General features: G+C 71.8%; 98 protein-coding genes and 6 pseudogenes (2 of these 104 cut by a window edge). 38 read left to right on the forward strand and 66 right to left on the reverse strand.

What is annotated here, in order from left to right; genetic code table 11:
• Window positions 1–77 carry the 5' end (the start) of a DNRLRE domain-containing protein gene (locus QFZ82_RS04340; RefSeq protein WP_307711849.1) on the reverse strand. Its footprint begins 8,998 nt before the window's first position, so only the first 77 of its 9,075 coding nucleotides appear in the window; the start codon lies at window positions 75–77; its stop codon lies off the left edge, out of view.
• A gap of 201 nt (window positions 78–278) precedes the next feature.
• On the opposite strand from QFZ82_RS04340, the gene QFZ82_RS04345 reads away from it, so the two are divergent.
• Window positions 279–1,583: an MFS transporter gene (locus QFZ82_RS04345; protein WP_373429229.1), complete on the forward strand. Its 1,305-nt coding sequence runs from the start codon at window positions 279–281 to the stop codon at window positions 1,581–1,583.
• A 12-nt stretch (window positions 1,584–1,595) separates the two neighbouring features.
• Here QFZ82_RS04345 and QFZ82_RS04350 read toward each other — a convergent pair whose 3' ends face one another.
• Complete coding sequence (locus tag QFZ82_RS04350; RefSeq protein WP_307711851.1) at window positions 1,596–2,591, reverse strand: DUF3048 domain-containing protein; 996 nt, start codon at window positions 2,589–2,591, stop codon at window positions 1,596–1,598.
• Between the two features lie 145 nt (window positions 2,592–2,736).
• Here QFZ82_RS04350 and QFZ82_RS04355 point away from each other — a divergent pair, with 145 nt between their 5' ends.
• Window positions 2,737–2,943, forward strand: a complete 207-nt coding sequence (locus QFZ82_RS04355) for a hypothetical protein (protein ID WP_307711852.1) — start codon at window positions 2,737–2,739, stop codon at window positions 2,941–2,943.
• 20 nt (window positions 2,944–2,963) lie between these two features.
• Here the strand turns inward: QFZ82_RS04355 and QFZ82_RS04360 are convergent, their stop codons facing one another.
• Complete coding sequence (locus tag QFZ82_RS04360) at window positions 2,964–3,122, reverse strand: hypothetical protein (RefSeq protein ID WP_177151492.1); 159 nt, start codon at window positions 3,120–3,122, stop codon at window positions 2,964–2,966.
• Between the two features lie 302 nt (window positions 3,123–3,424).
• Here QFZ82_RS04360 and QFZ82_RS04365 point away from each other — a divergent pair, with 302 nt between their 5' ends.
• Together QFZ82_RS04365 and QFZ82_RS04370 are read left to right on the forward strand one after the other, a co-directional pair.
• Window positions 3,425–3,877 carry a hypothetical protein gene (locus QFZ82_RS04365; RefSeq protein ID WP_307711853.1) on the forward strand — a complete coding sequence of 151 codons (453 nt, stop codon included), beginning with the start codon at window positions 3,425–3,427 and terminating at the stop codon, window positions 3,875–3,877.
• Window positions 3,878–4,063: 186 nt separating this feature from the next.
• On the forward strand, window positions 4,064–4,876 hold the full coding sequence (locus QFZ82_RS04370) for an SAM-dependent methyltransferase (RefSeq protein WP_307711854.1): 813 nt from the start codon (window positions 4,064–4,066) through the stop codon (window positions 4,874–4,876).
• A gap of 34 nt (window positions 4,877–4,910) precedes the next feature.
• Here QFZ82_RS04370 and QFZ82_RS04375 read toward each other — a convergent pair whose 3' ends face one another.
• The 5 genes from QFZ82_RS04375 to QFZ82_RS04395 all read right to left on the reverse strand — a co-directional run bounded on the left by QFZ82_RS04375 (window position 4,911) and on the right by QFZ82_RS04395 (window position 8,066).
• The gene (locus QFZ82_RS04375) at window positions 4,911–5,813 is read right to left on the reverse strand and encodes a helix-turn-helix transcriptional regulator (protein WP_307711855.1); all 903 of its coding nucleotides are present in this window, start codon (window positions 5,811–5,813) and stop codon (window positions 4,911–4,913) included.
• A 92-nt stretch (window positions 5,814–5,905) separates the two neighbouring features.
• The gene (locus QFZ82_RS04380) at window positions 5,906–6,121 is read right to left on the reverse strand and encodes a DUF397 domain-containing protein (protein WP_373429397.1); all 216 of its coding nucleotides are present in this window, start codon (window positions 6,119–6,121) and stop codon (window positions 5,906–5,908) included.
• Between the two features lie 373 nt (window positions 6,122–6,494).
• Window positions 6,495–7,091 carry a CAP domain-containing protein gene (locus QFZ82_RS04385; RefSeq protein ID WP_307711857.1) on the reverse strand — a complete coding sequence of 199 codons (597 nt, stop codon included), beginning with the start codon at window positions 7,089–7,091 and terminating at the stop codon, window positions 6,495–6,497.
• A 64-nt stretch (window positions 7,092–7,155) separates the two neighbouring features.
• Entirely contained in the window at window positions 7,156–7,602 is a 447-nt protein-coding gene (locus QFZ82_RS04390) for a VOC family protein (RefSeq protein WP_307711858.1), read from the reverse strand.
• A gap of 56 nt (window positions 7,603–7,658) precedes the next feature.
• A complete protein-coding gene (locus QFZ82_RS04395) occupies window positions 7,659–8,066 on the reverse strand; it encodes a helix-turn-helix transcriptional regulator (RefSeq protein ID WP_307717616.1) in 408 nt (135 codons plus the stop codon).
• Between the two features lie 239 nt (window positions 8,067–8,305).
• On the opposite strand from QFZ82_RS04395, the gene QFZ82_RS04400 reads away from it, so the two are divergent.
• Window positions 8,306–9,049 carry a class E sortase gene (locus tag QFZ82_RS04400; RefSeq protein ID WP_307711859.1) on the forward strand — a complete coding sequence of 248 codons (744 nt, stop codon included), beginning with the start codon at window positions 8,306–8,308 and terminating at the stop codon, window positions 9,047–9,049.
• 32 nt (window positions 9,050–9,081) lie between these two features.
• Here QFZ82_RS04400 and QFZ82_RS04405 read toward each other — a convergent pair whose 3' ends face one another.
• Window positions 9,082–9,810 (reverse strand): SDR family NAD(P)-dependent oxidoreductase, encoded by a 729-nt coding sequence (locus QFZ82_RS04405; protein WP_307717617.1) that lies wholly within the window; start codon window positions 9,808–9,810, stop codon window positions 9,082–9,084.
• Between the two features lie 237 nt (window positions 9,811–10,047).
• Here QFZ82_RS04405 and QFZ82_RS04410 point away from each other — a divergent pair, with 237 nt between their 5' ends.
• Window positions 10,048–10,338, forward strand: coding sequence for a DUF6355 family natural product biosynthesis protein (locus QFZ82_RS04410; protein ID WP_307711860.1), 291 nt, complete (start codon window positions 10,048–10,050; stop codon window positions 10,336–10,338).
• An 85-nt stretch (window positions 10,339–10,423) separates the two neighbouring features.
• Here QFZ82_RS04410 and QFZ82_RS04415 read toward each other — a convergent pair whose 3' ends face one another.
• Entirely contained in the window at window positions 10,424–10,618 is a 195-nt protein-coding gene (locus QFZ82_RS04415; protein WP_307711861.1) for a hypothetical protein, read from the reverse strand.
• A 224-nt stretch (window positions 10,619–10,842) separates the two neighbouring features.
• Between QFZ82_RS04415 and QFZ82_RS04420 the strand changes: the two genes are divergently transcribed.
• Complete coding sequence (locus QFZ82_RS04420; protein ID WP_307711862.1) at window positions 10,843–11,715, forward strand: LLM class flavin-dependent oxidoreductase; 873 nt, start codon at window positions 10,843–10,845, stop codon at window positions 11,713–11,715.
• 32 nt (window positions 11,716–11,747) lie between these two features.
• Here QFZ82_RS04420 and QFZ82_RS04425 read toward each other — a convergent pair whose 3' ends face one another.
• Window positions 11,748–12,389, reverse strand: coding sequence for a TetR/AcrR family transcriptional regulator (locus QFZ82_RS04425; RefSeq protein ID WP_307711863.1), 642 nt, complete (start codon window positions 12,387–12,389; stop codon window positions 11,748–11,750).
• Window positions 12,376–12,762 (reverse strand): VOC family protein, encoded by a 387-nt coding sequence (locus QFZ82_RS04430; RefSeq protein WP_307711864.1) that lies wholly within the window; start codon window positions 12,760–12,762, stop codon window positions 12,376–12,378. Before QFZ82_RS04430 ends, QFZ82_RS04425 begins: the two co-directional genes overlap by 14 nt.
• Window positions 12,763–12,936: 174 nt before the next feature.
• Between QFZ82_RS04430 and QFZ82_RS04435 the strand changes: the two genes are divergently transcribed.
• On the forward strand, window positions 12,937–13,254 hold the full coding sequence (locus QFZ82_RS04435; protein ID WP_307711865.1) for a PRC-barrel domain-containing protein: 318 nt from the start codon (window positions 12,937–12,939) through the stop codon (window positions 13,252–13,254).
• 125 nt (window positions 13,255–13,379) lie between these two features.
• On the opposite strand, the gene QFZ82_RS04440 is transcribed toward QFZ82_RS04435, so the two are convergent.
• Window positions 13,380–14,825 (reverse strand): hypothetical protein, encoded by a 1,446-nt coding sequence (locus QFZ82_RS04440; protein WP_307711866.1) that lies wholly within the window; start codon window positions 14,823–14,825, stop codon window positions 13,380–13,382.
• Between the two features lie 80 nt (window positions 14,826–14,905).
• Window positions 14,906–15,523, reverse strand: a complete 618-nt coding sequence (locus QFZ82_RS04445) for a dihydrofolate reductase family protein (RefSeq protein ID WP_307711867.1) — start codon at window positions 15,521–15,523, stop codon at window positions 14,906–14,908.
• A 251-nt stretch (window positions 15,524–15,774) separates the two neighbouring features.
• Between QFZ82_RS04445 and QFZ82_RS04450 the strand changes: the two genes are divergently transcribed.
• Entirely contained in the window at window positions 15,775–17,241 is a 1,467-nt protein-coding gene (locus QFZ82_RS04450) for an aminotransferase class I/II-fold pyridoxal phosphate-dependent enzyme (RefSeq protein WP_307711868.1), read from the forward strand.
• Between the two features lie 165 nt (window positions 17,242–17,406).
• Here QFZ82_RS04450 and QFZ82_RS04455 read toward each other — a convergent pair whose 3' ends face one another.
• The 7 genes from QFZ82_RS04455 to QFZ82_RS04485 form a co-directional block, all read right to left on the reverse strand.
• A complete protein-coding gene (locus QFZ82_RS04455) occupies window positions 17,407–19,008 on the reverse strand; it encodes an alpha-amylase family glycosyl hydrolase (protein WP_307711869.1) in 1,602 nt (533 codons plus the stop codon).
• Window positions 19,009–19,052: 44 nt separating this feature from the next.
• The gene (locus QFZ82_RS04460) at window positions 19,053–19,889 is read right to left on the reverse strand and encodes a carbohydrate ABC transporter permease (protein WP_307711870.1); all 837 of its coding nucleotides are present in this window, start codon (window positions 19,887–19,889) and stop codon (window positions 19,053–19,055) included.
• Window positions 19,886–20,872, reverse strand: a complete 987-nt coding sequence (locus QFZ82_RS04465) for a carbohydrate ABC transporter permease (RefSeq protein WP_307711871.1) — start codon at window positions 20,870–20,872, stop codon at window positions 19,886–19,888. The genes QFZ82_RS04460 and QFZ82_RS04465 overlap by 4 nt, the downstream gene beginning before the upstream one ends.
• Complete coding sequence (locus tag QFZ82_RS04470) at window positions 20,869–22,179, reverse strand: ABC transporter substrate-binding protein (protein WP_307711872.1); 1,311 nt, start codon at window positions 22,177–22,179, stop codon at window positions 20,869–20,871. The genes QFZ82_RS04465 and QFZ82_RS04470 overlap by 4 nt, the downstream gene beginning before the upstream one ends.
• Window positions 22,180–22,216: 37 nt before the next feature.
• Window positions 22,217–23,401 carry an ROK family transcriptional regulator gene (locus tag QFZ82_RS04475; RefSeq protein WP_307711873.1) on the reverse strand — a complete coding sequence of 395 codons (1,185 nt, stop codon included), beginning with the start codon at window positions 23,399–23,401 and terminating at the stop codon, window positions 22,217–22,219.
• A gap of 40 nt (window positions 23,402–23,441) precedes the next feature.
• Window positions 23,442–25,298: a hypothetical protein gene (locus QFZ82_RS04480; RefSeq protein WP_307711874.1), complete on the reverse strand. Its 1,857-nt coding sequence runs from the start codon at window positions 25,296–25,298 to the stop codon at window positions 23,442–23,444.
• A 289-nt stretch (window positions 25,299–25,587) separates the two neighbouring features.
• The gene (locus QFZ82_RS04485; protein ID WP_307711875.1) at window positions 25,588–26,763 is read right to left on the reverse strand and encodes a S1 family peptidase; all 1,176 of its coding nucleotides are present in this window, start codon (window positions 26,761–26,763) and stop codon (window positions 25,588–25,590) included.
• 281 nt (window positions 26,764–27,044) lie between these two features.
• Between QFZ82_RS04485 and QFZ82_RS04490 the strand changes: the two genes are divergently transcribed.
• From QFZ82_RS04490 to QFZ82_RS04500, 3 genes are all read left to right on the forward strand, one after another.
• On the forward strand, window positions 27,045–28,667 hold the full coding sequence (locus QFZ82_RS04490) for a serine/threonine-protein kinase (protein WP_307711876.1): 1,623 nt from the start codon (window positions 27,045–27,047) through the stop codon (window positions 28,665–28,667).
• On the forward strand, window positions 28,664–29,365 hold the full coding sequence (locus tag QFZ82_RS04495) for a hypothetical protein (RefSeq protein ID WP_307711877.1): 702 nt from the start codon (window positions 28,664–28,666) through the stop codon (window positions 29,363–29,365). The genes QFZ82_RS04490 and QFZ82_RS04495 overlap by 4 nt, the downstream gene beginning before the upstream one ends.
• A gap of 141 nt (window positions 29,366–29,506) precedes the next feature.
• The gene (locus QFZ82_RS04500; RefSeq protein ID WP_307711878.1) at window positions 29,507–31,012 is read left to right on the forward strand and encodes a DUF6056 family protein; all 1,506 of its coding nucleotides are present in this window, start codon (window positions 29,507–29,509) and stop codon (window positions 31,010–31,012) included.
• Here the strand turns inward: QFZ82_RS04500 and QFZ82_RS04505 are convergent.
• The 3 genes from QFZ82_RS04505 to QFZ82_RS04515 all read right to left on the reverse strand — a co-directional run bounded on the left by QFZ82_RS04505 (window position 30,987) and on the right by QFZ82_RS04515 (window position 33,397).
• On the reverse strand, window positions 30,987–31,964 hold the full coding sequence (locus QFZ82_RS04505; protein ID WP_307711879.1) for a glycosyltransferase family 2 protein: 978 nt from the start codon (window positions 31,962–31,964) through the stop codon (window positions 30,987–30,989). The genes QFZ82_RS04500 and QFZ82_RS04505 overlap by 26 nt on opposite strands.
• A 374-nt stretch (window positions 31,965–32,338) precedes the next feature.
• Window positions 32,339–32,584: a hypothetical protein gene (locus tag QFZ82_RS04510; protein ID WP_307717984.1), complete on the reverse strand. Its 246-nt coding sequence runs from the start codon at window positions 32,582–32,584 to the stop codon at window positions 32,339–32,341.
• A gap of 84 nt (window positions 32,585–32,668) precedes the next feature.
• Complete coding sequence (locus QFZ82_RS04515) at window positions 32,669–33,397, reverse strand: hypothetical protein (protein ID WP_307711880.1); 729 nt, start codon at window positions 33,395–33,397, stop codon at window positions 32,669–32,671.
• A gap of 70 nt (window positions 33,398–33,467) precedes the next feature.
• Between QFZ82_RS04515 and QFZ82_RS04520 the strand changes: the two are divergent.
• Window positions 33,468–34,178: pseudogene (locus QFZ82_RS04520) on the forward strand (LysR family transcriptional regulator); the annotation flags it as partial.
• 194 nt (window positions 34,179–34,372) lie between these two features.
• Here the strand turns inward: QFZ82_RS04520 and QFZ82_RS04525 are convergent.
• Together QFZ82_RS04525 and QFZ82_RS04530 are read right to left on the reverse strand one after the other, a co-directional pair.
• Window positions 34,373–35,338: an endonuclease/exonuclease/phosphatase family protein gene (locus QFZ82_RS04525; RefSeq protein ID WP_307711881.1), complete on the reverse strand. Its 966-nt coding sequence runs from the start codon at window positions 35,336–35,338 to the stop codon at window positions 34,373–34,375.
• Window positions 35,331–35,993, reverse strand: a complete 663-nt coding sequence (locus tag QFZ82_RS04530) for a hypothetical protein (RefSeq protein WP_307711882.1) — start codon at window positions 35,991–35,993, stop codon at window positions 35,331–35,333. Before QFZ82_RS04530 ends, QFZ82_RS04525 begins: the two co-directional genes overlap by 8 nt.
• Before the next feature lie 141 nt (window positions 35,994–36,134).
• Here QFZ82_RS04530 and dnaN point away from each other — a divergent pair, with 141 nt between their 5' ends.
• Window positions 36,135–37,253, forward strand: a complete 1,119-nt coding sequence (gene dnaN / locus QFZ82_RS04535; RefSeq protein ID WP_307711883.1) for a DNA polymerase III subunit beta — start codon at window positions 36,135–36,137, stop codon at window positions 37,251–37,253.
• An 8-nt stretch (window positions 37,254–37,261) separates the two neighbouring features.
• Here the strand turns inward: dnaN and QFZ82_RS04540 are convergent, their stop codons facing one another.
• Entirely contained in the window at window positions 37,262–38,149 is an 888-nt protein-coding gene (locus tag QFZ82_RS04540; RefSeq protein ID WP_307711884.1) for an ATP-grasp domain-containing protein, read from the reverse strand.
• A gap of 157 nt (window positions 38,150–38,306) precedes the next feature.
• Here QFZ82_RS04540 and QFZ82_RS04545 point away from each other — a divergent pair, with 157 nt between their 5' ends.
• Window positions 38,307–39,047, forward strand: a complete 741-nt coding sequence (locus QFZ82_RS04545; RefSeq protein ID WP_307711885.1) for a carbonic anhydrase — start codon at window positions 38,307–38,309, stop codon at window positions 39,045–39,047.
• Between the two features lie 38 nt (window positions 39,048–39,085).
• On the opposite strand, the gene QFZ82_RS04550 is transcribed toward QFZ82_RS04545, so the two are convergent.
• Complete coding sequence (locus QFZ82_RS04550) at window positions 39,086–39,814, reverse strand: class I SAM-dependent methyltransferase (protein ID WP_307711886.1); 729 nt, start codon at window positions 39,812–39,814, stop codon at window positions 39,086–39,088.
• A 137-nt stretch (window positions 39,815–39,951) separates the two neighbouring features.
• Between QFZ82_RS04550 and QFZ82_RS04555 the strand changes: the two genes are divergently transcribed.
• The 3 genes from QFZ82_RS04555 (at window position 39,952) to QFZ82_RS04565 (ending at window position 42,866) form a co-directional block, all read left to right on the forward strand.
• Window positions 39,952–40,977, forward strand: coding sequence for an SPFH domain-containing protein (locus QFZ82_RS04555; RefSeq protein ID WP_307711887.1), 1,026 nt, complete (start codon window positions 39,952–39,954; stop codon window positions 40,975–40,977).
• A complete protein-coding gene (locus QFZ82_RS04560) occupies window positions 40,974–41,873 on the forward strand; it encodes a hypothetical protein (RefSeq protein ID WP_307711888.1) in 900 nt (299 codons plus the stop codon). The genes QFZ82_RS04555 and QFZ82_RS04560 overlap by 4 nt, the downstream gene beginning before the upstream one ends.
• Before the next feature lie 342 nt (window positions 41,874–42,215).
• Complete coding sequence (locus QFZ82_RS04565) at window positions 42,216–42,866, forward strand: DUF4360 domain-containing protein (protein ID WP_307711889.1); 651 nt, start codon at window positions 42,216–42,218, stop codon at window positions 42,864–42,866.
• Between the two features lie 80 nt (window positions 42,867–42,946).
• Here the strand turns inward: QFZ82_RS04565 and QFZ82_RS04570 are convergent, their stop codons facing one another.
• From QFZ82_RS04570 to QFZ82_RS04580, 3 genes are read right to left on the reverse strand one after another with little or no spacing between them, the layout of a single operon-like run.
• Window positions 42,947–43,753: an amino acid ABC transporter ATP-binding protein gene (locus QFZ82_RS04570; protein ID WP_307711890.1), complete on the reverse strand. Its 807-nt coding sequence runs from the start codon at window positions 43,751–43,753 to the stop codon at window positions 42,947–42,949.
• 43 nt (window positions 43,754–43,796) lie between these two features.
• Window positions 43,797–44,627 carry an amino acid ABC transporter permease gene (locus tag QFZ82_RS04575; RefSeq protein WP_307711891.1) on the reverse strand — a complete coding sequence of 277 codons (831 nt, stop codon included), beginning with the start codon at window positions 44,625–44,627 and terminating at the stop codon, window positions 43,797–43,799.
• Window positions 44,594–45,361 carry an ABC transporter substrate-binding protein gene (locus QFZ82_RS04580; protein WP_307717618.1) on the reverse strand — a complete coding sequence of 256 codons (768 nt, stop codon included), beginning with the start codon at window positions 45,359–45,361 and terminating at the stop codon, window positions 44,594–44,596. Before QFZ82_RS04580 ends, QFZ82_RS04575 begins: the two co-directional genes overlap by 34 nt.
• 292 nt (window positions 45,362–45,653) lie before the next feature.
• Between QFZ82_RS04580 and QFZ82_RS04585 the strand changes: the two genes are divergently transcribed.
• Window positions 45,654–46,091: a hypothetical protein gene (locus QFZ82_RS04585; protein WP_307711892.1), complete on the forward strand. Its 438-nt coding sequence runs from the start codon at window positions 45,654–45,656 to the stop codon at window positions 46,089–46,091.
• Between the two features lie 147 nt (window positions 46,092–46,238).
• A complete protein-coding gene (secD, locus tag QFZ82_RS04590) occupies window positions 46,239–48,563 on the forward strand; it encodes a protein translocase subunit SecD (protein ID WP_307711893.1) in 2,325 nt (774 codons plus the stop codon).
• A gap of 112 nt (window positions 48,564–48,675) precedes the next feature.
• Here the strand turns inward: secD and QFZ82_RS04595 are convergent, their stop codons facing one another.
• The 6 genes from QFZ82_RS04595 to QFZ82_RS04620 form a co-directional block, all read right to left on the reverse strand.
• On the reverse strand, window positions 48,676–49,590 hold the full coding sequence (locus QFZ82_RS04595; protein ID WP_307711894.1) for a LysR family transcriptional regulator: 915 nt from the start codon (window positions 49,588–49,590) through the stop codon (window positions 48,676–48,678).
• A gap of 38 nt (window positions 49,591–49,628) precedes the next feature.
• A complete protein-coding gene (locus tag QFZ82_RS04600) occupies window positions 49,629–50,828 on the reverse strand; it encodes a glycine C-acetyltransferase (protein ID WP_307711895.1) in 1,200 nt (399 codons plus the stop codon).
• Window positions 50,829–50,870: 42 nt separating this feature from the next.
• A complete protein-coding gene (gene tdh, locus QFZ82_RS04605; protein ID WP_307711896.1) occupies window positions 50,871–51,899 on the reverse strand; it encodes an L-threonine 3-dehydrogenase in 1,029 nt (342 codons plus the stop codon).
• 404 nt (window positions 51,900–52,303) lie between these two features.
• A complete protein-coding gene (locus QFZ82_RS04610) occupies window positions 52,304–53,353 on the reverse strand; it encodes a DUF6397 family protein (protein ID WP_307711897.1) in 1,050 nt (349 codons plus the stop codon).
• A gap of 97 nt (window positions 53,354–53,450) precedes the next feature.
• A complete protein-coding gene (locus QFZ82_RS04615; protein WP_307711898.1) occupies window positions 53,451–53,852 on the reverse strand; it encodes a roadblock/LC7 domain-containing protein in 402 nt (133 codons plus the stop codon).
• A 135-nt stretch (window positions 53,853–53,987) separates the two neighbouring features.
• Window positions 53,988–54,593 carry an ATP/GTP-binding protein gene (locus tag QFZ82_RS04620; RefSeq protein ID WP_307711899.1) on the reverse strand — a complete coding sequence of 202 codons (606 nt, stop codon included), beginning with the start codon at window positions 54,591–54,593 and terminating at the stop codon, window positions 53,988–53,990.
• A gap of 185 nt (window positions 54,594–54,778) precedes the next feature.
• Here QFZ82_RS04620 and QFZ82_RS04625 point away from each other — a divergent pair, with 185 nt between their 5' ends.
• Window positions 54,779–55,369: a GNAT family N-acetyltransferase gene (locus QFZ82_RS04625; RefSeq protein ID WP_307711900.1), complete on the forward strand. Its 591-nt coding sequence runs from the start codon at window positions 54,779–54,781 to the stop codon at window positions 55,367–55,369.
• Window positions 55,370–55,403: 34 nt separating this feature from the next.
• Here QFZ82_RS04625 and QFZ82_RS04630 read toward each other — a convergent pair whose 3' ends face one another.
• The 4 genes and pseudogenes from QFZ82_RS04630 to QFZ82_RS04645 form a co-directional block, all read right to left on the reverse strand.
• On the reverse strand, window positions 55,404–55,805 hold the full coding sequence (locus QFZ82_RS04630; protein WP_307711901.1) for a DUF742 domain-containing protein: 402 nt from the start codon (window positions 55,803–55,805) through the stop codon (window positions 55,404–55,406).
• Window positions 55,802–56,092, reverse strand: a pseudogene (locus tag QFZ82_RS04635) (roadblock/LC7 domain-containing protein); the annotation flags it as partial. The pseudogene QFZ82_RS04635 and the gene QFZ82_RS04630, both read right to left, overlap by 4 nt.
• A gap of 44 nt (window positions 56,093–56,136) precedes the next feature.
• A pseudogene (locus tag QFZ82_RS04640) lies at window positions 56,137–56,520 on the reverse strand (nitrate- and nitrite sensing domain-containing protein); the annotation flags it as partial.
• A gap of 327 nt (window positions 56,521–56,847) precedes the next feature.
• Window positions 56,848–57,726: an MHYT domain-containing protein gene (locus QFZ82_RS04645; RefSeq protein ID WP_307711902.1), complete on the reverse strand. Its 879-nt coding sequence runs from the start codon at window positions 57,724–57,726 to the stop codon at window positions 56,848–56,850.
• Between the two features lie 159 nt (window positions 57,727–57,885).
• On the opposite strand from QFZ82_RS04645, the gene QFZ82_RS04650 reads away from it, so the two are divergent.
• The 3 genes from QFZ82_RS04650 to QFZ82_RS04660 all read left to right on the forward strand — a co-directional run bounded on the left by QFZ82_RS04650 (window position 57,886) and on the right by QFZ82_RS04660 (window position 59,851).
• Window positions 57,886–58,491 (forward strand): class I SAM-dependent methyltransferase, encoded by a 606-nt coding sequence (locus QFZ82_RS04650; RefSeq protein WP_307711903.1) that lies wholly within the window; start codon window positions 57,886–57,888, stop codon window positions 58,489–58,491.
• 125 nt (window positions 58,492–58,616) lie between these two features.
• Entirely contained in the window at window positions 58,617–58,937 is a 321-nt protein-coding gene (locus tag QFZ82_RS04655) for a hypothetical protein (RefSeq protein WP_373429230.1), read from the forward strand.
• Window positions 58,938–59,011: 74 nt separating this feature from the next.
• Window positions 59,012–59,851: a hypothetical protein gene (locus QFZ82_RS04660; protein WP_307711905.1), complete on the forward strand. Its 840-nt coding sequence runs from the start codon at window positions 59,012–59,014 to the stop codon at window positions 59,849–59,851.
• 79 nt (window positions 59,852–59,930) lie between these two features.
• On the opposite strand, the gene QFZ82_RS04665 is transcribed toward QFZ82_RS04660, so the two are convergent.
• From QFZ82_RS04665 to QFZ82_RS04675, 3 genes are all read right to left on the reverse strand, one after another.
• Window positions 59,931–60,473 (reverse strand): MOSC domain-containing protein, encoded by a 543-nt coding sequence (locus QFZ82_RS04665; protein WP_307711906.1) that lies wholly within the window; start codon window positions 60,471–60,473, stop codon window positions 59,931–59,933.
• Window positions 60,474–60,618: 145 nt separating this feature from the next.
• Window positions 60,619–60,801: a hypothetical protein gene (locus tag QFZ82_RS04670; RefSeq protein WP_307711907.1), complete on the reverse strand. Its 183-nt coding sequence runs from the start codon at window positions 60,799–60,801 to the stop codon at window positions 60,619–60,621.
• A 90-nt stretch (window positions 60,802–60,891) separates the two neighbouring features.
• Window positions 60,892–61,998, reverse strand: coding sequence for an acyl-CoA desaturase (locus tag QFZ82_RS04675; RefSeq protein WP_307711908.1), 1,107 nt, complete (start codon window positions 61,996–61,998; stop codon window positions 60,892–60,894).
• A 378-nt stretch (window positions 61,999–62,376) separates the two neighbouring features.
• On the opposite strand from QFZ82_RS04675, the gene QFZ82_RS04680 reads away from it, so the two are divergent.
• The 4 genes from QFZ82_RS04680 (at window position 62,377) to adh (ending at window position 70,091) form a co-directional block, all read left to right on the forward strand.
• The gene (locus QFZ82_RS04680; protein WP_307711909.1) at window positions 62,377–65,289 is read left to right on the forward strand and encodes a DEAD/DEAH box helicase; all 2,913 of its coding nucleotides are present in this window, start codon (window positions 62,377–62,379) and stop codon (window positions 65,287–65,289) included.
• Window positions 65,286–66,590 (forward strand): SWF or SNF family helicase, encoded by a 1,305-nt coding sequence (locus tag QFZ82_RS04685; RefSeq protein ID WP_307711910.1) that lies wholly within the window; start codon window positions 65,286–65,288, stop codon window positions 66,588–66,590. The genes QFZ82_RS04680 and QFZ82_RS04685 overlap by 4 nt, the downstream gene beginning before the upstream one ends.
• Window positions 66,591–67,190: 600 nt before the next feature.
• Window positions 67,191–68,444: a GAF domain-containing protein gene (locus QFZ82_RS04690; RefSeq protein ID WP_307717619.1), complete on the forward strand. Its 1,254-nt coding sequence runs from the start codon at window positions 67,191–67,193 to the stop codon at window positions 68,442–68,444.
• Between the two features lie 123 nt (window positions 68,445–68,567).
• The gene (gene adh / locus QFZ82_RS04695; RefSeq protein ID WP_307711911.1) at window positions 68,568–70,091 is read left to right on the forward strand and encodes an aldehyde dehydrogenase; all 1,524 of its coding nucleotides are present in this window, start codon (window positions 68,568–68,570) and stop codon (window positions 70,089–70,091) included.
• Between the two features lie 134 nt (window positions 70,092–70,225).
• Here the strand turns inward: adh and QFZ82_RS04700 are convergent.
• The 4 genes and pseudogenes from QFZ82_RS04700 to QFZ82_RS04720 all read right to left on the reverse strand — a co-directional run bounded on the left by QFZ82_RS04700 (window position 70,226) and on the right by QFZ82_RS04720 (window position 80,733).
• Window positions 70,226–71,360 (reverse strand): annotated as a pseudogene (locus QFZ82_RS04700) (ABC transporter substrate-binding protein).
• Window positions 71,361–71,718: 358 nt separating this feature from the next.
• Window positions 71,719–74,544 (reverse strand): SpoIIE family protein phosphatase, encoded by a 2,826-nt coding sequence (locus tag QFZ82_RS04710; RefSeq protein ID WP_373429231.1) that lies wholly within the window; start codon window positions 74,542–74,544, stop codon window positions 71,719–71,721.
• A 291-nt stretch (window positions 74,545–74,835) separates the two neighbouring features.
• Window positions 74,836–77,252, reverse strand: a pseudogene (locus QFZ82_RS04715) (SpoIIE family protein phosphatase).
• 277 nt (window positions 77,253–77,529) lie between these two features.
• Entirely contained in the window at window positions 77,530–80,733 is a 3,204-nt protein-coding gene (locus QFZ82_RS04720; protein WP_307711913.1) for a carboxyl transferase domain-containing protein, read from the reverse strand.
• Window positions 80,734–80,811: 78 nt separating this feature from the next.
• On the opposite strand from QFZ82_RS04720, the gene QFZ82_RS04725 reads away from it, so the two are divergent.
• The 3 genes from QFZ82_RS04725 to QFZ82_RS04735 all read left to right on the forward strand — a co-directional run bounded on the left by QFZ82_RS04725 (window position 80,812) and on the right by QFZ82_RS04735 (window position 84,196).
• Window positions 80,812–81,465 carry a TetR/AcrR family transcriptional regulator gene (locus QFZ82_RS04725; RefSeq protein WP_307711914.1) on the forward strand — a complete coding sequence of 218 codons (654 nt, stop codon included), beginning with the start codon at window positions 80,812–80,814 and terminating at the stop codon, window positions 81,463–81,465.
• Window positions 81,435–83,072 carry an AMP-binding protein gene (locus QFZ82_RS04730; RefSeq protein WP_307711915.1) on the forward strand — a complete coding sequence of 546 codons (1,638 nt, stop codon included), beginning with the start codon at window positions 81,435–81,437 and terminating at the stop codon, window positions 83,070–83,072. Before QFZ82_RS04725 ends, QFZ82_RS04730 begins: the two co-directional genes overlap by 31 nt.
• Before the next feature lie 620 nt (window positions 83,073–83,692).
• Window positions 83,693–84,196 (forward strand): nucleoside deaminase, encoded by a 504-nt coding sequence (locus tag QFZ82_RS04735; protein ID WP_307711916.1) that lies wholly within the window; start codon window positions 83,693–83,695, stop codon window positions 84,194–84,196.
• A gap of 393 nt (window positions 84,197–84,589) precedes the next feature.
• On the opposite strand, the gene QFZ82_RS04740 is transcribed toward QFZ82_RS04735, so the two are convergent.
• The 9 genes from QFZ82_RS04740 to QFZ82_RS04780 form a co-directional block, all read right to left on the reverse strand.
• The gene (locus QFZ82_RS04740) at window positions 84,590–85,786 is read right to left on the reverse strand and encodes a M6 family metalloprotease domain-containing protein (RefSeq protein ID WP_307711917.1); all 1,197 of its coding nucleotides are present in this window, start codon (window positions 85,784–85,786) and stop codon (window positions 84,590–84,592) included.
• A 63-nt stretch (window positions 85,787–85,849) separates the two neighbouring features.
• Window positions 85,850–87,115, reverse strand: coding sequence for an alpha/beta fold hydrolase (locus QFZ82_RS04745; RefSeq protein WP_307717622.1), 1,266 nt, complete (start codon window positions 87,113–87,115; stop codon window positions 85,850–85,852).
• A gap of 180 nt (window positions 87,116–87,295) precedes the next feature.
• Complete coding sequence (locus QFZ82_RS04750; protein WP_307711918.1) at window positions 87,296–88,012, reverse strand: GntR family transcriptional regulator; 717 nt, start codon at window positions 88,010–88,012, stop codon at window positions 87,296–87,298.
• A gap of 54 nt (window positions 88,013–88,066) precedes the next feature.
• On the reverse strand, window positions 88,067–89,443 hold the full coding sequence (locus QFZ82_RS04755; protein WP_307711919.1) for an aldehyde dehydrogenase: 1,377 nt from the start codon (window positions 89,441–89,443) through the stop codon (window positions 88,067–88,069).
• On the reverse strand, window positions 89,440–90,444 hold the full coding sequence (locus QFZ82_RS04760; RefSeq protein ID WP_307711920.1) for a proline racemase family protein: 1,005 nt from the start codon (window positions 90,442–90,444) through the stop codon (window positions 89,440–89,442). The genes QFZ82_RS04755 and QFZ82_RS04760 overlap by 4 nt, the downstream gene beginning before the upstream one ends.
• Before the next feature lie 31 nt (window positions 90,445–90,475).
• Window positions 90,476–91,384 carry a dihydrodipicolinate synthase family protein gene (locus QFZ82_RS04765; protein ID WP_307711921.1) on the reverse strand — a complete coding sequence of 303 codons (909 nt, stop codon included), beginning with the start codon at window positions 91,382–91,384 and terminating at the stop codon, window positions 90,476–90,478.
• A gap of 69 nt (window positions 91,385–91,453) precedes the next feature.
• On the reverse strand, window positions 91,454–92,923 hold the full coding sequence (locus tag QFZ82_RS04770) for an NAD(P)/FAD-dependent oxidoreductase (protein WP_307711922.1): 1,470 nt from the start codon (window positions 92,921–92,923) through the stop codon (window positions 91,454–91,456).
• On the reverse strand, window positions 92,904–93,218 hold the full coding sequence (locus tag QFZ82_RS04775) for a (2Fe-2S)-binding protein (RefSeq protein WP_307711923.1): 315 nt from the start codon (window positions 93,216–93,218) through the stop codon (window positions 92,904–92,906). The genes QFZ82_RS04770 and QFZ82_RS04775 overlap by 20 nt, the downstream gene beginning before the upstream one ends.
• A gap of 34 nt (window positions 93,219–93,252) precedes the next feature.
• Window positions 93,253–94,428, reverse strand: coding sequence for an FAD-binding oxidoreductase (locus QFZ82_RS04780; protein WP_307711924.1), 1,176 nt, complete (start codon window positions 94,426–94,428; stop codon window positions 93,253–93,255).
• 194 nt (window positions 94,429–94,622) lie between these two features.
• Between QFZ82_RS04780 and QFZ82_RS04785 the strand changes: the two genes are divergently transcribed.
• Genes QFZ82_RS04785 through QFZ82_RS04805 form a run of 5 tightly spaced genes read left to right on the forward strand, consistent with a single transcriptional unit; the run spans window position 94,623 to window position 100,280 of the window.
• Window positions 94,623–96,368, forward strand: coding sequence for an ABC transporter substrate-binding protein (locus QFZ82_RS04785; RefSeq protein ID WP_307711925.1), 1,746 nt, complete (start codon window positions 94,623–94,625; stop codon window positions 96,366–96,368).
• 9 nt (window positions 96,369–96,377) lie between these two features.
• Window positions 96,378–97,304, forward strand: a complete 927-nt coding sequence (locus QFZ82_RS04790; protein WP_307711926.1) for an ABC transporter permease — start codon at window positions 96,378–96,380, stop codon at window positions 97,302–97,304.
• A complete protein-coding gene (locus tag QFZ82_RS04795) occupies window positions 97,301–98,287 on the forward strand; it encodes an ABC transporter permease (protein ID WP_307711927.1) in 987 nt (328 codons plus the stop codon). The genes QFZ82_RS04790 and QFZ82_RS04795 overlap by 4 nt, the downstream gene beginning before the upstream one ends.
• Entirely contained in the window at window positions 98,287–99,291 is a 1,005-nt protein-coding gene (locus tag QFZ82_RS04800; protein ID WP_307711928.1) for an ABC transporter ATP-binding protein, read from the forward strand. Before QFZ82_RS04795 ends, QFZ82_RS04800 begins: the two co-directional genes overlap by 1 nt.
• A complete protein-coding gene (locus QFZ82_RS04805) occupies window positions 99,288–100,280 on the forward strand; it encodes an ABC transporter ATP-binding protein (RefSeq protein WP_307711929.1) in 993 nt (330 codons plus the stop codon). Before QFZ82_RS04800 ends, QFZ82_RS04805 begins: the two co-directional genes overlap by 4 nt.
• A gap of 58 nt (window positions 100,281–100,338) precedes the next feature.
• Here the strand turns inward: QFZ82_RS04805 and QFZ82_RS04810 are convergent, their stop codons facing one another.
• On the reverse strand, window positions 100,339–101,544 hold the full coding sequence (locus QFZ82_RS04810; RefSeq protein WP_307711930.1) for a M6 family metalloprotease domain-containing protein: 1,206 nt from the start codon (window positions 101,542–101,544) through the stop codon (window positions 100,339–100,341).
• Window positions 101,545–101,643: 99 nt separating this feature from the next.
• Between QFZ82_RS04810 and QFZ82_RS04815 the strand changes: the two genes are divergently transcribed.
• Window positions 101,644–102,615, forward strand: coding sequence for a LysR family transcriptional regulator (locus QFZ82_RS04815; RefSeq protein ID WP_307711931.1), 972 nt, complete (start codon window positions 101,644–101,646; stop codon window positions 102,613–102,615).
• 85 nt (window positions 102,616–102,700) lie between these two features.
• On the opposite strand, the gene QFZ82_RS04820 is transcribed toward QFZ82_RS04815, so the two are convergent.
• The 8 genes from QFZ82_RS04820 to QFZ82_RS04860 form a co-directional block, all read right to left on the reverse strand.
• Entirely contained in the window at window positions 102,701–103,006 is a 306-nt protein-coding gene (locus QFZ82_RS04820) for a hypothetical protein (protein ID WP_307717985.1), read from the reverse strand.
• A gap of 399 nt (window positions 103,007–103,405) precedes the next feature.
• Window positions 103,406–106,189, reverse strand: a complete 2,784-nt coding sequence (locus QFZ82_RS04830; RefSeq protein WP_307711932.1) for a SpoIIE family protein phosphatase — start codon at window positions 106,187–106,189, stop codon at window positions 103,406–103,408.
• A 417-nt stretch (window positions 106,190–106,606) separates the two neighbouring features.
• Window positions 106,607–108,328 (reverse strand): acyl-CoA dehydrogenase family protein, encoded by a 1,722-nt coding sequence (locus tag QFZ82_RS04835; RefSeq protein ID WP_307711933.1) that lies wholly within the window; start codon window positions 108,326–108,328, stop codon window positions 106,607–106,609.
• A 63-nt stretch (window positions 108,329–108,391) separates the two neighbouring features.
• Window positions 108,392–108,958, reverse strand: coding sequence for a PadR family transcriptional regulator (locus QFZ82_RS04840; protein ID WP_307711934.1), 567 nt, complete (start codon window positions 108,956–108,958; stop codon window positions 108,392–108,394).
• 112 nt (window positions 108,959–109,070) lie between these two features.
• Window positions 109,071–110,804, reverse strand: a complete 1,734-nt coding sequence (locus tag QFZ82_RS04845; protein ID WP_307711935.1) for a SpoIIE family protein phosphatase — start codon at window positions 110,802–110,804, stop codon at window positions 109,071–109,073.
• Window positions 110,805–110,850: 46 nt separating this feature from the next.
• On the reverse strand, window positions 110,851–111,237 hold the full coding sequence (locus QFZ82_RS04850) for a VOC family protein (RefSeq protein WP_307711936.1): 387 nt from the start codon (window positions 111,235–111,237) through the stop codon (window positions 110,851–110,853).
• Complete coding sequence (locus QFZ82_RS04855) at window positions 111,234–111,527, reverse strand: helix-turn-helix transcriptional regulator (RefSeq protein ID WP_307711937.1); 294 nt, start codon at window positions 111,525–111,527, stop codon at window positions 111,234–111,236. Before QFZ82_RS04855 ends, QFZ82_RS04850 begins: the two co-directional genes overlap by 4 nt.
• Before the next feature lie 83 nt (window positions 111,528–111,610).
• A complete protein-coding gene (locus tag QFZ82_RS04860; protein ID WP_307711938.1) occupies window positions 111,611–112,288 on the reverse strand; it encodes a helix-turn-helix transcriptional regulator in 678 nt (225 codons plus the stop codon).
• Window positions 112,289–112,564: 276 nt separating this feature from the next.
• On the opposite strand from QFZ82_RS04860, the pseudogene QFZ82_RS04865 reads away from it, so the two are divergent.
• Window positions 112,565–113,544 (forward strand): annotated as a pseudogene (locus QFZ82_RS04865) (NCS2 family permease); it runs 467 nt beyond the window's last position.

Here is a 113,544-nt window from a genome sequence, read left to right on the forward strand (position 1 = left end):
GGCTGCGGCACGCCGGTGGCGGCCAGCGCGACGACACTGCTGACGATCAGCCAGCGCCGTGCACGTCTTCCATGCATCGTCTCTCCCTCAACCCGTGGTCTCGGTCGTCATGGGAGAGTTGTGGGCGAAATGAAATGAGCGTGTCAAGCGATCGGATATTCAAGACATCAGTGCCAGTTGTGATGTGACGGAGCATCATGGACTCCGTCCTGAGCCGCCGCCGGGCGTCTCACGTCGCGGTGTGCTCGCGGCATGTGTAGCGGCGGGCCGGCCTGGGGATGGTCGCGATCATGACAGAATCCGCCTCCGTCCGGACCGCCGCCCCGCACACCCGGCGCCCGCTCAGGCAACTGCTGGCGGCCTCGGTCGGCAACGCGGTGGAGTGGTACGACTGGTACGCGTACACCTTCCTCGCCGCGTACATCGCCGACCAGGTGTTCCCCAGGAGCTCGGGCAACTCGCTCGTGCCGCTGCTGTCCACCTTCGCGGTCTTCGCCGTGGGCTTCTTCATGCGTCCCGTCGGCGGCCTGCTCATGGGCGCCGTCGCCGACCGGCACGGCAGGCGCGCCGCGCTCACGGTCACGATCCTGCTGATGGGCGGCAGCAGCCTGCTGGTGGGCCTCACACCGACCTACGCGGCCGCGGGAATCGTCGCCCCGGTGGTCCTGGTCGTGGCCCGGCTGCTCCAGGGCCTGTCCGTGGGCGGCGAGTTCGCCGCCTCGACGACGTTCCTCGTCGAGTCGGCCGGGCCGGGACGGCGGGGGCTGTTCTCGTCATTCCAGTATGTCTCCACCTCCATCGGCCAGCTCACCGCATCCGGTGTCGCGGCGCTGCTGGTGAGCCGGCTCGGCGAGGGACAGATGGAGGGCTGGGGCTGGCGGGTGCCCTTCGTGCTGGGCGCGCTGCTCAGCCTCGTCGGCTTCTGGATCAGGCGCAGCGCCCACGAGACCCGCAGCGCCGCACAGCAGCACGCCGCACGGCCGGGGCTGTTCGACGCCCTGCGCCACCATCCGCGCGAGTCCCTGCTGATCTGCGGCATCACGGCCGGCGGCACCCTGGCGTACTACACCTGGACCTCGTACCTGCCGACGTACGCCGAGCTCAACACCGGGATGGACAAGGCCGATGCCCTGCTCGCGGGCACCCTCTCGCTGGCGTTCTTCACACTGTTGCAGCCGGTCGGCGGGCTGCTCTCGGACCGCTTCGGACGCAAGCCGGCGCTGCTGTTCTTCGGGCTGGGGTTCGCGCTGCTGAGCGTGCCGCTGCTGAAGGCGGTGAACGGTTCGTTCGTCTCCCTGCTGCTGGTGCAGTGCGCGGGCATGGTGCTGCTGACCGGCTTCACCGCCGTCTCGGCGGCGGTGAACGCGGAGGTCTTCCCGGCGCGGGTGCGGGCCGCGGGCATCGGGTTCCCCTACTCGCTCACGGTCGCCGTCTTCGGCGGCACGGCCCCCTATGTGGGCACGCTCTTCAAGGACCTGGATCGTCCGGGTCTGTTCCCCTGGTACGTCGCCGTGCTGTGCCTCGTGTCGTCGGCCGTGTACCTGAGGCTGCCGGAGAGCGCGCACAAGGAGCTGGAACGCTGACCGCGGCCGGGGTCAGCGGGAGGTGAGGAGGATCCACACCTGGCCGCGGGCGAAGTTCAGCCGCTCCCCCGCGGCGGTGGTGAACACCGTGTCGCCCGCCGCCGAATCGCGCTGCCAGCGGGCGTCGAAGGCACGGCCGTCGCGCAGGACGAGTGCCCGGCCCGAGCCGACCGTCTCGGTGTACGGGGACACGCTGCCCCCTCGGTCGCGGAACTTCGAGGGACGGACCTCGGTGTACTGGACGACCACCGTCGCCGGGGCGAGCCGCTTCCCGTCCGTGGTCCGGGCCGCTGTCCCGTCCATGGCCACCAGCCACCTCTTCTCTGCCGCGGACCACGTGAACGCGTACCGGGCCGACGGGTAGCGCACCGTCTGCTCCGCGGTCGGCCGCCCGTCCGCCGGGGCGGCGCCGAAGCGCAGCCCTATGTCGGAGGCATCGCTCACGCCACGGGCCGCGGCGAGCACCTTGCCGGGAAGCAGATACAGGTTGTACGGGGCCGGGCGGTCGCTGCTGCGGACGTACGCGTCCGGCGCCCTGCCATGAGGAAGGGCGATGATGGGGGCCGCGTCGATCAGCGGTCCGAGCGCGGACTGCGCGCCGGAGTAGGCGAGCGCCGGCCGGCCGAACTGGCGGAGCAGTTCGAGGTCCGACTCGCGGGCGCTGCGCACGGGGCCGACCTGCGGCGGCAGCCGGGACGAGAACACGGCGAGGATACGACTGAGGCCCGACTCGACCTGCTCGACGTAGACGAGGTCGGCCGCGTCGAGCCCGGTGTGCGGGCGTGCGGGGCGAACGTTGTCGATCTTGACGGCCAGCACCGGGGCCAGTTCGGCGGGCAGGCCGGTGAAATAGGAGGTGCGCTGCTCCGCGGAGGTCGGCGAGCGGGTCGGCTCTGGGCGGTCGCCCCCGTCCGAGCAGCCGAAGAGCCCGAGCGCGAGGGAAGCGGCGGCGAGGGCGGCGACGGCCCCGCCGCTCCGTCTGTGGTGCTGTCCTCGTGGTGTCTTCATCGGCCCGGCTCTCGTTCCCTCAAGTGCACCACGAAAGACGAGGTGGCGACACCGGGACGCGGGGCCGGCATCCGGCGGGACACGGCCGTGGACAGGCGCGCACATCCGGCGCCGTCCCGGCGGTACCGGCCGGACCGCAAAGGCGTTGTCACCGGGACCGGGCAGTGCCGGCGAGCCGGCGGACCCGGTGCCGCTCGCCGAGGGGGAGCTGCTGGACCTGGAGGGGTCGTGCCACGGGGTGCACGGCAACGCCGTCCAGGTGAGAGGCAGCCCCCTGCCCGCCCATGCCGAGGGGGCGGCCCTGGGCCCGGAGCTGCGGCTCTACTCGTCAGTGGTCGGCGTGGACCGCTGAGGCCTGGCCGTCCGGGACGGCTAGCCGCGTGCGGCGAAGCCCTGCAGCTCGAAGTCGAGCGTGCGGCTCACCTCGCGCAGCGTCTCCTCGGCGGTCTGCCGGACATCCGCGGGGACGTCGCCCCGCTCTTCGACCAGGCTGTCGTAGATCGGTGCGTCAGCCCTGTCTGCGGAGCTCACGATAGGTCCCTTCGTTCGGTTGCCCTGGACTCGCGCCCTGGCACGGATCCGTGCGACGGCACGGGCTTCAGGTACTGCCGGAAGCAGGGGCCGAGTGTACGGGGTGGGCCCGCGCCACTTCGCCGTCGGCCCCCGCGCCGGCACACCGCGTGACCGTCCGGGCACGCCGCCTCACCGGGCTTCGGGCGCGCGATCACGGGTCGATACGCGAGCCGTGCTCCGTTCGGGTGTATTTGCACACCGGCGGGAGCCCGTACGGCGCAGACGGGTGACCGTCACGTGGGCGCGTCGTTGGAGCGGGCGTGAAGAAGCTCACTTACTCTGCCGCCGCCTGCGCGCTCGCCCTCGTCATGCTGTCCACCGCCCCCGCCCACGCCGGTCCCGTCGGCCCGGCCGAGGAGTGCGGAGGGAGCGGCCAGGTCTCCGCTTTCCGTGTCTCCGGTCACACGGAGACGGACGCGGGTCCGGTGACCCTCGACGTGGGACAGACGACCCGGTTCGAACTCGACTTCCGCCCGGCGCGCTCCCACGCGGCCACCGAGCTCCATGTGCGGACCGAGGGCACGTTCGGCCGGTTCGCGTACACACGCGGTGCGGTCGGCGCCGTGACGGCCGGCGAGCTCTACACCGTCGCGTACGAGATGGCCCCGCCCCCGCTGCTCGCCGGTCAGAACGTCGACGTGAGCATCCACGTGACCGGCGACAACAACACCTTGGAAGCGTGCGTGCAACTGGACGTCCGCATCGTGGGCTGACCGCCGACCGGCGTCCGGCGTGCCCGGCCCGCAAGCGCCTTCGGTGACGTACACCGTCCCGACGGACCGTGGCCGAAACGCACCGTGCACAGTGCGTCACTTGACGCTTCATCTGTACCGCCGCGCGTGCGCTCCCTAGCATGTCCGTCCCACTGCCTGATTTCCACAGACGCGGGTGAGGACTGGATGCGACGCGAGTCGTGGCGCCCGGACGCCATCGACACCAAGGTGCCCAGCGTGGCACGTATGTATGACTACTTCCTGGGGGGCGACGACAACTACCAGTCGGATCGCGACGCCTGTGAAGAGCTGTTGAGACAGGTCCCCAGCACCAAGGTCCTGGCCGTCAACAACCGCAACTTCCTGCGGCGGGTGGTGCGTCTGCTGGCGAGCGAGTACGGCATCCGCCAGTTCATCGACCACGGTTCCGGTCTGCCCACCCAGGACAACGTGCACCAGGTGGCCCAGGCCGTCGCCCCCGAGTCGCGCGTCGTCTACGTCGACAACGACCCGATCGTCCTCGCCCACGGCCGGGCTCTGCTCGACGAGAACGACCGCACGGCCGTCATCCAGGCCGACATGCGCGACACCGACGGCGTCTTCGGCCACGCGGAGACGACCCGGCTGATCGATTTCAGCCGGCCTGTGGCCGCGTTGTTCGTCTCGGTGCTGCACTGCATCCCGGACGAGGACGATCCCGGCGCGCTGGTGCGCCGCGTGGCCGAACGGCTCGTTCCCGGCAGCTGCCTGGTGGTCTGTCAGCTGGTGAGCGACCGTCCGGAGATCCGTACCTTCGTCACCGACTACATGGCCGAGGCGACCGGCGGCAACTGGGGCCGGGTCCGCGAGGAGCACGAGGTCCGGCGGTTCTTCGACGGCATGGAGATTCTGGAGCCCGGTCTGGTGGAGGTCTCCACCTGGCGGCCCGACACCGACCTGGCGCCCGTCCAGCAGACGGACGAGTGGATCGAGTGGGGCGGCGTGGGCCGGCTCGCCTGAGCCTGGCTCCGGCCGACGGGCCCCCGGCCGAGGATCACATCGCTGCCAGACGCTCCTGGAGCGTCTGCAGCGTTTCCTTGGGCGTGAGCGCGCACGCGCAGAGCCGGTCGAGCATGTCGCGGTACTGCTCGACGGTCGCCGGCTTCTGCGTGAAGGTGCTGTCCGTGAGGTGCTCGATGTACACCGCGTCCTTCAGGTCACGGAGCGCGAAGCGCAGATAACTCACGCCCGTGCCCACTCCCACGGCGGCCGTCACGTCGAGCGGTGCGATCTGCAGGGTGACGTGGGGGCGCTCCATCATCGCGACGAGGTGCCGCAGCTGTTCGCGCATCACCTGCGGGCCTCCGACGGAGCGCATCAGTACGGACTCGTCGATGACCGCCCACAGACGCGGCGCGTCCGGCTGGTCGAGCTGCCGCTGCCGCTCCTGCCGCAGATCGACGCGGCGCTGAACGTCATGGGCGAGCGGCTGTCCCGGCCCCGACCGGACGACGGCGCGCGCGTACGCGGGCGTCTGGAGCAGACCGGGGACGTAGAAGGGCTCGTAGGTACGGATCGTGGCGGCGGCGCCCTCCAGGGCGACGAGCGGCGTGAAGAAGTCCGACAGGACGTCGCTGAAGGATCGCCACCAGTCCGAGCGGCGGGACTGCTGCACGAGGCGCATGAACTCGGCGACCTGGTCCTCGTCCTGCACCCCGTAGAGGCTCAGCAGGGCCAGCGCGTCGGAGGGCTTGCAGCCGTGCCGGCCCAGTTCGATACGACTGGTCTTCGACCGGGAGAAGCCGAGCTTGCCGTCCACATCGGCGGGGTCGAGACCCGCGCTTGTCCGCAGTTCGCGCAACTTGCCGCCCAGAATGAGCTTCAGGGCGGTCGGGTTGCTCTCGACCGCCCCCAGCGGCCGAACGAACAACGACGCGCTCGGATCGGCGGCAGTCATCACACACTCCTGCGGAGACTATGGGAAGGCGGCAGTATCCCAGCACATGTCAGCGCGCACCAACGGACCGGATATCCCGAAAGCTGCGATTTTCAGCCAAGCATCCCGTCGAAGTCGCCGTCACGGGCGCCTGCCACGAAGGCGGCGATCTCGTCGCGGGTGTAGACGAGCGCGGGCCCCTGCGGGTCGCGGGAGTTGCGGACGGCGATCCGGCCTCCCGGCAGGGCGGCCAACTCCACGCAGTTTCCCGTGGCGTTGCTGTGACTGCTCTTGATCCACGTCACCGCGGTCAGCGCTCCGGCCCCCATGCCGTTGACGAACTCCACTCCCACCAACCCCTCGCCGCTCGGATCCGGTCACCCCGCCCACGCGTGCAATCCCAGCTGCAATTGCATCGTCGGGGCCGTGCTCGACAATACTCGTCCTGCGTCATCTGTCGAACAGCGCGTCCTGCACGGTGACATGACCGGCTCGTTCTGGTCAGCGCGTTGAGCGACGTGTGGTCATGGTGCCCGGCTCCCCCTCGCGGCAAGACGTCTGGGCGACGCTGCCGCTGTCGGCACGACCGTCCGACACGCGGCGCGCCTCCCGGTCCGGCCTGACGGCACGCCGGCCGACGTGCTGTCACGACCGCCTGCGGTCCGCCCGACGGCAGTACCGCCGAGCCGGGGCCTTGTGCGCTCAGTCTCGGGTGGCGAACTCCTGGACCCACCAGGGGCCGTTGCCCTTGAGGCTGATGCCGACGCCGGTGTACTCGAGCCGGCAGTCCATGACGTTCTCCCGGTGGACCGCGCTGCCCATCCACCCGGCGACGGTCGCGGCGGGCCCCGCGGGGCCGCGGTGGATGTTCTCGGCCCAGCGGCTCCACGCGTAGCCCCAGGCCTTCATCCGGTCGCCGCCGTCGCGGCCCTCAGGGCTCTCGTGCGCGTAGTAGCCGCGGGCGGCCATGTCGTCGGCGTGTGCCTGGGCCGCGGCCTGCAACCGGTCGTCGATGCGCAGCGGCGCACATCCGGCACGCTTCCGGTACACGTTCACCAGGGAGACGATCCGCCGCGCGTGTTCCGTGGCCTTCCCGGGCGCGTTGTCGCTGTGAGCGGCCGCCTCCAGTGGCGCGCCGCCGGAGGCGGGCGGCGGCTCCTGGACGACGGCGCAGCCGCCGAGCAGTCCGCTCGCGGCGACGGCGAGGGCCACCGCCGCTGTCGCGGTGGTCCGTACCGCGGCGGGGCCGCGCGGCCGGTCCTCATCGCCTACGGGCAGGGCGGCGTCTTCGTGGCGCATGGGCGTCTCGCTTTCGGGGAGGAGGAGGGCCGATGCAGAGTCTGCTTCCCTTCCCTGCCCACCGTCAGCATCCCCAGCCCTTGTCCAGGTCGAGGTCACCCTTGCGGGCCTGGGTGAAGGAGAACCAGTTGCCGGAGTCGTCCCGGAAGATCGCCTCGGTGCCGTACGGGCGCTCCTGCGGCTCCTGCAGGAACTGCACACCGCGTGCCTTGAGCTTCTCGTAGTCGCCGTGGATGTCGTCGGTCGCCAGCACGCCCGCGCCGAGGATGCCCTTGGAGACCAGCTTCTTCATGGCCTCGGCGGACTCGGGGTCCATCGCGGGCGGGCCGGGCACCATGAGGGTGAGCACCACGTCGGGCTGGTCCGCGGCCCCGACGGTGAGCCAGCGCATGCCGCCCTCGCCCATGGTCATGTCCGTCCGCACCTCGAGGCCCAGCTTCTCGGTGTAGAACTCCTTGGCCCGGTCCTGGTCCAGCACCCAGACGGTGGCGATGGCGAGACCCTTGATCATGACGTGCTCCTGGGGAAGGGGTGTCCGTTGCCCTGCCACGGTAGGCAGTGGCCCGCTCAGCCCGCTTCTTCAGAATTGCGGTCTCCCGCGCCCCTTCGCCCGGACGGCTCCTTCGCCGGGGAGAAGCCGCCGGCCCACAGCATCGCGTAGCACCCCGGTATGAGCGCGGCGCCGCGGCCGACGTGCCGCGCGCGGTACTCGCTGGGGGACACACCGGTCTGCCGCTTGAAACGGGCCGAGAACGTCCCGAGGCTGGTGAATCCCACGAGGGTGCAGATCTCGGTGACGGAGAGGTTCGCCGTGCGGAGCATCTCCTCGGCCCGCTCCATGCGGCGGCCGGACAGGTACTGGCCGGGCGTCTGCCCGTAGACCGCCTTGAACGCGCGCACGAAGTGATAGCGCGAATACCCCGCGTGGGCGGCGACCGCGTCGAGGTCGAGCGGCTCCATCCAGTCGCGGTCCATCGCGTCCTTGGCGAGCCTCAACTGCTTCAGGTGGGCCGGGTTCGTCACGTGCTCATGCTGGCACGCGGCACTGACATAGGCGCTGACCTGCGCAGATCGCATGGAGACAGCCCGCCGGACGGACGGAGGGAACATCCGGTCGGATATCGTCGTTGTGTCCGAAAAGAGGCCATTGGCGTGATCGGCGTGCCCACGCCGGAGCGCCGGTCGATTCCGCCCGGCTGACGATCCGGATTCCCATGACTGTTCTCCGAGCTGTTCCCCTTGCTCTCGCCGGCGTGCTCGTGACCGTGCTCACCGGATGCACCGCAGACGCCAGCGCCTCCGCGGAGCCGCGGACGGCCGGCGGGGCGCAGGCCACGGTCGAGCGCCCCGCCGCCCCCTCCCCCTCCGTCCCCGCCACGACACCGACGGAGCCCGCGACGGGGACGGCCTCCGCGACGCCGGCCCCCGAGCCGCCCCGGCCGCGGACGGAGACGGCGCTGCTGTCCATACCGTCGATCGGACTGAAGGAGCTGAAGGTCGTCCCGTACGAGGGCACGACCGACGACTGGCCCGGCACCCGGATCCAGAACCGCGGCGTCGGCGCCAGCCCGTACGGGGAGAACGGCGGCGCCGGCCCCGGCGAGGTCGGCAACTACCTGGTCACCGCCCACCGCCTCTCCGCGGGAGGCCCGCTGCGTGATCTGCCGTCGCTCGGCGAGGGCGAATCGGTGTTCGTCCGGGCGGGCGGCCGCGTGTACGAGTACGAGATCACGGAGACCCGGACGACCTCCTTCCGCTCCGAGCGCTCGCTGGCCGAGCAGCGGGCGGCCGTCCCCGGCCGTCCCGGCGAGCGGCCGGTCGAGGCGATGATCACGATCTCGACCTGCGCGACGCCTGAGGACAATGCCGCCGGGAACTTCTGGCGTGACGACCGGGGCAACCCCGAGCACCGCATCGACAAGGTGGGTGTGCTGCGCAAGGCCGAGCCCGCCCGCTGACGTCGTGGTCGCGCACTCGCGCGACGGCATGCCTACATGCCGCCGGCCACACGCAGCACGGCGCCCGTGGTGAAGGACGCGTCCTCGGAGAGCAGCCAGGCGACCGATCCGGCGATCTCCTCGGGCCGCCCCGCCCGGCCGAGCGGAATCATGCCCGCGAGCTTCGCGGGGCGCTGCGGATCCTCGTGGAACTCGGTCCAGATGACGCCGGGCGCCACACAGTTGACGCGTACGCCGTCGGCGGCGACCTCCTTGGCCAGGCCCACCGTCATGGCGTCGACCGCGGCCTTGGTCGCGGCGTAGTGCACGTACTGGCCGGGGCTGCCGAGGGTGGCGGCCGCCGAGGAGATGTTCACGATGGCCCCGCCGCCGGAACCGGTCATGTCCCGCACGGCGCGGCGCGCGCAGAGCAGGTAGCCGAGCACGTTGACGTCCAGGGCGCGGCGCATGCCCTCCGCGTCGGCGTCGGCGAGACGGCCGTTGGGGCCGCTGATACCGGCGTTGTTGACGAGGCCGGTGACCGCGCCCAGTTCGGCGGCACGGTCGAACAGCCGGTCCACGGACGTCTCGTCGGCGGTGTCCACGGGGACGGCGAGCGCGCGCCTTCCGGCGTCGTTGACCGCCTTGACGACGGTCAGCGCGGCGTCTTCGCCGGACCGGTAGCCGACCACCACGTCGTGGCCCTCGGCGGCGAGGCGTTCGCAGATCGCGGCGCCGATGCCGCGGCTGCCGCCGGTGACGACGGTGAGGTGCTGGGTCAACGGAGCCTCCGGGATGCGATCGGGCTGCTCCACGACTGTAGTTGGGGGTCCGCGGCCCTCGGCCGGGGCCCCACGGCCGGGCGGTGACGCGACCCCGGGCGGGCCGACATGCCGTCCGTCCGCGTGAACCATGCGCTCCACACGGGCGGAACCGGGCCTCACAGCGGGCACGGTCATGGATGCTCCTTGATCAGGAGCCCCGCGACGGGGCACCTCGTTCTCACCCAGGAGTTCTGCATGAGCCTTCGCCGCTCCCTGTCCGCCGTCGTCGGCGCCGTGACCCTCGTGCTCGGCATGTCCGGTGTCTCGGCCGCCGCTTCGCCGTCGGTCGCCGCCATGAATCCGTGCGGGTTCTACGAGACGTCGAGCGACGCCTTCTACAACCACTGCACGGGCGACGGCTCGCGCGTGATCATCGAGGTCGAGGTGTGGGGGCCGAACTACGAGTGGTGCGTGGGGCCCGGCGGCACCTGGCTGGGCGCGTCGAGCACCATCGACGGGGCGTTCTACACGGGCCGCACCTGCTGATCCGGCCGCCCTGTACGCGCTGCGGCGCAAGTGAAGGGGCGCACCCGGACAGGGTGCGCCCCTTCCTGTGACATGACGGCCCGGATCAGCTCCGGTAGCGGTCCTCGTCCTCGTCCAGCATCTCCTGGCGCGGTTCACGGCCCTGCCGGCCGCGCTCCTCGGACTGCTGCCGGCCGCGCTCCTGGGACTGCCGGCCGCGCGACTTGGCGGCGTCCATGCGCTTCTGCGCCTCGTCCCTGAGCTGTTCGGCCTTGTCCTGGAACTGGTCCTTGATACCCATCAGTCTCTCCTTCGAGGTGGGCAATCTGGGCGCGTTCAGCCTCGCACGACCCGACATCGATCGCATGTCCACCCAAAAATGAGCAGGTCCGACATGCTGTTCCTCCCCCGGCGGACAAGATCACGCACCCCACGGACCCCCGTCCGCCGAAGCCCGGTTGTCACTGCCCTGCGGGTTGGAGTGCCGACCTTGTGGGCCCCGGAAGAGATGGGTAGGAAAGGCCCATGACTACTCTCGGCGTGGTGTTCCGGCCGCAGTTGCCTCCCGAACGGCTCCGTGACATGGCCCGTGCGGCCGACGCGGCAGGTCTGGAGGAGCTGTGGCTCTGGGAGGACTGCTTCCTCGAGAGCGGCATCGCCACCGCGGCGGCCGCCCTCGCCTGGACGGAGCGGCTGTGCGTGGGCGTGGGCCTGCTTCCGGTCCCGTTGCGCAACGCGGCACTGACCTCGATGGAGGCCGCCACGCTGCTGCGCCTCTTCCCCGGGCGCATCAAGCTGGCGCTCGGGCACGGTGTGCAGGACTGGATGGGCCAGGTCGGTGCGCGGGTAGAGTCACCCCTCACGCTGCTGCGGGAGCATCTGCTGGCGACACGCGCCCTGTTGGGCGGCGAGCGGCTGACGGTGGAGGGCCGTTACGTGAAGCTCGACGGCGTCGCCCTGGACTGGCCGCCGCCTGCCGCACCGCCGGTGCTGGCAGGAGCCCGCGGGCCCAAGTCGCTGCGGTTGTCGGGCGAAGCCGCCGACGGGACGGTCCTGGACGCGAGCGTGCCGGCCGACGGCGTGCGCCGGGCCCGGGAACTCATCGACGAGGGGAGGGCTGAGGGCGGACGCACCGGGCCCCACCCCGTGGTCGTCTACCTGCACACCGCGACCGGCCCCGGCGCGGCCGACCGGCTGCGGGGCGAACTGGCCGGTTCCCGGCGGGAGTCGGTGTCCGAGCTGGGTGTCGCCGGGGACGCGGGTGCGGTGGCCAAGGCCGTTCAGCGGCTCGTGGACGCCGGGGCCGACACGGTGGTGCTGCAGCCGACTGCCGACGAGCCGGACCCGGAGGGCTTCGTACGGTTCGCCGCGGAGGAGGTCCGTCCGCTCGTGCCGTGACGCCGGCCGGGGCGGCCTCCGGGGTCCTGGGGTCAGTGGCTGTGCCGGGCGCCGGGGGGCTGCCTGCTGATCCGCACCAGCCGGTCGAAGTCGACGGCGACCCCGCGCAGCAGCAGGTCCACCAGCGGGCGTGCGGACGTCTCGCCGATCGGCCCGTCACCGAGCAGCGCCCGTTGGTAGACCGTCGACGCAAGCAGGTCGACGAGCAGCTCGGGATCGACGTCGTCGTGCAGATCGCCGCGGTCGACCGCGCGCCGCACGGCGACCGCCGCGGCTCGCCTGCTGGGCTGCACGACGGTCTCCATCAGGCGGCGGTGAAGCGCCGGGTCGCGCGCGCAGTCGGCCAGGAGCGGGGCAAGGACGCCGGGCGGGAGCCGGTCGTGCAGCGCCTCGGCGAGCAGCCTCACGCTCTCGGTCAGATCGCAGCGGGTGCAGCCGTTGTCCGGGACCGGGGGCGTGACGAGGACCGAGCCGAGGGCGTCGATGACGAGGTCCTGCCGGACCGGCCACCGGCGCCGGATCGTCGGCTTCGTCGTGCCCGCCCTGGCGGCGACCCGCTCCAGGGCGAACCCCGCGTACCCCTGCTCACGCAGGACGTCGAGGGTCGCGGAGAGTACGGCGGTGTCGATCGCCGGGTCCCGGGGCCGCCCCCGGCGGGGCTCAGTCCGCGGCATCCTGCGGGTACCAGCGCAGTTCGACCGTGTTGCCGTCCGGGTCCTGCACGTATATCGACTGCGCGCTGCCGCGGGCGCCGTAGCGGTCGACCGGGCCTTCGAGAACGGTGAACCGACCGGAGTCGACGACCTCCTGCCAGTCGAGCGGATCGACGACGAGGCAGATGTGGTCGACGTTGGACTCGCCCCGGGGCCGGCTGACCAGGTCGATGATGGCGGTCGGGCTGATCCGCGCCGAGGGGAAGGGCGCCTTGCCCTCGCGCCACTCCTCCACCCTGACCGGCTCCAGCCCGAGCGTTTCGCAGTAGAACTCCAGCGCGCGCTCGACGTCCTGGACGTTGAGCACGAGGTGGTCGAAATCCTTGACTCGCATCCCTGGCTCTCCTGTTTTCATTCCGTCCCGGAACGGATCGTAACAGGCTCGGCATCCTACGGATAGGGCCGCGGCCCGCCGCCCCACTGATCGATCACCACTTCCATGACCGTTTAGCGGTTCTTCATTCGGCTACCCGCCGCCGGAGGGACGTCGCGGAAAGGGAGGCAGAGAGTGATCACCCGAGACCAGATCCCCCAAGTGCTGGATCACCCCGTGCACGACGCCGAGGGCCACAAGGTCGGCAACGCGAAACACGTCTTCGTCGACGACGCCACGGGACAGCCGGACTGGGTCAGCGTGCAGACCGGCCTGTTCGGGACCAGGGAGTCGTTCGTGCCCATCCGGGAGGCCACGATGGTCGAGGACCATCTCGAGGTGCCGTACCCCAAGAGCAAGATCAAGGAAGCCCCCGACGTCGACGTGGACGCCCGTGGGCACCTTTCCCGGCAGGAGGAGGAGCGCCTGTACCGGCACTACAGCATCGGCTGAGACGCCGCTGGCGGCGAACCGTCCCGACCGTACCGGCCCGGGCCGGTACGGCACGCACCTCCGACAGGACGGCTCGGGCGCCGCGGGTGCGGCCGGACACCGTACGAGGAGCGGCCCCGCCGCCCTTACTGCAGTTGCTCCAGCCTGCGCTGGAGCAACTGCAGTGCGCCGCGCTGACGGCCCGGCACGCGCCGGCGCAACCGGACGAGTTCCGGCGCGAGCCGACGCGCCCGCGCGGCGTCGCGGACCTGTTCCCACTGATGGTGCGCGCGGTCGACGGCCCCCTCGACGTCGGGGTCGTCTGCGGTCTGCTGCCGTCGCAGCCGGGCGTCGGCCACCGCCATCCACAACTCGCAGCTACGGGCGGGGTCACGGGCGAGGCGGGCGAGGTCGGCCCGTACCTCGAGCCAGTGCAGTGCCTGCACCGAACCGGGTCCGTACACCCGCAGGGCCTCGCCCTCACATGCGGCCGCGGCAGCGGCTGCCTCGGTGTGCCTCCCGGCGTTTGCCGCGGCGAGGATCGCCGGATGCGGATCCCCGTCGTCGTATCGGGGCACGCCGATTGCGGCCGAGGGAGGGGTGGCCGGGGGCGTGGGCGGCTGTGCGGGTGCGGGTGCGGGTGACGGGGTCGTGCGCGTCTCGGCCGCGGGTGTCGCGGGTGGCTGGGCGGCGGGCAGCGGCACCGGGGCGGGTGACTCGCCGGTGGGCGCCGAGGCCGCGCCGGGCGCAGGAGCGGGGCTGGTCTCGCGCAACACGCCCCCGGGCGCGGGCGCTTGAGCGGCCGGCTGGGGGTCACGGAGCTCGGCCGCGGGCGCGGGTGACGGGACCTCGCGCAGCACGGCCCCGGGCACGGGCGCTTGGGCCTCGACGGGCACGGGGCGATGCGACGTTTCCGACGCGCCATGAGTCACCGTCGGCATCAGCAGCGGGAACAGCAGGGCGCCGGCCGGGTGGTCGGACTGTGACGCGGCCTGCTCGTGCAGCTGCGCGAAGGGCGGCCGCGCGCCGCTGCGCCAGATCGCGGCCACCGCCTTCAGGTACGCCGGCGGCGCGACCGTACGGCGGCCCGGAGCCGGTGCGATCCTGCCGTACAGCAGCGTGCCCGGGCCGAGCCCGGCACGGCCCTCTCGCACCTGTTGCCATGCCTCGCTGTCCGCGACCAGGTCGACGACCACCGTGGTCGTCCCCGGCCGGCGGGTCCTGAGTTCCCCGGCCAGCCAGTGCCAGGGCAGCGCCGTGTACCGCACGGTCGCCGGGGTCGTGCGGGCGAGCGCGAAATGCAGCAGCTGCTGCTTGCGGTCGACCTGCAGCTGCCCCGCGAGGTAGAGGAACAGCGGCCCCGGAGCCGCGGCCGCCGCCCGGATGCGGGTCAGGACGGTCTGCGGATCGAGCGGGTCGGCGAGCTCGATCACGGTCGCCGCCACGCCCGTCGTACCGGTCAGCACAGAGGCGGGTACGGCGGCGAGCGCGGGCAGCACGGACGCCGCGTCCACAAGTCGGCCTTTGCCGGCCGGCGCCGCTGCCAGCAGCAACGCGGTACCCGGCGCCGAGTTCTCCCCAGTGATCACCACCTCAGCACCGTAGCCGCTGTCCAGATGTTCTGGCCAAGCGGCGCACATCGGGCCGGCCGCCCCGGCCGGAACTTGGCTCCCTAGGCAAGCACCCGGTATTTGAGGTGCGTCGCGCGCGGCGTGTCGACGACCCTGATCACCTCCAGCTTCCGCTGGTCCGGGCCGATGTGGTCGAACAGACGCAGCCCGCCACCCAACAACACAGGAATCACGTGCAGTTGGAGCTCGTCGACGAGACCTGCCCGCAGGAACTGCTGAACGGTGCGTGCGCCGCCCGCGATGTCGACGTTGCGGCCGCCGGCCGCCGCCTTCGCCTGCTCCAGCGCGCTGTGGATCCCGTCGGTCACGAACGTGAAGCTGGTGCCTCCCTGCTTGACCAGGGACGGGGCGGGGCGATGGGTGAGCACGAACACCGGCGCCCGGAAGGGCGGATTGTCGCCCCACGGCTTCTCTCCCGTGTCGTACATGAGGCGGCCCATGACGACGGCGCCGGTGGCGTCGAACCATTCCCGCATGATGTCCGAATCGCGGTTCTCCTCACCGCCGGTCATGCCCTGCCGCTCCCGCCAGCTCGCCAGGTCGTGGATCCAGTGGAACAGGGGCTCGCCCCCGTGCCCGCCGGGGTTGTCGAGGCTGACGTCGGTGCCGGCGACGAAACCGTCCAGGGACATGGCGAGGTCCGCCGTGACAAGGGTCATGTGCCGCTCCTCCAGGGCTCGAATGCTCGGTTGCGCCGTACGCGCCGTGCGTCGTGCGTCGTGCGCGGGTTCCCACTCGTACGTCGATCGGCATGCGCCCGTTTCGACAGGACGTCCGGCATCGTCCCGCAGGAGTCCTCCTGGCTCCCGCGCCCCACGCGGGACGACGCCGGTTTGAGATTCCCCCCTGACGGCAACCCGCTTCATGCAGTCGTACCGCCGTACGCCGACGCGAGACCAGGAGCCGCACCATGGACCACTCCCGTGTGCCCGTTCTCGAAGCCCTGGCGGATTTCCACCGGCGCGGGGACACCGTCTACGGACCGCCCGGACACCGGCAGGGCCGAGGCGTCGACCCCCGGGTGCTGGAGGTGATGGGCGAGGGCGTGTTCCGTTCCGACGTCCTGTCCCTCAACGGGCTCGACGACCGCCGCGAGTCCCAGGGCGTTCTGGACCAGGCCCAGGAGTTGATGGCGGACGCGGTGGGCGCTGAGCGGGCGTTCTTCTCGACGTGCGGCAGTTCCCTGTCGGTCAAGTCGTCGATGCTGGCCGTCGCCGGGCCCGGCGAGAAGCTCCTGGTGTCCCGCAACGCCCACAAGTCCGTGATCGCGGCGGTCATCGTCAGCGGCGTCGAACCCGTGTGGGTGCACCCCGCCTTCGACGCCGAGCGGCACCTCGCGCACCCGCCGGAGCCGGACGACGTGCGGCAGGCCCTGGCGGAGCACCCCGAGGCCAAGGGCATGCTGCTGATCACGCCGACGGACTGGGGGTCCTGCGCCGACATCGCGGTCGTGGCCAAGGTCTGCCACGCCCAGGACGTGCCGCTCATCGTCGACGAGGCATGGGGTGCGCACCTGCCGTTCCACGACGGCCTGCCGGCCTGGGGCATGGACGCGGACGCCGACCTCGTCGTCACGAGCGTGCACAAGATGGGCAGCGCCGTCGAGCAGAGTTCGGTGTTCCACCTCCAGGGCGACCGTGTGTCGGCCGACGCGCTCAAGCAGCGCGAGGACCTTCTCGGCACGACGAGCGCCTCGTCCCTGGTCTACGCGACCCTGGACGGCTGGCGGCGGCAGATGGTGGAACAGGGCCACGAGCTCATCGACGGCGCTCTGCGCCGCGCCCGGCGTCTGCGGGAGGCAGTGGCCGCCGTGCCGGGTCTGCGGCTGATGGGCCCCGAGGTCGTGGAGTCGGGCCTCGCGGCCGACCTCGATCTGCTCAAGATCGTGGTGGACGTGCGGGAGCTGGGCATCAGCGGCATGCGCGCCGCCGAGTGGCTGCGCACCAACTGCCGTGTGGACATGGGATCCTCGGACACCTGCCGGGTCAGCGGCGTGATCACGCATGCCGATGACGACCGGACCGAGGAGCTGTTCCTCGACTCGCTGAAGCGGCTGGCCGAGGCCGCGGGGGCCGGTGCCGTCGACGGCGGGCCTCCGGTGGCTCTGCCGCCGCCGGGTGCGCTGGAGCTGGAGCAGGTCGTGCTGCCGCGCACGGCGTTCTTCGGCCCCGCCGAACAGGTTCCCGCCTCGCAGGCCGTGGGGCGGATCGCGGCGGAGATGATCAGCCCCTACCCGCCCGGTGTTCCGGCCGTGGCCCCCGGCGAGCTCATCACGGCCGAGGTGCTGGACTATCTGCGCAGCGGTGCGGCCGCCGGGCTGCTGGTCCCCGACGCCGCCGACCCGTCGATGGAGAGCCTGCGGGTCGTGGCGGCGTGACGCGGACCGCTGCCGTGTGCGGAAGTCCCCTCGGCTGCGGCGCGTTGCTGTCCGGGGTCCGGAAGGGCTTCCCGCGGCCGCGCTCGACGCGCACCGGCACCGGCTGATCGGCCCGGCGGCCGAGCCGCCGGCCCGCGCGGGACGAACCGGCGCGGGCCGGGCGGGTCATGAGCCGGGCGCGAGACCGTACACACCGTACGCGAAGCCTTCCGCCGTGATCGTGCCGTCCGCGATGCGGATGCCCTGCGCCTCCAGCGGGCGGGCGCCCGCGGTACGGGACTCGTCGACCGTGACCTTCGCCGGGGCCGCGCCGGGGTTGACGACCACGAGGTACCGGCCGCCGCGTACGTGGACGAACGGGTAGCCGGTGTGCAGGATCTCCACCGATCCCGAGGGACCGAGCTCCGGTGAACCGCGGCGCAGCGCGATCAGGCGGCGGACCAGTTTCAGCAGCGAGGCGTCGTCGGCGCGCTGGGAGGCGACCGAGGGGCGGGCGGGGTCCGGGTCGAGGGGCAGGTAGAGCGCGTCGGCCGGTGCGGTGGAGAAGCCGGCGTTCTCGGTGTCGTCCCACTGCATGGGGGTGCGGGAGCCGGCGCGGTTGTAGCGCGGGCCGAGGACGCTGCCCTCCTTGTCGGGCAGATCGGGGACGAAGCGCATGCCGATCTCGTCGCCGTAGTAGACGGCGGGGAGGGTGGGCCAGGTGAGCTGGAAGGCGAAGGCTGCCGGGAGCTGCTCGGGCGTGCGCGGGCCGCAGTTGAGGCGGGAGAAGTCGTGGTTGGCCGTGGGCAGGGCGGTGAAGCCGTTGTCGCCGATGGCCTCCACGGCCGACTGCCATGCCTCGACGAAGTGGGCGGGTGTCCCCTTGCCCTCGGGGTCGAAGAAGCAGTCGACGGGGTCCCAGTCGTCGTTGTCGGTGCCGGTGCGGTTGTTCCACAGGGAGCGCAGGGGGCGGCCGTTGGTCGGTCCGCCGAACTGGAGGAAGAAGTCCGCGTGGAAGCCCGCCGGTACGGAGACGGCGGGGTCGCCCCACTCGGACAGCAGCACGGCCTCGGGATGGGTGCGGTCCAGCCACTGCCGCAGCTCGGTCCAGATCGCGGCGGTCTCCCGCTTGTCCGGGTCGTCCTTGACGAGCGAGGCGGCCATGTCGACGCGGAAACCCGCGAGGCCGAGCCGCAGCCAGTGCTCCATGACGTCGCGCAGGGCCTGCCGGTTGGCCCGCGGCCCTTCGGCGTCGGGGCTCTGCCGCCATGGTTCGGCCGGGTCACGGCGCGCGTAGCCGAAGTTGAGGGCCGGCTGGGAGTCGAAGAAGTTGGGCAGGTACGCGCCCGGGCGGCGGCCCGGCGAGGCGACGAAGCCTTCGGGGCGGTCGCCGTCGGTCCAGATGTAGCGGTGGTCGGCGGGGTCGTCGGCCGACGCGAGGAACCAGGGGTGGCGGTCCGAGGTGTGCCCGGCGACGAGGTCGAGCAGGACCCGGATGCCCCGGCGGGCCGCCTCGGCCACGAGCCGGGCGAGGTCGTCGTCGGTTCCGTAGCGGGGGGCGAGGGCGAGGTAGTCGTCGATGTCGTAGCCCGCGTCGCGGAAGGGCGAGGAGAAGCACGGGTTGAGCCAGACCGTGTTCACGCCCAGCCAGGCGAGGTGGTCGAGGCGGTCGGTGATGCCGTTGAAGTCGCCGATGCCGTCGCCGTTCGAGTCGGCGAAGCTCTGCGGGTAGATCTGGTAGAAGACGGCGTCGGCCAGCCAGGCGGGGGCGGGTCGGAACGTGGTCATGGAGAGGGTGCAGCCTTTCGTTGCGGCGGTGTGCCGTGGCCGGGTCAGCCCTTGACGGCGCCGGAGGTCAGGCCGGACACGACGGCCTTGCGGAAGACGAGGACCAACAGGGCGATGGGCAGGACGGATACGGTCGCGGCGGCGAAGATCGTGCCGTAGGGGACGTCGTACTGGTCGCCGAACAGGGCCATGCCGACCGGGATCGTGCGGTAGGCGTCGGCACTGTTCAGCGTGACGGCTATCAGGAACTCCGTCCAGCACGCCGTGAAGGTGAACACGCCGGCCGTGAACACGCCCGGCGTGGCCTGCGGCAGGATCACCGAGACGACGGTACGGACCGGGGAGGCGCCGTCCATCCAGGCGACCTCCTCCATCTCCTTGGGAACGGACAGGAAGTAGTTCCGCAGGATCCAGATGGCGAAGGGCACGTTGAGGGCGACGTAGACGACGATCAGGCCCTGGTGGCTGTTGAGCATGCCCGTCTCGCGCATCAGCAGGTACAGCGGTGCGGCCAGCGCGATCGTCGGGAACAGCGAGATCATCAGGAGGGCGACCATGATGGGCGTCTTCCCGCGCACCGGCAGCCGTGCGAGCGCGTATCCGGCGAACGTGGCGAGGGCCAGGACCATCACGGTGGCGATCACGGACACGATCACCGAATTGGCCATGTAGGTGCCGAAGTCGTAGCGGCCGAACGCCTCGTCGTAGTTCTCCCACGTCAGGTCCTGCGGCCACGGCGTCGGCGGGTCGGCGGCGATCTCCGTGCGGGACTTCACCGACCCGGCGAACATCCAGTACAGCGGGGCCGCGACGAAGGCGGCGATCAGCAGGGCCGCGGCATGCGTCCAGGTCGGCCGCGGGCGGCGTCGGATCGTGTTCATGCGGTCTCCTCCGCTTCGCCGACCTGGGTGCGGAAGGCCCGCAGGAAGACGAGACAGCCGGCGAATACGAGCGCCGCTGTGGAGGCGGCGACGGCGGCTCCTGGGCCGAAACTGAGGTTCTGGAACATGACCTGCCATCCCAGCAGCGCCAGCGACTGCGTGGCGTCGCCCGGTCCGCCGCCGGTCAGGACGAACGGCAGGTCGAAGATGCCGAAGGCCTGGAGGATGCGGAAGAGGACGGCGATCGCGAGGGTGGGCCGCAGCAGCGGGAGCCGGACGCGCCAGAAGATCGTCCATGCGTTCGCGCCGTCCATCCGGGCCGCCTCGGTGATGTCGCCCGGCAGCATGACCAGCCCCGCGAGCACGATGATCGCGACGAACGGGGTGGTCTTCCAGATGTCGGCGACGCTCATCGCCAGGACGGCGGGCACCGGTGTGCCCAGAATGTTGACCTGGTCGCCGGTGACGGCTTCCACGGCGTACGACAGGACGCCGTACACCCCGTTGTAGACGTACGCCCACAGCTGCGCCGACACGACGGTGATCATCGCCCAGGGCAGCAGGAGCAGGGCCATCATCCAGCCCCGGCCGTCGGTCAGCCGCTCCAGGACGAGCGCGACGACCGTGCCGAGGACGACTTCGGCGAAGACGGTGCCGAGGGTGTAGAGCACGGTGAACAGCAGGGCGTGGCGCCAGCGTTCGGAGGCGAACAGTTCGGCGTAGTTGTCGCCGGTCGGGGCGCCGAGCCGGAAGCCCGATCCGGTCACCTCGACCTCGGAGAAGCTCATGGCCAGTGAGAACAGGACGGGGAAGACGGTCACGGCCACGACGGCGAGCAGGGCGGGTGAGGCGAATCCCCAGCCGAGCCGGGAGAGCCTGCGGTCGCGGGCGGTCCTGCCCCGCCGGGCCGCCGCGGTGGCGGGCGGCCGCGGCGGGCGGGTCCCCGCCACCGGGGCGGCGGGCGGTGCGGTGGTGCCGGTCACAGTCCGCCGCCTCCCAGGGCCTCGCCGATCTCCTTGTCGGCCTTCTTCAGGGCGTCCTCGACGGAGGTGGAGCCGGCCAGTGCCGCGTTGAGGTTGCTGTAGACGGCCTTGCTGACCTGGGCGTACCGGGGGGTGTTGGAGGGGCGGGAGACGAGCTCGGTCGTGGCGGCGGCCTTCAGCACGGGCTGGCCTGCGGCGAGGTCCGGGTCGCTGAGAACGGCCTCGTTGGCGGGGATCATCGAGTTCCGCGCGAGGATCGTCTGGCCCTCGGCGCCGGTCATCCACTTGACGAAGGCGAGGGTCGCGCCGAGGTTCTTCGAGTGCGGATTGACCATCATGTTCCAGCCGCCGATGTTCGACGAGCCGGGTGAGGGGTGGCCCTCGAAGGTGGGCATCGCCGTCATGCCGGCCTTGCCCTTGATCTTGGACACCTCGGGGTTCTCGGACTCGCCCCAGGCGTAACCCCAGTTGCGGTGGAAGGCCGTCTGGCCGCTGGTGAACGCCTGCAGCGACTGGGCCTCCTGGAAGGAGAGCATGGCCTTCGGCGCGATGCCCCGGTCGAGGAGGGAGCGCATGTATCCGAGGGCCTTGCGGTTCTCGGGCGAGTCGATCTGTGACTTCGTGCCGTCGTCGCTGACGGTGGAGCCGCCCGCGGACGCGGACAGCTCGGCCCAGTCGGCGGTGAGGCCCTCGTAGTTGGCCCACTGGGCGGAGTAGCCGTACTTGACGTCCCCCGCGTCCTGGAGCTTCTCGGCCGTGGTGGCGAGTTCCTCCCAGGTCTTCGGCACGGGCAGCTTGTGCTTCTCCAGCAGGTCCTTGCGGAAGAAGAGGAACCCCTCGTCGGTGAACAGCGGCGCGGCGAGGTGCTTCCCTTCGTGCACGGCGCCGTCGGCGCGGCCCGGCGCGAACTGCTTCCAGTAGTCCTTCGGAAGGTACTCGTCGAGGGGCAGGGCGAGCTCGGCGTCACCGAACTGGGCGGGCCAGACGACGTCACCGTTGTAGACGTCGATCTCCGACGAGCCGCCGGATATCTCGGTGGTGAGGGTGGCACGGACGGTGTCGGAGTTCGCCGGGGCCGCCTTGAGCGTGACCTTGATGTCGGGGTGCGCCTTCTCGAACGCGTCGATGAGCTTCTGCGGCAGGTTGTCGGTGCCGAAGTCCATGGCGTACCAGGTGATGGTGCCCTTGGCGGCGCCGACGGGCTTCTTCTCGTCGGCGGCTTCGTCGCCGGTGGAACAGGCGCTCGCGGCGAGCAGGGCGGTGGTGGTGGCGAGCGCGGTGACGGCTCGGCGCACGGGAATGCGCATGACGGCTCCTCGATGAGCACGGGTTGCGGGAGAGGGGTCAGGAGATCGGGGCGCGGACGGCTTCGCGGATGACGAGGCAGGCGGCTCCGCGTGCCCACAGGTCGTGGTGGGCCGGATCGACGTGGAGGGTGCAGTCGCGGGCGGCGTCGGAGAACGCGTACGCCTCCAGGGCTCCGGTCATGGCCGGGCCGAACAGGTCATAGGCGACGGCGCCTTCCCCCGCGATGATGATTTTCTGAAGGTTGAGCAGGTTGCAGAGGCCGGCGAGACCCCGGCCGAGAGCGGTGCCCGCCTCGGCGAACGCCGCGAGTGCGACGGCACGGCCGGCGCCGCTGCCGTGCCGGGCCAGTTCGTACGCCTCTGCGATGGTGGCGCAGACGGGGGCGCCGCCGTCGCGGATGTGGCGCAGGACGGCCCGGTCGCCGGCGAGGGCTTCGAGACAGCCTCGCCGGCCGCAGCTGCACATGGGGCCCGCCGGGTCGAGCGGGAGATGGCCGAGTTCACCGGCCATGCCGCTGACTCCGGCGTACAGGGTGCCGTCGAGGAGGAGACCGCAGCCGATACCGGGGCCCACGGTGACGACGGCGAACGAGTCGATGTCACGTCCTTCGCCGAACCAGCGTTCGGCGACGACCAGGGTGTTGACGTCGTTGTTGACGACGACGGGCAGTCCGGTCGCGCGGGACAGGGGGCCCGCGACGTCGACCTTGTTCCAGTCGAGCAGCGCGGAGTAGCGGCAGATGCCGGCGGTGGAGTCGACATGGCCGCTGACGCCGACGCCGATGCCCAGCACCCGGTCGGCGGCCTCGGGCGCCTCCGCGAGCAGGTCCGCCGTGAGCCGCGCCGCGGCGCTGAGGGCGGTGTCCGGGGTGCTGTCGGCGATGGGCGCCTCGGCGCGGGCGAGCACCTTGGCGGCCATGTCGGTGACCACTCCGGAGACCTGCGCCGGTCCGATCTTGATGCCGACGACGATGTGCTTGTCGGCATTGACCTGGAGCATCCGCTGGGGGCGCCCGCGGCCCTGCGGCTGGGCGTCGGTCTCGCGCAGGTAGTCGTGCTCCAGCAGCGGCGGCAGCATCCGGGTCACGCTGGAGGGCGCGAGTCCCAGCCGCTGGGCCAGGCCGGTACGGGAGATGGGCCCCGCGGTGAGCACGGTCGCGAAGATCTCCGCGCGGGTCTGCTCGCCGATGAGATCCGAGAAGGGGATCCGTGAAGGGCTCATCGCCCGTACCTCCGTCTGCCGGTGGACCGGTCCGCTGCGGTCAGCGGACGTCGATGTGGTTGAGCGCGATCGTTCCGGTGTCCCCGGGCGCCCTGACGACGGTGATCAGGTTGTCACCGGCGGCGAGCTTGACCGTGCCGCTCATGGTGGCCCAACCCCCGCCGGTTGCGGGGAAGTCCACAGTCCTCGGGCGGGTCACCACGGTGTGGTCGGGCTGCTCCGCGCCGAGGGTCAGGGTGCCTCCGGTCTCCGAGGAGTAGCGGAGCGCGATCCGGTACGTGCCGGAGGCGCGGGCGCCCACGGCGAAGGTGACCGAGGCGCCGTCCGCATCGATGTCCGCGTACCCCATCGCCTCGTGGCCGGCGACGGTGTTGCCGAACCCGGCGCCGCCTCCCCAGGCCGCGAAGGCCGCCTGGTAGCGGGAGGTGTCGTCGGGCGTGACCCTGACCAGCAGGGTGCCGTGTGCGGGCAGGTCGGCGCGCACGGTGGACAGCCGGCCGAGGTCCTGGTGCCGCCACAGGTCCCGTACGCGGGCCGTGCCGTCGATGCCGAGTGCGCTGAGGTCGAGCGAGCGGGTGGCGGGGCCGTCGGACCGGTTGAACAGGGCGACCGCCCACGTGCCGTCGGGGAGCTGGCCGGCCCAGCGTTCGCTGTCGCGGCTGCCGGGGTCGACGGCGTAGGAGGTGGCGTTGTGGAAGTACGGTTTGCCGACCAGGCCCTGGTGGTGCAGGGCCAGGACCTCGGGGTTGGTGTAGGCCCACCCGTGGTCCGCAATGTTGCTGTGCAGGTCGGAGATGGTGAGCGGGGATCCGGCGAGTGTCATCAGGGAGATGCAGGTGCGCCGTTCGTCGTCGTTGGCGAACGTGTTCATCATCAGGAAGTCGCCGTCGAGGATGAGCTGGCCGCGGCCGGACCGGTCGGCGTAGCCGGTGAAGCCGAGGAACGGGTTGTGCCAGTTGGGCCACGCGTCCTGCCAGTGCTGCCTTCCTCCGCTGAGCCGGTCCCAGCCGCCCTTGTCGGCGTCGGCGTTGATGCGGATCAGGTCGCCGTACCGGACCTCAGCCTCGGCGTGGTGGTACAGGTGTGGCATGACGAGGGACAGTTCGACGTCCTCGCCGGCGGCCTCGTGCATCCAGCGCAGCGCGGTCTCGTAGTTGGCCCGGCCGTGCGGCAGCCCGACCGTGCCGATGTTGGCGTCGCGCCCGTCCTCGTACCAGGAGAGGAAGTCGATGCGCAGGTACGGGACGCCGAGGTCCTTGAAGTACTTCACATAGCCCTGGACGAACTCCTTGGCGCCGTCCTTGGTGACGTCGACCCAGTACAGGGTGTCGCCGCCGATGCCGCCGGCGAAGAAGTCGCCCTCGGTGACGATGTCGGCGATCCGGACGTCGGGGCGGCCCACGACGGTCCTGGTGGGATCGGCGACGGCGGCGCGGTGCACCCACAGCGGGTTGTAGTAGACGCCGAGCGACATGTCACGGGTCTTCAGGTACCGGGCCCAGTAGGCCCAGTCGTGCTGCCAGGAGTCGTTGTAGGTCGTGATGTAGCCGTTGCGGGTGGTCCGGGAGGACCCTTCGATCCAGCCGTCGGTGCAGGCCATGCGGTAGCCGTGCGGGGCGAAGTCCTCCGCCAGCCAGTCGATGTTGGCCTGCCACTCGGCCTCGGGGATGGGCGCGTTGTGCGGGAAGGCCCAGCCGTAGATGTTCCAGTACAGCGGGCCGGCGCCGGACCGGGTCCAGACGCTGTTGCGGGATGCGATGGGCAGCGCGGCCGGGCGTGCGGCCCGCCGTGCGAGGGCCGCCGGTTCGGTGGCGTGGCTCGTGGACGCGGAAGCGAGTACCGCACCGGTGGCAGCGGCGCCGGCACCGGCGATGAGGGCTCGTCTGGAGATCGCCATGTTGTCTCCGTCCGTCGTCAGGGCCGGGGCGGGCGCCCCGGTTGCCTGCGGATGACGGGAGTGTGTCGCCCCTGTTTTTTGTGCGTCAAGCAAGAAAACGGCGCGTTATTCAACCGTGATGTCCCGCGTGCCGGACCCACGTCCGAACGAGAGCTGCACCCAGATCAGGGCGAAAGCTGCCAATTACCCCCAGCAGCTCAGCTCTTTTGATTTCTCACAGCAATAAAAAATGCTGCCGCTCCCGGAGGAGCGGCAGCATGTCCGCCGCCGGTCGGCGGCGCTGCATCGGTCAGGCGGTGTGCAGCCTCAGCCCGTAGCGGGCCAGGATCTCGTTGACCGGCTGGTACCAGGTCTGTCCGCCGCCACTGCGGTTGCCCCAGCCGCCGGAGGTGACGCCCTGCGCCTGGTCGCCGCTGATGAACGATCCGCCGGAATCGCCCGGCTCGGCGCATACGCTGGTCTTCGTCATCTGATGGACCGCGCCCTGGCTGTAGTTGACGGTCTCGTTCTTGGCGAGAACACTGCCGCAGTGCCAGTGCGTCGTGGAGCCCGAGCGGCAGATCGAGGCGCCGACGGGCGCCTCGGCCGAGCCGCGCACCAACCGGTCGGGCACCGTACCCCAGCCCAGGACCACGGGCACGGTCCACCAGCCGCTGCCGACGTTCACCCACGCGTAGTCGTTGTCCGGGAACGACGATCCCTGGAACGTGCCGATGTGCGAGCCGTCCCAGCCGCGTACGGCCGCGCCCGGCCGCCCGCAGTGGCCTGCCGTCACGAAGCCGCCGTGCACCGAGAACCCGATCGAGCAGCGGACGTTGCCCGTGTAGTAGGGATCGCCGCCGACCGTCCCCGCGGCAAAGGTCCGCGGCGCCTCGGCCACCTCCCTCACCAGGACCGGGCCGGCTCGGCGGGCACGGTCGAGGAATGTTTCGACATCGTTGTCCGAGCGCTCGGCGCGGACGACGTTCACCACGATCCGGTTGGCCTCGGGATCGACGTGCCAACTGCCGACTCCGGGGGGAGCGTCCAGCGTGTCGATCGCCCGCTTGGCCGCGTCGAGCCGGCTCGCGCTGTGCTCGACGAGCCGGACGGCCGCGCCCGTGGCCCGTACGGCGGCTGCCCTGCGGGTGTCGGCGACGGCGACGGTCAGGCGTCCGCTGTCCGCGTCGAACCAGGAGCCGCCGTACGCGCCCTGAGCGGCACGACGCGCCTTCGGCTCGATCGCGACGGCGGCCCGCTCGGCCGCGAGTCGCTCCCGCGCCTGGCTCTCGGTGAGCCCCAGGTCCTTTCGCATCGCGCGGAGCAGACCCGCGGACGCCGGTCCGCCGGCGGAGGGGACGGGCTCCTGCGCCGTGGCGGACGCGGGGCCCGCACCGGCCGACGCCCATGCGCCGAGGGCGAGGAGTGCGGCGAGGCCGGTGCGTACGACCGTCGTCGCGCGCTTGGTTCGGCTGCGGCTGGACACGGCACACATGGGTTTCATGCGTCTCACGGCGTTCGACCTTTCACTGGTTCCGGCAGGGGTGGGGAGGAACAGGTCGGGGTGAGAGCGCTCTCAGAAGCGCCCGGGGCGGAGCGTAACCGAGGCAGTCAGACAGGTCCATGCCAAACACAGGCGGTGCGGCAATTGTCCTGATCCCTGCGGGAACCAGCTGTGAGGCAAATGTGTCTGTGCTGAGGACAGTCCGTGAGCCGGAGCCGACGACGACGGCCCCGGCGGGGACGTCCGCCAGACAGGGGGACGCGATGAGCGTGTGGTCGGTGCCGGGATACACCGAGTCCCGGGAGCTCGGATCGGGGGCCGGCGGGCGAGTCGTCCTCGCCGTCCATGACACCACCGGCGTGCCGGTCGCGGTGAAGTACCTGGGGGAACGGCTGCGCGGCGACGCGGCTTTCGTCCGCGAGTTCCGGGCGGAGGCGCGAGTGCTCGGCGCACTGGACTCGCCGTATGTCGTGCGGCTCTACGAATACGTCGAGGCGCCGCACGGTGCCGCGATCGTGATGGAGCTGATCGACGGAATCGCCCTGCGGTCGCTGCTCGCCCGCGAGGGAGCGACCGGTCCGGAGGCGGCCCTGGTGGTGCTCAAGGGCTCCCTTCTCGGACTCGCCGCCGCCCATGGCGCCGGTGTCGTGCACCGTGACTACAAGCCGGAGAACGTGCTGGTCTCGGCCGACGGCACGTCCAGGCTGGTGGACTTCGGCATCGCGGCGGGCCGTGGCACTACCCCCGGCGTGGCAGGCACTCCGGCGTACATGGCGCCGGAGCAGTGGCACGGTGAGCCGGCCTCGCCCGCGGCCGACGTCTACGCGGCGACCGTGACCTTCTACGAGTGCCTGACCGGTCGCAAGCCCTACACGGGCGAGAACTTCGCCGAGCTGGCCCTTCAGCACATCGGCGCGCCGGTCCCCGAGGACGACACGCCCGAGGCAGTCAGGCCGCTGATCCGGCGAGGGCTGGCGAAGACGCCCGAGGACCGTCCGCAGAACGCGGCGGCGTTCGTGGCCGAGCTGGACGAGATCGCCGGGGCTGCGTACGGACCCGGCTGGGAAGAGCGCGGACGGCGCCGGCTGGCGGCGCTCGCCGCGCTGCTGCCTCTGCTGTTCCCGTCGGCCGGGGGCAGCGGGGCCGGGACCACCGCGGTGGCGACGACCTCCCTCGGCGCGGGGCCCGGGGAATGGCCGACTCCCGGCCTGCGCCGGGTACTTGCAGGGATCGTCGCGGCCGTGGTCGCCGCCCTCGTCGCCGTCGCCGCACGGGCGGGCACCGATGCGGGAGGTCGGGCCGCCGAGGCCGTGGCCACCACGAGCGCGCTTCCCGGCGTGCCCGACACGCCGGCCCCGGGGCCCGAGGGGTCCGTCGGTCCGGCACCGTCGCCGCCGGCCGCGACGCCCTCGCCCTCCCCCTCGGGGAGCCCCGCGCCCGGCCCCAGCGGCTCCCCCACGACGAGTGCTCCGCCGATGACGGCGGGGCCCACCACGTGGCCGGCCACCGAACCGTCCATGGAGCCGTCCCCCGAGCCGACGACGTCGACGTCCGCCCCGGCGTCGGTGCGGTCCGTCTCCGTCACGAGCTTCCGCCAGACCGGCACGAGGACCGGAGCCGCCTCCGTCGACGTCGCCACGGACGGCACGGGTCCGGTCACGATCGTCGTGTCCTGGTACACCGGCGACACCAAGGGGCAGCCCGGCGCGCCGGACGGCTCGCAGACGTTCGAACGCAGCGGCGCCACGCGGTACACCTTCCCCCTCACCCACACCTTCCAGGGCCAGGGCTGCTACTGGGGTGTCCAGGCGTCCACGGACCCGGGTGCCGCGAACGGCACGTCCACCCGGCAACTGCTGACCAGAAGGGGGTGCCCGGTCGCATGAACGGTCAGCTCGGCCCCCGCTCGGGCGAGGGGCAGGACGGCGCCGGAGCCGACGAGTACAGCGCGACCGCCCTCGGCAGCCACTGGTTCACACGCCCGGAGAGCCAGGACACCCCCGGCACACCCACCGCCGTGCTCGGCCGCCGGACGCCGGACGCCGCGCCGGACCGGATCGAGGGCGACGTCCTGCGGTTCGGGCCCGGGGTGACCGCGGCCGTACGTCGCGCCGGCGGCGCCGCGACGGCCGTCGACGTGTGGCACGGCGCCCTCGCCGGTCGGCCACCGGCCGGTGGCCGTGCGCGCCGCCACGGCCGCCGGCTCCGCGGCTGGGCGCCGTTCGCCGTCGTGCTGCTGGCCGTGCTCGCGTTCCTGGCCTGGCAGTACGGTCCCGGTGTCGGCGTACGCGGTGTCGCCGTCCAAACTCCGGCCGAGGGGCCCGGCTGCGACGGCACCGCCGATGTCGTGGGCGTGGTGAGGACCGACGGCAGGCCCGGCACCCTCACCTACCGCTGGGTGCGCAGCGACGGCACGGCGTCGCAGCCCCTCCACGAGAAGGTGGCGCGAGGTCAGAAGCAGGCGACGCTGCACCTGCTGTGGACCTTCCACGGCCGCGGTGAGTACCGGGCGCGCGCCGAGCTGCGCATCGTCTCGCCGTCACGGCACACGGCGTCGGCGCGGTTCGTGTACGCCTGCCGCTGAGCCGGCGGCGGACCCGGCTCGACGCCTGGCCGGGGCCTGTCGTGGCGGCCCGCCGATCTTGCCCGGCGGAAGATGGAACGGCGCACCCGGGATTCACCTCTTGGATGCCGGACCGTCAGTTTTGCGAAGGGCAGGGATGATATGGCCGTCGACGCATCCGGCGTCACCGTCGCGCGGGAACCGGGCGGGCTCGCCGCTCCGGAGCGGCGGAACGGCCCTCGGGGTGCTTGGGCGTCCTGGTGGGCCGCCTGGCCGTTCGCCCTGGCCGCCCTGCCGCTTGGTCTGCTCGGGCTGGCATCGTGGTTCGGACGCCATGTGCGGCCCGGCGCCGACGAGTGGTGCTTCCTCCCCGTGGTCCGCGACCACGGCGTCTCGGGCCTGATCGGCAAGTTCTGGTACACCGACAACGGGCGTCTGGGCAACGGCCTGATGGTGGGTCTGTACGCCAAGTTCCCTGTCGCAGGGCACCAGTGGTTCGGCCTGGTCAGCGGCGTCCTGATGCTGGGGCTGCTGTGGGCCCTGACCGCGCAGGTGCTGCGCAGGACGGGCCAGTCCGTGCCGCGCGGGGTGCCGCTGCTCGTGGCCGCCATGGTCATGGCGGTGTTCCTGTTCGCCACGCCGAACACGTACAAGACGTTCTACTGGCCCGCCGCGTCCGTCTCGCACACCCTGGCGCCGGTCCTGGCGTGCGCCGCCGCGCTGCCGCTGCTGCGGGCCCGGAACCGCGCCGGGCGGGTCGCCGCCGTGGTGACGGTGGCGGTCGCGGGCGTGTTCATGGGAACGCTGTCGGAAGAGGCGTCGGTCGTCGCCCTGGTCGTGCTGTCCGGCGCCGTGCTGTTCGCTTCGCGCCTCTTCACGCCCGGCGCACAGCGGTTCGCCCGCCTCTGGTCGCTCGCGGGCATGGCCGGTGTCGGCGTCGGCACGCTGCTGCTGGTGACATCGCCGGGGTCGCGCAACCGGCGCGAGCGGTACGGCGCCGAGAGCATGTCCATGCTGGCCCCCGAATCGCTGCTGGGCTCCCTGCGCGGCTTCGCGCACATCCTGGCCACGGTGTTCTCGACCTGGCAGTACGTGGGCGCGGTGGCCGCGGGAGTGCTGCTGGGACTCGTGGCACGCAGCCGCCGGTCCGACCGGCCGTCGTTCCTCCTCCCGTGGCGGCCGCTGCCGCTCCTCGCGCTGGGCGCGCTCGCGTTCCTGGTCTCGGGCTACCTGTGCACCGTCATCACCTATCCGGTGTTCGGGGCGCAGGTGGTGACCACGGAGCGGACCTGGAACGACTATCTGCTGCTGTACATCGTGCTGCTGGTGACCGCGGGCGCAGTCCTCGGCCGCAGGCTGCGGCGCCACCGTCCGGGCGCCGCGACGGCGACGGCCGCGGCGCTGTGCGCCGCGGCCGTGCTCGGGCTCGTGGCCCCCCTCGTCTCCCTCGGCCACGACATGCAGGTGCGGGCCGAGCGGTGGGACCGCCAGGACCGCTCGCTGCGTGCGGGCGCCGCGCGGGGCGAGACACAACTCCCGTACACGCCCGTGTCGGTGGCGAGGATGCTGGAGCCGTTCAGCAACAACGGGCGCCGGGTATGGCCCGCGCAGTGCGTCGCCGACTACTACCACCTGGAGAAGGTCACTTACTCGAAGCGGCTTCCCTGACGGATGCCTCCTGCCGCGCGGTGGCCGTCTCGTCGGTCTCGCGGATCACGTAGTGGGGCCGCCGTTTGGCCTCGTGGTAGATCCGGCCCACGTACTCGCCGATCACCCCGAGCGTGACGAGCTGGATGCCGCCGAGTCCGACGATCGCGGCGATCAGCGTGGCGTAGCCGGGCGTGTCGACGCCGTTGACCAGGGAGTTGCCGACGATCCATGCCGCGTACGCGAGGGCCGAGAGCAGCAGCCACAGGCCGGTGTGGATCGCGAGGCGCAGCGGGCGGCTGTTGAAGGAGAGCAGGCCGTCGATGCCGTAGTTCAGCAGCCGCCGGCCGCCCCACTTGGACCGGCCGGCGGCGCGCTGCACATTCGTGTAGGTGAAGTTGACGGTGTCGAATCCGATCCAGGAGAAGAGTCCCTTGGAGAAACGGTTGGACTCCGGCAGGGACAGGATCGCGCCGACCGCGCGGCGCGAGAGCAGCCGGAAGTCGCCTGCCCCGTCGACGATTTCGACATCCATGAACCGGCGCACGAGTCGGTAGTACGCCTGGCTGAGCGCGGTGCGGACCACGCCCTCGCCGGTGCGGTCGCGCTGGGCGACGACCTGGTCGTAGCCGTGACGGTGCAGTTCGAGCATCCGCGGGATCAGCTCGGGCGGGTGCTGGAGATCGGCGTCCATGAGGACGACGACATCGCCCTGCGCCATGCGCAGTCCGGCGAGCATCGCGGCTTCCTTGCCGAAGTTCCGGCTGAAGGAGGTGTACCGCACGCGGGCGTCCGCGGCGGCCAGGTCCTTGAGGTGCACCCGGGTCCGGTCGCCGCTGCCGTCGTCGACGTAGCAGATCTCGAAGGTCGTCCCCGTCGGCTCCAGAGCGACGACGAGGGCCTTGTGGAACTCCTCGATGACCTCGCTCTCGTTGAAGCACGGCACGACGACCGAAGTATGGACCGTTGTCATCTCACTCCATGCGCTGTGATGCGGGCGGGCTGCGGCGTTGCGCCCGTTGCACTGGGGGAAGATGGCCGTCCGTCCGCCGAGGTTGCCTCCATGGTGGTAACGGTGCCGGTCCGTCGCGCGGAGCGGTCCGCCCCCGGCGCGTGTCGGCTGCCCCGTTCGGCTGTAGCCCTCTGGGACGGGTTGACGGCCGTCGCCCGTCCACCGTGGCGTTGCGGCAGCTGCCACGCGGGCAGCGGACGCGCAGGATCTTCACGGCGGTACGGCGCGGCCCGGGGCGGCATCCCGCGATCCGTGCGTTTCCGCGAGGCGCTGCGGCCGGCCGCGGCAAGCCGACCCGCCCGCCCGGCTTTCCGGTCTCCGGAATATACTTTCCATCAAGTGACATAGGGTGGGGAGAAGGATCGTGTCTGCACAGGCGGCGCTGCCGCGCCGGGCGGTGGCCGAACTGGTCGGCACCGCCGCACTCGCACCTTGAGCGCTCGGGCCACCTGCTCCTGGCTGACCCCCGCGGCCTCGCGCAGACGCTTGCGCTCCGCCGGTGCGGGCAGCTTGTCCTGGGCCGCCGCCTGTTCCAGCAGCGCGTCCACCGCAGCGAACAGCTCCGCCTGTTCGTTGGCCACGCGGATCACCTCCGCGTCCACCCTCGCCCCGATCGCACCCCGGATCGCACACCGAACACACCGGCCCCGCAGACGACCCCGAGGTCACGTCCCCTGACCCGCGTGCTCCGCGGCCGCGAAGGCGAGGGCTCGTACGACCGGGTGCGGGCGCGTACCGTCGCCGGCGAGTTCGGGCTGGAAGAGCGTGGCGAAAAAGAAAGGATGGCCCGGAAGTTCCGCGATGCGGACGTCGCCGGTCTCGTCCCATCCGCTGAAGCGCAGGCCGTGGTCCCGCAGCACGTCGAGATACGCCGGGCTCGTGCCGTACGAGCAGTGGTAGCGCTCCACGGTCCGCTCGGCGCCGAGGACGCGTTCGGCCAGCGAGCCGCGCTCCACCTCGACCGCGCCCTCGTGTCCGACCAGCGAGCAGGCGAGCGGGACGATCAACGGGTCCTCTGCGCCGGGGCGGTTCTCCGCGTGGGCGGCGTCCTTCAGGGAGCACACGGACCGGGCGTACTCGAGGACCGCGTGCTGGAATCCCCCGCACGTCCCCAGGAACGGGATGCCCCGCTCCCTCGCGGCGCGCACCGCGGCGATCGCGCCCGCCTCGCTCGCGTACGGGCTGCCCGGAACGAGCCAGAGCGCGTCGAAACCGTCGAGGGCGCCGGGCTGTTCGGCGTCCGGGGTCGGGATCCAGTAGGCGTCCAGGACGAGTTGGTCCCGCTCAGCGAGGGCCTGCAGGAGCGCGGGGATACGGGCATGGGCGCGGACGCCGGGCGAGCGGTCGCCGACGAGGGCGAGACGGGCCGATGAGGTGCGGTACGAAGCGGACATGAGTACATCCTGGCCCGCCCGACATGTTCAGCACCAACGATGTTTCATGACCCTTCCATCAGCGATACTGATGGGCCATGGATCCGCATCTGCTGCGCACGTTCGTCACCGTGGCCCGTCTCTCGGCTCGTTCTCGGCCGCAGCGCGCGAACTGGGTTACACCCAGTCCGCCGTGTCGCAGCACATCGCCGCCCTGGAGCACGACCTTGGCGCCCCGCTGTTGCTGCGCCGACCCGTCGTCCCCACCGAGGCGGGGACACGTCTGCTGGAGCACGCGGGGCCGCTGCTCCTGCGGCTCGACGCCGCACGCGCCGACATGGCCCGGCTGCTGTCGGCGCCGGCCTGTCGGCTCACGCTCGGGGTCACGCCGCTGGCCATGTCGTCACGCCTGAGCCGGGCGCTCGCCGAAGTGCGGTGCGAGCAGCCGGGGCTGGAGGTCGCCGTGCGGGTCACGGGCCATTCCGTGGCCGTCCGGGGCGCCGCCACCGGAGAGCTGGATCTCGCGCTGGTCGACGGCGTGGCCGCACCGAGCGATCCCCTGTACCTGCCGGAGGCGGGACCGCTCACGGCCACGGGTGTCGCCGAGGAGCCGTCGGCCGTCGCGCTGCCCGCCGGGCATCCGCTGGCCGGCCGTGACGGCGTCCGGCTCGTCGATCTCGGCGACGCTCGGTGGATCGACGCCCCGGAGATCGCGGTGGGGCGCGACCGGTTGAGCACCCTGTGCGGGTACGACGGGTTCCCCGTGTCGCTGCGGTACGAGGGGACCGACGTGCGCGGGCTGATCGCTCTGGTCGCCGCCGGGCACGGCCTCGCGCTCCTGCCGCGCTCCGTGCTGGAAGGTGCGTGCGGCGTGGTGGACCGCGGTGACGATGCCGCGCACGGTGCACCGGATCGAGGCGCTGCACGGCGGGACGGGGCCGGCGGCTCTTCTGGCAGCCCGGCTCGCGTCCCTGCCGGGCGGGGCGGCGGACGCCGTCAGAGCCTGATGCGGGCGACGAGGGGCAGGTGGTCGCTGCCGGTCGCGGGCAGCGACCTGACGTCGACGACGGTCGCGGACCGGGCCATGATCTGGTCGATCCTCGCCACGGGGAACGCCGCAGGCCAGCTGAACGCCATGCCCGGTCCCGCCACGCGCAGCCGGGAGCCGAGCGGATCGAGGCCGCGGTCGTCGACGGTGGCGTTGAGGTCACCGAGCAGGATCACGCGGTCCACCTCCTCGGCGGCGATCGCCTTGGCCAGCAGGGCCGCGCTCTCGTCCCGCCGGGCGGAGCCCAACCCGTGCGGCACCCCGAGGCGGACCGAGGGCAGGTGGGCCACGTAGACCGCGACGTCGCCCTCGGGAGTCCGCACGGTGGCGCGCATCCCTCTGTTCCAGTCCGGCCCGATGCCACGGGGCCTGATGTCCACCGGCCGTACGTCGTCGAGGGGATGGGCGGACCACAGGCCCACGGTGCCGACCACCGCGCGGTGGGGACAGTGAGCCGCGAGCGACTCGGCGTACACGGGCAGCGCCTCGGGGGTCACCTCCTCCAGGGCGACGATGTCGGGTCGCTCCCGCAGCAGCGCCCTCGCGGTGCCTGCCGGGTCGGCGTTCACATCACTGACGTTGTGCTGCACCGCGACGATGTCGTGGGGCTCGTCGCCGGCGGGCAGCAGCAACGGGCCGAAGTGGCCGAGCCATGCGGCCGTTGGCAGGAGGAGGGCGACGAGGGCCGTGACCGACCTCCGCAGCAGAGCGGGGACGAGCAGCACCGGCACGGCGAGGCCGAGCCAGGGCAGGAGGGTCTCCAGCAGACTGCCGATCCGGCCGGGCGTGTTCGGTACGGCCCGGTGAAACGTGAGCAGGAACGCCGTGACGACGGCGCACGCGGCGACCACGCGCCCGCGGCGCGGCAGCCGGACGCGCCGCCAGAAGCACACTGCCGATCCGGGCTCAGACATCGAAGGTCTCGAGGGTGACGAGCGCCGTGGTCCCGTTCTCGTGGCGCACGGTCAGCCGGACGACGTCCGCGCCCGTGGGGGCGGCAGTCCCGGTACCGGTGGCCGATGCGTCGGGGACGGCGGCCGTGGCGGACGGAGTGGCGGTGGCGGCCGTCGCGGACGGAGTCGCGATGTCGGCCGTCGCGGAGGGCGTGGGGTCGGCGAACGGCCCCGCGGGGCCGTCGCTTCCGCCGATCTCGATGCAGATGTGCTCGGCGCAGTGCTCCTCCGGCCGGGCATTCGGGTACGCCGACGCCAGCCACTCGTCCACGTCCTCGCGCGGCATCCGGAACGTGCCCCGGACCACGTCGTCCATCCAGTCGTCGACGCTGCAGTCCTCGTCGGTGGTCCTCTCCGGGAGCGTGCCGTGGGCGAACTCCATCGCCGCCGAGCAGCTGATCGTGGAATGCGTGCCGAAGGGATCGTCGCTGACCATGAACGAGACCATCACCCACGCGAACCACCCGGCCACCAGGCCGCCCAGGGCGACGGGCAAGGCGACCACCGCCCACAGCAGCCGGCGCGGCCACCTGCTCCGCCGGCCGTCCGGCGGGTGCCCCTCCGCGTTCCGTGCCGTCGTCCCCGCTGCCGCGCCGGCGTCCTCCGTGTCGCCCACGACACCCCCCTGTACCCGTTCGTCCCGCGAGGCCCCTCACCTCTTCCGGTGCCCACGATCCTGCCAGGCCGCTGTGACAAGGAGGTTGTCAGTGGTGGCCGATAGCGTCGAAGCGTCGCCGTCGACGAGGAGAGGGTTCGCATGGAGTTCCGGATCGAACGCAGTGAGCTGGCCGAAGCGGTCGCGTGGGCGGCCCGTGTGCTGCCCGCCCGCTCACCGGTTCCCGTGCTCGGCGGCCTCCTCCTGGACGCGGGCTCCGGGACGCTGGGCATCTCGGGCCTGGACTACGAGGCGTCCGCGCGCATCGAGGTCGAGGCGGACGTAGTGCGCCCGGGACGGGTGCTGGTCATGGGGCGCAGACTGGTCGACGTCTGCAAGGTGCTTCCCGCCGGCACGGTGGAGTGCTCGGTCGACGGGTCGCGGTTCTCGGTGGTGAGCGACGGTGCGCGGTTCGGGCTGTCGGTGCTGCCGTTCGACGACTACCCGGCCCTTCCTGCGCTGCCGGAGTTCCGAGGGGTGGTGGACGCCGAGGTGTTCTCCGCGGCGGTCGGTCATGTGGCGGTCGCCGCGGGGCGGGACGACGCGCTGCCGGTGCTCACGGGCATCCGGGTGGCCTTCGACGGCGAGACGATGACGCTGGCCGCGACCGACCGCTACCGGTACGCGGTGCGTAGGCTCGGCTGGAAGCCGCAGGCGCCGGACGCGTCCGGTGAGGCCGTCGTCTCGGCGCGCCGCCTCACCGACATCGCCCGCTCCCTGGCCCGCTCGGGGATGGTCCGGATCGCTCTCGACACGGGCTCGATCGGCTTCGAGAACGGCGGCATGCGGATCACGACCCGGCTGCTGGAGGGGCGACTGCCGCGTCACGACAAACTGTTCGGGCTCACACCGGCAGCCGTCGCCGTCACCGACCGCGAACCACTGCTGGAGGCGGCGAGGCGGGTGGCCGTCGTCGCAGAGGGGGACAGCCCGATTCAGCTCGACTTCTCGGACGGCTGGGTGTGTCTGCGCGCGGGGTACGAGGACGATGTGGCCTCGCAGCGGCTGCCGTCGACGCTGGAGGGCCCACCGGAGATGAGGGTCGCCTTCAACCCGTCGTATCTCGTGGACGCGCTGTCGTCCTTCGACGCGCCCGTGGTCCGCCTCGACCTGCTCGGTCCGGGACAGAGGGCCCTGCTGACCGGCCTGACGTCTGCCGACGACAAGGACCCGGCGCCCCCGCACCGTCATCTGCTGATGTCGGTGAAGCCGCTGGTGTGACCCGGCCGTCAGCCGGTTCCGACCAGGAGCGTGGCGAGGTGCGCGGGGTCGACATCCCGGGGCAGGTCGCTGACCTGACCGTCACCCACCTCCACCACGCGCCACACGCCGTCCGTGCGCAGCGCGACGTCCGTGGTGACGAACCGGCAGCCAGGGGCCCGGACGGCAGGGGCGATGTGGCCGAGTTCCGGTTCGGGGCCGCTGCGGTGGGGGCTGTCGGGGTGGGGTGTCACCAGCCGGGGTTCTCCGTCGAGCCACCAGACGCGCAATTCGGCTGGTGGCTCGCCGCGGTCGGCGAACGGCTCGAAGGCGCGCAGCACGATTCCGCCGGTGAGGTATTCGCCCTGGAGGTCGGCGAAGCGTGCCACGACACGCCGCACCCCTGCGCCGTCGGCGAGGTCGGGGACGTAACAGGCTTCGTCCCAGGCGTCCTTGCGGGACTTGACGTAGTCCTTCACCACGGCGGGCCCGGCCGGCAGCCGGGCCGCGAGCGCCGCGAGCTCGCCGGGTGGGGGCACGGGGTCCGCAGCGGGCGGGGCGGGGTGCCAGACGCTGGCGGGCGTGACGTCACCGAAGGTGGCGTACCAGCCGGGCAGTTCGTGGGCCGACCGGTAGCGGTCGGGGGCGGTGAGCAGTTCGGCGCCCCGCCGCCGGAGCGCTTCGGCCAGGGCGCTGTACGTCTCGGACGGCATCATCCAGCGCCGGTACCAGACGCCGCCGAGTCCCTGCGGGACGCGGGCGACCGCGGCGTCGGCGTCGCCGGCCAGCAGGGTGTCGTGGTCGAGGAGGGCCACATCGCCGCCCGCCCTCCGCACGGCCTCGGCCTCTGCGGCGAAGTGCGCGTCCACGCGGCGGGAGTCGAGGGGGTCACGGCAGTGGAGGACGGGAGTGGACATGCGGGCCACCCTATGCGGGCGGCCCGGCGCGATGCCCGCGCGATTCATATAGGCGAACCCTCGACCTCTTACGGCACCGGCCAAGGTTTGTCCAAGCAGGCGCAAAGAACTTCACGTGACGAACACCTGACCGGGAAGGCACTCTACGTTCACGTGCGTGACAGTCATCCGACAGACCGACAAGCCGGTGGGCGAGAGCCGCCGGACCCTGCTGCGCGCGGCCGTCGCCGGTGGGGCGCTCGCCACCGGGGGCCTGGCCCTCGGAGCCGTACCGGCGTCCGCGGCGCCCCGCACCGCGCCGCCACGCCCGCGGCCCACGACGCCGTCCGCCGCGCTGCGCGAACTGGCCGCCGGCAACCGCCGTTGGCGGACCTTCCACCAGCAGCACCCGCACGAGAGCGGAGCCGTGCGCGAGACCCTGGTCCGCGGGCAGCACCCGTTCGCCGTGATCCTGGGCTGCATCGACTCCCGGGTACCCCCTGAGCTGATATTCGACCAGGGTCTGGGCGACCTGATGACGGTGCGCGCCGCGGGCGAGGTGCTGGACGAGGCCGTGCTCGGCAGCGTGGCGTACGGCGTCCTGGAGCTCGGCACACCGCTGGTCGTGGTGCTCGGGCATCAGGCGTGCGGAGCGGTGAGCGCGGCGGTGCGGACCGAGGAGACGGGCGAGGAACTGCCCGTCCACATCCAGTACATAGCCGATCGCATACGCCCGGCCATCGACCACAGTCAGCAGGGCGAGGCGCGGATCGACTCCACGATCGACCGCAATGTCGCCATGGTCACCCGCCGGCTGGCCGAGGAGCCCGACCTCGCCGCCCGGATCGCCACCGGCGCCCTGGCGGTCGTCGGCGCACGCTACGAGCTGACCTCGCAGCGGGTGCACACCCTCACCTGACGCGTAGCCCGGCAGGGCGTTCGTACGCCGCGGGCCCGTCAGTCGCGCCGCCGCGCGACCACGAGCCGGGCGCGCGGCGCGCCGCCGGGCAGCCGGCCGAGGTCGGCGAGCGGGATCAACCGGACGTCGAAACCGGCCTGTTCGAGGTCGGCGAGCACCCCGGAGAGCGGGAAGGTGCGGTAGTACATGATGAACTGCGGCCGCCACAGGGCGTTGCGTACCCGCATGACGACGTCGAAGGCGAGCAGCGTCCAGTAGAGCCGGGTCCGGGGGCCCGGCGGTGCGAGCACCGGGAAGGCGAAGAGCCCACCCGGCCGCAGGGCGGCGTGGGCGCCGGCGAAGAGCAGGGGCCGCTCCTCCGGCAGGAAGTGGCCGAAGGCGCCGAAGCTGACGGCCAGGTCGAAGTCCCGCTCGAAGGGCAGAGCGCGTGCGTCCGCCCGCACCCAGGAGACGGCCGGCGGGCCGCTCGTGGCCGCCGTCGCGCGCGCGGTGTCGAGCATGCCGGCGCTGAAGTCGACACCGGTGACGCGGTCGGTGCACAGCGCGCGCAGCATCCCGGTCCCCGCGCCGGTGCCGCAGCAGATGTCGAGGCCGGCGGCGAACGGGCCGAGCGGCCGCAGGGACCGCGCGACGGAGTCGAGGATCGGGTCCGGGGTCCGGAAGGGGGTCAGGTCGAACTTCGGCGCGAGCAGGTCGTAGCCCCGCTGGGTCGAGGACAGTGCCTGGACGGCCAGTTCCCTGAGGGTGGGCCCGTGTGCGGTGAACATCGGCGATCAGCCTAACGGCCGGGACTGCGGCGGTCACCGGTCTGCCCGGCGCCGCCCCCACGAAACTTATCTCGTCTGATTGATGATAAGCACTCCGGTCGACTATCGTCATAGTGACGAAAAGAGGGGGTACTCCCATGGCCGACATCACCGCACGCCTCGGCTGGCGCCACCTGCGCGCCGCACCCACCGCGCACATCCGTCACCACAAGCGCGGCCGGCTCGCCCACGAGGGGCCGGGACTGAGCTTCTGGTTCCGGGCGCTGACCGCCGCCCTGTCCGAAGTGCCCGTCGACGACCGCGAACTGGCGATGTCCTTCCACGCGCGCACCTCGGACTTCCAGGACGTGGGCGTCCAGGCCACGGTGACGTACCGGATCCACGACCCCGCCACGGCCGCCGCCCGCCTCGACTTCTCCGTCGACCCCGACACCGGCGCCTGGCGCGGCACACCGCTCGAGCAGATCGCGAACCTGCTCACCGAGACCGCGCAGCAGCACGCGCTGGACGTGCTGGCCCGCACCTCACTGGCGTCCGCACTCGCGGACGGTGTCGCCGCGGTACGCGATCGCATCGGCGCGGGCTTCGCCGACGAGCCCCGGCTGCCCGCGACCGGCATCGAGGTCGTCGCGGTCCGTGTCGTCGCGATCAGGCCCGAGCCCGAGGTCGAGCGCGCGCTGCGCACTCCCGCCCGCGAACAGATCCAGCAGGAGGCCGACCGCGCGACGTACGAACGCCGAGCCGTGGCCGTGGAGCGCGAGCGCGCCATCGCCGAGAACGAGCTGGCCAGCAAGATCGAACTGGCGCGCCGCGAGGAGCAATTGGTCAAGCAGAACGGCACCAACACACGACGCCGGGCGGAGGAGAGCGCTGCCGCCGACGCGGTGAAGGCGGACGCCGAGGCGTCCCGCACCGTCCGGCTCGCGCGCGCGGAGGCCGAAGCGGCGCAGCAAGTGGGCGCGGCGCGCGCCGAGGCCCAGGCCGCGTGGCTGCGGGTGCACGCCGATGTCGACCCCGCGACGCTGCACGCGCTGGCGGTGACCCGCCTCGCCGAGAACCTGCCGCGCATCGAGAGCCTCACCCTCTCCCCCGACGTCGTCACCTCCGCGCTCGTCAGGCTCGCCGGGGCGCCGGGGGCCGGCGGTACGGCGGCCGGGGCATGAGCCTCGCGCCGCGTGCCGTGCTCGTCCACCGCGCCACCGAGTACGAGGAACTGCTCGCCCGGCACGGCACGCACGGTCAGGCGGACTTCTTCCTCTCCTCGCGCGGCCGGAGCATCCGGGAGGTGGCCGAGCGGCACCGGCGGACGCGGCAGGCGCTGGCGGACGTCGCGGGGGCGGTGCCGCTCCCGTGGCGCCGCGCCCGGGTCGAGCGGTCGGACCTGGACCGCTTCCTGTTCGCGCCCGAGGACGTGGTGGTCGTCGTGGGCCAGGACGGACTGGTCGCCAACACGGCGAAGTACCTGGCAGGACAGCCCGTCATCGGCATCGACACCGAACCGGGCCGCAACCCGGGCGTCCTGGTGCGCCACCGAGCAGCGGACGCCGCCCGCCTGCTGCGCTCCGCGGTCCTGCCGGGCCGCCGGACGGACGACCTGACGATGGTGGAGGCGGTCACCGACGACACCCAGCGCCTGGTGGCACTCAACGAGATCTACCTCGGGCGGGCCGGCCATCAGACGGCCCGTTACCGGCTCGGCCCGGACGGGGACACGGAGGGCGCCGAGACCCAGGCGTCGTCAGGCGTGCTCGTGGGCACGGGCACGGGCGCCACGGGGTGGCTGCGCTCGGTGTGGCAGGAGCGGGGCAGCACCCTCGCGCTGCCGTCACCGGCGGACCGCCGGCTGATCTGGTTCGTCCGGGAGGCCTGGCCGTCGCCGGCCACCGGCACGGCGCGGGTCGCCGGGGCGCTGAGCGCTGCGGAACGGTTGCGGATCACGGTGGAGTCGGACCGGCTCGTCGCGTTCGGCGACGGCATGGAGTCCGACGCACTGGAGGTGACCTGGGGCCAGTCCGTCCACGTGGGCGTCAGCGACACCGCGTTGCGCCTGCTGGACTGAGGCGTGCCGGACCGCAGGGTCGGGACCCGGCCACGAACGGGCCGTCCGGCACCCCGTTCAATGGCCGGTCCTCGACTGTTCGCCCCTGTCAGTGGTTTGTACCATTCGACCACTCCCGGTCCGCACCGACCGTGCAGCACCGGCTCAGACTGTCATGCACATGATGGTTCAACTTCTGGCAGTCTCGCCGCCGTTCGACGCGTTCCCTGAAACACAGCTCGATCCAACGCACTTGGTCCGTGACGGCCGGCGCGCACCACCGCCGGCCGCACCCCCCACCTCGCGCCGGGCGCCTTCGCGCGCGCCCGGCACCTGGCACCGAAAGCAATGGATGGGAGAACCATGAAAGCCGGTCTACTGGTGAGCGGAGCGGTCGCTGCTCTGTTCGCCTCCGCGCTGCCCGCGCAGGCCAGTCCGTCGGGCATCACCGACCCGCCGCCCGACAAGATCGTCATCGACGTCGCGACCGTCAACGGCTCGGGATGCCCCCTGGGCACCGCCGCCGTCGCCGTATCGGAGGACAACACCGCCTTCACCGTGACGTACAGCGACTACCTGGCCCAGGTGGGCGGCGGCTCGTCGCCGACCGCGTCGCGCAAGAACTGCCAGCTCAACCTTGTCGTCCACGTCCCCCATGGCTTCACCTACGCCGTCGCCAGCGCCGACTACCGCGGCTACGCCTCGCTGCAGGCCGGCGCGAGCGGTACGGAGAAGGCCTCGTACTACTTCCAGGGGTCGCCGAGCACCGCCTCGCGGTCGCACACGTTCCAGGGCCCGTACGAGGACAACTGGCAGGCCACGGACGAGACCGACTGGGCACAGCTGGTGTGGGCGCCCTGCGGCGTGCAGCGGAACTTCAACATCAACACCGAGCTCCGCGTCAACGCGGGCGCGTCGGCCCCCGCGGCGACGAGCTACATGACCATGGACTCGACGGACGGTGACATCAGCACGATCTACCACCTGGCGTGGAAGGAGTGCCCCGGACGCTGACCGGGAGAACGGACCACCGCGAAGGCCCCGGCCTGGCATCCCCCTCCCGGCCGGGGCCGTCAGGTCCGTCGGGCCGGGCGTCAGCGTTCCTTGTCCGGACCGTCCGCCGTCCTCTCGGCGCCGGGCTGTTCGGCCGCCGCCGGATCGAGCAGCCGCATCAGGAAGTTGCGCGTCCGCTCGTGCTGGGGGTTCCCCACGACCTGCTCCGCCGGGCCCTGCTCGACGATCACTCCGCCGTCCATGAAAACCACCCGGTCGGCGACCTCCCGGGCGAAGCTCATCTCGTGCGTGACGACCATCATGGTCATCCCCTCGGCGGCCAGCTGGCGCATGACCGCGAGGACGTCGCCCACCAGTTCCGGGTCGAGCGCCGAGGTCGGCTCGTCGAAGAGCATGACCTCGGGGTCCATGACCAGCGCGCGGGCGATCGCCACCCGCTGCTGCTGACCGCCGGACAGCTGCGCGGGATACGCGTCGGCCTTGTCCGCGAGACCGACCCGCTCCAGATTGCGCCGGGCCACCTCGGCGGCCTTCGCCTTGTCCCGGCGCAGCACCCGCCGCTGGGGCAGGGTCAGGTTCTCCGTGACGTTCACGTGCGGGAAGAGGTTGAACTGCTGGAACAGCATGCCGATCCGGCGGCGTACCGCGTCGATGTCGACATCGAGGTCGGTGACCTCGGTGCCGCCGACGAAGACCTGGCCCTTCGTCGGCTCCTCCAGCAGGTTCACGCAGCGCAGCAGCGTCGACTTCCCGGACCCCGAGGGGCCGATGACGCAGACCACCTCGCCCGCCGCGATGTCGAGGTCGATGCCGCGCAGAACCTCGTTGTCGCCGAAGGACTTGTGGAGCCCCCGGATCTCGATCTCGGTACGGCCCGTGGCGCTCATGCTCCCGCTCCCCGCCTGTGTCGGCTTCTTGGGCATCCGTTCCTCACTTCGCCCTGTCGGCGCGGGCTTCGAGGCGGCGCACCACGAAGCTCAGCGGCACGGTCACCAGCAGATAGCACAGACCGGCGACCAGGATCGGTGTGGAGTTGGCCGTCTGGCTCGCCAGGTCCCGGCCGAACTTGGTCAGTTCGCGTTCCTGCAGCGTGACGCCGAGGAACAGCACGAGTGACGAGTCCTTGAACAGCAGCACCAGTTCGTTGGTCAGCGGCGGGATCACGATGCGGAACGCCTGGGGGATGACCACCGAGACCATGGCCCTGGCGTGCGAGAAGCCCAGCGAACGGGCTGCCTCCATCTGTCCCTTGGGCACCGCCTGGATGCCTGCCCGGATGGTCTCCGCCATGTACGCGGCAGCGACCAGGCCGAGGCCGAGGGCGACCTTTCCGTACGTACCGCCCGGGATCTCCGTGCCGGGGAAGGCGAGCGGGACCGCGACACCGACGAAGATGAAGATCAGCAGCGCCGGCAGTCCGCGGAAGATCTCGATGTAGACGCCCGCCACCCACCGGTAGGGGGCGACGGACGAGAGCCTCATCAGCGCGATGACCAGTCCGAGGACCAGACCGAAGACGAAGCCGGACACGGTGTAGACCACCGTGTTGCGCAGCGCGATGGTGATGATGTCCGGGAACAGTTCCTCGGCGAGGGCCTTCTGCGCGAACTGGTTCTGCAGGCGGTCCCAGTCGGCCAGCACACCGATGACGACCAGGACCGCCACGAACAGCGCGTACTGAATGCCCTGCGAGACCCTGCGCCGCTGGCGCCGGGTGAGACGTGAGGTCACGAGCCGTCCTTGGGCAGCGGACCGATCCACTGCTCGTACAGCTTGTCGTACGTGCCGTCGGCGCGGGCGTCCTTGATCGCCTTGTCGATCGCCGCACGCAGCTTGTCGTTGCCCTTCTTCACCGAGAAGCCGTACTGCTCACCGGTCTCGATGTTCTCCCCGAGGACGAACTGGGCGGCGTTCGCCTTGTCCTTCAGCCAGCCCTGGACGACCGGGTAGTCGATGACGACGGCGTCGACCTGACCGGTGCGCAGGCCGTTGAGGACGGCGTCGGAGCTCTCGAAGGCGACGGGGTCGAAGCCCTCGCTCTTGGCGTAGCTCTCGCCGGTGGTCTCGGCCTGCGCGCCCAGCTTCTTCTTCTGCGACTTGATGTCGGCGAGCGTCTTCACGCCGCTCTTCTTCGTGGCGAGCAGCGCCTGGGTCGCGTCGAAGTAGGGGACGGAGAAGTCCACGTTCTTCTTGCGCTCGTCGGTGATCGTCATACCGGCCGCGGCGAGGTCGCATTCGCCGGAGTTGAGGAAGGCGCCGGTCTTGAAGTTCTCGAACGGGGTGTCGAGGATCTTCTGCTCCACCTTGAGGTTCTTGGCCACGAGGTCGACCAGGGCGACGTCGAAGCCGACGATCTTCCCGTCCTGCTCGAACTGGAACGGCGGGTAGGGCAGGTGTGTGCAGGTGGTCAGCTTGCCCTTCTCGACCACGGGGACGCCCCCCGCCGCCTCACCGGGTCCGTCGTCGGAGGAGGAACAGCCGACGGCGAGGAACATGCCGGCCGCCACGGCACCTGCGGTGGTGCGGAAGCTGCTTCGGTGGGTGCGGTGTCCGCGGGCCGTCCCGAACACGGTGACCTCCAGGGGTATGGGGCTGGCGACCGCCAGAGCGCGGCCGCCCGCCGTGATCGTAAGCCAACCGGGCCGTGCGTGTCGCAGCAGTCCACGACGCGTTCGCCGCCCGGGCCGGCGGGCGGTCGCCGTGCCGGTCCCCGTGGCCCGTCCGTGTCGCCTACGCTGAGCCGCGGCGGGACACATGGCAAGCGGAACGAGCGGCGAGGGGGCGGGGATGCGCGAGCGCACGCACCGGGCCCTCGCGGCGGCCCTGCCGTCCGTGCTCCTCGGCGTCCTGTCGCTGCTCCTGTCACTCGCCGGTACGGCTCCGGGCCCGCAGAGCGCGTCGCCCGGCCCCGCCGCCCGCGCGATGCCCGCGGCAGCGCAGCAGCTTCCCGCGGTCGCCCGGGCGGGAGCGGGCGGCGCCGAGACCGTACGGGCGGTCCCGCCGACGCCGCCCGGGCCCGAGAAGGCGGTGCAGCACGACGCGGCCGCCGAGCACTCGGTGCGGCTGTCCGGCGCTCCTCCGCTGATGACCGCTCCCGTGACCGACGTGCAGCCCCTCCCGCTGCGCGGGGGTCTGACGGCCGGACCACGTCAGGAGCGCGCTCCGCCGCGCGACGCGTACGACCCGCGGCACACCCGCGGACCTCCCTCCACCCGGCACAGCTGACGTTTCCGCGCCCGCCGTTCCGGGGCGCCGCGGCCTGCCCGCGCCACCCCGGACACGAGGCGCCCTTCCCTGTGTCCCCGTCCGCCGACGCGGGCGTACGCCACCGAGCGGCACGCCCCGGCCGCGCGGACCGTATGTGGAGCCTTCATGTCATCTCGCCGTACCACGTTGTGGCGTGCGCTGATCGCGCTCGCCGTCGTCGCCGTCTCCCTCGGCGTCGCACTCACCACCCCCGCCCGCCTCGGACTCGATCTGCGCGGTGGCACCCGGATCGTCCTGGAGACCGAGGACTCCCCCACCGTCCATGCCGACGCGGCCGCGACCGACCGCGCGCTGGAGGTGCTGCGCCGCCGTGTCGACGGTCTCGGCGTCGCCGAACCGTCCCTCGCCCGCTCCGGGGAGCGACGCATCATCGTCGAACTGCCCGGGGTGCGGGACCCCCGCAAGGCAGCCGAGGTCATCGGCCGCACCGCCCAGTTGACCTTCCACGCCGTCACCGGGGCGGTGCCGGGACCGGCGAGCCGCCCCGCCGCGGACGGGTCGCGCGTCCTCGCCGACCCCGACACGCCCGGCGGCCATCTGCGGCTCGGCCCCACGGCGCTGACCGGTGACGGCGTCGAGGACGCCGAGGCCGTACTCGACACCCAGACGGGTCGGGGCTGGAGCGTCGATCTGTCCTTCCGCGGCGACGCGGGCGAGACCTGGGCACGCCTGACGGGCGAGGCCGCGTGCGCGGCGCCGGCGGATCCGGCCCGGCGCGTGGCGATCGTGCTGGACGACCGGATCGTGTCCGCACCGGGCATGCAGAACAGCGTGCCGTGCGGGACCGGCATCACCGGCGGCTCCGCACAGATCAGCGGCGGCTTCGGCGCCGCCGAGGCGCGCGACCTGGCGGCGCTCGTCAAAGGCGGGGCCCTGCCCGTACCCGTGACGACGGTCGAGCAGAGCACCGTGGGACCGACGCTCGGCGCCGAGGCGATCCGGGCGAGCGCGCTCGCCGCCGTGATCGGCCTGGTCTGCACCGGGCTGTTCATCATCATCGTGTACCGCCTGCTGGGTCTCCTCGCCACCGTCGCGCTCGCGCTGTACGGGCTCGTCTCGTACGCCGCCGTCGTGGCACTCGGCGCGACACTCACGCTGCCGGGCCTGGCCGGGTTCGTCCTCGCGATCGGCATCGCCGTGGACGCCAACGTACTCGTGTTCGAAAGGGCGAGGGAGGAGTACACGCGTCCCGGAGGCCGGCGGCCCAAGGGGCCCCGCGATCTACGCCCGCCCCTGCGGACCGGGTTCGCCAAGGCGTGGAGCGCGGTTGCCGACTCGAACGTGACGACACTGCTCGCCGCCGGTCTTCTCTTCGTGTTCGCCACCGGCCCGGTCAAGGGCTTCGGCGTCACCCTCGCGATCGGTGTGATGGCCTCCATGCTCTCCGCGATGCTGATCACCCGGCTGCTCGCCGAATGGGCCGTGCGCACGTCCCTCGTGCGCCGGCGGCCGGCTCTCACCGGGATGGCGACCACCGGGCGGCTGCGGGCTCGACTCGCGCGGCGTACGCCCCGGCTGATGCGGCACCGGCGGCGCTGGCTCGGCCTGTGCGCGGGTGCGCTGCTGCTCGCCATCGGCGGGATCGGTGTGCGCGGGCTGGAGTTCGGGGTCGAGTTCACCGGCGGACGCAGCGTGCAGTACGCGGCCGAGCGGCCGGTGGACGCGGACGCGGCACGCGCGGCCGTGGTCGAGGCGGGGTTCCCGCAGGCGGTGGTGCAGAAGACCGGTGAGCACAGTGTGTCCGTCCGCACCAAGGAGACCGGGGACCGGCAGCAGGAGCGGATCCGCGAGGCGCTGGAGGGACCGGCCGGGCACGTCACGGTGGAACGGGACGATCTGGTCGGCCCCAGCCTCGGCAGCGAGCTGCGCACGCACGCGCTGATCGCCCTGGGCCTCGCGGTCGCGGCCCAACTGGTGTACCTGAGCGTGCGGTTCCGGTGGACTTTCGCGACAGCGGCGGTCGTCGCGATGGTTCAGGACGTGCTGCTGGTGGTGGGGCTCTTCGCCTGGCTGGGCAGGCCGGTCGACAGCGTCTTCCTGGCGGCGCTGCTCACCGTGGTCGGCTACTCGGTCAACGACACGGTGGTGGTGCTCGACCGGTTGCGCGAACTGCGCCGTACCGGCACGTCACTTCCGTGGGCGGACCTCGCGGACCGGGCGGTGGCGCAGACCCTGCCGCGCACGGTGAACACGGGCATGGGAGCGCTGTTCGTGCTCGTCGCGCTCGCCGTCCTCGGCGGCGACTCGCTGACCGACTTCTCCGTGGCGCTGCTCGCCGGCGTCCTGGTGGGGATGGCGTCCACGGTGTTCACGGCCATGCCGGTGACCGTGATCCTCCAGTCCCGCCGCCCGGAGCGGTCCCGCTCGGCCGGGCGGGCGCACGGCGGGCGCCCGGCTCGTTCCGGCGATCGCAGCGGGGCGGTCGTCTGACGACCGGTGCGCGCCGCGGGGTCACGGCTCACGGCCCCCGGCCGGCGGGACCCCGGGCCGCCTGACGGGTTCTACTGTCGCGCCGCCTCGCGCAGGGCGCGCAGCAGGCCGTTCAGCCGGTGGACAGGCCCTCGGCGGTGAGCGCGAGGGCGCTGAGGACCGGGCGGATCAGCGGATGGCTCTCCGCGCCGCGGCGCACCGCGGCGAACACACGGCGTGTGGCGGCCGGTCCCGACACGGGCCGGACCACGGTGTCGCTCAGCTCCATCCCGCGCAGTGCCGAGCGCGGCACGAGGGCGACTCCGGCTCCCGCGCCGGCGAGGGCGACAACGGCACGGAAGTCGTCCGACAGGTGTACGAGCCGGGGCTGGAAGCCCGCCAGTTCGCAGGCGAGCAGCACCATGTCGTGGCACGGGTTGCCGGGATAGGGGCCGATCCAGTCGCTGTCGCCGAACTCCGCCAGCTCGACCATGTCGCCGCCCGCCAGCGGATGGTCGGCGCGCAGCACGGCGTCGAACGGCTCGGCGTACAGCGGAACCCTGGCCAGCCGCCGGTCGTCCGCGCCGGGAGCGCCCCGGTACTCGACGGCGACCGCGAGATCCGCCTCGCCGTCGAGGACCAGCGGCAGGCTCTCGTCGCCCTCGGCGTCCCGTACGCGCACCCGGATGCCTGGGTGCTCGGCCGCGAGGCGCCCTATGGCCGGTGCCACCACCTCCGCGATGCCGGTGGCGAACGCGGCGACGGTCACCTCGCCCGCCGCTCCGCCCGCGTACGCGGCGAGCTCCGCCTCGGCACGCTCCAGCTGGGCGAGGACGGCGTGGGTGTGGGCGAGGAGGATCTCGCCCGCGGCCGTGAGGGTCACGCCCTTGCCGCTGCGGATCAGCAGGGTGTGGCCCGTCTCCTGCTCCAGCGCGTTGAGCTGCTGGGAGACGGCGGAGGGGGTGAGGTACAGCGCGGAGGCCGCGGCGGTCACCGTACGGTGGTCCGCCACGGCCCGCAGGATGCGCAGCCGTCGGGGGTCGATCACCCGGCCATTTTGCCAGCTCTGTCGGCCCCCTCCGGTGGTCAGCCCTTCAGCGCCCGGCGGGCGTCGGCGAACGCGGCGACGGCGCGCTCGACGTCCTCGGTGGAGTGCGCGGCGGACAGCTGGACGCGGATGCGTGCCTGGCCCATCGGCACCACGGGGTACGAGAAGCCGATCACGTACACGCCGCGTTCCAGCAGCAGCTCGGCCATGCGGCCCGCCTCCGCGGCGTCGCCGATCATGACCGGCGCGATGGCGTGGTCGCCGGGCAGGATCTCGAAACCTGCCTCGGTCATCTTCGTGCGGAACAGCTTGGTGTTGGCCGCCAGCTTCTCCCGCAGGTCGCCGGCCGACTCCAGCAGGTCGAGGACCTTGAGGGAGGCGGAGGCGATCACCGGGGCCAGGGAGTTGGAGAACAGGTAGGGCCGGGAGCGCTGGCGCAGCAGCTCGACGATCTCGGCGCGGGCGGCGACGTAGCCGCCGGACGCGCCGCCGAGCGCCTTGCCGAGTGTGCCGGTGACGATGTCGACGCGGTCCATCACGCCGTGCAGTTCGGGGGTCCCGCGGCCGCCGGGGCCCACGAAGCCGACGGCGTGCGAGTCGTCGACCATGACCATGGCGTCGTAGCGGTCGGCGAGGTCGCAGATCTCGGCGAGCGGCGCGACGTAGCCGTCCATGGAGAAGACGCCGTCCGTGACGATGAGACGGCGGCGGGCACCGCCCTCGACGGCCTTCTTGAGCTGAAGCTCGAGGTCGGCCATGTCTCGGTTGGCGTAACGGTGGCGGCGGGCCTTGGACAGCCGGATGCCGTCGATGATCGAGGCGTGGTTGAGGGCGTCGGAGATGACGGCGTCCTCGGGGCCGAGCAGGGTCTCGAAGACTCCGCCGTTGGCGTCGAAGCAGGAGGAGTAGAGGATCGTGTCCTCCTGGCCGAGGAACGCCGACAGACGCTGCTCGAGCTCCTTGTGGATCTCCTGGGTGCCGCAGATGAAGCGGACCGAGGCCATGCCGTATCCCCAGCGGTCGAGCGCGTCCTTCGCGGCGGCGACGACGTCGGGGTGGTCGGCGAGACCGAGGTAGTTGTTGGCGCAGAAGTTGAGCACGTCGCCGGGGGCGCCGCCGGCCGTGACGGCGACGGAAGCGCTCTGGGGGGTGCCGATGACCCGCTCGGGCTTGTAGAGACCGGCGTCGCGGATCTCGTCGAGGGTGGTGCGGAGGTCGTCGCGGACGGACGCGTACATGAGGGTTCTCCTTGAGGCGGTGACTCGGTGCGAGATCGGGACTCAGACGGTCCAGTCGAGGATGATCTTGCCGCTGCGGGCGGTCGCGGCCTCGTCGAAGGCCGCGTCGAAGTCCTGGTAGCCGTAGCTGCCGGTGATCACGGGGGTCAGGTCGAGGCCGCCCTCCAGAAGCACCGTCATGGCGTACCAGGTCTCGAACATCTCGCGGCCGTAGATGCCCTTGATCGTGATCATCGAGGTGACGATCTTCGACCAGTCGACGGCGAACTCCTGGGCCGGCAGCCCCAGCATCGCGATCCGGCCGCCGTGCGTCATGTTGTCGACCATGTCCCGCATGGCCTCGGGCCGGCCGGACATCTCCAGGCCGATGTCGAAGCCCTCCTTGAGACCCAGCTGGCGCTGGGCGGCGGCGATGTCGGTCTGGGAGACGTTCACCGCGAGGGTGGCGCCGGCCTTCCGGGCGAGCTCCAGGCGGGACTCGCTGACATCGGTGATCACCACGTTGCGCGCGCCCGCGTGCTTGGCGACGGCGGCGGCCATGATGCCGATCGGGCCCGCGCCCGTGATCAGCACGTCCTCTCCGACGAGCGGGAAGGACAGAGCCGTGTGCACGGCGTTGCCGAACGGGTCGAAGATGGCGGCGACGTCCAGGTCCACCGCCGTGCGGTGCACCCACACGTTGGAGGCGGGCAGAGCGACGTACTCGGCGAAGGCTCCGTCGCGGCCCACGCCGAGACCGATGGTGCTCCGGCACAGATGGCGCCTGCCCGCCAGGCAGTTGCGGCACTTGCCGCACACCAGGTGGCCCTCACCGCTGACCACGTCGCCGACGGCGATGTCCGTCACGTCGGCGCCGACCGCCGCGACCTCACCCACGAACTCGTGTCCGAGGATGCGCGGCGTGGTGACGGCCTGCTGCGCCCAGCCGTCCCAGGACCTGATGTGCAGGTCCGTGCCGCAGATGCCGGTGCGCAGCACCTTGATGAGCACGTCGCCGGGGCCGGTCTCGGGCTCCGGCACGTCCATGAGCCACAGCCCGGGCTCGGCATGCTGCTTGACAAGTGCCTTCATCAGGGCGGCTCCAGGCATCGTGACGGGACTGGCCGGATACCGAAAATACGGCCCTGCTCAGTGGACGCGCTCCAATCTGCCCAGCTCGGAGCGTCGCGTCCATCGAGGTTTTCTTAAGCGGTCCCACAGTCCAGCTTCATGCGCCCGCCTTCGCCCCCGGTGCCGCCCCGTCCGGCAGCCCGGGAGCCGCCCGGTCCTCGCCGGGCGAGCAGCTTCGTCGGGACGGGCCCCCGTCGTCAGGCTGGGCGGTCACCGGCCCCGAGGGATGCATCGACGAGCACGCCGACCGACCGGACGCCATGCTTCGCCTCCAGCCGCACACCGAACTCGTCGTCGAACGCGCGCCTTCGGGGCACGCCTGAGTGCGCACACCGCCGGTCGCTGCTCCCGCTACGGCGAGCAGCTCACGTCTGCGGCTGCCTCTTTCGGCGGCGAAGGCGGTCGAGGAGGGTGCGTCGCGGCAGTGGCAGTGCCGAGGGCCGCCGGGTCGGGCGGCCAGGGGCCGCGTGCCGCGGCCGGCGCCCGGCCGGGCGCGGCACGCCCGCAGGCACAACGGCGCCGTGGGACACGTCCGGCGACTGGGCCATCGGCCGCCCGGCCGGCGCGGGCCTGGGCGCTGGGCTCGCCTGGCGTGCCTCGCGCAGTGCCTCGGCCAGGCTCACCCGGTGCCACAGGATCTCGTCGGGGTGGTCCGCGAGCAGCAGGCGGTCCACCAGATCACGGCCTGCCGGGGATTGGGGCCTGCCGCCGGGCAGCAGGTCGGGCCGGAGCACGCGCAGGTGGGACCGCTCGTAGGGGTCGGGGACCACCTCGGCGACCGACACCGGGTCGAGCACTGCCGCGACGGCAGCGGCACGCACCCAGGGGTCCGCTGTGGACCGCAGCAGGAGTCCCAGCTTCCGGCCTCGCCAGTTTCGCGGGCGGCGGTCCTCGCCCGCCTCGAGCGCCGCCCGCACCGCGGGCGGCGTCCGCCCGGTCAGCAGCTCGGCGTGGTCGTGGGCGAAGTCGCGCAGCTCGCAGGCGAGATACAGCCAGACGACGGCCCGGTAGCGGTTGAGGTAGAAGCGCACCGGGACGAAGTGGCCCGTACGGGCGAGACCGGTGAACCGGTGGCCGGTGATCGCGAGGAGCTCGGCGGCCTCGCGGGTGCCGACCGTCCTGACGCGCTCCCGCAGCACGTCCGGGAAGCCCTCGGCCGCCCGGAGCCGGTCGATCTCGGATCGGGCGACCCTGGGCGGCCCCCCGCTCGCGTCCGGCGTCGACCGCACCTGGCCCAGCTGGACGGCGAGGTCCAACTCGCCGCGTTTCAAGCCCAGTTCCCCTGCCGCCCGGCTCAGCGCGAGGCTCTGCGCCGCCGCCTGTGCCGTGCCGTGTGCCACCGCATCCCGAACTCCGCACCGCGGCGCGTACGTCGTGTCCCCTGCCGCGTACGACGGCGAGTCCTGTGTGGTCATGATGGTCTCCCCCGTAGAGCGTGAATACTCCCGGTGATGACCGTAGCCCTCGGCCGCGACCTCCCGCCGACCCTGTGGATAACCCTGTCTTCACAGGTCAGACGGTGTGGCCCGGCTGACGCGCATCGACACCGAGGTGCTCGCCGACCCGGTTGACCATCAGCGTCATCTCATAGGCGACCTGGCCCACGTCGGCCTCGGCGTCGCTGAGCACACACAGGCAACTGCCTTCGCCTGCCGCGGTCACGAACAGCAGTGCCTCGTCGAACTCGACCATGGTCTGACGCGGCTGGCCGGCCCGGAAATGACGCCCGGAACCGCGGGCGAGGGAGTGCAGGCCGGAGGAGACCGCCGCCAGGTGCTCCGCGTCCTCACGCGCGAGGCCGGTGCTCGCGCCGGTGACCAGGCCGTCGTTGGAGAGCACGAGTGCGTGCCTTATGTGGTCGATCCGCTCGGTCAGGTCGTCCAGCAGCCAGTCGAGTCCCTTGTCCAACGCCATGGCCGGCCCCTCCCCGCTCGTACGCCCCGTGGTCTCGTTCGCCGGTAAGCCTTTCGCACGTGTGCGCCCACGGCAAGGCTGCGCCCGCGGCGAGATGCCGTCGCCGGCCGTCGCCGCGTGACGGTGCAGGGGCGGTCATCCGACGGAGTCCAGCATCCGGGCGGTGTGCACCCGGCCCGCGTACTCGACGAGCCGGACCAGGACCCCCTTGCCGGAGTCGCGGTCTCGCGCGTCGCACAGGACGACCGGCGTGCCCTGGTCGAGATCGAGCGCGCGGGAGACCTCGTGGGCTCCGAAGGAGCGTGCACCAGGGAAGCAGTTGACGGCGACGACGAACGGGATGCGGCGGTGCTCGAAGTAGTCGACGGCCGGGAAGGAGTCGCTGAGCCGCCGGGTGTCGGCGAGGACGACCGCGCCGAGCGCGCCCTGGGACAGTTCGTCCCACAGGAACCAGAAGCGGTCCTGGCCCGGGGTGCCGAACAGGTAGAGGGTCAGCCCCGACCGGATCGTGATGCGGCCGAAGTCCATGGCGACGGTCGTGGTCGTCTTGCGGGCGACGCCCTCGGTGTCGTCGACGGTGCTCCCGGCCTCGCTGAGCTGTTCCTCCGTGCGCAGTGGCCGGATCTCGCTGACCGCTCCGACCAGCGTGGTCTTGCCGACGCCGAAGCCGCCTGCGACGAGGATCTTCAGCGTGAGGTCGACGGATTCCCCGGCGTTGGTGTCAGTGGTGGTGGAGGACATCGGTCGTTTCTCCCGGGACGTACGGGCAGGGATGAAGTGGGGTGGCATGAGGACGGGCGGGCGGCGCGTTCCCGGGACGGAAGCGGGCGGTGGGTTGCGCGTGACGGTGGGCGCGCGCACCGCGTGGGCGCGCGCAGCGGATATTCAGCTGGCGGCCGCGGCGGGCCGTCGACGACGATCCCGGCATGCGCACCTTCCTGGAGACCGGCCGTCTGACGCTGCGGCCCTTCCACGAGTCCGACGCGGACGCCGTGCTCGCCCTCGACAACGACCCCGAGGTCATGCGCTACATCAACGGCGGTGCGTCCACGACCCGCGCGGAGGTGCTGCGCGAGACGATGCCGGCTCTCCTGCGGCACTACGCCTGCCTGGACGGCCCGGCGGGCATGGAGGGCCGTGGGTACTGGGCGGCCCAGGACCGGGTCTCGGGCGCCTTCCTCGGCTGGTTCGAATTCCGCCCGGTGCGCGGCGACAGTTGCGACGAGGTCGAGCTCGGCTACCGCCTCGACCGCCGGGCGTGGGGCGGCGGGCTGGCGACCGAGGGCTCCCGGGCGCTGATCCGCCTCGGCTTCACCCAGCTGGGAGTGCTGCGGGTGACGGCCACCACGATGACGGTCAACGAGCGCTCGCGGCGCGTGATGGAGAAGGCGGGGCTCCGCTACGTGAGGACCTTCTTCGAGGAGTGGCCGGACGCCATCGAGGGCTCGGAGCTCGGAGACGTCGAGTACGCCGTCACCAGGGCGCAGTGGCCGGCCGGCCGGGGCGACTTCGACTGAACGGCCGTGCCTGTTCGCGTACCGGCCGCCGCCCTCACAGGGCACGCAGGCCCTCGATGACCTCACGCAGGATCCTTTCGTCGGGCAGCTGTGCGGGCGGCACGGGGCGGCTGACCCTCACGTGCCCGGCTTCCAGGAGATCGCCGAGGAGCACGCGTACGACACCGACGGGCAGGTCGGCGTCGGCCGCGAGCTCCGCGACGGACTGCTTCTCGCTCCGGCACAGCGCCAGCAGCGTGCGGTGCTCGGGGCCGAGGAGCGATTCCTCTGCCGAGCCGGTCGCGTCGTCCTCCACGACGACCAGGGCGATCAGGTCGAAGCGGACGTGGTTCGGTCCCGGTCTGGTCCGCCCGCCGGTCATCGCGTACGGGCGGACGAGCGGTCCCGCTTCCGCGTCGTACCACTGGCTGCCGGTGGGCCCGGCGATGCCGCTCATGGCGTGCTGACACGCGCCGGTGTGCGCAGGTGCTCACCGACACGGTTCACGAGGCGGGCCATCTCGTAGGCGATGAGTCCGATGTCCGCGCTGACGGCGGTGAGCAGGGCGAGACAGGATCCGTCCCCGGCGGCCGCCACGAACAGGAAGCCGTCGTCCATCTCCACCATCGTCTGCCGAACGCCGCCGGCGTGGAAGTGTCGTCCCGCGCCCTTGGCGAGGCTGTGGAACCCCGAGGCGACGGCGGCCAGATGTTCCGCGTCCTCGCGGCACAGTCGAGTTCGAGCAGGACGCGGGCGTCGGACGCGCGGCCGCCGTCCTGGACGCCGGCGACGGCACCGCCGACGGCGAGGCCGGCGGTGACGACGTCGTTGTAGGTCTCGTACGCGGTGTTCCAGGCGTTCCTGTCGCCCTCGGCGGTCCTGCGCGCCGGTCCCAGCTTCTCGGCGAGTGCGACGAACGCACCCAGGCGCGCGGCCACTTCGCTCGGCGCCTCGCCGCCCGCGGCGACCGTGTTCCCGTCGTCGAGGCGCAGCCGGCGCGCGGCGTCGTCGGTGCGCCGGGACGCAGACCGGAGTGCGGCGTCGCGGTCGGCGGAGGGGGCGGCGATGCGGTGGAGTGCGGCGCGGCGCTCGGCCTGCACGGCGGCGACGAGGGCGGCGACCGGTCCACCGATCTGCTCGTCGATGCGCTGCGACTGGCGCAGGCGCGCCACGTCCTGAGCGCGTCACGGTCGCGAAGCCCCAGAGTGCCAGCAGGGACACCACGGGCACCATCAGCAACGAGATGACCTTGGCCCGTACGGTACGGGGCCGCGGGAGGAGGCGTCTTCGGCCGGCGGGACGGGCGGGAGGCCGCGGCTGCCCGGACCGTTGCCCGGTGTGCTCGACCGCGGGCGCCCCGGCGTGGGCGCGCCATCGGCGGGCCGCCGGCCCGGTGGGCGACGGGGTCGGGGGCCGGGTGTCGTCGCCCGGGCTCCTGCGGGGTGTGCGCATGTCCTCCTCGTTCCGGATGCGGGACCGGCGGCTGTGCCGTCGGCCGGTCAGGCGGTCGCCGTGGTGGTCGGGGCGGCAGGGGGTTCGGTGGTGGGTCCGGGTGCCGCGGGAGGTGCTGCGGTGTGCGGCGTGGTCCCCGTGGACGGGGCGCCCCGGCCTTCGTCGGCCTCCTCGTACCGGCCGGCCGAGGCGTAGGCGGCGCGTTCGCCCGCTGTCGGGGTGAGCGCCACGAAGGCCGAGGTGACGAAGAGGTAGGAACCGAGCCCCACGGCGAGCGGGAAGATGAACTGCATCGCTCCGGAGCCGGGCAGCCGCCCAGCGGCGGGCGCCACCTCCACGGAGACGGCGAGCATCCCGGTGTAGTGCATGCTGCTGACGGCGGCGCCCATGACGAGTGAGGCGACGGCGACGGCGAGGGGCGACTTGATGTTGAGGGCCGCCCACAGGGCCGCCGTCGCGGCGACCACGGCGATGGCGACGGACAGGGCGAGCAGCAGGGGGTCGTAGTGCACGCTCCCGTGCAGTCGCAGGGCGGCCATCCCCATGTAGTGCATGCTCGCCACGCCGAGGCCGGTCGACAGACCGCCGACCAGCAGGGCCCGTAGCCGGTCGCGGCCGTAGCCGACGCAGAAGACGCCGGCGCCGACGACGAGCATGGCGACCAGCAGGCTGAGGACGGTCAGCGGCACGTCGTAGCGGATGTCGGTGCCGCGGACGGCGAAGCCGAGCATGGCGACGAAGTGCATCGTCCAGATGCCGGTGCCGATGGCGGACGCGGCGGTGAGCAGCCAGTTCCGGCGGGAGCGGCCGGTCGTGCCCAGGGCGCGCACGGTGCAGCGCAGCCCGAGGGCGGCGCCGATGACGGCCATCAGGTACGACAGCGCGGGCGTCAGCAAGCCGAAGGAGGCGTGGTCCAGGTGTCCCATGGCCCAGGGACGCTAGCCCTCCGGGAGGCGTGCGCCGGGCGCACTTCGCAAGCTGATGGAATATGACGGAGAGATGTTCCTGAACGATCGTGCCCCGTCCGAACATGTGCACAGAACGGCCGGGTGACGCGCCGCCCCCTCGTGTCGGATCATGGACGCATGGCCGACGACCACACAAAGGTTCAGGAGTTCTTCGGCGCGCGTGCCGCGGGCTGGGACAGCCGTTTCCCCGACGACGGACCCGCGTACGCCGCCGCAGTCGCGGACCTCGGCCTGCGCCCCGGCGACCGGGTGCTCGACGCCGGCTGCGGCACGGGGCGTGCGCTGGAACCGCTGCGCGCCGCCGTGGGCCCGCGCGGCAGCGTCATCGGCGTCGATCTCACGCCCGAGATGCTGCGCGAGGCCGCCCGGGCGGGACGCGGGGGCAGCGGACTGCTGGTGCTCGGTGACGTGGCCCGCCTTCCGCTGCGCTCCGGATCACTGGACGCCGTGTTCGGCGCGGGGCTGATCTCTCACCTGCCGGACCCGGCGGAGAACCTGCGCGAGCTCGGCCGGGTCGTGAGGCCGGGTGGCGCGCTCGCCCTCTTCCACCCCATCGGACGCGCCGCGCTCGCCGCCCGCCACGGCCGCGCGATCACCGACGACGACCTGCGGGCGGAGCCCAACCTCCGTCCGCTTCTGGCCGGTTCGGGCTGGCGGCTGACCTCGTACACGGACCGGGACGACCGCTTCCTGGCTCTGGCGGTGCGCGAGGCCGGGTCCTGAGGGCGGCGGGAGCGGCTCGGCGGCAACGCCCCGTTCGGACACACGCTCCATCCCGTTCGAACCGCTTGCGAAAGTGGAACACTTGAGGAGTCGGCGGCATCCGCCGCTCCCTCTCCCAGGGGTAGGTGGTCCGAGTGTTCGACCGGTTCCGCAAGTGGTTCGTCGCCCGTCCCGCGCGCCCGGCCCCGCCCTCCGGCCACGGGCGTCCTCCCCAGCACAACGTGTTCGAGGCCGCCGCGACCTATGTGGCGGCGAGCGTCGAGGACGACTGGGACCGGATCGACGAGGCGGCGGGCTGGGTCGCGCCCGACGCGCTGGTCTTCGGCATCAACGAGCTCGCCTGCCGCGCGGTCATCGCCCTCGCCCGTGAGCGGAACGAACCCGTGGAGGCCGTCGCGCGCGGTCTCCTCGGCCTGCCCGGAGCGGAACCGTCCCGGCCGATTTAGTTCCGAGAACCCTCGACGCACGGGTTACCCACTGGTTAAGGTGCGCCGACGAACGATCGGACGGGGAGGTTGCCGTGGCCGGGGCGGAAGAGGCCGTCGACGACGACGCGCTGTATGTGCTGACCGCGGTACTGCTCACACCCGCGCAGTTCCCCAGCGTGCTCGGCGACGACTATCCCGCCGCCTGCGGGGCCCTGGGCCTCGAACCGTACGCCGAGGGGTACGGGCTGGTCCTCGGGCAGGACGCGGACGGCGCCCGGTGGACGGTGGTGGTCGACGACGTGTCCCTCGTCGCGGTGGCCATCGCCTCGTGGGACTGCGGCATGGAGTACGACCTGTCCCCCGACGAGCGCTCGATGGTGGCCGCGCTGCCGGGCTGGCCCCTGGCCGTGGCCGTCGCCGCGCCCAACCTCCCCTCGCCGCACGACCCCGCCCCCGAGGAGGGCGACCGGCCGCCGCTGGCGCCGCCGGACACGCGCCGCTGGGGTCCGGCCCAGCGCAGGCTGGGCGCGGACGAGATCGCCCTGCAGTGGGCGCAGTGGCGCGAACAGACCGGCCTTGTCGGACCGGACGGCGCTGACTCCGCCGGGGCGCAAGTGCCGTCCGGCGCGGCGGAGGCGGGCGCCGGGACGGCGTCGGGCGGGTTGAGCGAGGGCGTACGACGCGCGCTCGGCGAGGCCCGTGCCTACACCGAGTCGGCCCCGCCGCCCGGACGGGTCCGGTCGTCGTTCGCTCCCGGCGGGGCGCGGACGATCCGTGCCGACGGTCCCGGCTGGTCGATGGTCGCGAGGACGGACGACATCGCGTTCGTCCTGCTCGACGAGGAGCCCGGCGAGGTGATCCCGGTGGGACGCGGGCCCGAACTGCCGGGACTGCTCGAGAGGTTGGAGAAGGTCGCCGTCCACCCCGCGTGACCGCTGTCACGGCCCGGCCTCGCAGGCGCGCCGCGGACTCGGGACCGGTCGGCACCGGGCCCGTGTCGGCACGGCGGCCTCAGACCCGTTCGAGCGGGCAGTGCGGGCCCTCGGGGAGTTCGACGTCGATCGGGTCGCCCGGCCGGACCACGCCGCCGGTCCTGACCACGCCCATGATTCCGGCCTTGCGCACGACGGCGCCCGACTCGTCGCGGCCGACGACCTGCTTGAGCAGACCGTCCTGGAAGGCGTCGATCTGCAGGCAGGGATTGCGCAGGCCGGTCACCTCGACGACCGCTTCCGGGCCGAGCCTCAGCAGCGTGCCGACGGGGAGCGACAGCAGGTCGATCCCCGTGGTGGTCACGTTCTCCCCGAGATCGCCGGGGGTCACCTCGAAACCGGACCGGGCCACCTCGGCGAACAGCTCCTCGTGGATCAGGTGCACCTGACGGAGGTTGGGCTGGGTCGGGTCCTGCGCGAGGCGCGACCGGTGCTTGACGGTGACGCCCGCATGGACGTCGCCCTCCACCCCGAGCCCCGCGAGCAGCGTGATGCTGTCGCGGTTCGGCTTGGTGAACGAGTACTCCCCGTTGCTGCTGACCGCTGCGACTGCCGCACCCATCGTCGAGCTCCCCTCCCGTTGTCGCTGATCTCGCGTCTCAATGATCGTCCACGACCCTGCCCCTCCGGGAAGCATGACGATCCGCACACGGAAGCGGGCCGCACAGATGCGGCCCGCCCCGCCCCTCGGGGTCTTCGTCCGCCGGTCAGCGGCCGATCTCACGCCGGGACACACGGCGCAGCCTGCGGCGCTGACCCGGGTCGAGCATCAGATACGCCACGGCCGGCACGCCGAGCACCACCAGCAGCGACAGCCAGAATCCGATCAGCGGCATCAGGAGCAGGCCGACAGCCACTCCCCCGATCACGATCTTCGTGCGTGTCGACATTTCCGTCGCCTCCTCCGCGGCTGTGGCCGCTCCTGTGGGAAGAACGTTCGCGCCCGGCCGCCGGTTCCCCTGCGCGCCGGTGCGCAGCGGTCACGCGTCGGCGCGCAGGGGCTCGCCCACGTCGTGCAGATGCCCGAGGGCCTGGCGGTACGAGTCGATCAGCCCGGTCTCGGTGTACGGAACGGCCAGGGCTCGGCAGTGGGCACGGACCAGGGGCCGGGCGAGGGCTAGGTGGGGGCGCGGCATGCTCGGGAAGAGATGGTGCTCGATCTGGTAGTTGAGACTGCCGAGGAACCAGTCGGTGACGGGGCCGCCCCGGATGTTGCGCGAGGTGAGGACCTGGCGGCGCAGATGGCCCCAGTCCTTGCCGTGTTCACCGTCGGGCATCTCCATGCCCTTGTGGTTGGGGGCGAACGCCATCCCCAGGTGGAGCCCGAGGACCATCTGGTGCAGCAGGCCGAAGACGAGGGCCTGGCCGAGCGGCATGGTGGTCAGCAGCAGGGTCGCGTAGGCGGCGACATGGGCGAGGAGCAGGGCCGCTTCGACGGCCCGTTCACGCGGGCTCTGGCGGACCGAGGGCGTGCGGGAGAGGACCGCCCGGAATCCGTACACCTTGAGTGCGATGCCTTCGAGGGTGGTCAGCGGGAAGAACAGCCACGCCTGGTGCCGGGTGAGCCATCCCCGCAGGCCCTCGCGGCCCGCGGCGTGCGCGGTGGTGAAGACCAGGACGTCGGGCGCGACATCGGGGTCCTTGTCCACGTGGTTGGGGTTGGCGTGATGCCGGTTGTGCTTGTCGTTCCACCATTCCTGGCTCATGCCGAGGAGCAGATTGGCGTGGACGAGCTGGATGAGCCGGCTCCTGCGGCGGTCGCCGGTGATCTGCGCGTGCCCGGCGTCATGGCCGAAGAAGGCGGCGCGGGCGGAGAACAGGGCGAGGAGCGGGGCGAGCAGGAGCACCCACCAGGAACCGCCGGTCAGCGCCATGCCGGTGATCACCGCCGCCAGGGCCAGCAGGTTCACGGTGATGCCGCGGGTGTACCAGCCGGGCCGGCGTTCCAGGAGCCCTTGCTCCTTGACGGTCCGCAGCAGCGGGGCGAACTCGCTCCCCGCTGCCGCGGGGCCAGGGGCTGCGACGGCTGCGCCGCGGCCGGGTGGCGCGGCGGCGGGGGCCTCGAGGGTGGCGGCGGGTCGGGGCATGGGGTCTCCGTCTGTGGGTGTGCGGGCTGATGACTGGGGCGAGAGCTGCTGTGGGCCCAAAGGCGGGTCGCGGGAGCGGGAGAACCGAGGGGCCGGCCGCGCAGGGGTGTCGGGCGTTTCGGTGCCGGTCGCACCACCTCGCGACCTGCACCCACCGTAGGGAGCGCCGTACCCGGTGGACCATGACGGCACCACCCGGTTCGTTCGGGGGCATGCCCGCCCCCGGGGGTGGCGCCGGCTGCACCCCTGTCGTCACGTGCCGCCTACCTGTGACCCGCGTCACGCCAGGATCGCGCCCGTCCGCGGCCCGTGGTGAGGTACCCTCGGCGGTTCCGGCTCCGAGTAGTCAAATTTGAGGAATGCGTCTTCGCTGTGCACATGGCACCCACGGCAACGCCGTCTCCGCCCGCCGAACCCACGCTCTCCGTATCCGCCGTCTCCGGCCTCGCCCGCTGCCCAGCGCTGTTCCTGCCGGGCGATCCGGCCAGGGCCGGACGCGTCGCCTTTCTGCTCCCGGACGGTGACGACGCGCCGGCCACCGAGTACCGAACCGGTGAGCGCGGCACGATCACGGTCGTCACGGAGGCCGTGCACACCGCCGACGCACCGGCACTGCTGATGCCCGTCGCCGACGCGCTGCCCGTCCTGACCCGCGCACGCGCGCTGTCCGGCGCCTCGGACGCGGCAGCGTTCTGGGGGGCGGCCGCGGTGTTCGCACTGCAACTGGCCGCCCGCGGCCTGCTGTTGCCCGGCCTGAGCGCCGCCGACAACGACGCCTGGCGCATGGGGCCGCTCACCCCCGAGGACCTGGACCGGCTGCGTACGCTCGCGGCGTCCATGCCTCCCGCAGCACACGCGGTCCCTGTCGACCCGGCGGCCGACCCGCTGACGCTGCCCGAACCGGAGCGGCTGTTGCGGCAGTTCGTCGACGCCGTGGCCGACGGACTGCCGCGCAGCCCCGCGGCACCGCTCGCGGCAGGCGGCCCGGCGTTCGCGGCACAGGATCCGCTGCGGCTTCCCGACCAGCGGGAGTGGGCCGCCGACATCGCGGCCGGGCACGACGCGGGGGTGCGACTGTCCCTGCGCATCGAGGTCCTGGGCCTCGACACGGCCGACTCGGACGGCGGCACCGGCCCGGCCTTCCGGGCCGTGGTGCAGATGCACAGCGTGAGCGACCCGGCGCTGGCCGCCGACGCGGCGGACGTCTGGGCCGGCTCGGGCGCCTCGGCCGCCGCCTTCGGGCCCCGCGCACGGCTGGACGCCCTGCTCGCCCTGCGCCGTGCCGCCCGCGCCTGGCCTCCGCTCGCCCCGCTGCTGCACGCCGCCGTCCCCGACGCGATCGAACTCGCCGACGAGGAGATCGCCGAACTGCTCGGCGACGCGACGCGCGCGCTCGCGGCGACCGGACTCCAGGTGCACTGGCCACAGCAACTGGCCCGGCGTCTCACCGCCCGCGCTGTCGTCGGCCCGGTCGACGGCGAATCGGCGGACAGCGCGGGCGCGGACGCGGCGGCCCGGGAGTCCTCCGGGCTGCCGTCCTTCCTGTCGGCCGACGCCCTCCTCGCCTTCAACTGGCGTTTCGCGCTGGGGGACACGCAGCTGACCCGGTCCGAGCTCGACCGGCTCGCCGAGGCGGGCCGCCCTCTGGTGCGCCTGCGCGACGCATGGGTGCTCATCGACCCCGAAGAGGCGCGGCGGGCCCGGGAGAGCCAGGACCGCAAGGTGGCACCGATCGACGCGCTCGGCGCCGTGCTCACCGGTTCGGCGGACGTCGACGGCCGCCGTGTCGAGGTGACGGCGACCGGTCCCCTGGAACGGCTGCGCGAACGGCTCACCGACCCCGAGGGCGGGCCGCAGGAGGTCGCCCAGCCCGCGGCGCTGGCCGCGACCCTGCGCGACTACCAGTTGAGGGGCCTCAACTGGCTCCACCGGATGACGTCTCTGGGCCTCGGCGGATGCCTCGCCGACGACATGGGGCTCGGCAAGACCATCACCCTCGTCGCGCTCCATCTGCACCGCCAGACGGACCCCTCGGCCGCCGGCCCCACCCTCGTCGTCTGCCCCACCTCCCTGATGGGCAACTGGCAGCGGGAGATCGAGCGTTTCGCACCCGGCACGCCGGTGCGCCGATTCCACGGCTCCACCCGCTCGCTCGACGCCCTGGTCGAGGGCGAGGTGGTCCTCACGACGTACGGCACGATGCGGCTGGACGCGGCACGGCTCGCCGAGGTGCCGTGGGGCATGGTCGTGGCCGACGAGGCCCAGCACGTGAAGAACCCGTACTCGGCGACCGCCCGGCAACTGCGGACCATCGGCGCCAAGGCACGCGTCGCGCTCAGCGGCACACCCGTCGAGAACAACCTCTCCGAGCTCTGGGCCATCCTCGACTGGACCACGCCCGGCCTGCTCGGCAGGCTCGGTACGTTCCGGACCCGCTACGCCCAGGCGGTGGAGGGCGGAGACCCCGCGGCCGCCGCCCGGCTCTCCGCGCTCGTGCGGCCGTTCCTGCTGCGCAGGCGCAAGTCGGATCCGGGCATCGCCCCCGAACTGCCGCCCAAGACCGAGACCGACCGGACGGTGTCCCTCACCCCGGAACAGGCCGGACTGTACGAGGCGGTGGTGCGCGAGACCCTCGCCGCGATCTCGGAGGCCGGCGGCATGGAGCGGCGCGGTCTCGTGGTCAAGCTGCTCACCGGGCTCAAGCAGATCTGCAACCACCCCGCGCAGTACCTCAAGGAGGAGCGGCCGAGGATCGCGGACCGCTCCGGAAAGCTCGAACTGCTCGACGAGTTGCTGGACACGATCCTGGCCGAGGACGCGAGCGTGCTCGTGTTCACCCAGTACGTGCGGATGGCACGACTGCTGGAGAAGCACCTGGCGGCCCGGGGCGTACCGACCCAGTTCCTCCACGGCGGTACGCCCGTCGCCGAGCGCGAGGCCATGGTCCGGCGCTTCCAGAACGGTGACGTGCCCGTGTTCCTGCTGTCGTTGAAGGCAGCGGGCACAGGGCTCAACCTCACCAGGGCGGAGCATGTCGTGCACTTCGACCGCTGGTGGAACCCTGCCGTCGAGGCGCAGGCCACCGACCGTGCGTACCGCATCGGCCAGGACCGGCCCGTGCAGGTGCACCGGCTCATCGCCGAGGGCACCATCGAGGACCGCATCGCGCAGATGCTGGACCGGAAGAAGGAGCTGGCGGACGCGGTGCTCGGCTCCGGCGAGGCGGCACTCACGGAGATGACCGACGCCGAACTGGCGGAACTGGTGGAACTGCGGGGGAGCGGACGATGAGCGGAACACCTGACGTGGAGCGGACCTTCGACGCGCTGCCTCCCGCGGGTGGCAGCGGCTTCGCGCAGACCTGGTGGGGGCGGGCCTGGCTCAAGGCGCTGGAGGACACGGCGCTGGACGGCGAGCAGTTGAAGAAGGGCCGCCGCCACGCGCGCGACGGGGCGGTCGGCGCGGTGTCGGTCCGTCCCGGCCGGATCACCGCGGTCGTCCGCGACCGGGACGGCACCGCGTACCGCAGCGACGTGCTGCTGCGGGAGCTCGACGAGGCGGAGTGGGACCGGTTGCTCGGCACGGCGGTGGACCGGGCGGAGCACATCGCGGCCCTGCTGGACCGGGAGATGCCCCCGCACCTGGTGGAGGACGCGGCCGCGGGAGGGGTGGAACTCCTCCCCGGCATCGGTGACCTGGAGCCCGAGTGCACCTGCGACGCCTGGGACCACTGCCCCCACACGGCCGCGCTGTGCTACCAGGTCGCGCGGCTGCTGGACCAGGACCCGTTCGTGCTGCTGCTGATGCGGGGCCGCGCGGAGCGAAGGCTGCTGGACGAGCTCCAGGCACGCAGCGTGGCGCGCGCGAGCACGCCGTCGCCGCAGTCGCCGCGGCAGGACGAGCCCCCGGAGGTCATGGGCGTACGGGCCGACGAGGCGTTCGCGGCCCGGGACATCCTGCCTCCACTGCCCCCTCCCCCGCCCCTGCCCGAGGAGGCGGGCCCCCCGCCGGCGCTGGACACGGAAACGCATCCGGCGCCCGGGATCGACCCGGACGCCCTGGAGTTCCTCGCGGCGGACGCTGCCGCGCGCGCCCGCGCGCTGCTGGCGTCGGCGCTCGCCCCGGGGCACGCGGAGGCTCCGCCTCCCCCCGTGCTGACCCCCCGCCAGGACGCGGTGCGCATGGCGGCGTCGTCCCCGGGGCCGGTCGTCGAGGGGCGGATCGCGACGGGCACCGGACGCAGTCGTGCGGAGCTCGACCTCGCCGTACGGGCGTGGCGGTACGGCGGGGCCGCCTCGCTCGCCGTCCTGGAGAACGACGTCACGCCCGACCCGGCGCAGGTGGCACGAGCCGCGGCGGCCCTCGGCACGGCGTGGGCCGAGGGGGACGAGTCGGGCCGCCCGCGGCTGCGGCCGGCCGGCGCGGCACGCTGGACGGTGGTCGGCGCGCAGGTGCAGCTGCGCCTGAGCCCGGACGGCCGCTGGTGGCCCTACCGCCGTGAGCGTGCGGTGTGGGCGCCGGTGGGTCCCGCGTCCGCGGATCCGGCGTCGGCGCTGGCGCTCGCGCTGGGCGAGCGCACGGCGGAGGACTGACGCACCGGGCGCCCCAGGCCCGTCCCCAGCGAGGCGCCGCCGGCCGACGTCTGCGACACCAACCACACCTGTGTCGCGAGAATCCGTCGGCAGTCGCTGCCGGCGGGGATCCTCAAGGCGGTCCGCACCGTCGTCTGCGGGAGCTCTCCGCCGTCCTGCCGCGTTCCTGACCCGCCCCCAGGAGGTCTCCCCATGCACCGCAGGAGTCTGCTCCGGGGCGTCGCCGCGACGGCCGCCGCCGGCGCCCTGGTACCCGCCCCGTCCGCCCACTCGGCCGCCCTCGCGGCCGACTTCCCCGACGCCGAGTGGGTGCCCGCGACGGCGTCCAACCGGACGGCGTCGAACAGGCCGTCGGCGTACCCCGTCCAGTACGTCGTCGTCCATGTCACCCAGGAGACGTATGCGGACACCCTGGTGATCTTCAAGGACCCGGCCAGGAAGGTGTCGGCACACCGATCCGGGCCCGTACTGGGACTGGAGCCGCTACATCCGGCTCGTCAACTTCGCCTGAGGGACCGCCCGGAACGCCGGGCCGCACGACCGGCGCACGGTCCTTGTCGGACCCCGCCGGCCGGGCGACGATGGGCGCGGGAGGGCGATGTGAGCGATCCGTGGGTGGCCCTGGAATCCGGCGCCGATCCGGCCGAACGCAGCGCGGCGCTGCGCCGGGCGTACGACGCCTATGTGACAGGGGGCCGTGTCGAGATGCCCGTACGGCCCGAGGTGGCGGACTCCTGGCGGCGCTCGGCGCGCGCCCGGGTCAGCCCGGAGGGCATGGCGGGCGTGGACCTCGACGGGGAGGACCTCGGCGCCTACCGGGACAGTCACGCACTGGCCCGGGTGATGCCGGTGATCCGTGAACTGACCGGCGCGTACGCGACGGACGGCGGGCACCTGGTGGCCGTCTGCGACGCCCACGGCCGGCTGCTGTGGGTGGAGGGACCTCCGGCGACGCGCCGGAAGGCGAGCCGGATGAACTTCGTGCCGGGTGCCCGCTGGGCCGAGGCGGTCGCGGGGACGAACGCGCCCGGTACGGCGATCACCGTGGGGCGGCCGGTGCAGGTGTTCGCCGCCGAGCACTTCCGCAGGCCCGTCCAGTCGTGGACGTGCGCCGCCGCCCCGATCCACGACCCGGCCACGGGCCGCGTGCTCGGCGCGGTGGACATCACCGGCGGGGACCAGCTCGCCCACCCGCACAGCCTCGCGTTCGTCGGAGCCGTGGCGCGGGCCGCCGAGTCGCAGCTGGCCCTGCTCGCACCGCCGCCCGCGACCGAGGCCGTGCGGCTGACGGCGCTCGGGCGGGACGAGGCGTTGCTGACCGTCACAGGCCGCAGGCTGCGGCTCAGCCGCCGGCACAGCGAGATCCTCGTCGTCCTGGCCGGCCGCCCCGACGGCATCGGCGGCGACGAACTGCTGGTCGAGCTGTACGAGGACGAGACGGTCACCCCCGTGACCCTGCGCGCGGAACTGTCCCGGCTGCGGCACCTGCTCGGCCCCGGCCTGCTGCGCTCGCGCCCCTACCGGCTCGCGGCCCCGGTCGACGCCGACTTCGACACGGTGACGCGGCGGCTGGCGTCCGGTGCCGTGACCGACGCGGTGGGGGTGTACGCGGGTCCGCTGCTGCCGGCGTCGCAGGCGCCCGCGGTGGTCCGGCTGCGCGGGCGCCTGGAGAACCAGCTCCGTGCCGCGCTGATCGCGCGCGGTGATCCGGCGCTGCTGGCGGACTGGGCGTACAGCACGTGGGGCGAGGACGACCTGCCCGCGTGGCGGGCGCTGGCGTCCGTGCTGCCGCGCGGTCGGCGGGCGGCGGCGCTTGCGCGCGTGGCGGAGCTGGACGCCTGGCAGCGCGGGTGACGACCGTGCGGCGGGGACGGCCGCGAAGGCGACGCCGCGCAACCCGGTTGCAACGTTCCGCTTCCTAACCTCTGCGCAAGCGCCGCCCAACGGCGGGCGGCGCCCCACCGGGAGGCCCAGGACATGACCCGATACGCAAAGCCGAACGCCGAAGGCTCCGTCGTCTCCTACGCGTCGCGCTACGACCACTGGATCGGCGGCGAGTACGTCGAACCGGCGCGCGGCCAGTACTTCGAGAACCCGAGCCCGGTCGACGGCCGCCCGTTCACCGAGATCGCCCGCGGCACGGCCGAGGACGTCGAGCGCGCCCTGGACGCGGCCCATGCGGCGGCGCCGGCGTGGGGTCGCACCTCGGCGGCCGAACGCGCGGGCATCCTGCTGAGGATCGCCGACCGGATGGAGGCGAACCTCGAACAGCTCGCCGTCGCCGAGACGTGGGACAACGGCAAGCCGGTGCGCGAGACGCTGGCCGCCGACATCCCGCTGGCGATCGACCACTTCCGCTACTTCGCCGGGACGCTGCGCGCCCAGGAGGGCTCGCTGAGCGAGATCGACGACGACACGGTGGCGTACCACTTCCACGAGCCCCTTGGTGTGGTCGCGCAGATCATCCCGTGGAACTTCCCCATTCTGATGGCCACATGGAAGCTGGCGCCCGCGCTGGCGGCGGGCAACGCGGTCGTGCTGAAGCCGGCCGAGCAGACCCCGGCGTCCATCCACGTGTGGCTGAGCCTCGTCGCCGACCTGCTGCCGCCGGGTGTCCTCAACATCGTCAACGGCTTCGGCGTGGAGGCGGGCAAGCCGCTGGCGTCCAGCCCCCGGGTCGCCAAGATCGCGTTCACCGGCGAGACCACGACCGGGCGGCTGATCATGCAGTACGCCTCGGAGAACATCAAGCCGGTCACCCTGGAACTGGGTGGCAAGTCGCCCAACATCTTCTTCGACGACGTGTGGGCGGCGGACGACGACTTCCGCGACAAGGCGCTGGAGGGCTTCACCATGTTCGCCCTCAACCAGGGCGAGGTCTGCACGTGTCCGTCGCGTGCGCTGATCCAGCGCGGACGCTACGGGGAGTTCCTGGAGGCCGCCGTGGTCCGCACGGAGAAGATCGTGCCCGGCCATCCGCTCGACACGGACACGATGATCGGCGCGCAGGCCTCCAACGACCAGCTGCAGAAGATCCTTTCGTACCTGGACATCGGCCGGCAGGAGGGCGCCAAGATCCTGACGGGTGGTCAGCGCATCGAACAGGGCGGCGAACTGGCGGGCGGCTACTACGTCCAGCCCACCATCTTCGAGGGCGACAACAGGATGCGGATCTTCCAGGAGGAGATCTTCGGCCCGGTCGTCGCGGTCACGTCCTTCACGGACTTCGACGACGCGATCGCGACGGCGAACGACACGCTGTACGGCCTGGGCGCCGGCGTCTGGACGAGGGACGGCAGCACGGCGTACCGGGCGGGCCGGGCGATCCAGGCGGGCCGGGTGTGGACGAACTGCTACCACGCCTACCCGGCGCATGCCGCGTTCGGCGGCTACAAGCAGTCGGGCATCGGCCGCGAGACGCACAAGATGATGCTGGACCACTACCAGCAGACGAAGAATCTGCTGGTGTCGTACTCGCCGAAGAAGCTGGGCTTCTTCTAGACACAGGAGAAGGGTGCCTGGCGTGGGCTTCTGCCCGTCAGGCGCCCTTCACGGCACACACCTGCGCAGCGAGCCGAAGTTCGGCCCGACTCCCCGGCCCGGGGGCCGGACTCGTGATCCCTCACGTGATGAGTTCAGCCTCCTACGGCCTTCGCCCAGCCCCGGTCGACCGTCACCCTCGCCTTCTCCAGTTGCGCGTCCGTGGGGAACTGGGGCTCCCCCTCGACCGTCGGCAGTTTTGCCGCGGCGTCCTCGTCGAGGGTGCCGTCCTCGCGCATGGTCTCCATCAGTACCGGGCGGGCGTAGCCCTTGAGCCGGAGGTTCTGGCCCGTCGCGCTGAAGAGATACTCCTGCCACAGGCGGGCCGCCGCCGGGTGCGGGGCGTTCTTGTTGACGGCCAGGGCGTAGTACTGGGCGAAGCTGCCGTCGAAGGGGATCGCGACCCGCCAGTCCACGCCCTTGCCGCGGAACCGGTCCGAGTAGTCGAGGTTGACGTAGTCCCAGTCGATGCTGATGGGGGTCCTGCCGGTCTCCACCGCGGCCGAGGTCGACTCGACGGGGTTGAAGTTGCCTCGGTCGTTCAGCTCGGCGAAGAAGTCGAGGCCGGGGCGGATGTCGTCGAACGACCCCCCGTTCGCGAGGGCGGCCGCGTAGACGCCGGCGAAGGCGGTGCTGGAACGGGTGGGGTCGCCGTCGAGCGAGACCTTCCCCTTGTACCGGGGGTCCAGCAGATCGGCGAAGGTCCCGGGGGCAGGGCTTGACGCGGTTGGCGTCGCAGCCGATGGAGATGTAGCCGCCGTAGTTGTTGTACCAGCGGGCCTCGCTGTCCTTCTGGTTGTCCGGGATCGAGCCGTACGCTGCGACCCTGTACGGCGCGAGCAGGCCCTGCCGGGCCGCAGTCCGGGCGAAGGTGTCCCCTACATCGATGACGTCGGGGGCGTCGGCGCTCTTCCCGCTCTTCTTGATGGCGTCGATCTCGTCCTGGCTGGATCCCTCGGGATCGTCGACGGTGACCTTGATCCCGTACTTCTTCTCGAAGTCGTCGATCAGACCGCCGTAGTCGGCCCAGTCACGCGGAAGCGCGATCGCGTTGAGCGCACCCTCGTCCTTCGCCGCGGCGATCAGCTTGCTCATGCCCCCCGCCTCCTTGGCCGAGGTGGCCACCGACGGCTTCACGGGCGTGGCCTTCGGCGTCTCGGTGCAGGCGCTCAGGATCAGGAGGGTGAGGCAGCCCGCGGCGGCCGCTGTTCGGACACGAGGTGCAGTCACGATGGCTCCAGGACGCAGAGGGTCGGGAAAACGCGGGGGCGGGCACGAGCGGTTGTCACCGGAGCAGGTCCGGCTTTCGCCGGATACGACACGTCCTCAGGGTGACGAGCAGTGGCGCTGAGCGGTCTTGCGACGAGATGCGGCGGGTGGCATCCGCGGCAGGGCGCCACCGTCGCGGCACGTACCCGATCGGCCGGTTCAGGGAGGCGCGATGCTCCGGGGGCGCAATCCGGTTCGGCGCAGCCTCCGGCCGCCGCGCCGATCGTTCCGGCCGGAGCCACGGCGGCGGGCCGAAAGCCGTGGCCCCGCCAGTGGGGCGTGGCGGGCGAGTGGTCGTACGGCGACTTCGCGATGCCCCTCACCCTGCCGCGCCGTTCTGCTCCCTGCCTTCGCCGGAAAGCGGCTCCTCCTCGTCGAGCAGGATCTCGGCGAGTCCTTCCACCGAGGGGCCGGCGCCGCCGTGGAGGGACAGCTCGGCCCAGATGACCTTTCCGGTGGGCGTGTAGCGGGTGCCCCAGCGTTCGGCGAACCGGGCCACAAGGAAGAGTCCGCGGCCGCCCTCGTCGGTGACCTTGGCCCGCCGCAGTCGTGGTGAGGTGCTGCTGCCGTCGGAGACCTCGCAGATCAGGGCTCGGTCACGGAGGAGCCGGACGCTGATGGGCTCGGCGCCGTAGCGGATGGCGTTGGTGATCAGTTCGCTGAGGACGAGTTCGACGGCGAAGTCGATCTGGTCGAGGCCCCATTCCTGGAGCCGCCGGACACAGGCAGCGCGGACCGGGGCGACCGCCGCCGGGTCGCGGGGCACCTGCCATTCGGCGATCCGGGTGGGATCGAGCCGGTGGGTGCGGGCCACCAGCAGCGCGATGTCGTCCCGGGCCCGGTCCGGCATCATGGCGTCGACGACCGCGGCGCAGGTGTCCTCCGGGGAACGGTCGGGCCCGGACAGCGCGTCGCGCAGGGCCGCCATGCCGGCGTCCAGGTCGCGGTCCCGGTCCTCGATCAGCCCGTCGGTGTAGAGCACCAGCCGGGAGCCCTCGGGCACGGTCAGCTCGGCGCTCTCGTCGGGCAGTCCGGTCCCGAGGCCGAGCGGCGGGGAGATCGGCAGCTCGGGGAAGTCCACGGTCCCGTCGGGGTGGACCACCGCCGGTCCGGGATGGCCGGCGGTGGCGACCGCCAGTTGCCCGGAGGCGGGATCGTAGACGGCGTACAGGCAGGTCGCGCCGGTGATCCCCTGGCCTTCCCCGTCGGCGGCGGCCTCGTCGCTGTCGATCTGGGCCACCAGTTCGTCGACGCGGCCGAGCAGTTCCTCCGGCGGGATGTCCAGGACGGAGAAGTTGTGCACGGCGGTGCGCAGTCGGCCCATGGTGGCCGCCGCGTGCAGGCCGTGCCCCACGACGTCGCCGACGACCAGCGCGACCCGGGCACCCGACAGCGGGATGACGTCGAACCAGTCCCCGCCCACCCCGGCCCGGGCGGGTAGATAGCGGTAGGCCACCTCCAAGGCCGTCTGCTCGGGCACCCGGCTGGGCAGCAGGCTGCGCTGCAACGTGACAGCCATGGTGTGCTCGCGGGTGTAGCGGCGGGCGTTGTCGATGCACACCGCCGCCCGGGCGGCCAGCTCCTCGGCGAAGGACACGTCCTCTTCCTCGAACGGCGGGGAGGCGTTCCCCCGCCAGTAGTGGGCCGCTCCGAGCACCACCCCCCGGGCGCGCAGCGGAACAAGGATCAGGGAGTGAATGCCGTGGTCCAGGACCCGTCGGGCGCGATCGGGGTCCTGGGCCCGCCAGCCCTCGGAGGCGCTCAGGTCCTCCACCAGGACCGCTCGGCCGTCGGCCGCGCCCGCGGCCATGGGGTGGGCGGCGACGAAGCGGATCAGCTGGCCGGCCGGGTACAGCAGATGGTCCCCCACCAGGCCGACGACGGCGGTGCGGCGCATCTCGGTGCTCACGCCGGAGGGCTCCTCACCGTGCAGGACCGGGTCCAGGAGTTCGACGGTGACGACGTCGGCGAAGCGGGGGACCGCGACCTCCGCGAGTTCCTCAGCGGTGCGCGTGACATCCAGGGTGGTCCCGATCCGCACGCCGGCGTCATAGAGCAGCTCCAGCCGTTGGCGCGCGGTCTCGGCTCTGCCGGAGAGAGCCTGCAGTTCGGTGGTGTCCCGCAGCGTCACCACCCTGCTCGCCGGGGCCTGGGAAGCGGTGAACCGCTTGTTGACGGCGAGGAGCCGGTCAGCCGCCAGGTGCACCTCGTCGGTGGCCGGGCGATCGGACGTGAGCAGCCCGGCGAGGTCGGCGTTCAGCCCCAGCGCGCTCACGTGGCGACGTTCCGCATCCTCCGGCAGGTCCAGCAGGCGGCGGGCCTCGTCGTTGGCCAACAGCAGCCGGCCGTCACCTCCGACGATCAGCACTCCTTCCCGTACGGCGTGGAGGACCGCATCGTGGTGCTCGTACATCCGCGTCATCTCGGCCGGGCCCAGGCCGTGGGTCTGCTTCTGGAGGCGACGGCTCACCAGTGCCGACCCGCCCGCGGCGAGGGCGAGTGTCCCGGCCGCGACCCCGAACAGGACCGGCAGTTGCTGGTTCACCCGGTCCTGAACGTTCCCCACCGTGACGACGGAGGAGACAATGGCGACGGCCGAGTTGCCGGTGTCCTTGACGGGGACGGCCGAGATCACGGAGAGCCCCAGGGCACCCTCGAAGGTCCTGGTGAACGACTTTCCTGCCGCCGCTTCCGCGTAGGGGCCGATGACGTGCTTTCCGATCTGCTTCGGGTCGCTGTGGGTGAGGGTGATCCCGTCCGGCCGGTAGACGATGACGGCGTCGACACCGGCGGCCCTGCGAACCGCCTCGGCGCTCGGCTGCAGCACCGCTGTGGGGTCGGGACTCTCCAATGCCGTGAGGAGCCCTGGTGATTTCGCGAAGGTCTCGGCCGCGGTGAGCGTCCGGCTCCGGGCGTCCGCCATGCTGTCGCGGCGCGCCTGCAGTACGAGGGCCACCAGCGCGGCAACGACGACCAGCACCACAACCGCCAGCTGCAGGAGGAACACCTGGCCGGCGAGGCTGCGCACGCGCAGCAGGGAACGCAGGCGCCGCAGCAACCGCCGCGCGCTCCGTCTACCGAGCGCCTGGTCACTCCCGGGCGACTGAGGCGATCGACGCCCGATTCGCCCCAAAAAATTCCACATGGAACATTTCTATCGTTTTCGGCTACTGATCACGGGGCGATCGGGGGGACCGGTCACGGTGGAACCGCCGGGCGTTTCGGCCCGCCGCGCCCGGACGGGCATCCGGCCCGAAGTCGTCTGCCGGAAGTCGGGCGCGCGCGTGATCCGGTCCTGCGACCTCCAGCAGGGAAGTGGCCGCTCCCCGCTTCCCGCCTCCGGCTTCCCGCCCGGCCCGGCCCGGCCCGGCCCCTGCAGAGCCTGCTGCACATCGACCGGTAGCAACACACTCGCGGGCGTGGCCGGGGTGCCGGCTCACAGCCCGAGCAGCGACTGCTCGGTCCAGACGGTCTTGCCCTCGCGTGTGTGTAGCGGGTGCCCCAGCGCTCGGTCAGCTGGGCCACCAGTAACAGGCCCCGGCCGCCCTCATCGGTGGTGCGGGCGCGACGCAGGTGTGGTGAGGTGTGGCTCGCGTCGGCGACCTCGCAGACGAGACATCGTTCCCGGATGAGTCGCAGGGTCACGGGGCCACTGGCGTAGCGGTAGGCGTTGGTGACCAGTTCACTGGCGATCAATTCTGTGGTGAACGCCAGGTGTTCCAGCCCCCATTGGGCGAGTTGGGCCGTGGCGAGCGCTCTGGCCTGGGCGGCGGCGGTCGGATGCAGCGGCAGTTGCCAGGAGACGACGTTCTCCGGTGGCAGTACACGGGTGCGTGCGATGAGCAGGGCGATGTCGTCAGCGGGCTGAGCGGGCACGAGGGAGTCGACAACCGCCTGGCACGTCTTCTCCAAGGCCTCCTCGGGGTGCGTGAGCGCTGTGCGCAGCCGTTGCAGGCCTGTGTCGACGTCCATGTGGCGTTCGCCGATGAGTCCGTTGGTGTAGAGCGTGAGCAGGCTGCCCTCGGCCAGTTCGATCTCCCGGGTCTCGAACGGCAGACCGCCCAGGCCGAGCGGTGGGCCGGGGGGCAGGTCGAGCAGGTCTGCCTGTCCGTCCGGTGTGGTCACGACCGGTGGGGGGTGACCGGCGCGCGCCGCGGAGCATTGCCGGGAGACCGGGTCGTAGACGGCGTACAGGCAGGTGGCGCCGACGATCTGCTCGCCCGCGGGTCGTTCGCCGGCTGTCTCTTGTTCCGCGGCAAGGAGGTTGACCAGGTCGTCCAGTCGGGAGAGGACCTCGTCCGGTTCCAGGTCGAGGGTGGCGAGGGTGTGCACGGCGGTGCGCAGCCGCCCCATCGTGGCAGCGGCGTGCAGTCCGTGGCCCACCGCGTCGCCGACGACGAGGGCGACCCTGGCCCCGGACAACGGAATGACGTCGAACCAGTCACCGCCGGGACCGGGGGCCGTACTGGCCGGGAGGTAGCGAGGGGCCACTTCGACGGCCGGCTGGTGCGGAACCGTCCTCGGCAGCAGAGTCCGTTGCAGGGTGGACGCGGTCTGCTGCTGTTGGGTGAAGCGTCGGGCGTTGTCGATGCTGACGGCGGCGCGCGAGGCGAGTTCCTGGGCCAGTGTGAGATCGTCCGCCTCGAACGGCTCGGGGTGCCGCGATCGCCACAGGCTCATCACACCCAGTACCAGGCCGCGCGCGGCCAGCGGCACCACGATCAGGGAATGGGCCGAGAGGTCCGGTGCGTGCTCGCCCTGGCGCGGTTCTGCCAGGAACCAGTCGGGCGAAAGGACCGGTTCGAGGAGGGGACGCCCGTCGGCCAGGCAGCCGGCCTGTGGTGTGCCCGGTGCGAACTCCACGGGCTCCCCTTCCAGGTGCGCCGGGTCGGGCTGCTGGGCCATGACGCCGCGGACCGCGACCCGTGCGACGGGCCCCGGCAGCGCCTGTGCCGGCTCCTCGCCGCGCATCACCGGTTGCGACAGGTCCACCGATACGTGGTCGGCCAGGTGGGGAACCATCACATCCGCGAGTTCGCAGGCGGTCTGTCGCACGTCGAGCGTCGATCCGATGCGGGCGCCGGCCTGGGCGAGGAGCGCCAGGCGAAGTCGGGCCCGATGGCGTTCGGTGACGTCCTCGATCGTCTCGGCCACCCCCAGGACCCGGCCGGCGGGATCTTCCAGTCGGAAGGCCGAGACGGACGCGGCCCGCACTCGTGTCGGATCCCGCTGCAGGCGGGCGTACTGCTCGGTGGAGACCAGTGATCTCCCGGTCTCCATCACCTGGCGGACCCGGTCCACGGATTTCCGCGCGTCCTCGGCGACCAGCAGGGCGCCCGTGGGCATTCCCCGAAAGGAAGCGACCGGGATTCCGGTGAACCGTTCGACCGCCCTGTTGACCCGCAGAATCGTCATCTCGGGGCTGTGGACGGCCAGACCGATCGGACACCGGCGGAACAACCCGTCGAGAACCGCGCGGTCTCTCTGCCACTCGAGGACCTCCGCCGCGGGCGCCCCGGCGAGGAACCATTCGCGGACATGGTCACCGCGCAGCAGCGCACGTGCCCGCAGACCCATCTCCACGAGCCGCCCGCTGCGATGCCGCACCGCCAGTACGCCGAACCAGCCTCCGTCTCTCCTGCACGTCGCCGCGGCGTGCTCGGCGGCCCGCCGGTCGCCGGGATCGAGCAGGACATCGAAGACCGGACGGCCGATCACCGCGGACTGCGGGTAGCCGAGCAACTCCTGGGCCCGCAGGCTCCAGCCGACCACGGTTCCCCGGTCGTCGAGCACCGCCGAGGCGGCGTGGTGCAGGGCGAACGGATCGTCCCCGCTCTCGCTGAGCACCGTCATCCGCTTCTCCACCCCGGACACCACCTCGTATCGGATACCGATGTTCCCCCCTGGTTCTCGCACGCGGCCGGCAACCGGCGTGACTCAGACCCGGGTGGGTCGCTCCCTGATCCGACGACCGGTGCGGGGACCAGGCTGATGCCAATGATGTATTGAACTCCGGTCAGGGCCGACACCCCGCCGGGCACCGTGTCACGGCGTGGCGGCCATCACACGTACGGGTCCACGGTGGATCCGCCCTGCCACCACGCCACAGGGGCTGGGGCCCCGGTCATTGTCACCAGGTGTCCACCAATCCCCCGCGGCTTGCCTCCCCGGCAGCCGCCCGCTGCCCGTCCAGAGCGGCCAGCACCCACTCACGGGAAGCGGCCGGGTCGATCACCGCGTCGATCTCCAGTGCGGCAGCGGCGTTCACTGCCTTGCCGTGCTCGTACAGCTCGGCGACGCGCTCCTCGAAAGCCCGCTGCCGTGCCTCCGCGTCCTCGATCGCGGCGAGCTCCTTGCGGTAACCGAGGCGCACCGCGCCTTCCAGTCCCATGCCGCCCAGCTCGCCGCTCGGCCAGGCGGCAGTGGCCAGCGGGACGCGGGTCGAACCGCCCATCATGGCCATCGCACCGAGCCCGTACGCCTTCCGCAGAATCAGCGACACCAGCGGTACGCGCAGATGGGCGCCGGCCAGGAAGAACCGGGCGAAATGGCGTACCGTCGCGGTCCGCTCGGCATCGGGTCCCACCATGAAACCGGGCGTATCGCAAAGTGAGACGATCGGCAGCCCGAAGGCGTCGCAGAGCTTCAGGAAGCGGGCTGCCTTGTCGGCGGCGTCCCGGTCGATCGCCCCGCCGAGATGGCCCGGGTTGCTGGCAAGGAGCCCCATCGGGCGCCCTTCGACCCGGATCAATGCCGTGATGACTCCGGTGCCGAAACCCTGCCGCAGCTCCAGCACCGAACCGGTGTCCGCGAAGCCCTCCACGAGGTGCCGGATGTCGTAGGCGCGGCGCCGGTTCTCGGGCACAGCATGACGAAGCAGCCGCGGATCCGGGGCCTGCCAACTCTCCTGCGCCCCCTGGAAATAGGACAGATAGGCACGGGCCACACGCACCGCCTCCGCCTCGTCCGCGACGGCGACGTCCACCACGCCATTGGGCACCTGGACCGACAACGGGCCGACTTCCTCGGGCGTGTACACACCGAGACCACCGCCCTCGATCATCGCGGGACCGCCCATGCCGATGGTTGCCTCCGGCGTCGCGATCACCACGTCGCAGCAGCCCAGCAGCGCCGCGTTGCCCGCGAAGCAGCGCCCCGAAGCGATGCCGACCAGCGGCACCGAGCCGCTCAGCCGCGCCATCTGATGGAACGTCATCACATCCAGACCTGCCACGGACGTGGTGTCCGTGTCGCCGGGGCGGCCACCGCCGCCCTCGGCGAAGAGCACCACCGGGAGCCGCCGCTCACCCGCGAGCTGCAGCATCCGGTCGGTCTTGCGGTGGTTCTGCAGACCCTGGGTGCCCGCGAGGACCGTGTAGTCGTACGACATGGCCACGACCGGGGATCCGGCGACCCTCCCCGTACCCGTCACCATGCCGTCGGCCGGGGTCGAGGTGATCAGGTCCTGCAGCGAGCGCCGTTGGCGCTGTGCCGCGACGGCCAGTGCCCCGAACTCGGTGAAACTGCCCTCGTCGCACAGATCGGCGATGTTCTCGCGGGCAGTACGTCGGCCGATCCGGTGCCGCTTGGCGACCGCCTCGGGTCGGTGTTCGTCCAGTGTGAGGGCGTGCCGCGCCCGAACCTCCGCGAGTTCGGGGCGTACGGCGTCGAGATCCACGGCCGCGGCGTGCGACTCCACGGTCCCGGTGCCGTCCGCGGGATCCAGCAGAACCAGCGGCGCTCCTTCGGAGACGGCGTCGCCCACCGCCACGGGCACGGCGCGTACCGTTCCGGCCCTCTCGGCACGTACGACGTGCTCCATCTTCATCGCTTCCACGACGAGCAACTGCCGGCCGGCGCCGACCGGCTGTCCTGCCGTCGCGTCGATGGAGACGACTGTGCCGCTCATCGGTGCCGTCACCGTGCCGTCGGCACCGGTCACGGCATCCGACGCCGCGGACGGTCCTTCGGACCGCCCTTCGACCTGCCCGCCGGCAAGTTGTTCGGTCAGTTGCTCGACAAAGCCGGTGTCCGTGCCGCCCGCGACGAACTGCGCATCCCGGAGCACCGCGTTCAACAGCGGGATACCGGTCCGTACACCCTCGATGCCGAACTCACCGAGCGCCCGTCGCGCCCGCTCGCAGGCTGCCGCGAAACCCGAGCCCTCCGGGACCCGGGCGATCACCTTCGCGAGCAGCGGGTCGTAGCGCGTGCTGGTGGTGTCCCCGGTCCGCGTCGCCGTGTCCACACGCACGCCAGGGCCCGTCGGCACCTCGAACCGGTTCAGTGTGCCCGGCTCCTCGGCGTACACGCGTGCCTGGACGGCGAAACCGCGCGGCGGCGCCGGCGTCCCGCCGAGGCCCAACGAGGCCAGCGTCCGACCGGCCGACAGGTGGATCTGCACGGCGACCAGATCGACACCCGTCACCTCCTCGGTGACCGTATGCTCCACCTGGAGGCGGGGGTTGGCTTCGATGAAGTGGAACTCCTCGCCGTTGACGAGGAATTCGAAGGTTCCGAGCCCTGTGTAGCGGGTCTCGCGCGCCATTCGAAGGGCGCTGTCGAGCAGCCGTTCGCGCACCCTCGTGCAGAGGGCTGGGGCCGGGGCGGTCTCGATCAGCTTCTGGTGGCGCCGCTGGGCGCTGCAGTCGCGCTCCCAGAGATGGGTCACGGTGCCGGTCGTGTCTCCGAGCACCTGCACCTCGATGTGGCGGGCTCCCGCCAGCAGCCGCTCCACGTACAACTCGCCGCGCCCGAAGCCCTGCTCGGCCTCCGACCGGCAGCGTTCCCAGGCCTCCTCCAGCTCGTCGGCGCCCCGGACCGCCCGTATTCCGCGTCCGCCGCCTCCGCCGACGGCCTTGACCATCACGGCGCCACCGGGCCCCAGTCCGGTCAGGAATTCCCGTGCCTCCACAAGACTCGTCGGCCCGTCGGTACCGGCGAGCACCGGCACTCCGAGTCGCCCTGCCAGCGCCCTGGCGCGGCCCTTGTCGCCGAAGAGGGCGATCACCTCCGGATCGGGGCCGACGAACACGATGCCCTCGGCCGCGCAGCGCGCCGCGAAGTCCGCGTCCTCGCTGAGGAAGCCGTACCCGGGGTGCAGCAGCCCGCACCCGGCTCTGAGGGCCGCTGCCAGCACCGCGGCGCAGTCCAGATAGGCGGCCGGCCCCGTACCGGGCAGCGGATGCGCCTCGTCGGCGAGACGCACATGGGCCGCTTGCGCGTCGTCCTCGGCGTACACGGCCACCGTCCGCAGCCCCGCTTCCTGCGCAGCCCGCAGCACCCGTACGGCGATCTCCCCGCGATTGGCGACCAGTACGGCGTCAGAACCCATGAGCCCTCCAGCAAGTCCGGCACGAGGCGGCGCCGCCATGCTCATTGACATTGGCGTCAACGTCAATATGCTCGCCGCGTGGCACGCAGACAACAGCCCTGGGCGACCAGAACCGCACGCGACCGCACCGACGCCCCGGCCCGGACCCAGCTCCTCGACGCCGCGGAGTCGGTCTTCGCGCGCCGCGGCTACGGGCTCGCGACCATCGCCGACATCACGGCCGAGGCCGAGCTCTCGCGAGCGAGCTTCTATGTCTACTTCGCCTCGAAGGAGGAGATCTTCCGCGTGCTGGCGGTCCGCGTACGGGACGCGTTCCTCGCCGCCCAGGAGGTGCCGGGCGTCGACCTGGACGACGCCGCCGCGGTCGCCGAGGCGTCCACGGCCGCCTTCATCTCCGCCTACGCCCGGCACCTGCCACTGCTGCGGCTGCTCGAGCAGCAGGCGCAGACCGACGATGACGTCAGGCAGTTGTGGGAGGAGATCCAGGAACGCCCCGTCCACCGTGCCGCCCGCTACATCCGCAGGCTCAGCGCCGATGGCCGGCTCGCCCCCGTCGCCGATCCGCTCTCCGTCGCCCGTGCCGTGGGCGGCATGAGCATCCAGTTCGCCCGACTCGTCGCCCAGCGGCCGACGGAGTACGACGCCGCCGTCCGCGATGTCACTGCCATGTATCTGCACCTGCTCGGAACAGGAGCCGCACCATGCGAACCAACCGGACCGAGGAGTACCTGAACGACCTGCGCGCCCGTCAGGCCACGTCCCGTCAGGGGAGGCAGCCGGGGACGGTGACCCATCGCGCGGGCGAGCGGACGGTGCCGGGGTACGTACGCCACTGGGCCGAGGTGACCCCCGACAGGCCCGCGCTCGTCTTCGGCGGTCAGGAGCTCACGTACCGCGAACTGGACGATGCCGCCGACCGGTTGGCCGGCTGGCTGGACGCCCACGGTGTGCGCCGCGGCAACCGCGTCGCCGTCTTCCTTCCCAACAGCCCTCACTTCGTGGTCGCGTTCCTGGCCGTCCTGCGTCTCGGCGCCGTGCACGTCCCGGTCAACCCGATGTTCAAGGCGGCCGAGCTGCGGCACGAACTCGCTGACGCGGGCGCCGAAGTCGTCATCACCGCCGACCGGCTGGTTCCCGTACTGGAGGAGGTGCGGGAGGCCACCGCCGTACGCGAGACACTGCTGGTGGAGGACTGGCAGCAGGTGCTGGACCACCCGCCCCTCGGCCGTGTCGCCGACGATCCGGACGCGCTCGCCGCCCTCAACTACACCGGCGGCACCACCGGAATGCCCAAGGGCTGCGAGCACACCCAGCGCCACATGGTCTACACGGCCACCGCCATCCAGGGCGGCATACCCGGCGCCGCCGACGGCATCGTCTCGCTGTGTTATCTGCCGGTCTTCTGGATCGCGGGTGAGAACCTCGGCATCCTGGCGCCTCTCGTCTCCGGCGGCACGAGCGTCCTGCTGGTCCGCTGGGACCCGGCGAAGGTTCTCGCCGCCGTCGAGCGGTACCGCGTCACCACGATGGCCGGCACCGTCGAGAACTACCTCGAACTGCTCGACCACCCGGGCTTCGCCGCCCACGACCTGAGCAGCCTCACCTCCCCGCTCACCGTCTCCTTCATCCGCAAGCTCACCCCGGACATCCGCGCCCGCTGGCGCGCCGCGGTCGGCCCGGACAGCGTGCTGCGCGAGGCCTCGTACGGCATGACGGAAACGCACACCAGCGACACCAGCACCCTCGGCTTCCAGGACGGCGACCGGGACCTGCTCAGCGACCCGGTCTTCTGCGGACTGCCCGTCCCCGGCACCGACTTCATGGTCACCGACTTCGCGACCGGCGAGCCGCTGCCGCTCGGCGAGCCCGGTGAGATCGTCGTCCGCGGCCCGTCCGTCCTGACCCGCTACTGGAACGCACCCGAGGCCACCGCCGCCGTCCTGCGCGACGGCTGGTTGCACACCGGCGACATCGGCAGTCTCGACGAGGACGGCTGCCTCCACTACCTCGGCCGCCACAAGGACATGATCAAGGTCAAGGGGATGAGCGTCTTCCCCACCGAGGTCGAGACGCTGCTGGCCCAGCACCCGGGCGTGCTCGACGCCGCCGTGGTCGCGCTCGACGACGAGACGTTCGGCCAGCGCCCGTACGCGTACGTCCGCGCCGTCCCCGGCAGCGGGTTGACCGCCGGGGCCCTGCACGACTGGGCGACCGAGGCCATGGCGGCGTACAAGGTCCCCGGGATCGAGCTGGTCGACGCCTTTCCGATGACCGCGACCGGCAAGATCAGGAAGACGGAACTGAGCGAGCGGGCCAGTCGTCCGCGGCCTGCGCCGTGAACCCCGGCGGGCGACGGGCGGACCGACGTTCAGCCCGGTTCCTCCACCGCCAGGGAGGTGATCGGGTCGCCGGCCCGGCGCTGGGAGGCAGCGCCGACGAGTGACTGGGTTTTATAGGAGTTTCCTCGCGTCGCGAGCCCCACTGGTTCTTGTAGGAACCCACGAGGAGTCGGTCGTAGCCCGCGGTGCCTTTCATGCCTTCCACTCCTAGCCGACTGCACCGGGTTGGCTGTGTACTCCTCGTACAAGTTGCAACGAAGAAAGGCGAGTTGCAGCGAACCAGGGGGGTTGGTGCCGTGCGCCGCCGCCTCCAGTCATGCCCTTCGGGGCCGCTGGATGCGAGGGCCCGGCATCGGACGCGACACGCATCGCGGGCCGTACCGGCGTGAGGGCTGCCACCGACTTGGAACACTGTCGGCGGACCACTGCGCTCGATCCCCCTGACGTTCCGTCAAACGAGGGAGAGAGCCTTGAAAGTAGGCCGCTGTCGGCACTGACCCGACCACGCCCCCGGCCCCGCGACACGCCCCCAGGGGCCGGCTGTGCCCGCACAGGGCGGAGCACCCCGAAGGTGGCGTCCACCACCCAAACACCCACCCCCTTCCCGAGAAGGAGCAGTCATGACCGCGCACGCCCAAGAGGCCGGCGTCCACGAGTTCGAGCGGGCCTGGCTGGAAGAGGCGATCCAGCTGGCCACCACCAGCGTGGCCAACGGCGGCGGCCCGTTCGGCGCGCTGATCGCCAAGGACGGCGAGATCATCGCGACCGGCAACAACCGGGTCACCTCGACCCTGGATCCCGTCGCGCACGCCGAAGTCAGCGCCATACGCGCCGCATGCCGGCAGCTCGGCGAGTTCACGCTGGAGGGCTACACCCTGGTCACCTCGTGCGAGCCGTGCCCGATGTGCCTTTCGGCCGCTCTGTGGGCGCGCGTGGACCGGGTTGTGTTCTCCGCCGACCGGCACGACGCCGCAGTGGCCGGATTCGACGACCGCAAGTTCTACGACCTGTTCGAGAAGAAGCCCGCGTCGATGTGGCCGATGGCCGTCGACCAGCTGGATCTCCCGAACCGGACCGCACCGTTCGACGCGTGGGTGGCCAAGGCCGACCGCGTCGACTACTGACGGGGAGCTCCCCGATGTGATCAACCGGAAACACACCCATGCATCACTCGACGGTTCTCGACGCCGACCCTGACGCCGTCCGGTCCGTCGTCCGCGACCCCATGCAGGTCGTGAGGATCGTCTCCGGGCCCGCCGTGAAGAACGTCGGCTGGGCGGAAGGCGGATCAGCCTCGTGTTCAACAAAGGACTCGTCCAGCAGGAAGTCGCCGGACGCAACGAGGTGGACCGCTCCTCCACCTACCGGGCTGTCGCCCCCACCATGGGCATCGACTCACCTGACCGTGCGTGATTCGTATCGACGGCGGTTGACCGGGCGCTCCGTGTCGATGTTCAGTCGGCGCGCCTGGTCGGCCGGCGTGCCGCGTTCGTGGTCCGGCCGCCATCGGGGAAACCTCAGGGCATGCGCAGCCGCACCACATCGCCGGCCTCTCCGCCCGCCAGCACCTCTATGCGGGCGCCGCTGTCCGGGTCCGTGAAAATCTGACCCGGGGTGTGGGCCGCCAGGTCGAGCGTGGTGCAGCCGGCGGGTGGGGTCTCGGACGGTCTGCCGTTCACGACCCGGATCGGGCCCTCGCCGGTCGGAGTCGCGGAGTCGACCTTGTAGATGAGGACGCCGGCCGAGCAGGCTCCCCGGTCGATCCCCTCGGGACGGCGGGACTCCGCGACGTACGCCGTGGTCTCGCCGGTCCGCAGTACGGCGATCTTGGTGCCGCCGGGCCGCTCCACCGGTGTCAGACGCACAACGCGACGTCCGGAGGCGTCGACGCAGGCGACCTGGGCGTCGCGGGTCCAGTCCAGCTTCCAGGTGTGCCAGCCCAGGTACTGGGGAGCGTGGCCGGCAATGTTGCCCATCACGTCCCAGCCGCCGACGTACTGATGGGTGGGGCCGGTGAAGGAGTACAGGTCCGGGAGGCCGAAGGTATGGCCGGTCTCGTGGGCGACGACCTTGTGACCCCAGCGCCAGAGGTCCTGCCCGAAGGTCACGCCCCACTTCAGACGGGTTCCGTCGGCGGTCACGCCGGGCGTGCTGGGGTCGTAGAGGTAGGTCGGGGAGAAGGAGATCGCGGACGCCGTCCTGGTGGGTACGACATAGACCATGTCGTAGCGGGAGAAGTCCGCGTACGGGTCGGCGGACTCGATCGCGTCGCGTACGTACTTCTCGTGGGTCTCGAAGGTCAGGCCTCGTTCGAAGCCGTACGTGTGCGACTCCGCAGGCATGCGGATCCAGCGGTGGAGTGAGGTGAGGGCGAGACGGGAGCGCCCGTGGCTGGCCGTGCGCATCCAGTCGGCGGCCGGGGCCAGTTGGGCGGCGTACGCGTCCGTGGGCTCGGTGGCCCGCGCGTCGGGGAAGTCGACGAACAGCGTCAGCACCCGCCGAGTTCCTGTGGAGGGCTGGAACTGGACCTGATCGGTGGCGTGGCCTTCGTCGGTCCACCCGGTCCTGCCGGGGAGCGCGCAGGCGGAAGCGGGAACGGCGGGCCGCAGCGCAGGAGTTGGGGCGGCCGCCTGGGCGTTCGCCGGGACGGTCAGGGACGAGGCGAGGGCGAGAGCCGCCGTAAGAGAACGCAGGCGGATCGGCAGAGCAGGCATGGGACTCCCGTCGGATGCGGGCGATGGATGAGGGGGAGATGAGAGGGAGCGAGAAGCGAACGGCTATGCGCGGCCGGCGGCCATGTCCATCAGCCGGGCGAGCACACGGCCGCCGGAGGCCGTGACGCCGTCGTGTTCCCACTCGTTGGTGACCCACGTCCGGGTGGCACCGACTTCGCGTGCCGTGCGCAGGGAGAGGCCCGCGTCGACGTACATGTCGTCGTGGTAGACGACCGCGGCCAGCGGAACCTGGTTGGCGGCCAGGCGGCGAGGGTCGTAGAGCGGCGGCCAGTCGGTGCGCCGGGCGAGGAGGTCCGCGGCGTCCGCGAAGGGGCGCAGGGCCTTGATCTCCCGGAACATCCAGGGGTAGATCATTTCTCCGGTGAGCAGGAGCGGGTCCGCCTTCTCGGCGAACTCGGGGAAGCCGTCGAGCGCCCGGGAGGCCGCCCAGCCGGTGGGACCGGCCCCCTGCCCGTACAGCGTCTCCTGCAGGACGGCGAAGAGCGGGTTGTCGGTGAATCCGGTCAGGGTCTCCGTCTGGTGGAGGAAGGTGTCCGTCAACTCGCCGTTCGCGTCGAGCGATTCGTCGAGCAGCCAGTGGATCCGTTCGAAGCCGTCGCCCATGCCGAGCGCGAGGCCGAGCGTGCGCAGACGACGGGTGGTCAGGCGGTCTCCTCCCGGCAGCCGGATGTCGTCGGCCGCCAGGAGATCGGCGATCCGGCGCAGTCGGAGGGCGTCGTCCGGATAGCGGGCGTAGAAGTCGAGGACCCGCTCCCGCACCCGGGGGTAGGTGCGGGCGTACACGTCGTCGGCGGTCGCGGTGAGGCCCGGCAGGCCGCCGGTGACATAGCAGGCCCGCAGACCTTCCGGCTCCCGGGAGAGGTAGGTGAGGGTGATGAAGCCGCCGTAACTCTGGCCGAGCGTCTCCCACGGGGCGTCGCCGCACAGGCGGCGGCGTATCAGTTCCGCGTCGGCGACGATGGCGTCGGCGCGGAAGCAGGCGAGATACGCGGCCAGTCGGGCCGGCGAGTCGAACCGGGCGGCCGTACGGGCGGTGATCGGGGTGGAGCGGCCGGTGCCGCGCTGATCGAGGAGGAGCACCCGGTGGGTCTTCAGCGCCTGGGGAAGCCACCCGGGCGAGCCCGCCGAAGGCCGCGGCGCCTTGCCGCCGGGACCGCCCTGCAGAAAGAGCAGCCACGGCAGTCGTTCGCCGGCGCGGGCCGGGTCGACGACTTCACGCGCAACCACCTGGATGGTCGGGCCGGCCGGAAGGGAGTGGTCCAGCGGGGTGGTGAAAACGTGATCGGTGATGGCGTAGACCGGGTTCATAAGTCCCTTTCGCACCAGGCGGTTGTCAGCACAGGACCGAGTGATGTGTGACATTGCATACCGAGCATGAATCAGCAGGCTCGTTCCGAGAAGCTCTCACTCGGGCATAGCAGGGTGTTATGGGGACTGTGCCGTCTCAGGCAGAGCGCCTGCGCGTCTCAAGCCGAGCGCTGCGCCGTCTCAGGCCGAGCGCTTGATTCCGGCCCTTCCAGACCCTCCGGCCGGGGAAGACCCACCACCGCCGGCCCACAGAGAGCGCACATGACCCAGGTGCCGGGCCATGCACTTCTCGGCCCCCTTCGCGTCACCCGCGAGCATCAGGTCAAGCAGCTCCAGGTGCTCCTCCGCCGAGGGGATCAGCTCGCCGCCCTCGTCCAGGGCCGTGAGACCGTACAGCCGGGAGCGCTTGCGAAGGTCGCCGACCGTCTCGACGAGGCGGTCGTTGCCCGAGAGCGCGAGCAGCGACAGATGGAACCGCCGGTCGGCCTCCAGGTAGCCGACCAGGTCGTGGTCGCGGGCGGCCCGGACGATCTCCTCCGCCACCGGACGCAGCGCCTCCAGCTCCTCGCGCGCTGCACTGCGGGTGACTCGGCCGACTGTGGGGATCTCGATCAGAGCACGGATCTCCGTGTACTGGTCGAGGTCGCGCTCGCTGACCTCCGTCACCCGGAAGCCCTTGTTCCGGACGGGCTCGACCAGGCCCTCACGGGCCAGGTCGAGCATCGCCTCGCGGACGGGGGTGGCGGAGACACCGAAGTCCTCGGCGAGTGTGGGCGCCGAATACACCATGCCCGGGCGCAGCTCACCGGAGATCAGGGCCGCCCGGAGAGCATGGCTCACCTGGTCGCGCAGCCGCTCGCGCGTTGCGTTGAGATCGGTCTGCTTCAGGTGGCCCATGGAGGTTCTGGTCCCTTCGGTCCGGTAAGAACCCACCGTACAATGTCATGTTGTCTATGGAGGTGTCAGGGTGTAGGTGCGGCTGGAGGTGTAGAACTCCAGCGCGGCCCTGCCCTGTTCGCGCGGCCCGTGGCTGGACGCCTTGGCGCCTCCGAACGGCAGATGGAAGTCGACGCCGGTTGACGGCGCATTGATCCTGATCATTCCGGTGTCGAGCCGGTCGAGTCCGCCAAGGGCAGTGCTCAGATCGGCGGTGTGGACCGAGGTGACCAGGCCGTACGGCACCGAGTTGGTGATCCGTGCCGCGTGATCCAGGTTCTCTGCGGGCAGCAGGGCCGCCACGGGGCCGAAGACCTCTTCGCGCAGCAGGCGGTGCCCCGAGGGGACCTTCTCGACCAGGGTCGGAGCCGCGAACCAGCCCGGACCGTCGGGCACGGTGCCGCCGGCCAGTGCGCACAGGCCGTGCCAGGATTCGCAGACCCGGTCGCGGGCGTGCTGGTCGATGAGCGGCCCGCTCACGGTCGCCGCGTCGGCCGGATCGCCGACCGGAAGAGCCCGGAGCGCTTCCGAGAGCGCCTCGCGCAGGGGCTTCAGGGCCGTCCCGACCGCGATGACACGGCTGGTGGCGGTGCATTTCTGCCCCGCGTAACCGGCGATCGCGGTGGCGATGTGGGCCGCGGCCGTCTCGATGTCGGCGTCGGGAAGGACGACGGCCGCGTTCAGACCGCCCATCTCGGCCTGGACCGGAATGCCCCGGGCCGCACCGCGGCGTGCGACGGCCCGGCCGACGGCGGTCGAGCCGGTGAAGGAGACGACATCGGCGGAGGAGACGAGCGCGTTGCCCTCCGCCGCCCCGCCGGGCAGGACGGTGAAGACGCCCTCCGGCAGGGCCCGCTGGACGACCTCGGCCAGGTGCACGGCGCAGGCGGTGGCCTCGGGGGCGGGCTTGAGGACGACCGCGTTGCCGGCGGCGAGCGCCGGGGCGGCCTTCCAGCTCGGAATGGCGAAAGGGAAATTCCAGGGCGTGATCAGTCCGGCCACACCGTGCGGCCGGCGGCGGGTGAGCAGCAGACCGGCGCCCACGGCGGTCTCGTGGACCGCCCCCACGGGCTCGTACGGCGCCTGGGCGTAGTAGCGCCAGATCGCGACCGTGCGCGCGACCTCGGCCCGGGCTTCGGTGAGGGGCTTGCCCACCTCCCGGACGGCGAGGGCGGTCAGCTCGGCCCCCGCGGTCTCGATGGCGTCGGCGGCCGACCCCAGAGCGGCCGAGCGGGCGGCCGCCCCGCCGAGCAGCCACCCCTGCTGGGCGGCTCGCGCCCGGTCCACGGCGTCGATCGACGCGAAAGCGCCGGGCGCCGGAATCTCCAGGAGGACGTCGGACGGGTCGGCGGGATTGCGCGAGGTGAGGACGAGGAACTTGGTGGTGGTCACAGGAGGAAACCTCCGGGGAAGGGGTCGTCCGGATCGAGGAAGTACTGGGCTGTGCCGGTGATCCACGCGCGTCCTGTGACGGTCGGGACGACGGCGGGTCCCCCGCCGACCTCGGTCTCGGCGACGAGGCGTCCGGTGAAGCGCGTCCCGATGAAGGACTCGTTGACGAAGTCGCGGTCGAGCGGCAGTTCACCGCGGGCGTGCAGCTGCGCCATGCGCGCGGAGGTGCCGGTACCGCACGGGGAGCGGTCGAACCAGCCGGGGTGGATGGCCATGGCGTGGCGGGAGTGGTGGGCGTCGGAACCGGGGGCCGCGAGGTAGACGTGCTTGACTCCGGCGATCTGCGGCTGCTCCGGGTGGACGGGCCGGTCCGGCGAGGCGTTGATCGCCTCCATGATCGCAAGTCCTGCCGTGAGCAGCTCGTCCTTGCGGGCGCGGTCGAACGGCAGGCCCAGCGCGTCGAGTTCGACGAAGGCGTAGAAATTGCCGCCGAAGGCGAGATCGTACGTGACCGTGCCGTAGCCGGGCACGGTCACCCTGCGGTCCAGGCCGACGCAGAAGGACGGCACATTGGTGAGCGTGACCGACTTCGCCGCCCCGTCCTCCACCTGCACGTCGACACGGACCAGGCCGGCCGGGGTGTCGAGCCGCACGGTCGTGACCGGTTCGGTCACCGGGACCATGCCCGTCTCGACGAGGACAGTGGCGACGCCGATGGTGCCGTGTCCGCACATGGGCAGCAGCCCGGAGACCTCGATGTAGAGGACGCCGCAGTCGGCGTCGGGCCGGGTGGGCGGCTGGAGAATCGCACCGCTCATGGCTGCGTGCCCGCGCGGCTCGTACATCAGGAGCGTCCGGAGACGGTCCAGGTGCTCGATGAAGTGGAGCCGCCGCTCGGCCATGGTGGCGCCGGGGATCACACCGACGCCACCGGTGATCACCCGCGTGGGCATCCCCTCGGTGTGCGAGTCGACGGCGTGGAACACGTGACGCGTACGCACGGGCCTTTCCTTTCGGTCGGTGGCGGACTGGTCAGTGGTGGCCGTCGGCCACGGCCTTCTCGGTGGCGCCCCGGACTCCCGCCTCGATCTCTCCGGTCAGCGGGAAGCGGGGCGGGCGGGTCGGCCCTCCGGGCCGGCCGACGATGTCCATGGACAGCTTGATGGACTGGACGAACTCCGTCTTGGAGTCCCAGCGCAACAAGGAGTGCAGGGACCTGTAGAGCGGGAGGGCCGTCGCCAGGTCGCCGGTGACGGCGGCGTGGTACAGCGCGGAGCAACTGGCCGGGAACGCGTTGGGGTATCCGGCGATCCATCCGACGGCGCCGGCCAGGGCGAGTTCGAGCAGGACGTCGTCGGCACCGATCAGCAGATCGAGTTCCGGGGCGAGTTCGGCGAGCTCGTACGCCCGGCGGACGTCCCCGCTGAACTCCTTGACGGCGACGATGCTGCCGTCGGCGTACAGCCCTGCGAGCAGCCCGGGGGTCAGGTCGACCTTGGTGTCGATGGGGTTGTTGTACGCGACCACGGGCACGCCGGCCCGGGCGACCTCGGCGTAGTGGGCGCGTACGGCCGGCTCATCGGCCCGGTAGGCGTTCGGGGGCAGCAGCAGCACCGAGCCGCAGCCCTCCTCGGCCGCCTGCTCCGCCCAACGCCGGGCTTCGCCGCTGCCGTAGGCGGCGACACCGGGCATGACCCGGGCCCCGTCGCCCGCTGCCTCGACGGCGGTACGGACGACACGGGCGCGCTCCTCAGCGGTGAGGGTCTGGTATTCGCCGAGCGAGCCGTTGGGTACGACGCCGTCGCAGCCGTTGTCGATCAGCCAGCGGACGTGCTCGGCGTATGCGTCGTGGTCGACGGACAGATCCTCGCGCAGGGGCAGGGTGGTGGCGACCATGATGCCGCGCCAGGGGGTGGCGTTGTTCCAGTTCTTGGCGGTCATGCCGACGGACCTTTCTGTAGAGTGTGACATTTCATTAAGCTCTCAGCTTCCCCAAGAGGGCGGAATCGCCTACGACCGGCGGTCGCCGGCCTCGGCGCTTTCGGCGTCGGCCTCGTCGAGGGCGGCCAGCACCGAGAGCGGAACCGGTGTCGCGAACGGGCGGCGCTCGGCCGGGGGTCCGGCGTCGCCGTCGCGCGCCGCGAGGCAGGCCACGGCCGTGCCGCACATCCGTCCCTGGCACCAGCCCATGCCGGCCCGGGTGAACAGCTTGACGGTGCGCGCGTCGCGCGCCCCGAGCTCGGCGACCGCCTCTCGGATGCGCCCGGCGGTGACCTCTTCGCAGCGGCACACGTCCGTGTCGTCGGCCAGCCACCCCGGCCAGCCGGACCCGGGTGCGTGGGCGGCGGCCATCACCTCGGCGAAGGCGCGCATGCGGTCCCGACGACGGCTCAGTCCGCGGATCCGGCCGGCGGGGACTCGGCTCCCCCGCAGCCGGACGGCGACCGCGACGCCCGCCAGCTCGCCCTCGACACGGGCCAGTTCCGCGCCTCCCACACCCCCGGCCTCGCCGGCCGCCCACAGGCCGCGCACCGAGGACTCCTGAAGACCGTCGAGGGCGAGCGCGAGGGTGCCGTCGGGCAGTGTGCGGGTGGCGCAGCCGAGCGCCACGGCCAGTTCGGTCTGGGGGACGAGCCCGTGCCCGACGGCCAGCGCGTCGCAGGCGATCCGGCGGCCCGACCCCTGTACGGGCCGCCAGTCGCGGTCGAGGCGGGTGACGGTGACGGCCTCCACCCGGTCGGAGCCGTGCACCTCGGTGACGGCGCTGCGGGTCCGCAGCCGCACGCCGTGCCGCAGTAGCGCCCCTCCGTGCAGCAGCGCCTCGGCCGCCTTGTGCGGGTTGGTGACGAGTGCCCGAGGGTTGCGGGCGTACCGCAGGTACCCGGACGCCTCCACCACCGCCGGCACCCGCGCCCCCGCCGCGGCCAGCGAGGAGGCAACGGCGAGGAGCAGCGGGCCGCTTCCCGCCACGACGATCCGTCTGCCGGGCAGGACCAGGCCGGACTTGAGCATGGCCTGCGCTCCCCCGGCGCTGACCACGCCGGGCAATGTCCATCCCTGGAAGGGGAGTTGACGCTCGTACGCGCCGGTGGCGAGCAGGACGGCGCGAGCGCGCACGCGGGCGCTGCGTTCGTCCGCTCCGTCGGGGCCGATGACGGCGTGAACGGTCCAGGGGCCGTCGACGGCCTCGTCGCTCCTGGTCACGCTCCATACGTGGTGTCCGGCCAGATGGGTCACGTCGCTCTCGGCGAGACGTCGGCGCAGGTCGCGGAAGGCGGACCAGTCGTGGTGCAGCGCTTCGGGCCGCACGGCGCCGAGGCTCGGCGCCGGATGCCGGTAGAACTGTCCGCCGGTCTGCGCCGAGGCGTCCACCAGGGCCACGGACAGGCCGAGTTCGCAGGCGGCCACGGCGCCCGCGATTCCGGCGGAGCCCGCCCCGACGACCGCGAGGTCGTACGGTTCACACACCGAGGCGGTCATGGCCGTGTCCTTCCTGAGTGGTGATCTCGTCGCCGGGGCGCGCGGGAACCAGGCAGGCTCGTCGGTTGGGCTCCCCGTTGATGGTGGCCAGGCAGTCGTAGCACTGGCCGATGCCGCAGAACACGCCGCGCGGCCGGCCACCGTCCCGGGTGGTGCGCCAGGCGAGGATGCCGGCTCCCCACAAGGCGGCGGCCACGGACTGTCCGGGCAGGGCGGCGACGGGGCGTCCGTCGAAGGTGATGTCGAACGACGGATCGGACTGCGCCCCGACCAGGTCGGCGGGGGTACGGGCCACGGGACCTCTCCTTTCGTGACGGGTGCGAGTGGGCTCAGGAGGACGCCGAGGCGAATCGCCCGGGCGTGAACGGGCCGAGGTCGACCGGATGTTCGCCTCCGGTCAGGCACCGGGTGATGATCTGTCCCGTCACCGGCGCGAGACCGATCCCCGCTCCCTCGTGCCCGCATGCGTGCAGGAGACCGGGGACGCGCGGGTCCGGCCCGATCGCCGGCAGGTGGTCCGGCAGATACGGCCGGAATCCGGCGTACGTGCGCATCGCCCGCACCCCGGCCAGCATCGGGAACAGGGCCGTGGCCCCGGCCGCGAGCCGCCGCAGCACCTCGGTGGAGAGCGACCGGTCGAAGCCGACCCGCTCCCGGCTGGCGCCGATGAGCACCGGGCCCGCCGAGGTGCCCTCGACCACCGCCGAGGTCTGCAGCGCCGCCGACCCACTGGCCACATCCGCCACATAGTCGGCCGCGTACACCTTGTGGCGCACCACCCGCGGCAGCGGTTCGGTGACCAGGACGAAGCCCCGGCGGGGCAGGACGGGAAGCTCCACCCCGGCGAGACGCGCGAGGTCACCGCCCCAGGTTCCGGCGGCGTTCACCACGTACGGGGCAGAGATCTCCCCGGCCGTCGTACGGACGCCGCGCACCTCTCCGGAGGCACCGGTGACGATCGCCTCGACCTCCTCGCCGAGCCTGAGCCGGACCGCACCGCGGCCGCCACCACGCTCTCCGCCCGCACGCAGCAGGTGGGCGGCGGCGAGGGCGGGCATGACCTGGGCGTCCTGCGGATAGTGGAAGCCGCCGGCGAGGCCGGGGGCGAGGTGTGGTTCGAACTCGTGCAGCAGTTCGGCCGGGACCTCCCGGGCGTCGACACCGGCTTTGCCCTGCCCGGCGGCGAACGCCCGCAGGGCGTCCATCCCGTCCTCGTTCGAGGCGACGACGAGTCCGCCCTTGGGCTCGTAATCGATGTCCGGCGGGAGCAGTTCGGCCAGCTCTCGCCACAAGGCCCCGGAGAGCAGGGCGAGTTCGAGTTCCGGGCCGGGCTCCTTGTCGGAGACCAGGATGTTCCCCTCCCCCGCCCCCGTGGTGCCGCCGGCGACGGGGCCTCGGTCCACGACGGTGACGGTGAGGCCGGCCCGGGCGGCATAGTAGGCGCAAGCCGCGCCGACGACGCCCGCGCCGACGACGATGACGTCCGAGCTTCTTCTCGTGAGCACGTCAGTAATATTTCACATTGCACAACGAGAGGCAAGACCCCACCCGAACCCGGCGGGCCCCATCGGACACGGATGGGTAACAGGGCCCTCGATGGGTTGTCAGTGCAATTTCACATTACTATGTTACAGGTCACGTTCCAGCCGCCGCTCGCCGCCGAGCCGGCTGTCCGACTCTGCTCTCGGAGTGATCACTGATGGACACGCGCACCCGTACCGCACTCGCCACCGCGCTGGTGGCCGCCCTCAGCCTGGGAGCGGCCGCCTGTTCCGGCGGCAAGAAGGCCGACGACGGCCGGGGAGCCGAAAACCCCGCGACCGCGAACAACGGCGCGGTGGTCGGCGGTACGCCGCAGAGGGGCGGCACCCTGACGGTCCTGTCCAACCAGGACTTCACCCACCTCGACCCGGCCCGCAACTGGGTCATGAGCGACATGGACTTCGGCACGCGCCTGCTCTACCGCACCCTTGTCACGTACAAGGCGGAACCCGGCGCGAGCGGCGGCGAGTTGACCCCCGACCTCGCCGAGGACCTCGGCGTCCCGTCCAACGGCGCCAAGACCTGGACATTCAAGCTCAAGAAGGGCCTGAAGTACGAGGACGGATCGCCCATCACCGCCCAGGACATCAAGTACAACGTCGAGCGGTCCTTCTCGCCCGATCTCCCCGGCGGCCCCGACTACGCGGCCCGCTACCTCGCCGGCGCCGAGGGCTACCAGGGACCGTCCCAGGGCAAGCAGCTCGACTCCGTCAAGACCCCTGACGCCCACACGATCGTCTTCGAACTGCGCAAGCCCTTCGCCGAGTTCCCCTACGCGACCGTGCTGCCCACCTTCGCCCCCGTGCCGAAGGCGAAGGACAACGGCCCCCAGTACGACAACCGTCCCTTCTCCTCCGGCCCGTACAAGATCGAGTCCTACGCCCGCGACAAGCAGCTCACCCTGGTCCGCAACACCCACTGGGACCCGAAGACGGACACCGTGCGCAAGGCCTACCCGGACAAGGTCGTCATGACCATGGGCCTGAAGGCCACTCAGATCGACGACCGGCTCATCGCCTCCTCGGGCGGCGACGCCTCTGCCGTCCAGTGGCGCAAGCTGAGCCCGGAGAGCACCTCCAAGGTGCTCACCAGGGCCGAGGTCAAGGCGCGGCTGCTCGCCGAGTCCAGCAACTGCACCGAGATGGTGCAGATGCACACCGGCCGCGCCCCCTTCGACAACGTCAAGGTCCGGCAGGCCGTGCAGTACGCCCTGGACCGGGAGGCGGTCACCACCGCCTCGGGCGGCCCCGCCCTCAACGACCCGGCCACTGCCCTGATGCCGGGGTCCCTCTTCGCCGGCAAGCAGCCCGACAGTCTGAAGATCCCGCTCACCGGTGACGTGGAGAAGGCCAAGCAGCTCCTGAAGGAGGCCGACCGGGCCGGCGGCTTCTCCACCAGTATCACGGTCTCCAACGGCGACAAGGGCGTCGGCGAGGCGATCCAGCAGTCCCTGGGCCGGGCCGGGATCAAGGTCGTCATCGAGACCGTCGACCCCTCGGCCTTCTACGACACCATCGGCGACACCAAGAACCGCACGGACCTCGTCTACACCGGCTGGTGCCCGGACTACCCCTCCGGCTCCACCTTCCTGCCCTTCGTCTTCGACGGCCGCTACATCAAGGAGAAGGGCAACTCCGGCAACCACTCCCTCTTCCGCGACGACGCGACCATGAAGCGGATGGACGAGATCGCCGCGATGACCGATGCCGCCCAGGCCAACAAGGCCTGGCAGGAACTGGACGGACAGATCCTCGCCAAGGCCCCGACCGCGCCCGCCGTCGTCGAGCGCATGCCCCTGCTGATCGGCACCAACATCGCCGGCGCCTTCGGACACACCTCCTTCGGCGGCCAGCTCGACTACGCCACCATCGGCCTCAAGGACCCCTCCCGGAGCGGCAGCTGAGTGACCGTCATGTCCACCGTCTCCGCACCCCCCGCCACAGGCAGCGGACCCTGGCAGCTCGCCCGCGCGGAACTGCGCCGCCGCACCTCCGTGAAGCTCTCGCTCGCCGTGGTCGCGCTCTTCGCGCTGATGGCCGTCGCCGCCCCGCTGCTGAGCGCGCTGGGCGGCTGGGGCCCCGAGGAGTTCGACAAGAGCGCCGTCGATCCCTACCTGGGCGGTCAGCCCATCGGCCCGCTCGGCGGGGTCTCCGCCGAGCACTGGCTCGGCGTCGAACCCGTCACCGGCCGCGACCTGTTCGCCCGGGTCGTGCACGGCGCCCAGGTCTCCCTGCTCATCGCCTTCGCCGCGACCGCGATCGTCGTCCTCGCCGGGACGGCGGCCGGCATCGCCGCCGGGTTCTTCGGCGGCCGCACCGACGCCGTGCTCTCCCGGCTGATGGACCTCACCATGTCCTTCCCCTCCCTCATCTTCATGATCGCGATGATGTCGGTGGCCCGGGACGTCAACCGGATCCTGCTGATGACTGCCGTCATCGGCCTCTTCGGCTGGCCCGGCATCGCCCGCGTCGTGCGGGGCCAGACCCTCTCGCTCAAGCACCGCGAGTACGTCGACGCCGCCCGCGTCGGCGGATCGGGGCCCTTGCGGATCCTGGTCCGCGAGATCCTGCCGGGTGTCGCCGGGCCCGTCATCGCGTACACCACCCTGATCATCCCGGGGATGATCGCCACCGAGGCGGCGCTGAGCTATCTCGGCGTCGGCGTGCGCCCGCCCACCCCCTCCTGGGGCCAGATGATCGCCGAGAGCGTCGCCTACTACGACACGGATCCCATGTACTTCGTCGTCCCGAGCCTCTGCCTCTTCCTCACGGTGCTCGCGTTCACCCTGCTCGGGGATGCCCTGCGTGACGTCCTCGACCCGAGAGGAAGCAGCGCGTGATCCTCTACCTCGGCCGCCGGCTCCTCGGCGTACTCGGCGTACTGGTCGCCATCGCCGCCGTCACCTTCACCATCTTCTACGTCCTTCCCTCCGACCCGGCAGCCGCGGCGTGCGGCAAGTCGTGCAGCGTCGAACGCCTGGAGGCGATCCGCGCCCACATGGGCCTGGACGACCCTCTGTGGCGGCAGTTCACCGACTTCGTCACCGGCATCTTCACCGGCCGCACCATGGGCAGCGGGCAGTACGCCCTGCACTGCGAGTTCCCGTGCCTGGGCTACTCGTACGAGAACAGCCAGGGCGTCCGGGACCTCCTCGTGGACCGGCTTCCGGTCTCCGCCTCGCTCGCCCTGGGCGCCGCCGCGATATGGCTGCTGCTCGGTCTCACCGCGGGGGTCACCGCCGCCCTGCACAAGGACACGTTCACCGACCGCGCCCTGATGGTCGGCGCGGTCGCCGCCGCCTCACTGCCCGTCTACTTCACCTCGGTGATGCTGATCTACGGGCTGATCCGGGTGGCCGGGCTGCTGCCCTATCCGCAGTACGTCCCCTTCGGCTCCGACCCCGTCGCCTGGGCCTCCAACCTGCTGCTCCCCTGGCTGGCGCTCGCGATCCTGTACGCCGCAATGTACGCCCGGCAGAGCCGCAGTTCGATGATCGAGAGCATGGCGGAGCCGTACATCCGCACCGCCCGCGCCAAGGGTCTGCCGCGCCGCACGGTGGTCGTCAAGCACGGACTGCGGGCGGGCATGACGCCCGTCCTCACCATCTTCGGGATGGACCTGGGCGGTCTGCTCGCGGGCGCGGTGATCACCGAGTCCATCTTCGGACTGCCCGGCATCGGACGGCTCTTCTACGGCGCCCTGTCCACCGGGGACCAGCCGGTCATCCTCGGGGTCACCCTGCTCGCCGCCACCTTCATCGTCGTCGCCAACCTGGCCGTCGACCTGCTGTACGCCGTCGTCGACCCGCGAGTGAGGTACTGATGGCCGAGTCCGCCTCCCTGCTGTCGGTACGGGACCTGACGGTCACCTTCCCGACGAAGCGCGGCCCGGTCCGGGCCGTCGACTCCCTCGCCTTCGACGTGCCGCGCGGCCGGACCCTCGGCATCGTCGGCGAGTCCGGCTCCGGAAAGTCGGTCACCTCGCTGGCCGTGATGGGCCTGCACACCGGCGCCGAGGTCACCGGCTCCGTCACTCTGGCCGGGCGGGAGCTGATCGGTCTGTCCGACCGCGAGCTGAACGGTCTGCGCGGCCGGAGAATGGCGATGATCTTCCAGGACCCGCTGTCCGGCCTGCACCCGTACTACACCGTCGGGGAGCAGATAGCCGAGCACCAGCGGGTCCACTTCGGTTCGGGCCGAAAGGCCGCCCGTGAGCGGGCCGTCGAGGCGCTCGCCGAGGTCGGAATCCCCGAACCGCGGCGCCGGGCCGGCGAGTACCCGCACCAGTTCTCGGGCGGTATGCGCCAGCGCGTGATGATCGCCATGGCGCTGGTGTGCGAGCCCGATCTCCTCATCGCCGACGAGCCGACCACCGCCCTGGACGTCACCGTCCAGGCCCAGATCCTCGAGCTGATCGCCCGCCTCCAGCAGGAGCGGGGGCTCGCCGTCGTCATGATCACGCACGATCTGGGAGTGGTCGCCCGGGTGGCCCACGACGTCCTGGTGATGTACGGCGGCCGGGCCGCCGAACACGCGCCGGTGGACGACCTGTTCGCGGCGCCCGCCCACCCGTACACTCGCGGCCTGCTCGACTCGCTGCCCCGGCTCGACGACCACGACGACGCCCCGCTGCGGGCGATCCCGGGCAGCCCGCCGTCCCTGCTCGACCCGGCACCGGGCTGCGCGTTCGCGCCCCGCTGCCCCCGCACGGCCGCCGGCTCCGAGGAGGAGCGGGCGCGCTGCGCCGGCGAACGCCCGCTGCTCCGCGGCCCGGACGGGCATCCGGCCGCCTGCCACTTCCCCGCGTACGAAGGCGTCGCCTCATGACCATGACCACGACCACGACATCCCAGCCCCTGCTCCGTGTACGGGACCTGACGATGACCTTCCCGGGGGGCCGGGCCCGCTCGGCCCCGGTCCGGGCCGTCGACGGCGTCGGCTTCGACGTGGCAGCGGGCGAGACCCTGGGGCTCGTCGGCGAGTCCGGCTGCGGCAAGTCGACCACCGGCCGCATGATCGTCCGGCTCCTGGAACCCACCGCCGGCTCCGTCTCGTACGAGGGACGCGACATCAGCCATCTGTCCCAGCGGGAGCTCAAGCCGCTCCGCCGTGATCTTCAGATGGTCTTCCAGGATCCGCACTCCTCCCTCAACCCCCGGCACACGGTGGCCCGGATCATCTCCGACCCGCTGATGGTGCAGGGGAGTTCGGCGTCAAAGGCGCGCAAGCGGGCCGTGGAGCTGATGGATCTGGTCGGGCTCATCCCGGAGCACATCGACCGCTATCCGCACGAGTTCTCCGGCGGTCAGGCACAGCGCATCGGCATCGCCCGCGCGCTGGCCACCAGCCCCCGGCTCGTCGTCGCCGACGAACCCGTCTCCGCCCTCGACGTCTCCGTCCAGGCCCAGATCGTCAATCTGATGGAGCGGCTCCAGAGCGAACTCGGGCTCGCCTACCTCTTCATCGCCCACGACCTGTCGGTCGTCAAGCGGGTCTGCGACCGGGTCGCGGTGATGTATCTCGGCCGGATCGTGGAGATCGGCACGAAGGAACGGGTGTACGCGGCCCCCGCCCACCCCTACACCTGCGCGCTGCTCTCCGCCGTGCCGCTGCCCGACCCCGCGGCCGAGCGGTCCCGGGAGCGGATCACACTGCTCGGCGACCCGCCGAGCCCGGCCGCTCCCCCACCCGGCTGCACCTTCCACCCGCGCTGCGCCAAGGCCGAAGAGATCTGCCGGACCGAGGCCCCGCAGTTGCGCGTCGCCTCGCCCGGCGAGGCGCGCCAGGTCGCCTGCCACTTCCCCGAAGCAGGCTGACCCGCGGCTGTGCCCCGGCTCCCGTCGGGGAGCCGGGGCACAGCCGTACGCGTACCGGTCACGACTTGGTGATCCGCACGGTCTCGCCGTACCCGTCGGCGCCCAGTACGTCGATCCGGACACCGGCCACGGCGTCGTGGAAGGACTCACCCGCCCAGTAGGGGGCGTCGTCCAGCGGGCGACAGCCTGCAGCCGGCGTGGCACGCGGCTTGGCGTCCATGACCCGGATCGGCCCTTCGCCGGTCCGCACGGAGGTGTCGATCCGGTAGATCAGCGCCCCCGTGGAACAGACGGCCGTGTCCGCCTGGACGCCCCGCCTCGATTCGACGACGTACGCGGTGGTGGAACTGGTGCGTACAACCGCCATCTTGGTCCCCGATCCGTACTCGACGGCGGTGAGATACACGGTGTCGCTGCCTGCCGAGGCCCGGCAGACGACCTGGCTGTCCCGCGTCCAGCCGAGCTTCCAGGAGTGCCAGGCGAAGTACTGCGGCCCGGCGCCTCCGACCAGGCCCATCACGTCCCACCCACCCACGAAGCGGTGCGCGTCGGCACCCGCGTCGAAGGCGTACAGATCGGGCAGCCCGAAGGTGTGGCCGGTCTCGTGCGCCACCAGCTTCCTCCCCCAGTGCCACATGTCCTGACCGAACGTCACCGCCCACTTGATCCGGCTGCCGTCGGCGACGACGCCCGCCGTTCCCGGGTCGTACACGTAGGTGGGGGTGAAGGAGATCGCCGACGCGTTCCTCGTCGGCACGACGTACACCATGGCGTACTGCGAGAAGTCCACGTAGGGATCGGCGGCCGTGACCGCGTCCTTGACGTACGCCTCGTGGGCCTCGTGCGTCAGCCCGCGCGCGTATCCGTAGTCGGTGGAGACGCGCGGCATCCTCACCCAGCGCTGATGCTGGGTGATGGCCAGCCATGCCTTGCCGTACGAGGCGTTCCACAGCCAGTCCGCACCGGGAGTGATCTGTGCCGCGTCCTGTGCGGGCGTCTCGGTGGCGGGCGCGTCCGGGAAGTCCACGAAGATCATGGCGACCCTGATGGTTCCCGACGGGCGCTGGAACACGGAGTGGTCCGTGTCATGCCCTTCGTCCGTCCAGCCGGTGGTGCCGGGCAGAGCGCAGGCCGACACCCTGTCCGCGGCCGTGGCGGCGCGGGCCTGGGGAGGGCTGAGAAGAAGAAGGAACGGAAGCAGGGCGGCGAGCAGCAGCGGCGAAAGCGTCGGCCGGTGGATCGGCGAGAGACGCAGTGGTCTCACGTGATCACCACCTTTCCATGATGGCGTGTGACATTTCACATACGATTGCCGACGCACGGGGCTGTCCCGAAGCTGTCGCCTGTCCATAACATCCGCGCCATGGATCTGGAGATACGGCACCTGCGCGTGGTGTGCACGATCGCCGATGCGGGGAGCCTCACCCGCGCCGCCACCGCACTCCACATGACACAGCCGGGGATCAGCGCCCAACTGCGCCGTATCGAGGCCATGCTGGGCGGGTGCCTCTTCCACCGGCGACAGGAGGGCACCGTCCCCACGCCCTTCGGCGAGCTGGTACTGGGCCGGGCCCGCGCCATCCTGCCGAGCATCGACGAGCTGCTCACCGACACGGCCCGGGCCACCCGGCGCATGTCGGCCACGGCCCTGATCCGCGTCGGCTCGGTCGGAGCCCCGTTGCTCGGCCATCTCCTCCTGGCCGTCAAGGCGTTGCTGCCGGAGGCGGAGGTGACCTCCCGCTGCCGGTACTCCCCCCTCGACCTCCTGGAGGACCTCGCCGCGGACCGGCTGGAAGTGGCGGTGCTCGGCGACCACCCCGGCCAGGAGCTCCCGCAGCCCGAAGGTGTGGCACTCCACACGATCGCCACCGAGCCGGTCTTCGCCCTCCTGCCGGCGACTCATCCGCTCGCAGCGCGGGACGAGGTCTCACTGCCCGATCTGCTGGAGGACGACTGGGCGGTTCCCCGACCCGCTGCCGACCGCACTCGCGCATACTGGTCCTCCGTCTCCGCTCTGACGGGCCGTATGCCGTGCGCCCCTCATGAGGCGGAGGGGCGGCAGCTGATCGAGATCGTACGGGCGGGCCTGGCCGTCAGCCTCTGCCAGGCCACCTTCATCGAGGTGCCCGGCGTCGTGGTCCGCCCCCTGGCCGGGAACCCTCTGTGGTACCGGCACATGCTGGCCTGGCGCGACGACGGACCTCTTGCGGCCCACGGGACGGATGTCCTGCACCGTGTCGTCAACGGCTACCTGTCCGCCTGCACCGCGAGCCCCGCCTACGCGCGCTGGCAGGAACAGAACGTGGGCGCGGCGCGCGCACGGCGGTACCCCTGACGACGACTGAAGTCCTCGCGGCCCGGCCTTCGGACCGCGACGGCCGGGCGGAGCGGAGCGGGGCCGGATGGGGAGGGCAGCCCGGTCAACCGTCTCGTTTGCCTCCGGGGCGTTCCACCTGGGCCCGCACCAGGGCGCTCAAGCTGCGGTGTCGGGTCGACGGCCATCCGCCCGGCTCGCCGTCGAGTTCAGCATTTCCTGGCGATCCGGTGCTGCCGAGCCACTCGAGGAAGAACGCTGCCGGCACGGAAATCAGGCGCGGGGTGTGGAACGGATACCAGGTGAAACTCACTTCCGGCCCGTCGCGGAGGCGGCGCCGATAAGCGCCGACGCGGACGTTGTCGTCGGGGCCGGGATCTCCGGACTCACAGCGGCGCGCCGCCTGATCCAAGCTGGGTTTCGTCAGTGCTCGTGCTGGAGGCGAGCGACCGAGTCGGGGGCCGGACGGTCAACCTCGACCTCGGCGACGGAGTGGTCACCGAGGGCGGCGGGCAATGGGGAGTCACACCCACCCGGCCGATGCAGGTGGCCTGTCCCGGCACTTCCCCTCCTGGACGGACCGGAACGCACGGTCGTACGCGGCCCGTTCCGGCCGGCGCCCCGAGCGTTCCTGAACGGGGAGATGGTCATGTCCCCAAACCCCCGTGGTTCGTCATCAACCGCACCGCGGCCACCACGGGCCGTCTCCTCACCGACTTCGCCGCAGCACCCCCTGGTCCGCGCTGCCGAGGATCTTCGCCTCCGCACTGCGCGGCTGACACGGGGCTGGGCCCGGCGCCGGCCCTGTCTGTCAGGGAAGGGGCTGTTCGGTCCAGATGACCTTGCCGTCAGGGGTGTAGCGGGTCCCCCAGCGCTCGGTGAGCTGGGCGACGAGGAAGAGGCCACGTCCGCCCTCGTCCTCGTTCCTGGCGCGCCGCAGCCGGGGCGAGGTGCTGCTGCCGTCGCAGACCTCGCAGATCAGCGCGCGGTCGCGGATCAGCCGCAGCTGGACCGGGCCGGTCGCGTGGCGGATGGCGTTGGTGACCAGTTCGCTGGCGACCAGTTCTGTGGTGAAGGCCAGCTCGTCGAGGCACCAGTCGGCGAGTTGACCGGTGACCATCGCACGGGCCCGGGAGACGACCGCCGGGTCGCTCGGCAGGTCCCACTGCGCGACCCGCTCGGGTCCGAGCACGTGGGTACGGGCGACGAGCAGGGCCACGTCGTCACTCGGCCTGGTCGGCAACAGTGCGTCGAGGACCGCCTCGCAGGTGTCCTCCGGCGTCCGGTCGGCACGGGTCAGGACAGTGCGGAGCCGGTCCAGGCCGGAGTCGATGTCCCGGTGCCGGTCCTCGATCAGACCGTCGGTGTACAGCACCAGTTGGCTGCCTTCGGCCAGGTCCAGCTCGACGGTCTCGAAGGGCATCCCGCCGAGCCCGAGCGGCGGCCCGGACGGCAGATCGACGAACTCCGCATTGCCGTCGGGCCGCACGACCGCGGGGAGAAGGTGCCCGGCGCGGGTGAGGCTGCAGCTGCGAGACACCGGGTCGTAGACGGCGTACAGACAGGTGGCGCCGACGATCCCGGAGTCCGGCGCTGTGTTCTCCGCCGCCCAGCCCTCTTCCCGGTCGAGCCTCCCGACCAGGTCGTCGAGGTGAGTGAGGAGGTCGTCGGGCGGCAGGTCGAGGGAGCAGAAGTTGTGGACCGCGGTTCGCAGCCGGCCCATCGTGGCGGCGGCGTGCAGGCCGTGACCGACCACATCGCCGACGACCAGCGCCACCCGGGCGCCGGAAAGGGGGATCACGTCGAACCAGTCGCCGCCCACTCCGGCCTGCGCGGGGAGATAACGGTAGGCGACCTCGACGGCGCTCTGTTCGGACCGGCCCCGCGGCAGCAGGCTGCGCTGCAGGGTGAGGGCGGTGTTGTGCTCGCGGGTGTAGAGGCGCGCGTTGTCGATGCAGACGGCCGCACGGGCCGCCAGCTCCTGGGCCAGCGACAGGTCGTCGTCCTCGAAGGGAGCGGGCTTCTCGGAGCGGTAGAAGCTCACCACGCCGAGACTCACGCCGCGGGCCCGCAGCGGCACCGTGATCAAGGAGTGGACGCCGGCTGCCAGGGCCCGTCCGAGGCGCTCCGGATCCTGGGCGATCCAGCCGTCGGCCCGGGTCAGCACGGGTTCCAGCACGGACTGCCTGCTCTCCAGGCTGCGGGCCTGTGGCGTGGACGGGACGTAGCGGACCGGGTCGCCGACGCCGTACAGATGCGACTCCTCGTGGACGGCGCCCAGCGCGACCCTGCGCAGCGAGGTGTCCGCGCCGAGCGGCCCCGGCTCGTCGCCGCGCAGCACGGCGTCGGGCAGGTCCACGGCGGTGAAGTCGGCGAACCGGGGGACGGCCACCTCCGCCAGCTCCTCCGCCGTGCGGGTGACGTCCAGCGTGGTGCCGATCCGGACACCGGCCTCGTGCAGCAGCTCAAGGCGCCTACGGGCCAGCACCGCCAGTCGGCCGACGCCCGGCTCGCCGAGGAGCAGCAGCCGGCCGGACGCGCCGTCGTCCGTGGCCGGTACCGGGCGCGCGGTGGGTGAGGGCGGCCGTGCGGGGGTGAGGGTGACCGTGGGCATGGTCACCGCCGCCGGTACGGCCGAGGTCGCGGGCACTACGGGACGCAGTCGTGGACCGCCGAGGACGCGTGCTTCGACGACCACGCCGGTCTCGCCCGCCGCGACCTCGACCTGGCGACGCAGCAGGATGGCGGTCCGGCCACCGGAGACGGTCACCTCGTCGTGGGTGCGCTGCGGGGAGGCGATGAGTTCCTCGGCCTTCTCCCGCAGCACGGCGAGGTCGATCCGGCTGAGGTCGCCGCCGTCGTGGCCCGTCCCCCGGCCGCCCGGCAGCGCGAACTCGGGCTGCCTCGGCCAGTGGCCCGGGGCGGGGCCGGCGCGCTGGTAGGCCGCGAGGAGGGCCCGTTCGCGTTGGGTGGCCTGCTCGAGCAGCCGCGCCTCGATGTCATGGGCGGCTTCGCGGACCAGCCGCAGCATCGTGGGATCGCCGTTGTCGCGCAGGCAGGTGAGATCGAGGATGGCCTCGATACGCCCGCTGAGGGGGTCACGGACGGGCGATCCCGCACAGGCGAAGGGCTGCAGGCAGTCCGCGAAGTGTTCACGGCCGATGACGTAGAACGGTTTGCGCTGGGCCAGGGCCGTGCCGACGCCGTTGGTGCCCGCGACCAGTTCGGAGGCGTCGAATCCAGGGGCGAACCGCACCTCGTCGAGGCGGTCGCACAACTGCCGATCGCCGCCGAGCCGCTGGACCATGCGGCCCTGTGCGTCGCACAGCGCGACCGTCATGCCCACGTCGGCCAGGGACACGATCAGGTTCTTGAGGACGGGGTCGGCCGCCAGCAGGAACCGGTCGTCGAGGGCCAGGTCCGGCGCGTAGGGGGCCTGCAGCCGGTCCGGGGCGAGCCCCGCGTACCGACACCGCTTCCAGGAGTCGAGCACCGAGTCCCGGACATCCCTGTCGACGCGCGCGCCGGCCAGAAAGCGTTCGTGGGCATCGACGAGCCCGCCGATGTCGTCCCAGGCGACGGACAACGGGATCACTTCCCTCACCCGGAGGCGGCCCGTCGCGCGCCGCCACTCGGCTCGCCGACCGGCTGGTCTCCCGGCCCATTCACCCTAGACCTTCTGTGACCTGTATCACAACACTGACCAGGAGGCGGGGATGGGGCCCGCCCTGCGTCCGCTGAGGAACGGAGATGTGTCCATCGGCCGGGCCCAGCCGCCCCCTGGACGTGAAACTGCCGGGCCGTCCGCTCCCTGCCGCACCGTGGCCGCCGGCTCACAGTCCGTTCTCGGCCGGCAGGCGGAACCCTCGGGCGTGATCCAGTTCGGCGATGATCAGCGTGAAGGCGGCGCCGCCCGCTGCGAGAAGGCCGATGATCACGAGCATCGAGCGCTTCCTTGACCGCCGTCGGAGGCCCGGACCGCCACCGCCGACAGCCGCCCGTCGCCGCGTTGTTACGGCGCCATCTCGTACGCCCCGGACAGCGCCTCCACACGCTCCCACACTCGCGCCGAGCGGGCCTGGTCGGCGGCCGGGCGCCGGATCGCGCCGAGTGCCCAGCTCTGCTGCCGCTCGGTTGCGGAGTCCTTCGCGTGCAGTTCGACGGCGTGCGAGGAGAAGTCGCGCACGAGTACGGCGAACAGTTCGTCCAGCACGTCCTCGTCGAGGCCGGTCAGGCGCGCCTGCTCCAGGATCAGCTGACCGTGGACGACGAGCGCGAACAACTGGCCGACGGAGAGCAGGAGATCGAGGTCACGGCTCTGCTCCTCGTCCGGGGCGGCGGTGGTGACGAACTCGCACAGCGCGTCCGCCTGCTCGCGGAGGAGGGCGACGTTGGGCAGCGCCGCATAGGCGTCGTAGGCCGCGCGCCAGTCGTGGAAGCGGACGGAGCCCAGGCCGCGGGCCGGTCCCTGCTGGAAGAGGAAGGTGTCGTCGGCCGCGTCCAGGCGGGTGGGGACGGGCGCGTACTCGGCCGGGTCCAGCAGGTGGTTGTGCATGAACTTGAGGATCAGCGCGAGATTGACGTGGACCGTGCCCTCCAGCTTGGGCAGGCCGCGGATCTCGACGGCCGCCTGGGCGAAGTAGTTGTCCTTCTCGAAGCCCTTGGCCGCGATGACGTCCCACATCAGGTCGATGACCTTCTCTCCCTCCGTGGTCACCTTCATCTTCGTCATCGGGTTGAAGAGCAGGTAGCGGCGGTCGTCGGGGCCGGCGGTGCGGAAGTAGTCGACGGCGCGGTCGCTGAAGAGCTTCATGCCGACGAGACGGACGTACGCGTCGGTCAGCTCGCGGCGCACGTGCGGGAAGGCGGTGACGGGGCGGCCGTAGAGGATGCGGTTGTGGGCGTGGGTGACGGCCTCGTACATCGCGTGCTCGCAGATGCCGATGGAGGCGGTGCAGAGGTTGAACTTGCCCACGTTCACGGTGTTGAGGGCGGCGTCGAAGGCGGCGCGGCCTGTGTGCAGGACGTCGTCCGGGCCGACCGGGTAGTTCTCCAGGCGGAACTCGCTGACGTACTTGGAGGAGTCGACGACGTTCTTCACGAGGTCGTAGGCCGGGTGACGGCTGTCGGCCGCGAAGAAGACGTATCCGTCGGGGCCCTCGACGTCGGTGCGGCGGCCGAAGACGGAGACCAGCCCGGCGGCGTTGCCGTTGCCGATGTAGTACTTGGAGCCGCTGGCCTTGAAGCCGCCGTTGCCGTCGGGCTCCAGCAGCATGTCCGTCGAGTAGATGTCGGCGCCGTGCGCCTTCTCGGAGAGGCCGAATGCGAACACCTCGCCCTGGGAGAGGAGTTCGGCCGCACGGGCGCGGGCGGTCGCGTTGCCGCTCTGCCAGACGGGGCCGAGGCCGAGGATGGTGACCTGCCACGCGTACCAGTAGTCGAGCCCGTAGAAGCCGAAAATCTCGTTGAGGGCGGCGATGCGGGCGGTGTCCCACCGCTTGTCCTGGTGCCCGTCGGCGGCGGAGGCCGGGGTGAGGAAGGTGGCGAACAGCCCCTCCTTGGCCGCGAACGCCAGGAAGTCCGCGAGCCAGGTCCGGGAGCGGTAGTCCTCGATCAGCCGGCGCTTGCCCCGCTCCTCGAACCAGTCGACGGTGGCGCGCAGCAGTCTGCGGGTCTCGGGATCGAAGTGCGCCGGGTCGTAGGTGCGCGGATTGAACAACAGGGTCTCGGCCATGGAGGTTCGCCTTCCGAGGAGTTGGGAGTGAATGGTGCCGGTCGGGAGGAAAAGACGGGCAGTTCAGGTACGCGGGGGTGACGCGACGAGCCGGTGGACGGTGGCGAGCACGTCGTCGAGCCAGGCGATCGTCATCCGTTCGTACGCGATGCCGCCGCGCAGCACGACATGCTGAAGTTCCTGGCCAGCGTCGGGCGGCGCGGGAGCCTCGGGCCCGGTGAAGTCGCGTACTTCCCCGGCGAGGTAGTGCGCCAGTCGGTCCCTGTGCACCTGACGGTGCCGCTCGACCTCGCTGATCAGCGCGGCCGGGTCGTCGAAGGCCGCGCCTCGGATCTTCACGGCGAGATCGTGCCGGAGGCTCTCGGGTTCGATCGGTTCGTGCAGCCACTCGGAGAGGGCGGCACGGCCGCGCCCGGCGACGGAGTACTCCTTCTTGTCCGGCCGGCCCTGCTGTGCCACGTCGCGGACGTCGAGCAGGCCGTCGCTCTCCATACGCTTGAGCACCCGGTAGATCTGCTGGTGGGTGGCGGTCCAGAAGTAACCGATGGACCGCTCGAAACGCCGGGCCAGCTCATAGCCGGAGCCCGGCTTCTCCAGAAGCGAGACGAGTATCGCGTGTTCGAGCGCCACACGGTGATCCTGCTATGCAACTCGTTGCATAGACAAGCGGCAGTGCCCGGGTGAGACACGGCTCACCCGGGACGCGCGCCTCGGCCGGCCCGTCCCCCGTCGCCGAGGTGCGTCAGAGGTCGTGCGCGTCCCCCGAAGGAACGCGCACGACCAGAAGAGCGACGTCGTCGTCGTTGTCCTCGGGGCGGGCTCGTTCCATGAGGAGGTCGGTGAAGGCCTCCAGAGGCCGGTGGGCCAGAGAGGCGGCATTCCGGCGCAGCCTCTCCAGGCCGTCGTCGAGCGAACGGCCGGGGGATTCGATCAGGCCGTCGGTGTAGAGCACCAGTGTGGACAATGGCGGCAGGACGACCGTTGCGTCCTCACGGGGCATCCTGACGTGGGAGCCGAGAAGGATGCCGTGTCCGTCGTCGAGGTAGCGGCTCTGACCGTCGTACATGACCAGCAGAGGCGGCGGGTGGCCGGCGTTCGTCCACCGAAGCCTCCACTGCCCGTCGGCGTCCGCCTCGAGCCGGCCGAGGATCATGGTGGCCATCTCGACTTCCGAGATCTGCGACAGGGCCTCGTCGACCTGGCTGACGACGACGCTGGGCGGTTCCTGCTGCGACCAGGCGTAGGCCCGCAGGATGTTGCGGAGCTGGGCCATGTCGGCCGCCGCGTCCAGGTCGTGCCCGACGACGTCGCCGATGACCAGTGCGAGGGCCTGGTCGGGAAGGCGGAAGGCGTCGTACCAGTCGCCGCCGACCTGGGATGCGTGCGGCGCGGGCAGGTAGCGGGCGGCCATTTCCAGGCCAGGTACACGGGGCATCTGGGGCAGCAGGTGACGCTGCATGGTCTCGGAGACCTTGCGCTGCCGCTGGTAGAGACGTGCGTTGTCCAGGGCCAGACCGGCGCGACGGGTGATGTCCTCCAGCAGTGGGATGTCGGCGCCTGTGAAGGGGTCGGGGCGGTCGGATCTGCCGAGGGTGAGAGCCCCGAGGACCTCGCGCAGTCCGCGGATGGGCGCGATGACCGCGGAGTGCATCCCCGTGCCCTCGAAGAGCCTGCGCTGTTCGACCGCTATGCCGGAGTCGGGCGGCCCCTGATACGTCTCGGGCGTCGCCAGGGTCGACCCCCAGCCCCTCAGCGCCCGGGACAGCGGCTGGGGAGAGGCCGGGGGCACCGGTGGCATGGCCCCCTCCAGGTCCTCGCGCCGCACGACCCGGCCGTTCTCCTCGTGCGCGACCACGGTGCGCCACACCTCGTCGTTGTCACTGATCAGGTCGATGATCGCCCAGTCCGCCAACAGGGGAACGACCAGCCGCACCAGTCGGTCCAGCGCCTCGTCGACATCCAGGGTGGAGGTGAGCTGGGTGGTGGTCTCGGCCAGCAGCGCCAGACGTTCCAGCTCCGGCAGCAGCTCCATGCTGAGGGCCGGGCCCCGCAGGTGCCGCCCGGCGGACTCGTGCTCGTGGAACACCACCAGGGCGCCCACTGCGTCGGCGCCGAGGCGGAGCGGGCTCACCAGCCAGGACATCGACAGCAAGGTCCCGTCACCGCGCTCGAAGTAGCCCAGTTCCTCCTGCCGGGTCCGCCGGGCGACGAAGGCTTCCATCATCGGGCAGCGGCTCCTGGGAATGGTCATCCCGTTGCCGTCCCGGTGGAGCAGATCATGCGCGTCGCGACCGAGCAGATCCCCGGCGCTCCGTCCCAACAACGCCTCGGCCTCGCCGTTCACCGCGACGATGGCGCCGTCGGCATCCACCGCGTACGCGCCGGCCTCCAGTCCGGCCAGCCAGCTGCCCAGTCGGTGCTGCGACGCAGCGAACTGCTCCGCGTCCCTCGCCGGACCACCACTTTGCGCGCTCATGTCCCCGCACCTCCGCACTCGAGCCGGCACTGCGACACAGGCGGTCCTACTCGACGTGTGCGATCTGGATGAGGTTGCCGCAGGTGTCGTCCAGCACCGCGGTGGTGACCGGGCCCATCTTCAGGGGCTCCTGGGTGAATCGCACGCCCAGCCCCTGCAGCCTGGCGAACTCCGCGTGCACGTCGTCCACGGCGAAGGAGGTGGCCGGGATGCCGTCCTCGACCAGTGCCGACGTGTACGGCTTCACGGCGGGGTGGCTGTCCGGCTCCAGCACCAGTTCCGTGCCGTCGGGGTTCTCGGGAGAGACCACGGTCAGCCACCGGTGCTCACCCAGCGGGACATCGTTCTTCTTCACGAAGCCCAGTACGTCGGTGTAGAAGCGCAGGGCCTTGTCCTGGTCGTCGACGAAGACGCTGGCCAGGTTGATTCTCATGGCGTTCGCTCCGGTGCGTCGGGCCTGAGCCATCGGGCGATGATGCGCTCGAGCGGTTCGGTGTTCAGGTCGTGGAACTTGTAGCGGCCCTCGCGTCGCGTCCGTATCAGATCCGCGGCTTCCAGCACCGCGAGGTGCTGGCTGATCGCCTGGCGGGACAGCCCGAGTCCGTGTCTGGCCGTCAGCCGTGCGCAGATCTCGAACAGGGACTGTCCGTCCCGTTCCACCAGCTCGTCGAGGATTCGCCTGCGGGTGGGGTCGGCCAGAGCCTTGAAGACATCACTCGCCACAACCCCATCGTAGGCAAGCAAGCACTTGCCTATCAAGGTGCGGGACACCTCCGCCGGCCTGGCCCGGGAGACGCACGAGGTCGTCAGTGGTCCGGGAGTCGGGCCCAGAAGTGGCTGACGATGTCGTCGATGTACCGTCGCCCGTTCTCGCCGGAGGCGATGGCGCCGCCGGCCCGGCTGAGGGTGGCGGCCATGAGGGTCTGGTACTCCTGGTGCATGGCGCGCAGGGGTTCTTGCAGGTCGCGGCGCTCCATGGAGACGAGGCGGGCGATGGCGCGAATGTGGGCCTGCCACCGCGTGGAGACGGCTTCGGTGAGGAGACGGGCGAGTTCTCCCTCGAGGCCGGTGATGGCGATGAAGTCGCGCGGAGGGAGATTCAGGACGGTGCCGAGAGCGGCGGACTGCCGTTTGTCGCCGGTCCATCGGCCGGTCTCTTCCATGTGGTGATAGGCGTCGAGGGCGACGCCGGTCGAGCGGGCGACGTCCTCGGCGGCGAGCCCGCGGGCGAGGCGGTGTTCCCGCAGGGTGCGGGGGGCGCCCATGAGATCGCGGGGCGCGCACCACAGGGCGCCGGCGAGGGCGGTGAGTTCGTTGGCGGTGGGCAGGGCGGTGCCGCGTTCCCATGCGGCGATGTGGTCGGGGGTGATGTGGGTCATGCCGTAGGAGGCGCGCATGCCGTAGGCGACGTGGCCGGGGGCCATCCCGAGTTTCTCGCGCAGGGTGCGGGCAGCGCGCGCGTTGAAGGGGAGCGGTGGATGCACAGGCTGAGAGTAGGCAGTCACCAGGGGTGAACTCCATGGCCGCTGTCGCCCGCATCCCGTTTTGGCGGGATAGGTCGTCGGCGATTCTGTAGGAACCGACAGGGGTGGTGCGAGAAGTCAACCCCTGGATACCGCAAGGTAATTGAGATCACGTCCCCGACGCGTATGATCCGCTTCCAAGGTGCCGCATGTGTGTTCGCACAACTGACTGCCACACGCTCCCGGCACCACCGCCATGCCTTCCCCCTCGCACCTGCAGGTCCAGGAGACGCAGTCATGCAGACCAGCACGACCGGCCCGGCCGACGCCGGGGCCACCAGAGCCCATGGCCCGCTCGACCGGTTCTTCCGCATCAGCGAACGCGGCTCGACCTACAGCCGGGAGGTACGCGGCGGGTTCGCCACGTTCTTCACCATGGCGTACATCCTGGTGCTCAACCCGATCATCCTGAGCAGCGCCAAGGACAAATTCGGCGAGCAGCTGGACGCCGGCCAACTGGCCACCGCCACGGCGCTGGTGGCCGCGGTCATGACCGTCATCATGGGTGTGGGGCGGCAACCTGCCGCTCGCCCTGGCCGCGGGTCTGGGCATCAACGCCGTTGTCGCCTTCCAGGTCGCCCCCCTGATGAGCTGGGACGACGCGATGGGCCTCATCGTGCTCGAAGGCCTGCTGATCTGCGTCCTGGTGGTGACCGGTCTGCGCGAGGCCGTCATGCATGCCATCCCGCAACCCCTCAAGCAGGCCATCAGCGTCGGCATCGGCCTGTTCATCGCGTTCATCGGTTTCGTGGACGCCGGGTTCGTCACCCGTATCCCGGACGCCGCGAACACCACCGTGCCCGTGCAGCTCGGCACCGGTGCCCTCACCGGCTGGCCCATGCTCGTGTTCTGCCTCGGTGTGCTCCTGACGATCGTTCTCCTCGCCCGCAAGGTCAGGGGCGCCATCCTCATCAGCATCGTCCTGATGACCGTCGTCGCCGTCGTCGTCAACGCGGTCGCCGACGTCAAGACCTGGGGTCTGACGTCGCCCTCCCTGCCCGACAAGCCCTTCGCCGCCCCCGACTTCGGGCTGCTGGGCAACTTCGACCTGTTCGGCTCGTTCGGTCAGGTCAGCGTGCTGACCGTCGTCCTGCTCGTGTTCACCCTGATCCTGTCCGACTTCTTCGACACCATGGGCACCGTCGTCGGTGTCACCGCCGAGGCCGGTCTCCTCGACGAGCGGGGTCAGGTCCCTGGCCTGGGCCGTGTGCTGTTCA

The organism is Streptomyces sp. V4I23 (assembly GCF_030817975.1).
In the GTDB taxonomy this organism is placed as follows: Bacteria; Actinomycetota; Actinomycetes; order Streptomycetales; family Streptomycetaceae; genus Streptomyces.

Bases quoted from the DNA above. Each gene is read 5' to 3' on its own strand.
- QFZ82_RS04370 (WP_307711854.1), top strand. From the start codon at position 4,064: ATGCGACGCGAGTCGTGGCGCCCGGACGCCATCGACACCAAGGTGCCC.
- QFZ82_RS04685 (WP_307711910.1), top strand. From the start codon at position 65,286: ATGAGCGGAACACCTGACGTGGAGCGGACCTTCGACGCGCTGCCTCCC.
- QFZ82_RS04670 (WP_307711907.1), bottom strand. From the start codon at position 60,801: ATGTCGACACGCACGAAGATCGTGATCGGGGGAGTGGCTGTCGGCCTG.
- dnaN (WP_307711883.1), top strand. From the start codon at position 36,135: ATGGAGTTCCGGATCGAACGCAGTGAGCTGGCCGAAGCGGTCGCGTGG.
- QFZ82_RS04450 (WP_307711868.1), top strand. From the start codon at position 15,775: ATGGACCACTCCCGTGTGCCCGTTCTCGAAGCCCTGGCGGATTTCCAC.
- QFZ82_RS04625 (WP_307711900.1), top strand. From the start codon at position 54,779: ATGCGCACCTTCCTGGAGACCGGCCGTCTGACGCTGCGGCCCTTCCAC.
- QFZ82_RS04470 (WP_307711872.1), bottom strand. From the start codon at position 22,179: ATGCGCATTCCCGTGCGCCGAGCCGTCACCGCGCTCGCCACCACCACC.
- QFZ82_RS04585 (WP_307711892.1), top strand. From the start codon at position 45,654: ATGCGCGAGCGCACGCACCGGGCCCTCGCGGCGGCCCTGCCGTCCGTG.
- QFZ82_RS04480 (WP_307711874.1), bottom strand. From the start codon at position 25,298: ATGGCGATCTCCAGACGAGCCCTCATCGCCGGTGCCGGCGCCGCTGCC.
- QFZ82_RS04560 (WP_307711888.1), top strand. From the start codon at position 40,974: ATGAGCCTCGCGCCGCGTGCCGTGCTCGTCCACCGCGCCACCGAGTAC.
- QFZ82_RS04665 (WP_307711906.1), bottom strand. From the start codon at position 60,473: ATGGGTGCGGCAGTCGCAGCGGTCAGCAGCAACGGGGAGTACTCGTTC.
- QFZ82_RS04650 (WP_307711903.1), top strand. From the start codon at position 57,886: ATGGCCGACGACCACACAAAGGTTCAGGAGTTCTTCGGCGCGCGTGCC.
- QFZ82_RS04495 (WP_307711877.1), top strand. From the start codon at position 28,664: ATGAACGGTCAGCTCGGCCCCCGCTCGGGCGAGGGGCAGGACGGCGCC.
- QFZ82_RS04785 (WP_307711925.1), top strand. From the start codon at position 94,623: ATGGACACGCGCACCCGTACCGCACTCGCCACCGCGCTGGTGGCCGCC.
- QFZ82_RS04675 (WP_307711908.1), bottom strand. From the start codon at position 61,998: ATGCCCCGACCCGCCGCCACCCTCGAGGCCCCCGCCGCCGCGCCACCC.
- QFZ82_RS04720 (WP_307711913.1), bottom strand. From the start codon at position 80,733: ATGGGTTCTGACGCCGTACTGGTCGCCAATCGCGGGGAGATCGCCGTA.
- QFZ82_RS04790 (WP_307711926.1), top strand. From the start codon at position 96,378: ATGTCCACCGTCTCCGCACCCCCCGCCACAGGCAGCGGACCCTGGCAG.
- QFZ82_RS04600 (WP_307711895.1), bottom strand. From the start codon at position 50,828: ATGTACGCGTCCGTCCGCGACGACCTCCGCACCACCCTCGACGAGATC.
- QFZ82_RS04580 (WP_307717618.1), bottom strand. From the start codon at position 45,361: ATGTTCCTCGCCGTCGGCTGTTCCTCCTCCGACGACGGACCCGGTGAG.
- secD (WP_307711893.1), top strand. From the start codon at position 46,239: ATGTCATCTCGCCGTACCACGTTGTGGCGTGCGCTGATCGCGCTCGCC.
- QFZ82_RS04515 (WP_307711880.1), bottom strand. From the start codon at position 33,397: ATGTCCGCTTCGTACCGCACCTCATCGGCCCGTCTCGCCCTCGTCGGC.
- QFZ82_RS04490 (WP_307711876.1), top strand. From the start codon at position 27,045: ATGAGCGTGTGGTCGGTGCCGGGATACACCGAGTCCCGGGAGCTCGGA.
- QFZ82_RS04380 (WP_373429397.1), bottom strand. From the start codon at position 6,121: ATGGGGGCCGGAGCGCTGACCGCGGTGACGTGGATCAAGAGCAGTCAC.
- QFZ82_RS04400 (WP_307711859.1), top strand. From the start codon at position 8,306: ATGACTGTTCTCCGAGCTGTTCCCCTTGCTCTCGCCGGCGTGCTCGTG.
- QFZ82_RS04630 (WP_307711901.1), bottom strand. From the start codon at position 55,805: ATGAGCGGCATCGCCGGGCCCACCGGCAGCCAGTGGTACGACGCGGAA.
- QFZ82_RS04730 (WP_307711915.1), top strand. From the start codon at position 81,435: ATGCGAACCAACCGGACCGAGGAGTACCTGAACGACCTGCGCGCCCGT.
- QFZ82_RS04430 (WP_307711864.1), bottom strand. From the start codon at position 12,762: ATGCGAGTCAAGGATTTCGACCACCTCGTGCTCAACGTCCAGGACGTC.
- QFZ82_RS04845 (WP_307711935.1), bottom strand. From the start codon at position 110,804: ATGAGCGCGCAAAGTGGTGGTCCGGCGAGGGACGCGGAGCAGTTCGCT.
- adh (WP_307711911.1), top strand. From the start codon at position 68,568: ATGACCCGATACGCAAAGCCGAACGCCGAAGGCTCCGTCGTCTCCTAC.
- QFZ82_RS04505 (WP_307711879.1), bottom strand. From the start codon at position 31,964: ATGACAACGGTCCATACTTCGGTCGTCGTGCCGTGCTTCAACGAGAGC.
- QFZ82_RS04620 (WP_307711899.1), bottom strand. From the start codon at position 54,593: ATGTCCTCCACCACCACTGACACCAACGCCGGGGAATCCGTCGACCTC.
- QFZ82_RS04410 (WP_307711860.1), top strand. From the start codon at position 10,048: ATGAGCCTTCGCCGCTCCCTGTCCGCCGTCGTCGGCGCCGTGACCCTC.
- QFZ82_RS04415 (WP_307711861.1), bottom strand. From the start codon at position 10,618: ATGGGTATCAAGGACCAGTTCCAGGACAAGGCCGAACAGCTCAGGGAC.
- QFZ82_RS04425 (WP_307711863.1), bottom strand. From the start codon at position 12,389: ATGCCGCGGACTGAGCCCCGCCGGGGGCGGCCCCGGGACCCGGCGATC.
- QFZ82_RS04570 (WP_307711890.1), bottom strand. From the start codon at position 43,753: ATGAGCGCCACGGGCCGTACCGAGATCGAGATCCGGGGGCTCCACAAG.
- QFZ82_RS04850 (WP_307711936.1), bottom strand. From the start codon at position 111,237: ATGAGAATCAACCTGGCCAGCGTCTTCGTCGACGACCAGGACAAGGCC.
- QFZ82_RS04500 (WP_307711878.1), top strand. From the start codon at position 29,507: ATGGCCGTCGACGCATCCGGCGTCACCGTCGCGCGGGAACCGGGCGGG.
- QFZ82_RS04800 (WP_307711928.1), top strand. From the start codon at position 98,287: ATGGCCGAGTCCGCCTCCCTGCTGTCGGTACGGGACCTGACGGTCACC.
- QFZ82_RS04385 (WP_307711857.1), bottom strand. From the start codon at position 7,091: ATGCGCCACGAAGACGCCGCCCTGCCCGTAGGCGATGAGGACCGGCCG.
- QFZ82_RS04835 (WP_307711933.1), bottom strand. From the start codon at position 108,328: ATGGCCGAGACCCTGTTGTTCAATCCGCGCACCTACGACCCGGCGCAC.
- QFZ82_RS04445 (WP_307711867.1), bottom strand. From the start codon at position 15,523: ATGACCCTTGTCACGGCGGACCTCGCCATGTCCCTGGACGGTTTCGTC.
- QFZ82_RS04805 (WP_307711929.1), top strand. From the start codon at position 99,288: ATGACCATGACCACGACCACGACATCCCAGCCCCTGCTCCGTGTACGG.
- QFZ82_RS04390 (WP_307711858.1), bottom strand. From the start codon at position 7,602: ATGATCAAGGGTCTCGCCATCGCCACCGTCTGGGTGCTGGACCAGGAC.
- QFZ82_RS04710 (WP_373429231.1), bottom strand. From the start codon at position 74,544: ATGTGGAATTTTTTGGGGCGAATCGGGCGTCGATCGCCTCAGTCGCCC.
- QFZ82_RS04645 (WP_307711902.1), bottom strand. From the start codon at position 57,726: ATGGGACACCTGGACCACGCCTCCTTCGGCTTGCTGACGCCCGCGCTG.
- QFZ82_RS04420 (WP_307711862.1), top strand. From the start codon at position 10,843: ATGACTACTCTCGGCGTGGTGTTCCGGCCGCAGTTGCCTCCCGAACGG.
- QFZ82_RS04350 (WP_307711851.1), bottom strand. From the start codon at position 2,591: ATGAAGACACCACGAGGACAGCACCACAGACGGAGCGGCGGGGCCGTC.
- QFZ82_RS04375 (WP_307711855.1), bottom strand. From the start codon at position 5,813: ATGACTGCCGCCGATCCGAGCGCGTCGTTGTTCGTTCGGCCGCTGGGG.
- QFZ82_RS04565 (WP_307711889.1), top strand. From the start codon at position 42,216: ATGAAAGCCGGTCTACTGGTGAGCGGAGCGGTCGCTGCTCTGTTCGCC.
- QFZ82_RS04475 (WP_307711873.1), bottom strand. From the start codon at position 23,401: ATGAGCCCTTCACGGATCCCCTTCTCGGATCTCATCGGCGAGCAGACC.
- QFZ82_RS04550 (WP_307711886.1), bottom strand. From the start codon at position 39,814: ATGTTCACCGCACACGGGCCCACCCTCAGGGAACTGGCCGTCCAGGCA.
- QFZ82_RS04765 (WP_307711921.1), bottom strand. From the start codon at position 91,384: ATGACCGCCAAGAACTGGAACAACGCCACCCCCTGGCGCGGCATCATG.
- QFZ82_RS04770 (WP_307711922.1), bottom strand. From the start codon at position 92,923: ATGACCGCCTCGGTGTGTGAACCGTACGACCTCGCGGTCGTCGGGGCG.
- QFZ82_RS04460 (WP_307711870.1), bottom strand. From the start codon at position 19,889: ATGAACACGATCCGACGCCGCCCGCGGCCGACCTGGACGCATGCCGCG.
- QFZ82_RS04540 (WP_307711884.1), bottom strand. From the start codon at position 38,149: ATGTCCACTCCCGTCCTCCACTGCCGTGACCCCCTCGACTCCCGCCGC.
- QFZ82_RS04745 (WP_307717622.1), bottom strand. From the start codon at position 87,115: ATGAACCCGGTCTACGCCATCACCGATCACGTTTTCACCACCCCGCTG.
- QFZ82_RS04740 (WP_307711917.1), bottom strand. From the start codon at position 85,786: ATGCCTGCTCTGCCGATCCGCCTGCGTTCTCTTACGGCGGCTCTCGCC.
- QFZ82_RS04395 (WP_307717616.1), bottom strand. From the start codon at position 8,066: ATGGACCGCGACTGGATGGAGCCGCTCGACCTCGACGCGGTCGCCGCC.
- QFZ82_RS04455 (WP_307711869.1), bottom strand. From the start codon at position 19,008: ATGACCACGTTCCGACCCGCCCCCGCCTGGCTGGCCGACGCCGTCTTC.
- QFZ82_RS04750 (WP_307711918.1), bottom strand. From the start codon at position 88,012: ATGGGCCACCTGAAGCAGACCGATCTCAACGCAACGCGCGAGCGGCTG.
- QFZ82_RS04615 (WP_307711898.1), bottom strand. From the start codon at position 53,852: ATGGCGTTGGACAAGGGACTCGACTGGCTGCTGGACGACCTGACCGAG.
- QFZ82_RS04680 (WP_307711909.1), top strand. From the start codon at position 62,377: ATGGCACCCACGGCAACGCCGTCTCCGCCCGCCGAACCCACGCTCTCC.
- QFZ82_RS04555 (WP_307711887.1), top strand. From the start codon at position 39,952: ATGGCCGACATCACCGCACGCCTCGGCTGGCGCCACCTGCGCGCCGCA.
- tdh (WP_307711896.1), bottom strand. From the start codon at position 51,899: ATGAAGGCACTTGTCAAGCAGCATGCCGAGCCCGGGCTGTGGCTCATG.
- QFZ82_RS04525 (WP_307711881.1), bottom strand. From the start codon at position 35,338: ATGTCTGAGCCCGGATCGGCAGTGTGCTTCTGGCGGCGCGTCCGGCTG.
- QFZ82_RS04345 (WP_373429229.1), top strand. From the start codon at position 279: ATGGTCGCGATCATGACAGAATCCGCCTCCGTCCGGACCGCCGCCCCG.
- QFZ82_RS04610 (WP_307711897.1), bottom strand. From the start codon at position 53,353: ATGACCACACAGGACTCGCCGTCGTACGCGGCAGGGGACACGACGTAC.
- QFZ82_RS04815 (WP_307711931.1), top strand. From the start codon at position 101,644: ATGGATCTGGAGATACGGCACCTGCGCGTGGTGTGCACGATCGCCGAT.
- QFZ82_RS04735 (WP_307711916.1), top strand. From the start codon at position 83,693: ATGACCGCGCACGCCCAAGAGGCCGGCGTCCACGAGTTCGAGCGGGCC.